The 115,343-nt window shown below is 62.1% G+C and carries 107 protein-coding genes, 1 tRNA gene, 1 pseudogene, 1 riboswitch and 1 other annotated feature (1 of these 111 running past the window's edge); of the genes and pseudogenes, 79 read left to right on the top strand and 30 right to left on the bottom strand.

From position 1 onward, the window contains the following. Positions 1-439: the final stretch of a multicopper oxidase family protein gene (locus AK2_RS05695; RefSeq protein ID WP_067932310.1), read on the top strand. The gene continues 713 nt to the left of window position 1, outside the view; 439 of the gene's 1,152 nt are visible here — the last part of the coding sequence; its start codon lies beyond the left edge, outside the window; it ends in the stop codon at positions 437-439. Continuing rightward, positions 436-1,569 carry a multicopper oxidase family protein gene (locus AK2_RS05690; protein WP_067932308.1) on the top strand — a complete coding sequence of 378 codons (1,134 nt, stop codon included), beginning with the start codon at positions 436-438 and terminating at the stop codon, positions 1,567-1,569. Before AK2_RS05695 ends, AK2_RS05690 begins: the two co-directional genes overlap by 4 nt. Before the next feature lie 28 nt (positions 1,570-1,597). Here the strand turns inward: AK2_RS05690 and AK2_RS05685 are convergent, their stop codons facing one another. The 4 genes from AK2_RS05685 to AK2_RS05670 all read right to left on the bottom strand — a co-directional run bounded on the left by AK2_RS05685 (position 1,598) and on the right by AK2_RS05670 (position 5,233). Then, complete coding sequence (locus tag AK2_RS05685) at positions 1,598-2,371, bottom strand: ABC transporter permease (protein ID WP_067932306.1); 774 nt, start codon at positions 2,369-2,371, stop codon at positions 1,598-1,600. Then, positions 2,368-3,438, bottom strand: coding sequence for an extracellular solute-binding protein (locus tag AK2_RS05680; protein WP_083520890.1), 1,071 nt, complete (start codon positions 3,436-3,438; stop codon positions 2,368-2,370). The genes AK2_RS05685 and AK2_RS05680 overlap by 4 nt, the downstream gene beginning before the upstream one ends. After that, positions 3,435-4,592, bottom strand: a complete 1,158-nt coding sequence (locus AK2_RS05675) for an XRE family transcriptional regulator (RefSeq protein WP_067932304.1) — start codon at positions 4,590-4,592, stop codon at positions 3,435-3,437. Before AK2_RS05675 ends, AK2_RS05680 begins: the two co-directional genes overlap by 4 nt. 176 nt (positions 4,593-4,768) lie before the next feature. Further along, the gene (locus AK2_RS05670) at positions 4,769-5,233 is read right to left on the bottom strand and encodes a hypothetical protein (RefSeq protein WP_067932302.1); all 465 of its coding nucleotides are present in this window, start codon (positions 5,231-5,233) and stop codon (positions 4,769-4,771) included. Between the two features lie 143 nt (positions 5,234-5,376). On the opposite strand from AK2_RS05670, the gene AK2_RS05665 reads away from it, so the two are divergent. The 5 genes from AK2_RS05665 to AK2_RS05645 all read left to right on the top strand — a co-directional run bounded on the left by AK2_RS05665 (position 5,377) and on the right by AK2_RS05645 (position 11,133). After that, the gene (locus AK2_RS05665; protein WP_067932300.1) at positions 5,377-6,357 is read left to right on the top strand and encodes an aldo/keto reductase; all 981 of its coding nucleotides are present in this window, start codon (positions 5,377-5,379) and stop codon (positions 6,355-6,357) included. Positions 6,358-6,405: 48 nt separating this feature from the next. Then, positions 6,406-7,629, top strand: a complete 1,224-nt coding sequence (locus AK2_RS05660) for a glycosyltransferase family 2 protein (RefSeq protein ID WP_067932298.1) — start codon at positions 6,406-6,408, stop codon at positions 7,627-7,629. Positions 7,630-7,820: 191 nt separating this feature from the next. Beyond that, positions 7,821-8,027: a DUF3311 domain-containing protein gene (locus AK2_RS05655; protein WP_067932296.1), complete on the top strand. Its 207-nt coding sequence runs from the start codon at positions 7,821-7,823 to the stop codon at positions 8,025-8,027. 31 nt (positions 8,028-8,058) lie between these two features. After that, positions 8,059-9,585 (top strand): monocarboxylate uptake permease MctP, encoded by a 1,527-nt coding sequence (gene mctP, locus AK2_RS05650; protein ID WP_157076240.1) that lies wholly within the window; start codon positions 8,059-8,061, stop codon positions 9,583-9,585. A gap of 186 nt (positions 9,586-9,771) precedes the next feature. Next, complete coding sequence (locus AK2_RS05645) at positions 9,772-11,133, top strand: MFS transporter (RefSeq protein WP_067932294.1); 1,362 nt, start codon at positions 9,772-9,774, stop codon at positions 11,131-11,133. An 87-nt stretch (positions 11,134-11,220) separates the two neighbouring features. On the opposite strand, the gene AK2_RS05640 is transcribed toward AK2_RS05645, so the two are convergent. After that, positions 11,221-11,649 (bottom strand): DUF1641 domain-containing protein, encoded by a 429-nt coding sequence (locus AK2_RS05640; RefSeq protein ID WP_067932292.1) that lies wholly within the window; start codon positions 11,647-11,649, stop codon positions 11,221-11,223. Between the two features lie 277 nt (positions 11,650-11,926). Here AK2_RS05640 and AK2_RS05635 point away from each other — a divergent pair, with 277 nt between their 5' ends. From AK2_RS05635 to AK2_RS05605, 6 genes are all read left to right on the top strand, one after another. Continuing rightward, positions 11,927-13,354, top strand: coding sequence for an MATE family efflux transporter (locus AK2_RS05635; RefSeq protein WP_083520888.1), 1,428 nt, complete (start codon positions 11,927-11,929; stop codon positions 13,352-13,354). Positions 13,355-13,462: 108 nt separating this feature from the next. Beyond that, entirely contained in the window at positions 13,463-14,473 is a 1,011-nt protein-coding gene (locus tag AK2_RS16825; RefSeq protein ID WP_157076239.1) for a hypothetical protein, read from the top strand. A 220-nt stretch (positions 14,474-14,693) separates the two neighbouring features. Continuing rightward, entirely contained in the window at positions 14,694-15,776 is a 1,083-nt protein-coding gene (locus tag AK2_RS05620; RefSeq protein WP_083520887.1) for a class I SAM-dependent methyltransferase, read from the top strand. Positions 15,777-15,935: 159 nt separating this feature from the next. Continuing rightward, positions 15,936-16,340 (top strand): GntR family transcriptional regulator, encoded by a 405-nt coding sequence (locus AK2_RS05615; protein ID WP_245632794.1) that lies wholly within the window; start codon positions 15,936-15,938, stop codon positions 16,338-16,340. Then, positions 16,340-17,434, top strand: a complete 1,095-nt coding sequence (locus AK2_RS05610) for a DUF1648 domain-containing protein (protein ID WP_067932285.1) — start codon at positions 16,340-16,342, stop codon at positions 17,432-17,434. The genes AK2_RS05615 and AK2_RS05610 overlap by 1 nt, the downstream gene beginning before the upstream one ends. A gap of 120 nt (positions 17,435-17,554) precedes the next feature. Then, a complete protein-coding gene (locus tag AK2_RS05605) occupies positions 17,555-18,604 on the top strand; it encodes a metal-dependent hydrolase (RefSeq protein ID WP_067932283.1) in 1,050 nt (349 codons plus the stop codon). Between the two features lie 25 nt (positions 18,605-18,629). Here the strand turns inward: AK2_RS05605 and AK2_RS05600 are convergent, their stop codons facing one another. Next, positions 18,630-19,205 (bottom strand): helix-turn-helix domain-containing protein, encoded by a 576-nt coding sequence (locus tag AK2_RS05600; protein WP_245632788.1) that lies wholly within the window; start codon positions 19,203-19,205, stop codon positions 18,630-18,632. Between the two features lie 36 nt (positions 19,206-19,241). Between AK2_RS05600 and AK2_RS05595 the strand changes: the two genes are divergently transcribed. Then, entirely contained in the window at positions 19,242-19,952 is a 711-nt protein-coding gene (locus tag AK2_RS05595; protein ID WP_067932279.1) for a cytochrome c biogenesis CcdA family protein, read from the top strand. On the opposite strand, the gene AK2_RS05590 is transcribed toward AK2_RS05595, so the two are convergent. Next, positions 19,909-20,520, bottom strand: a complete 612-nt coding sequence (locus AK2_RS05590) for a GNAT family N-acetyltransferase (RefSeq protein WP_067932277.1) — start codon at positions 20,518-20,520, stop codon at positions 19,909-19,911. The genes AK2_RS05595 and AK2_RS05590 overlap by 44 nt on opposite strands. Before the next feature lie 194 nt (positions 20,521-20,714). On the opposite strand from AK2_RS05590, the gene AK2_RS05585 reads away from it, so the two are divergent. The 12 genes from AK2_RS05585 (at position 20,715) to codY (ending at position 32,185) form a co-directional block, all read left to right on the top strand. Further along, the gene (locus AK2_RS05585; RefSeq protein ID WP_067932275.1) at positions 20,715-20,921 is read left to right on the top strand and encodes a helix-turn-helix domain-containing protein; all 207 of its coding nucleotides are present in this window, start codon (positions 20,715-20,717) and stop codon (positions 20,919-20,921) included. Then, on the top strand, positions 20,918-21,703 hold the full coding sequence (locus AK2_RS05580) for a helix-turn-helix domain-containing protein (RefSeq protein ID WP_067932273.1): 786 nt from the start codon (positions 20,918-20,920) through the stop codon (positions 21,701-21,703). The genes AK2_RS05585 and AK2_RS05580 overlap by 4 nt, the downstream gene beginning before the upstream one ends. Before the next feature lie 171 nt (positions 21,704-21,874). Continuing rightward, the gene (locus tag AK2_RS05575) at positions 21,875-23,188 is read left to right on the top strand and encodes a phenylacetate--CoA ligase family protein (protein ID WP_083520885.1); all 1,314 of its coding nucleotides are present in this window, start codon (positions 21,875-21,877) and stop codon (positions 23,186-23,188) included. Positions 23,189-23,248: 60 nt separating this feature from the next. Continuing rightward, the gene (locus AK2_RS05570) at positions 23,249-23,701 is read left to right on the top strand and encodes a thioesterase family protein (protein WP_067932269.1); all 453 of its coding nucleotides are present in this window, start codon (positions 23,249-23,251) and stop codon (positions 23,699-23,701) included. Between the two features lie 51 nt (positions 23,702-23,752). After that, positions 23,753-24,064 (top strand): EthD family reductase, encoded by a 312-nt coding sequence (locus tag AK2_RS05565; RefSeq protein WP_067932267.1) that lies wholly within the window; start codon positions 23,753-23,755, stop codon positions 24,062-24,064. Further along, positions 24,065-24,847, top strand: coding sequence for an enoyl-CoA hydratase-related protein (locus tag AK2_RS05560; RefSeq protein ID WP_067932265.1), 783 nt, complete (start codon positions 24,065-24,067; stop codon positions 24,845-24,847). A gap of 410 nt (positions 24,848-25,257) precedes the next feature. Then, positions 25,258-26,466, top strand: a complete 1,209-nt coding sequence (locus AK2_RS05555; RefSeq protein ID WP_067932263.1) for a thiolase family protein — start codon at positions 25,258-25,260, stop codon at positions 26,464-26,466. A 305-nt stretch (positions 26,467-26,771) separates the two neighbouring features. Continuing rightward, positions 26,772-27,833, top strand: coding sequence for a pyruvate dehydrogenase (acetyl-transferring) E1 component subunit alpha (pdhA, locus tag AK2_RS05550; protein ID WP_217994670.1), 1,062 nt, complete (start codon positions 26,772-26,774; stop codon positions 27,831-27,833). Next, positions 27,830-28,816 carry an alpha-ketoacid dehydrogenase subunit beta gene (locus tag AK2_RS05545; RefSeq protein WP_067932259.1) on the top strand — a complete coding sequence of 329 codons (987 nt, stop codon included), beginning with the start codon at positions 27,830-27,832 and terminating at the stop codon, positions 28,814-28,816. Before pdhA ends, AK2_RS05545 begins: the two co-directional genes overlap by 4 nt. A 14-nt stretch (positions 28,817-28,830) precedes the next feature. Then, on the top strand, positions 28,831-30,435 hold the full coding sequence (locus AK2_RS05540) for a dihydrolipoamide acetyltransferase family protein (RefSeq protein WP_067932257.1): 1,605 nt from the start codon (positions 28,831-28,833) through the stop codon (positions 30,433-30,435). Between the two features lie 147 nt (positions 30,436-30,582). Beyond that, the gene (locus AK2_RS05535; protein ID WP_067932255.1) at positions 30,583-30,882 is read left to right on the top strand and encodes a YerC/YecD family TrpR-related protein; all 300 of its coding nucleotides are present in this window, start codon (positions 30,583-30,585) and stop codon (positions 30,880-30,882) included. 517 nt (positions 30,883-31,399) lie between these two features. After that, the gene (gene codY, locus AK2_RS05530) at positions 31,400-32,185 is read left to right on the top strand and encodes a GTP-sensing pleiotropic transcriptional regulator CodY (RefSeq protein WP_067932253.1); all 786 of its coding nucleotides are present in this window, start codon (positions 31,400-31,402) and stop codon (positions 32,183-32,185) included. 133 nt (positions 32,186-32,318) lie between these two features. Here codY and AK2_RS05525 read toward each other — a convergent pair whose 3' ends face one another. Continuing rightward, positions 32,319-33,701, bottom strand: coding sequence for a dipeptidase (locus tag AK2_RS05525; RefSeq protein ID WP_067932251.1), 1,383 nt, complete (start codon positions 33,699-33,701; stop codon positions 32,319-32,321). Between the two features lie 117 nt (positions 33,702-33,818). Beyond that, positions 33,819-34,433 (bottom strand): phosphatase PAP2 family protein, encoded by a 615-nt coding sequence (locus AK2_RS05520; RefSeq protein WP_067932249.1) that lies wholly within the window; start codon positions 34,431-34,433, stop codon positions 33,819-33,821. Between the two features lie 257 nt (positions 34,434-34,690). Between AK2_RS05520 and AK2_RS05515 the strand changes: the two genes are divergently transcribed. Further along, complete coding sequence (locus AK2_RS05515) at positions 34,691-36,040, top strand: Nramp family divalent metal transporter (protein WP_083520884.1); 1,350 nt, start codon at positions 34,691-34,693, stop codon at positions 36,038-36,040. 113 nt (positions 36,041-36,153) lie between these two features. Here AK2_RS05515 and AK2_RS05510 read toward each other — a convergent pair whose 3' ends face one another. Further along, the gene (locus tag AK2_RS05510; RefSeq protein WP_067932248.1) at positions 36,154-36,594 is read right to left on the bottom strand and encodes a Fur family transcriptional regulator; all 441 of its coding nucleotides are present in this window, start codon (positions 36,592-36,594) and stop codon (positions 36,154-36,156) included. Positions 36,595-36,730: 136 nt separating this feature from the next. On the opposite strand from AK2_RS05510, the gene epsC reads away from it, so the two are divergent. From epsC to AK2_RS05495, 3 genes are all read left to right on the top strand, one after another. Then, entirely contained in the window at positions 36,731-37,594 is an 864-nt protein-coding gene (gene epsC / locus AK2_RS05505) for a serine O-acetyltransferase EpsC (RefSeq protein ID WP_245632787.1), read from the top strand. Between the two features lie 38 nt (positions 37,595-37,632). After that, positions 37,633-38,649 (top strand): LacI family DNA-binding transcriptional regulator, encoded by a 1,017-nt coding sequence (locus AK2_RS05500; RefSeq protein ID WP_067932246.1) that lies wholly within the window; start codon positions 37,633-37,635, stop codon positions 38,647-38,649. Between the two features lie 153 nt (positions 38,650-38,802). After that, on the top strand, positions 38,803-40,896 hold the full coding sequence (locus tag AK2_RS05495) for a beta-galactosidase (protein ID WP_245632786.1): 2,094 nt from the start codon (positions 38,803-38,805) through the stop codon (positions 40,894-40,896). Positions 40,897-41,152: 256 nt separating this feature from the next. On the opposite strand, the gene AK2_RS05490 is transcribed toward AK2_RS05495, so the two are convergent. Beyond that, positions 41,153-43,033, bottom strand: a complete 1,881-nt coding sequence (locus AK2_RS05490) for an APC family permease (RefSeq protein WP_067932242.1) — start codon at positions 43,031-43,033, stop codon at positions 41,153-41,155. 301 nt (positions 43,034-43,334) lie between these two features. Next, a riboswitch (FMN riboswitch) is annotated at positions 43,335-43,523 on the top strand. 239 nt (positions 43,524-43,762) lie between these two features. Between AK2_RS05490 and ribD the strand changes: the two genes are divergently transcribed. The 9 genes from ribD to AK2_RS05445 all read left to right on the top strand — a co-directional run bounded on the left by ribD (position 43,763) and on the right by AK2_RS05445 (position 53,819). Further along, a complete protein-coding gene (ribD, locus tag AK2_RS05485) occupies positions 43,763-44,938 on the top strand; it encodes a bifunctional diaminohydroxyphosphoribosylaminopyrimidine deaminase/5-amino-6-(5-phosphoribosylamino)uracil reductase RibD (protein WP_067932240.1) in 1,176 nt (391 codons plus the stop codon). Further along, positions 44,919-45,602, top strand: a complete 684-nt coding sequence (locus tag AK2_RS05480; RefSeq protein WP_067932237.1) for a riboflavin synthase — start codon at positions 44,919-44,921, stop codon at positions 45,600-45,602. The genes ribD and AK2_RS05480 overlap by 20 nt, the downstream gene beginning before the upstream one ends. A gap of 38 nt (positions 45,603-45,640) precedes the next feature. Next, the gene (locus AK2_RS05475; protein WP_067932235.1) at positions 45,641-46,831 is read left to right on the top strand and encodes a bifunctional 3,4-dihydroxy-2-butanone-4-phosphate synthase/GTP cyclohydrolase II; all 1,191 of its coding nucleotides are present in this window, start codon (positions 45,641-45,643) and stop codon (positions 46,829-46,831) included. Positions 46,832-46,847: 16 nt separating this feature from the next. Next, entirely contained in the window at positions 46,848-47,321 is a 474-nt protein-coding gene (gene ribH, locus AK2_RS05470; protein ID WP_067932233.1) for a 6,7-dimethyl-8-ribityllumazine synthase, read from the top strand. Between the two features lie 119 nt (positions 47,322-47,440). After that, positions 47,441-48,256, top strand: coding sequence for a methyl-accepting chemotaxis protein (locus tag AK2_RS05465; RefSeq protein ID WP_067932231.1), 816 nt, complete (start codon positions 47,441-47,443; stop codon positions 48,254-48,256). Between the two features lie 263 nt (positions 48,257-48,519). Continuing rightward, on the top strand, positions 48,520-49,497 hold the full coding sequence (gene galT, locus AK2_RS05460; protein WP_067932229.1) for a galactose-1-phosphate uridylyltransferase: 978 nt from the start codon (positions 48,520-48,522) through the stop codon (positions 49,495-49,497). Continuing rightward, the gene (locus tag AK2_RS05455) at positions 49,494-50,714 is read left to right on the top strand and encodes a galactokinase (protein WP_067932227.1); all 1,221 of its coding nucleotides are present in this window, start codon (positions 49,494-49,496) and stop codon (positions 50,712-50,714) included. Before galT ends, AK2_RS05455 begins: the two co-directional genes overlap by 4 nt. Continuing rightward, positions 50,699-51,703: a UDP-glucose 4-epimerase GalE gene (gene galE, locus AK2_RS05450; protein WP_067932225.1), complete on the top strand. Its 1,005-nt coding sequence runs from the start codon at positions 50,699-50,701 to the stop codon at positions 51,701-51,703. The genes AK2_RS05455 and galE overlap by 16 nt, the downstream gene beginning before the upstream one ends. A gap of 247 nt (positions 51,704-51,950) precedes the next feature. After that, the gene (locus tag AK2_RS05445; RefSeq protein ID WP_067932223.1) at positions 51,951-53,819 is read left to right on the top strand and encodes a glucosaminidase domain-containing protein; all 1,869 of its coding nucleotides are present in this window, start codon (positions 51,951-51,953) and stop codon (positions 53,817-53,819) included. A 97-nt stretch (positions 53,820-53,916) separates the two neighbouring features. Here the strand turns inward: AK2_RS05445 and AK2_RS05440 are convergent, their stop codons facing one another. Next, positions 53,917-54,786: an SDR family oxidoreductase gene (locus AK2_RS05440; protein WP_067932220.1), complete on the bottom strand. Its 870-nt coding sequence runs from the start codon at positions 54,784-54,786 to the stop codon at positions 53,917-53,919. A gap of 325 nt (positions 54,787-55,111) precedes the next feature. Beyond that, positions 55,112-58,264, bottom strand: coding sequence for an isoleucine--tRNA ligase (gene ileS / locus AK2_RS05435; RefSeq protein WP_067932218.1), 3,153 nt, complete (start codon positions 58,262-58,264; stop codon positions 55,112-55,114). Positions 58,265-58,879: 615 nt separating this feature from the next. Here ileS and AK2_RS05430 point away from each other — a divergent pair. After that, entirely contained in the window at positions 58,880-59,866 is a 987-nt protein-coding gene (locus AK2_RS05430; RefSeq protein WP_245632785.1) for a glycoside hydrolase family 130 protein, read from the top strand. An 18-nt stretch (positions 59,867-59,884) separates the two neighbouring features. Here AK2_RS05430 and ispD read toward each other — a convergent pair whose 3' ends face one another. Then, entirely contained in the window at positions 59,885-60,580 is a 696-nt protein-coding gene (ispD, locus tag AK2_RS05425) for a 2-C-methyl-D-erythritol 4-phosphate cytidylyltransferase (RefSeq protein ID WP_067932214.1), read from the bottom strand. A gap of 153 nt (positions 60,581-60,733) precedes the next feature. On the opposite strand from ispD, the gene AK2_RS05420 reads away from it, so the two are divergent. After that, a complete protein-coding gene (locus AK2_RS05420) occupies positions 60,734-61,933 on the top strand; it encodes an MFS transporter (protein ID WP_067932212.1) in 1,200 nt (399 codons plus the stop codon). Positions 61,934-61,989: 56 nt separating this feature from the next. On the opposite strand, the gene AK2_RS05415 is transcribed toward AK2_RS05420, so the two are convergent. Then, positions 61,990-63,408 (bottom strand): hypothetical protein, encoded by a 1,419-nt coding sequence (locus tag AK2_RS05415; RefSeq protein ID WP_067932210.1) that lies wholly within the window; start codon positions 63,406-63,408, stop codon positions 61,990-61,992. A gap of 202 nt (positions 63,409-63,610) precedes the next feature. Between AK2_RS05415 and AK2_RS05410 the strand changes: the two genes are divergently transcribed. From AK2_RS05410 to AK2_RS05400, 3 genes are all read left to right on the top strand, one after another. Next, complete coding sequence (locus tag AK2_RS05410; RefSeq protein ID WP_067932209.1) at positions 63,611-66,214, top strand: transglycosylase domain-containing protein; 2,604 nt, start codon at positions 63,611-63,613, stop codon at positions 66,212-66,214. Positions 66,215-66,234: 20 nt separating this feature from the next. Then, positions 66,235-66,918: a 7-cyano-7-deazaguanine synthase QueC gene (queC, locus tag AK2_RS05405; RefSeq protein WP_067932207.1), complete on the top strand. Its 684-nt coding sequence runs from the start codon at positions 66,235-66,237 to the stop codon at positions 66,916-66,918. A 167-nt stretch (positions 66,919-67,085) separates the two neighbouring features. After that, positions 67,086-67,562, top strand: a complete 477-nt coding sequence (locus tag AK2_RS05400; protein WP_067932205.1) for a hypothetical protein — start codon at positions 67,086-67,088, stop codon at positions 67,560-67,562. 31 nt (positions 67,563-67,593) lie between these two features. On the opposite strand, the gene AK2_RS05395 is transcribed toward AK2_RS05400, so the two are convergent. Together AK2_RS05395 and AK2_RS05390 are read right to left on the bottom strand one after the other, a co-directional pair. Beyond that, positions 67,594-68,061, bottom strand: a complete 468-nt coding sequence (locus AK2_RS05395; protein WP_067932202.1) for a helix-turn-helix domain-containing protein — start codon at positions 68,059-68,061, stop codon at positions 67,594-67,596. 30 nt (positions 68,062-68,091) lie between these two features. Further along, on the bottom strand, positions 68,092-68,493 hold the full coding sequence (locus tag AK2_RS05390) for a globin domain-containing protein (RefSeq protein WP_067932200.1): 402 nt from the start codon (positions 68,491-68,493) through the stop codon (positions 68,092-68,094). 183 nt (positions 68,494-68,676) lie between these two features. On the opposite strand from AK2_RS05390, the gene AK2_RS05385 reads away from it, so the two are divergent. Beyond that, positions 68,677-69,048: a YlbF/YmcA family competence regulator gene (locus tag AK2_RS05385; protein ID WP_067932198.1), complete on the top strand. Its 372-nt coding sequence runs from the start codon at positions 68,677-68,679 to the stop codon at positions 69,046-69,048. Between the two features lie 16 nt (positions 69,049-69,064). Beyond that, positions 69,065-69,748, top strand: coding sequence for a metal-dependent hydrolase (locus AK2_RS05380; RefSeq protein ID WP_067932196.1), 684 nt, complete (start codon positions 69,065-69,067; stop codon positions 69,746-69,748). A gap of 112 nt (positions 69,749-69,860) precedes the next feature. On the opposite strand, the gene AK2_RS05375 is transcribed toward AK2_RS05380, so the two are convergent. After that, a complete protein-coding gene (locus AK2_RS05375; RefSeq protein ID WP_067932194.1) occupies positions 69,861-70,115 on the bottom strand; it encodes a DUF3243 domain-containing protein in 255 nt (84 codons plus the stop codon). 182 nt (positions 70,116-70,297) lie between these two features. Between AK2_RS05375 and AK2_RS05370 the strand changes: the two genes are divergently transcribed. Next, positions 70,298-70,588, top strand: coding sequence for a hypothetical protein (locus AK2_RS05370; RefSeq protein WP_174521143.1), 291 nt, complete (start codon positions 70,298-70,300; stop codon positions 70,586-70,588). Positions 70,589-70,730: 142 nt separating this feature from the next. On the opposite strand, the gene AK2_RS05365 is transcribed toward AK2_RS05370, so the two are convergent. Further along, positions 70,731-72,071 (bottom strand): DNA polymerase IV, encoded by a 1,341-nt coding sequence (locus tag AK2_RS05365; protein ID WP_067932192.1) that lies wholly within the window; start codon positions 72,069-72,071, stop codon positions 70,731-70,733. Positions 72,072-72,302: 231 nt separating this feature from the next. Here AK2_RS05365 and lepB point away from each other — a divergent pair, with 231 nt between their 5' ends. Both lepB and argR read left to right on the top strand, forming a co-directional pair. Further along, positions 72,303-72,857, top strand: coding sequence for a signal peptidase I (gene lepB, locus AK2_RS05360; protein ID WP_067932190.1), 555 nt, complete (start codon positions 72,303-72,305; stop codon positions 72,855-72,857). A gap of 29 nt (positions 72,858-72,886) precedes the next feature. Beyond that, the gene (gene argR / locus AK2_RS05355) at positions 72,887-73,330 is read left to right on the top strand and encodes an arginine repressor (RefSeq protein WP_067932188.1); all 444 of its coding nucleotides are present in this window, start codon (positions 72,887-72,889) and stop codon (positions 73,328-73,330) included. A gap of 166 nt (positions 73,331-73,496) precedes the next feature. Here the strand turns inward: argR and AK2_RS05350 are convergent, their stop codons facing one another. Next, on the bottom strand, positions 73,497-73,889 hold the full coding sequence (locus tag AK2_RS05350; protein ID WP_157076238.1) for a hypothetical protein: 393 nt from the start codon (positions 73,887-73,889) through the stop codon (positions 73,497-73,499). Positions 73,890-73,897: 8 nt separating this feature from the next. Continuing rightward, positions 73,898-74,728, bottom strand: coding sequence for a sulfurtransferase (locus tag AK2_RS05345; RefSeq protein WP_067932184.1), 831 nt, complete (start codon positions 74,726-74,728; stop codon positions 73,898-73,900). A gap of 385 nt (positions 74,729-75,113) precedes the next feature. Between AK2_RS05345 and cysK the strand changes: the two genes are divergently transcribed. Genes cysK through thiE form a run of 4 tightly spaced genes read left to right on the top strand, consistent with a single transcriptional unit; the run spans position 75,114 to position 78,479 of the window. Further along, positions 75,114-76,034, top strand: coding sequence for a cysteine synthase A (cysK, locus tag AK2_RS05340; RefSeq protein ID WP_067932182.1), 921 nt, complete (start codon positions 75,114-75,116; stop codon positions 76,032-76,034). Between the two features lie 18 nt (positions 76,035-76,052). Continuing rightward, positions 76,053-76,973, top strand: coding sequence for a bifunctional hydroxymethylpyrimidine kinase/phosphomethylpyrimidine kinase (thiD, locus tag AK2_RS05335; protein ID WP_067932180.1), 921 nt, complete (start codon positions 76,053-76,055; stop codon positions 76,971-76,973). 40 nt (positions 76,974-77,013) lie between these two features. Beyond that, positions 77,014-77,835 (top strand): hydroxyethylthiazole kinase, encoded by an 822-nt coding sequence (gene thiM, locus AK2_RS05330; RefSeq protein WP_067932487.1) that lies wholly within the window; start codon positions 77,014-77,016, stop codon positions 77,833-77,835. After that, a complete protein-coding gene (thiE, locus tag AK2_RS05325; protein ID WP_067932485.1) occupies positions 77,835-78,479 on the top strand; it encodes a thiamine phosphate synthase in 645 nt (214 codons plus the stop codon). The genes thiM and thiE overlap by 1 nt, the downstream gene beginning before the upstream one ends. Before the next feature lie 40 nt (positions 78,480-78,519). Here thiE and AK2_RS05320 read toward each other — a convergent pair whose 3' ends face one another. From AK2_RS05320 to AK2_RS05310, 3 genes are all read right to left on the bottom strand, one after another. After that, positions 78,520-78,735: a hypothetical protein gene (locus AK2_RS05320; protein ID WP_067932178.1), complete on the bottom strand. Its 216-nt coding sequence runs from the start codon at positions 78,733-78,735 to the stop codon at positions 78,520-78,522. Next, positions 78,732-78,950, bottom strand: coding sequence for a hypothetical protein (locus tag AK2_RS05315; RefSeq protein WP_067932176.1), 219 nt, complete (start codon positions 78,948-78,950; stop codon positions 78,732-78,734). Before AK2_RS05315 ends, AK2_RS05320 begins: the two co-directional genes overlap by 4 nt. Before the next feature lie 187 nt (positions 78,951-79,137). Further along, positions 79,138-80,037: a YitT family protein gene (locus AK2_RS05310; protein WP_245632784.1), complete on the bottom strand. Its 900-nt coding sequence runs from the start codon at positions 80,035-80,037 to the stop codon at positions 79,138-79,140. A 190-nt stretch (positions 80,038-80,227) separates the two neighbouring features. Between AK2_RS05310 and AK2_RS05305 the strand changes: the two genes are divergently transcribed. The 19 genes from AK2_RS05305 to AK2_RS05215 all read left to right on the top strand — a co-directional run bounded on the left by AK2_RS05305 (position 80,228) and on the right by AK2_RS05215 (position 102,510). Next, complete coding sequence (locus tag AK2_RS05305; RefSeq protein WP_067932174.1) at positions 80,228-81,547, top strand: DRTGG domain-containing protein; 1,320 nt, start codon at positions 80,228-80,230, stop codon at positions 81,545-81,547. A 16-nt stretch (positions 81,548-81,563) separates the two neighbouring features. Then, positions 81,564-84,620 (top strand): DNA polymerase III subunit alpha, encoded by a 3,057-nt coding sequence (gene dnaE, locus AK2_RS05300; protein ID WP_067932482.1) that lies wholly within the window; start codon positions 81,564-81,566, stop codon positions 84,618-84,620. Between the two features lie 12 nt (positions 84,621-84,632). Continuing rightward, positions 84,633-85,133, top strand: a complete 501-nt coding sequence (locus tag AK2_RS05295) for a phosphatidylglycerophosphatase A family protein (RefSeq protein WP_067932172.1) — start codon at positions 84,633-84,635, stop codon at positions 85,131-85,133. Between the two features lie 76 nt (positions 85,134-85,209). Further along, positions 85,210-85,407, top strand: coding sequence for a glutamate decarboxylase (locus AK2_RS05290; RefSeq protein WP_067922934.1), 198 nt, complete (start codon positions 85,210-85,212; stop codon positions 85,405-85,407). A 78-nt stretch (positions 85,408-85,485) separates the two neighbouring features. Then, positions 85,486-86,400: an acetyl-CoA carboxylase, carboxyltransferase subunit beta gene (gene accD, locus AK2_RS05285; protein WP_067932170.1), complete on the top strand. Its 915-nt coding sequence runs from the start codon at positions 85,486-85,488 to the stop codon at positions 86,398-86,400. Then, complete coding sequence (locus AK2_RS05280) at positions 86,378-87,334, top strand: acetyl-CoA carboxylase carboxyltransferase subunit alpha (RefSeq protein ID WP_067932167.1); 957 nt, start codon at positions 86,378-86,380, stop codon at positions 87,332-87,334. Before accD ends, AK2_RS05280 begins: the two co-directional genes overlap by 23 nt. Before the next feature lie 351 nt (positions 87,335-87,685). After that, positions 87,686-88,645, top strand: coding sequence for a 6-phosphofructokinase (gene pfkA / locus AK2_RS05275; protein WP_067932166.1), 960 nt, complete (start codon positions 87,686-87,688; stop codon positions 88,643-88,645). A 15-nt stretch (positions 88,646-88,660) separates the two neighbouring features. Beyond that, positions 88,661-90,415, top strand: a complete 1,755-nt coding sequence (pyk, locus tag AK2_RS05270) for a pyruvate kinase (RefSeq protein ID WP_067932164.1) — start codon at positions 88,661-88,663, stop codon at positions 90,413-90,415. Between the two features lie 161 nt (positions 90,416-90,576). Continuing rightward, complete coding sequence (locus tag AK2_RS05265; protein WP_067932162.1) at positions 90,577-90,873, top strand: hypothetical protein; 297 nt, start codon at positions 90,577-90,579, stop codon at positions 90,871-90,873. 359 nt (positions 90,874-91,232) lie between these two features. After that, positions 91,233-91,505: a binding site (T-box leader), on the top strand. A gap of 40 nt (positions 91,506-91,545) precedes the next feature. Next, complete coding sequence (gene trpS / locus AK2_RS05260; RefSeq protein WP_067932159.1) at positions 91,546-92,526, top strand: tryptophan--tRNA ligase; 981 nt, start codon at positions 91,546-91,548, stop codon at positions 92,524-92,526. A 29-nt stretch (positions 92,527-92,555) separates the two neighbouring features. Then, positions 92,556-93,233: a response regulator transcription factor gene (locus AK2_RS05255; protein WP_067932158.1), complete on the top strand. Its 678-nt coding sequence runs from the start codon at positions 92,556-92,558 to the stop codon at positions 93,231-93,233. Beyond that, on the top strand, positions 93,217-94,452 hold the full coding sequence (locus tag AK2_RS05250; RefSeq protein ID WP_067932156.1) for a sensor histidine kinase: 1,236 nt from the start codon (positions 93,217-93,219) through the stop codon (positions 94,450-94,452). The genes AK2_RS05255 and AK2_RS05250 overlap by 17 nt, the downstream gene beginning before the upstream one ends. A gap of 194 nt (positions 94,453-94,646) precedes the next feature. Further along, positions 94,647-95,939 carry an NADP-dependent isocitrate dehydrogenase gene (gene icd / locus AK2_RS05245; protein WP_067932154.1) on the top strand — a complete coding sequence of 431 codons (1,293 nt, stop codon included), beginning with the start codon at positions 94,647-94,649 and terminating at the stop codon, positions 95,937-95,939. A gap of 66 nt (positions 95,940-96,005) precedes the next feature. Then, positions 96,006-96,950 (top strand): malate dehydrogenase, encoded by a 945-nt coding sequence (gene mdh / locus AK2_RS05240; RefSeq protein ID WP_067932152.1) that lies wholly within the window; start codon positions 96,006-96,008, stop codon positions 96,948-96,950. A gap of 299 nt (positions 96,951-97,249) precedes the next feature. Beyond that, complete coding sequence (gene polA / locus AK2_RS05235; protein ID WP_067932150.1) at positions 97,250-99,979, top strand: DNA polymerase I; 2,730 nt, start codon at positions 97,250-97,252, stop codon at positions 99,977-99,979. Positions 99,980-100,043: 64 nt separating this feature from the next. Further along, positions 100,044-101,021 carry a DNA-formamidopyrimidine glycosylase gene (gene mutM, locus AK2_RS05230; RefSeq protein WP_083520879.1) on the top strand — a complete coding sequence of 326 codons (978 nt, stop codon included), beginning with the start codon at positions 100,044-100,046 and terminating at the stop codon, positions 101,019-101,021. Then, positions 101,018-101,662: a dephospho-CoA kinase gene (gene coaE / locus AK2_RS05225; protein WP_067932148.1), complete on the top strand. Its 645-nt coding sequence runs from the start codon at positions 101,018-101,020 to the stop codon at positions 101,660-101,662. Before mutM ends, coaE begins: the two co-directional genes overlap by 4 nt. After that, complete coding sequence (locus AK2_RS05220; RefSeq protein ID WP_067932144.1) at positions 101,599-102,234, top strand: lytic transglycosylase domain-containing protein; 636 nt, start codon at positions 101,599-101,601, stop codon at positions 102,232-102,234. The genes coaE and AK2_RS05220 overlap by 64 nt, the downstream gene beginning before the upstream one ends. Before the next feature lie 191 nt (positions 102,235-102,425). Further along, positions 102,426-102,510, top strand: a tRNA-Leu gene (locus AK2_RS05215). 577 nt (positions 102,511-103,087) lie between these two features. Here the strand turns inward: AK2_RS05215 and AK2_RS17745 are convergent. Continuing rightward, a complete protein-coding gene (locus tag AK2_RS17745; protein ID WP_369406119.1) occupies positions 103,088-103,711 on the bottom strand; it encodes a CPBP family intramembrane glutamic endopeptidase in 624 nt (207 codons plus the stop codon). A gap of 690 nt (positions 103,712-104,401) precedes the next feature. Next, positions 104,402-105,069 (bottom strand): annotated as a pseudogene (locus tag AK2_RS05205) (transposase); the annotation flags it as partial. Between the two features lie 133 nt (positions 105,070-105,202). Here AK2_RS05205 and AK2_RS05200 point away from each other — a divergent pair. Beyond that, the gene (locus AK2_RS05200) at positions 105,203-105,718 is read left to right on the top strand and encodes an enolase C-terminal domain-like protein (protein ID WP_083520877.1); all 516 of its coding nucleotides are present in this window, start codon (positions 105,203-105,205) and stop codon (positions 105,716-105,718) included. A 239-nt stretch (positions 105,719-105,957) separates the two neighbouring features. Continuing rightward, positions 105,958-106,875 carry an aldo/keto reductase gene (locus AK2_RS05195; protein WP_067932139.1) on the top strand — a complete coding sequence of 306 codons (918 nt, stop codon included), beginning with the start codon at positions 105,958-105,960 and terminating at the stop codon, positions 106,873-106,875. Between the two features lie 64 nt (positions 106,876-106,939). Here the strand turns inward: AK2_RS05195 and AK2_RS17735 are convergent, their stop codons facing one another. The 4 genes from AK2_RS17735 to AK2_RS05180 all read right to left on the bottom strand — a co-directional run bounded on the left by AK2_RS17735 (position 106,940) and on the right by AK2_RS05180 (position 108,408). Next, positions 106,940-107,134: a LysR substrate-binding domain-containing protein gene (locus AK2_RS17735; protein ID WP_067932138.1), complete on the bottom strand. Its 195-nt coding sequence runs from the start codon at positions 107,132-107,134 to the stop codon at positions 106,940-106,942. Between the two features lie 110 nt (positions 107,135-107,244). Continuing rightward, on the bottom strand, positions 107,245-107,736 hold the full coding sequence (locus AK2_RS05185) for a DDE-type integrase/transposase/recombinase (protein ID WP_083520876.1): 492 nt from the start codon (positions 107,734-107,736) through the stop codon (positions 107,245-107,247). Then, positions 107,729-107,977, bottom strand: coding sequence for an IS3 family transposase (locus AK2_RS17730; protein WP_083520875.1), 249 nt, complete (start codon positions 107,975-107,977; stop codon positions 107,729-107,731). Before AK2_RS17730 ends, AK2_RS05185 begins: the two co-directional genes overlap by 8 nt. A gap of 95 nt (positions 107,978-108,072) precedes the next feature. Beyond that, on the bottom strand, positions 108,073-108,408 hold the full coding sequence (locus AK2_RS05180) for a transposase (protein WP_169794731.1): 336 nt from the start codon (positions 108,406-108,408) through the stop codon (positions 108,073-108,075). 141 nt (positions 108,409-108,549) lie between these two features. On the opposite strand from AK2_RS05180, the gene AK2_RS05175 reads away from it, so the two are divergent. The 5 genes from AK2_RS05175 to AK2_RS05155 all read left to right on the top strand — a co-directional run bounded on the left by AK2_RS05175 (position 108,550) and on the right by AK2_RS05155 (position 114,433). Next, complete coding sequence (locus AK2_RS05175; protein ID WP_157076235.1) at positions 108,550-109,548, top strand: LacI family DNA-binding transcriptional regulator; 999 nt, start codon at positions 108,550-108,552, stop codon at positions 109,546-109,548. Positions 109,549-109,631: 83 nt separating this feature from the next. Beyond that, the gene (locus AK2_RS05170; RefSeq protein WP_067932135.1) at positions 109,632-111,002 is read left to right on the top strand and encodes an ABC transporter substrate-binding protein; all 1,371 of its coding nucleotides are present in this window, start codon (positions 109,632-109,634) and stop codon (positions 111,000-111,002) included. Positions 111,003-111,160: 158 nt separating this feature from the next. Further along, positions 111,161-112,063 carry a carbohydrate ABC transporter permease gene (locus AK2_RS05165; RefSeq protein WP_245632783.1) on the top strand — a complete coding sequence of 301 codons (903 nt, stop codon included), beginning with the start codon at positions 111,161-111,163 and terminating at the stop codon, positions 112,061-112,063. A 111-nt stretch (positions 112,064-112,174) separates the two neighbouring features. Continuing rightward, positions 112,175-112,987, top strand: a complete 813-nt coding sequence (locus tag AK2_RS05160) for a carbohydrate ABC transporter permease (RefSeq protein WP_217994669.1) — start codon at positions 112,175-112,177, stop codon at positions 112,985-112,987. 75 nt (positions 112,988-113,062) lie between these two features. After that, positions 113,063-114,433, top strand: coding sequence for a glycoside hydrolase family 30 protein (locus AK2_RS05155; RefSeq protein WP_067932131.1), 1,371 nt, complete (start codon positions 113,063-113,065; stop codon positions 114,431-114,433). Positions 114,434-115,343 lie beyond the last annotated feature (910 nt).

Genomic DNA, 115,343 nt, shown 5'->3' with positions numbered 1-115,343 from the left:
GGTGGACGGCCGCGGCGCGGCCGACACCCAACCGAAAGCCGACGTGGACGCGCTGGTGATGTTTGGTGCGTTCAAGGTGGACGGCATGGATGACGAAAACCTGTTCACGGTCAACGGCCAGGCGTATCCGCTGGCGCCCACGCTCCACCTGCGCAAGGGGCAGCGGGTGCGCCTGCGGCTGGTCAACGCCAGCGCCGAATCGTACCACGCCATCACCCTGGACGGCTACGACTTGACGCTGGTTTCCGAGGACGGGCAACCTCAGCCAGATCCGCAGTCGATGGCCGTGGTCTCGCTCGCCCCCAGCGAGACCGCGGATGTGGAGTTCACGGCGAACCGCCAAGGCACCTGGCTGCTGCGCGACACCCTGGCGGCCAACCTGGAGAACCCCGATGCCCAGGGGTTGGGCGGGGCGGAGATGAAGGTGCGCGTGGAATGAGGACAATTCAGGCGTGGGTCAGAACCGTCCGCTCGGCGGCGGCCATGTGGGGTGTGGCCGCGGCCCTGACGGTGGGGGTGATGGGGTGTGCACCCAACCCGTTTGCCTCCGGCGGCACAGCGTCCACGCCTGCCGCCGCGAGCCAGCCAGCTGCTGGGGCAACTCAGGCCGCGGCATCCCCAGGCGGGCAGGGCCAGCCTGAATTTACCCTGCCCGGTGTAGCGGACGCGGGACAAGACGCCTTGTCGCAGGCGGCCATTCGCAAGCAGCAGGCGGTTGCCCGCGACCTGATGGAAGAGCGTCCCATGCGCGGACAGCGGCTGGCGGACGGGGCCGTGCGTTTCACGCTGACGGCAGAGCCGGTCACCTGGCACCTGTACCTCAAGAAGAACGTGAAGGCTTGGGGGTACAACGGACAGGTGCCCGGTCCCTTGATACGGGTCCAGGTAGGCGAGAAGGTGAAGATTGTGCTGCGTAACCACCTGCCGGTGCCGACCACGCTGCGTTTCCCCGGGCTGTCCGTGCCCGCCGGTGTGGAGCGCATGGGTGGGACCAGCCAGTGGGCTGTGACACCGGGATCGTCCTTCACATACCAGTTCACGGTGACGAAAGACATGGTCGGGACGCACCTGTACTGCAGCGGCACCGACATGGAGACGCAGATTGACCGCGGTCTGCATGGGGTGCTGCAGGTGGATCAGGCGGGCGGGCAGCCACAGGACAGGGTGGATGCCCTGTTTGAGATTGGCTCGTTCACGGTCGACCAGGCGACGATGGACAACGTCTTCCTGCTTGATGGCAAACCGTACCCGCTGGCGCCGGAGCTCACCGTGCGCCGCGGCGAGCGGGTGCGGCTGCGGTTTGTCAACAACAGTCCGGATTGCTACCACGCGATGCACCTACACGGGTACACGTTCTGGCTGGTGGCCGAGGACGGGCGCCCGCTGCCCAAACCGAGGCCGATGAACGTGGTCAACCTGGCACCGGAGGAGACGGCCGACATCGAGTTCGTCGCCAATCATCCGGGGACCTGGATGCTGCATTGCCACATTCTTGATCACATGATGAATCCGGACGATGCGGTGGGCGACATGGGAGGCCTGACCACCTTTGTGCGCGTGCTCCATTGAGGCTAGATTGACATCGTCGGCGGGCGGATCAAAGGCGCCCGCGCCAGGCCGAAACCAAAAGCCCCACCACCAGCGCGAACGCGGTCACCAGCTCCGCTATGGGCACCACAGCCGCCACGCCGCCCGCGGTAAACTGCACCCATACCTCGACCGGCAGGGTGTACGGGTGGTAGGCCACAATCATGGTCGCGCCAAATTCGCCGATGGAACGCGCGAACGTCAGCAGCATCCCGGATAGGATGGCCGGGCGCGCCAGTGGAAGGCTGATGTGCCAAAACACGCTCCACAGGTTGCCGCCCAGGGTTCGGGTGACTTCGGCCAGTTCCCGAGGGACGTCTTCGAACCCGGCCTTGGCGGTCAGTACCAGATACGGGCTGGTAATGTACGACTGGGCCAAGAAGACCCCAAGAATGGAGTTGGTGAGTGGCATGTGGTGCGCACCAAACCAGGCGCCAATCGGCGTCATCGGACCATACAGGAAAAGCTGCCCGATGCCGCCGACCACTGGCGGCAGGAGCAGCGGCAGGAGGAGCAGGGCCTCGAGCAGGCGCCGGCCGAAGAACGGCCGCAGCGACAACAGGTATGCCGCCGGCAGGCCGAACACAACCGCGGCCGCGGTCGTCATCAGGGCGCCCGCCGCCGAAGCGGCCGCGGCGCTGCCCAGCTCCGGGCTGGCCAGCTGCGCCACGGCTGCGCGCGGTGAGAGTGTGCTGAACATATGTACCAGCGGAGCCACGATATAGAGGAACGGCAACAGCGCGGCCGCCGTCAGGAGGCTGGGGAGCAGACGTCCAGATCTCATCCGCCGTGCTGCGCCCCTCCCGCGATTCCTTGCAGGGCCGCAGGCACGGCCTGGCGGCTGCCGACAAGCTTGGGCTGCATCACCACAAACCCGTCTTTCTGGAGCAGTGTCTTCCCGTGGCCGGCGGTCAGGTAGCGGATAAACTTAGCCCCCGCGTCGGGGTTTTTGGCGACCGACGGAATGGCGGCGGTGAACACAATCGGGCTGCCGTGCTGCGCTGGGCCTCCAGAGGGCTTGTACACCGCCTTAGCGTAGGTCTTCGCCTCGGCCGGATCGCCCAGGTTGATGGCGTCCGGGAGGGAGATGTAGGGAACCTTCCATTCAACCGCCTCGTGCCGGTAGGCGACGATAGCGTCAATCTGGCCGCTGGTCAACTGAGCCAGGAGTGACTCCTCGGGAAACACTTGCTTGGGGTTCTCGTCCCCGCCCAGGACCTTCTTGAACAAATCCGGCTGATGGTAGTAGCGGCCGGCCAACTGGAACAGCATCAGCGTGTAGACCCCCTTCGGGTCCAGCTTTGGATCTGTCCGGCCGAAGCGGAACCCGGGTTCCTCAAGCACCTTCCACCATGGGGTCTTGCCGGCCGCCGCCTGCTTCAGTTGGTCCGCGAAGCGGCTTTTTGGCGAGTACGCGATGACCAGTTGGTCGCGCGCAAACTCCAGGTACCACCGAACCAGGTTGTGGTTCTTGCTGCCCATGAGCAGGCTGTCGTTGACCGATGGAGAGGCGCTGATGAACACGTCCGGAGTGGAGATGCCGGACTTTATCATCTGCGCCAAGGCCGCGGAGCCCTTGCCTTCACCCTGCAGGTCCAGATGCAGCCGGTTCTTGACGTCCGGTCCGATGGTGTGTTCCATCAGGTCGGTCATCGATCCGGCATACAACACGGACAGCTTCTGATTGGCCTCGGTGGCTGTGTGGGTGGCGGTTTGATTTCCTGACGCTTTAGCACCGGATTGTGTGCCTGTAGATCCGTTCGAGTTGTTCGAGCTGGTTGTGCCGCACCCGGCGAGGCTCAGCGCGAGCGCCAGGCCGACGCCGGCGCTCCACAAGCGAATCGGCTTCATCTTTTCTCCTCCTCCGTCGTGAGACCTGTGCCCAGCCCCGTGACATCGTACGGGCCAAAGGCGGAAAGCTCGTTGCGAAACTTGTCCGACTGCAGCGCCTCCAGCAGCGCCTGGACCGCGTCCGTCTGGATGTGCCGAGGATGGATGAGCAAAAAGCACACATCTTCCTGAATCGGCACGAAGGCGAGGCCGAACAAGCGGGCGGCAGCCGCGTGCGCCACGCCCACATCGGCCAGATTGTCTTTGACCGTCGCTGCCACCGACAGGTGGCTGTGCACCGTCGTCTGGTATCCATTCACCTGTTGCGGCGCCACCTTGGCCCTGGCCAACTCTGCGTCCAAGACTGCCCGCGCTCCAGATCCGGTCGCGCGGTTGACGAGGCGCCACCGCTGCTGCGTGAGGCTTTCCGGACCCGCAAATTCCGAGCGGATATCCGGCCGCATCACCCAACCCAACTCTGCCCTTGCCAGGCGAATCGGCTTAAGCTCCAACACCCACTCCGCCGGCTGCCCGGTGACGGGGGATGTGGGCAGTACATCTCGAACGCTCTGCCAGAGGGCTTGTTCGTCCGGAACGTGTACGGCGGCTACGTGCGTCGAGCCGGCTGCCAGTTCCGCCACCGCCTGGCGGTTGCTGGCGTTGAACCAGACCCCGCGGTGCCCCCTGGCGACGACACGCGTGTATTCGCTGAGCAGTCCGAGGGCCGGGTCGCACCCGGAGATGAAGACGGTCTTTCGCGCTTCAGCCAAGGGCGCCAGCAGCGTGAGGCGCGCCTGGTGCTGCCGAGCGTCAATCGTCTGGGCCACCGCGTGCACCGGGGCGGCGGGTGGGGCCGCGTCGGCCATGGCCGGCCGGGCCACCCAGCGCCCGTCGATAGCGGCCAGGTAGGCTCGCTGTGGCGCCGTCGTCCCTGGGGCAGGCGAGGCGGCGGAAGGCCAGTAGGCGCTGACGGACGTCTCCGGATCTGCGAACAAGGTCTCGACTGTCTCGCCCAGCGCGCTCGCCAAGCGCAGAGCGGTGACTGTGTTCGGGCTGACCTTCCCGGCCTCAATCAAGCCGACACTCTGGCGCGTGATGCCGGCCGCCTGGGCCAGGTGTTCGCGGGACAGGCCGCGTTGCAGCCGGACCTCACGGACACGATTGGGAAACTTCACACGGGCAGCCTCCCTCAGCGAGATAGAAAAAATAATATACATTCAGAAAGTATATTTTCCAATCACAATATACCGAGACGCCCCGGATGTCAATTGCCTTCCATGCAGGTCTGTCGCGGCCGCGCGGATGGCGCCGCCTGCGCGAGGCCGCGGGTCTTGGGCGCACAGTTTTCACTTCACTTGCCGTTTTTTCCTTGTCGGCCGTTTTTGCCGCCGGGAAAGACCATTCGCACGTGGTCCAGTCCGTGCTTGTCAAACTCCTGCTGGTACTGCTCCTTGCGCCGCCACAAGCGCATCTCCAAGGCCGGCGTGAGCTCCGCGTCCGCGTCCGCGCCCAGCATCACGTCGCGGTACGCCAAGTGATGGGCGAGCACATCCCAAAACGTCTCTTCGTCGTATTCGTCAATGATGGGCAGCAAGGCGTCTTCCATCGCCTGATTGGCGTGATAGGCGCCGCAATCCTCGCAATACTCTATCCAGTCGCTGCAGCCAAACTGCTCCGCAAGGGCGTACACGTGGTCCGCCGTCTCCTGCAGACCCTCGGGACGCCGCTCGGGCGGCAGGCCATTGACCATCCATTCACCAAGAAACATCAGTGTGACCAACTGACGGTACTGCTCCGGGGTCAACTCCATCTGCAACTGCAACACCTCTGCCGACGATTCTGCGTTAAGCGTACCACAATTGCAAATTGCAGGGTGGACAGAACTGTCCAAGGCCGTGGGTGGTTGTACCATCATTTGTGCTACCATTTAAGATATCCTGAACGAAAGAGGGTGTGCACATGGAATATGTGAAGCTTGGCCGCACTGGCCTCGAGGTGTCACGGATCTGCCTCGGCTGCATGAGCTACGGAGTCCCCGAGCGGGGCAATCACCCCTGGGTGCTTGACGAGCAGGAGGCGCGCCCGTTTATTAAGCGGGCGCTGGAGTTGGGCATCAACTTTTTCGACACGGCCAACGTGTATTCGGACGGCACCAGCGAGGAGATTGTCGGCCGCGCCCTGAAGGACTTCGCCCGGCGCGACGAAGTGGTGCTGGCGACGAAAGTGCACGGGCGGATGCACAAGGGCCCCAATGGCGCCGGGTTGTCACGCAAGGCCATCATGGCGGAGATTGACAACAGCCTGCGTCGGCTCGGCACCGATTATGTGGACTTGTATCAGATCCACCGTTGGGACTACACCACTCCCATTGAGGAAACGATGGAGGCCCTGCACGACGTGGTCAAGGCGGGCAAGGCCCGTTACATCGGCGCCTCTTCCATGTACGCGTGGCAGTTCATGAAAGCTCTTGCGGTCGCCGACCAGCACGGCTGGACGCGCTTCGTCTCGATGCAGAACTACCTCAACCTGCTCTATCGCGAAGAAGAGCGCGAGATGCTGCCGTTGTGCGAGGCGGAAGGCATCGCGGTCATTCCCTGGAGCCCCTTGGCTCGCGGGCGGCTGACGCGGGACTGGGAGGAGACCACGCGCCGCTCGGAGACGGATCGGTTTGGGCAGACTTTGTATACGGCCATGGAGGAGGTGGATAAGCGGATTGTCGCCCGGGTCAAGGAGGTGGCCGAGGCGCGCGGCGTGTCGCGGGCGCAGGTGGCGTTGGCCTGGGTGTTGCAGAAGAAGCAGGTGACCGCGCCGATTGTCGGGGCCACCAAGATGCACCACCTGGAGGACGCGGTGGCAGCGCTGGACCTGCACCTGACCGAGGAGGAAATCGCCCGCCTCGAGGAACCTTATGTGCCGCACCCGGTGCTCGGCTTTCAATGAAACAGAGACTTTGAAACAGCAACTTTGGAGACGGCGGAGGGGAATCGCGTGAATTGGTGGTGGCCTGGGCTGTCGCTTGTTGTCTGTGCAGCGTGGGTAGGCATCGCCCTGTTCAACGTGTTCGACTTGCTGCACGTGCCGTGGCTGCCGAAGGCGGGGACAGGGCGGGCAGCCGCAGGCGCGGCGGACGAAGCGTTCCCACCGGACCCGGCGGGAGCGCGCCCACCGCTCGGCGCGGGTGCAAGCGAGCGGGTTCAGGTGAGTGTCATCATCCCGGCGCGCAACGAGCAGGAACGCCTGCCGATGACGCTTGCGGCCTGGGCGGAGCAGACGTATTCGGAATTCGAGGTGATTGTGGTGGACGACCGTTCGGAGGACGCCACGGGGGCCCTCGCGGACACGTTCGCGCAATCCCACCCGCGCTTTCGTGTGCTGCACATCTCGCACCTGCCGGATGGCTGGCTGGGCAAGAATTACGCCCTGCAAAAGGGAGCCGAGGCAGCGGTCGGGCCATGGTTGCTGTTTGCGGACGCGGACGTGTGCTTCGCGCCGGACGCCCTGGCGCGGACGATGGAATACGTCGGCCGTCAAGCGCTCGACCACCTGACCGTGGCCCCGCGCGTTGTCGCCCGCGGTTACTGGTTGCGCGCGCTGACCGCGCTGTTCGCCTACAATCTGGTCCTGTTCAAGCGTCCGCACATGGCCTACCGCCCCAGGTCGCGGGCCTACGCCGGCATCGGGGCGTTCAACCTGGTGCGCAAATCGGTCTATCAGCGCATGGGCGGCCACCGGGCGCTCGCGCTCAGACCCGATGACGATATCCAGCTTGGGCGCATGGTCAAGCGGGCGAACGGCCGCCAGCAGTTTGCGCTCGCTGACCAGTTCATGCAGATTGAGTGGTATCCGAGTCTTAGGGAAATGGTCAAGGGCCTGGAGAAGAGTCCGTTGGCAGCTTTCCATTACTCGGTGGGTAAGCTGGTGGCCAGTCTGATCCCGCTCCTGCTGCTGTACGACGGCCCCTTTGCGTGCGCGCTGCTGGCGCCTGGTTGGTGGCGCCTCGTCGGGGCGGGGGCGCTCGTCATCATGTTTCTCTTATACTTCATGCTCAACCGGTTTTTGCGTTTCCCGCTGCATCAGTTCCTCGTGTTGCCGGTCACGCTGTGCCTGTTCATGTACACGTTTGTCCGATCCGCCTGGCAGGCGCTGCGCCGCGGCGGCCTCTTGTGGCGAGGCACTTTGTACCCTCTGGCGGAACTCCGGCGCGGCCTTTGACGCATCTCCTGCACCGCCTCAGGTGCGCCTGCGTGCGTGTCGCGCCGGAGCGGCGCGACGCCAGCCCGCTCTTCCCTTCAATCCGATTTGACAAATTGATTCATCTAGTCAGATAATTGTACCGGTTGGGGTGGGCGTACTGTCGTTCAGAGTCCGGTGGTGTCAGTTGTCCGTGGAAGGGGGTGTCAGGCATGAATGCACCGTCCGGCCGCCATCGCCAAGTGTGGTATTGGTTACTCCTGCTTCCCTTCATCGGCACGCTGTTCCCGTCCTGGTATGCGTCCGATGGACCGGAGTTGTGGGGATTCCCGTTTTTCTATTGGTACCAGATTGTCTGGGTCTTCCTGAGCTCGTTCATCACGTTCTTTGTCTACAGGATGACGCGTAAGCGGGAATGAGGAAACCGTCGGAGGGGGCATCGAAACCATCATGGTGAATAGGCCGGCGCTGGTCATATTTATCCTCTTTTTTGTCTTTGTGACCGTCCTGGGCTTTGTGGCGGCCCGTTGGCGGCGCGGCGACCTGAGCCAGCTGCACGAGTGGGGGCTGGGCGGGCGCCGGTTTGGCACGGTTATCACGTGGTTCCTTCTGGGCGGAGACCTGTACACCGCTTACACCTTCATCGCGGTGCCCGCCCTGCTCTACGGAGCGGGTGCCACCGGATTCTTCGCCGTGCCGTACACCATCATCGTATACCCGTTTGTGTTTGTCGTGATGCCGAGGTTGTGGTCGGTGGCCAAAAAGCACGGGTACATCACCGGCTCCGATTTCGTCAAGGGTCGCTATGGCAGCCGTTCCCTGGCGCTGGCTGTGGCGGTGACCGGCATCCTGGCCACGATGCCGTACATCGCCTTGCAATTGGTCGGCATGCAGGCGGTGATTGCGGCTATGGGCATCACCGGCTCTGGATTGCTCGGCGATTTGCCGCTCATCATCGCCTTCCTGATTCTGGCTCTGTACACGTACACCAGCGGTTTGCGGGCACCGGCGATAATTGCCGTGGTCAAGGACCTGATGATCTACATCACGGTGCTCGTCGCGGTCATTGTCATTCCGCTCAAGCTCGGCGGCTTCGCTGATATTTTCCATGCGTCAGAGAAAGCGCTTTCTACTTCGGCCGTGATTCTCCCACCCTCTGGTTACCTGGCCTACTCGACACTGGCGCTCGGATCTGCCTTGGCGCTGTTCTTGTACCCACACTCCATCACCGGCACCCTGAGTTCTAGCAACCGACGCGTGATTCAACGCAATGCGGCGCTTCTCCCGGCGTATTCGCTGGTGCTCGCGTTCATCACGTTGTTCGGATACATGGCCTGGGCGGCTGGCGTGAAGACGACCGACAACACGTCGGCGGCGGTGCCGCTTCTGTTTCTTAAGGAGTTTCCTTCCTGGTTTGCCGGGTTTGGGTTTGCCGCCATCGCCATCGGCGCGCTGGTGCCGGCGGCCATCATGTCCATCGCCGCCGCCAACCTGTTCACTCGCAACATCTATAAGGAGTTTTTCCGGCCTGGCTGCAGCGGCCAGGAAGAATCAAAGGTAGCAAAAATCGTCTCTCTCATCGTCAAACTGGGTGCTCTCGTGTTTATTGTCGCGATGCCCAAGGCGTTTGCCATCAACCTGCAGCTCCTCGGTGGCGTCTGGATTCTGCAGACGCTTCCCGCCATCATCCTCGGACTGTATACCCGTTGGCTGCACCGCTGGGCGCTGTTGCTCGGGTGGGCGGTCGGCATGGTGATGGGCACCGGCATGGCGATTGCAAACCATTTCGCCAGCTCCATTTACACCGTGCACATCGGCGGTGTCGCCGTCTCCATCTACGCGGCGGTGTGGGCCTTGGCTGCCAACCTGCTGGTCGCGGTGGTGTTCACCTGGGTGTTTCGCGCCCTTGGGGCGAAAGAAGGGGAGGACGAAACGGCGCGCGGCGACTATGAGACGGGGCTGGGAGCCACGGTTTAATCTGGTCTGTCCAGAGATGGGCGTGACAGCATGGGACCGGGTGCCCGCGGCCACGGCGGTCTTGGTGAGTGTCAGAAGCCAGGCGGATCGCCGTGGCCCGGCCTGCTGGCTGCGGTTGCGCCCTCCACCTGCGGTATGATATGGAAAGGTGGTGCAGTCTCAGTATCAACGCAGGAGGAGTTGCCCATGCAGCGGCCGGTATGGTTATTGTTGGCGATTGCCCTCGGGGTGTTGTTGAACCCCCTCAACTCTTCGCTGATTTCGGTCGCCATCGCGCGTTTCCAAGACGTGTTCGGGCTCAGCTTCGCGGCCGTGTCGTGGCTGATCTCAAGTTACTATCTGGCCAGCGCGATAGCCCAGCCGGTCATGGGCAAGGTGGCCGATTTGTTCGGGCACAAGCGCCTGTTTTTGATTGGCCTGGGATTGGTGGCGCTCTCGTCCGTCATCGCCCCGTTTTCCCCCAGCTTCGCCTGGTTGGTGGTTTTCCGGCTTATACAGGCCGTGGGCAGCAGCGTGCTGTATCCGGCAGGGATGGCGATTGTCCGCCACCGGGTCAGCGACGGGCAGGCAAAGGCGCTCGCCTTCCTGGCCGTGTTCTCCTCCGGTGCGGCCGCGTTCGGGCCGACCATCGGCGGGGTGCTGCTGCACAGTTTTGACTGGCCAGCGATTTTTATCATCAATCTGCCCATCATCGCCGCGGGTTTCTGCCTGGCGCTGTGGGCGCTGCCCAGAGACCCGCGGCGTCCGTCCCAAGCGGCGGACGTGCGGTCGCTTCTCACTGCCCTCGACTTTCCCGGCATCCTGTTGTTTGCGCTCAGCATCGTTGGCATTCTGATGTTCCTGCTGTCCTTCGAGCAGGAAGTGAACGTGTACGCGGGCGTGGTCGGTGTGCTGGCATTGGCCGGGTTTGTCTGGCGTGAGCTGCACGCGGACAGCCCCTTCATCCGCATCCGCATGTTTGCCCGAAACCACCTCTTTCTCTGGGTGCACATCCAGTTTGCTGTCGTCAATGTGATTTTCTATTCTTTCTTCTTCGGCATGCCGACATATCTGCAGGAGGTGCGTGGCTTTGACGCACAGCAGACCGGCCTGTTGATGCTGTGTCTAGCCGGTGTCTCCGTGTTGGTGGCGCCTCTGACCGGGGCTTGGGTCGACAGGTCGGGGTCGCGGCCAGGTCTGCTGCTGTCCGGCGGGTTGATGACGCTAGGGGCGCTGGGCATGACCACGTTTCATCAGGCCAGCCCGCTGGCGCTGCTGATTGCCGTCCTGCTCGTGCTGGGCGTCAGCAATGGATTGAACAATGTGGGCATGCAGGCCGCCTTGTTCGCCAGTGCGCCGAAGGAGATCATCGGGGCCGCCTCCGGCCTGTTCATGACAGCCCGCTACATGGGAACGATTATCTCGTCCGTCCTGCTCGGCATGGTCTTCGGATCGTCCTTGACGACCGGGCGGTTGCGCATCCTGGCGGGAATTTTGGCTGTGTTTGCGGCGTCTGTCATATGGATGAGTTGGCGCCTGCCCAAGGGGCGTCCGCAGCAGGCAGACTGAGACGGAAGGAATGGTGCGGGGCGTGGGCAGCGCCTCCCGCAGCCAAACGGCTGGCCCGATCCGGTTGGCGCTGTCCTTAAGGTGGACTCAGCGGTTCTTGGCTGCGTCGCGCTCCGCCAAAACCTCGCACAGTGCGGCGACAAAGCGCAGGTTCTTCTGCACGACCGGCTCCTTGAGCAGGCGCAGGATGCCAAACAGGCCAATCTGGGCGTTGCTCGCCTCGGCCCGTTGCCGGGCTTCCTGAATGGCGGACGGCAGATCGCCCAGCTTCGCTTGAATGGGCTTTGCCTTCTCGCGGATCATCTCATCGACGGCGCCCATGAACTCGGCGTCGGTGAGGACTTCCTTGGCCAGGTCGCAGACCTTGTTCAAGACCGCCACCATGCCCGCGATGCGCGGCAGGTTCTCGACCAGAGTGGCCAGCGATTGCTGCACCTCGGGCTTGAGCAGCAGGTCGAACACCTCGTCCTTCGACTGCAGGGAGTTCGCCGCTTCAGGCAGGGTTGCTTGCGTCATACCGGGTTCCTCCTCATGTTGGATTCCGTACTAAATACGATTATGCAAAGATAGGTCGAACGCCCAAGTGGGCACCTTGTCCATTATACACTATGCGTCGATCCGTTGTTCCCACATAGCATACGCGCAGGCGGCAAAAATACTCCATCCGTGAAATCGGAGCCCTGAATCGCCGCTGGAGGCGTCCGCCGGCGTCCCGAACTGGGGACTTCCCAAAGACCAGAAAATACCGTACTATCGATACGCTTGCGCACAAGCGCTCTCTACAAGGATGGTGATGCATGTGTCCGAAGATGTCGCCCTGGAGGCCAGCAGCCCGGCTGAGCGCGGGAAGCAGACCGCTGCGCCGCAACCGCTGCGTCAGGGTCCGATGTGGAAGACGCTGTTTGTCTTCTTGATCCCGCTCATGCTGAGCAACGCCCTGCAATCGATTGGCGGCGCCGTCAGTTCGGTGCTGCTGGGCCAATTCATCGGCGTGGACGCGTTGGCGGCCGGATCGGCCGTGTTTCCGGTGGTGTTCTTCCTCATCTCGTTCATGATTGGCATCGCCAGCGGCAGCAGCGTGCTCATCGGCCAAGCCTACGGGGCGGGGCGGATGGACAGGGTGAAGGCAGTGGCCGGAACGTCGCTGACCTTTACCTTTTTGGTCGGGGTCGTCCTCGCCGTGGCGGGGGGAATTGGCACGCACACGGTCCTCACCTGGATGGGAACGCCGACTAATATCCTGGCCAGCGCGACCGGATACGCGCGGATCTTCTTCTACGCCCTGCCCATGCTGTTTGTCTACGCGGTGTATACGACCTTTATGCGGGGAACCGGCGACTCCCGCACCCCGTTTTATTTTTTGGTGGTCAGCACCGGGCTCAGCCTGCTGCTGACACCGACGTTCATCTTCGGCTGGGTGGGGCTGCCCAGGCTCGGGCTGTACGGGGCGGCTTGGGCGAATGTGGTGGCGACGCTCGCGACCTTTGTCCTCATGCTTGTGTACCTGCATGTGCGACGGCACCCGCTGCGGCTGGACAGGGAAATTGTGGCCGGACTGAAGATTGACGCCGCTATCCTCGGCCAGCTGCTGCGCATCGGCTTTCCAACCGGGGTGCAGATGGTGATGGTGTCGCTGTCCGAGATCGCGATTGTGACGCTGGTGAACCGCTACGGATCGGACGCGACGGCGGCGTACGGCGCCTATTATCAAGTCGCCAATTATGTGCAGATGCCAGCCGTGAGCATCGGCATCGCGGTTTCCATCTTCGGGGCGCAGGTGATTGGCGCCGGCAGGCCGGAACAGCTGCGGCAGGTCATCCGTTCTGGGGTGCTGCTGAACTACGTGGTCGGCGGTGTGCTGGTGATACTCTGCTACCTGTTTGCCCGCGGCATCCTGAGCTGGTTCCTGACGAATGAGCACACCCTGAGGATGGCCTTCCGGCTGCTGATGATCACGCTGTGGAGCTATCTCATCTTTGGCAATGCGCAGGTGTTCTCCGGCATCATGCGGGCCAGCGGCACGGTGGTCTGGCCGACGGTGCTGTCAGTGATTTCGATTTGGTGCGTCGAAATCCCGGTGGCCTACTTGCTGTCCGCCCGCCTGGGCATCGACGGAGTGTGGCTCGGCTACTGCGCGGCGTTTGTGGTGAGCTTGTTGCTCCTGTACGGGTACTATCGCTGGTTTTGGCGCCGCAAAGAGCACAAGCGGCTGATTGCCTAGGTTTTTCCTGCCACACCGGCGCGCGTCGCTTCGTCACACTGGATAAACGGCGCCAGCGCGGCCAACACGGCTCCGCAATGGGCCGTCCAAAGGCGAGGCGATGCGAGCATGAGCAGAAGATCCGCTTGGCTTTCCGTCAGCGGGGTGATGATAGGCGTGGTTTTGGCTGCCTCCGGGTGCTCGGGGTTGTGGGGCGGAACCGGGGATGGGGGCAGCCACGCCGCTTCCCGGGGCTCCGCCGGGGACGGGCGGAAAGCCCAGGGCCAGGACAAGGGATCCGCCCGATCCTCGGACGGTGCAGGCTCGTCCCACACCGGCGCGGTGGGCGGCGACAACGAGGGCGCCGCCAACACAAACGGGAGCCAGGCTGCGGACGGGAACCAGACCGCGAGCGCAGCCTCCAGCGCCGGGCAGGCGGCCGGATTGAACAACGGGTCGGGCGATGATTTGGCCATCCGGGCGTTTCCAGAAATCGTTCGCATGGCCATGGACCACCTACCTGCCGGCGCCAGGGACGGCGCCTGGGCGCCGACCGTGTTCCCGGTGGGGGCCGGCGGTGAGACCACTTTGTATTATCACGATGTGGTCACAGAGGGACCGGTCTCCGGGCGGCCGGGCTTGATGACCGCCTACGAGGTCCAGCTGTCCACCCCGCACGGCCGCGTAGCCGTGTTTGGCGGAGTGCGTTACGACTCCGCGGAAGAGGCGCAGCGGGGGCTGTGGAACGACAAGGGTGATGCCCGCCGGGTGCCGGGGCAGGCCAGCCAGGTATCCCTGGGCAGTGGACTGACCGGCAGGGCGGCGGTGGACCCAGACCGGCGCATCGGGCGCATGGGTTGGTCGGAGGGGCGGTGGCAGATTTTGGTGACGCGCGAGGACACGACCTCTCCTCCCACCGATACAGCCAAGCAGGTGGTCCAGCTGCTCAACCGGTACTTTTTGCCGGTGCCGCACGATGCCGGGGAGATCCTGGTGCATGAACGCGGGAGCTCGACGGACGTGACGGTGGCCTGGTTGGAGCAGAATCAACTGTTCGATGTCCAAACGACGGCTCTCTGCGAGCAGCCAATCACGACGGCCGTGCGCATGGCGGCGGGCACGAAGCCATACCCGGCGTGAGGCGGCCGGCAAACGGCCGGAGGGCAGCCTGCCTGCAGGCGCCCGGCCTCCGATTGCACAGCCGGGCGTTGTCGCGTACACTGAAGGTACAAGACTTGGCATGTGGGAGAAGCGTCCGTGCGAAAAATGGGTTCCGAATTTTCGGATAGACAGGCGCTGCTCGTGTGCGGGAGTCGGCAAGGTGAGCAGGCGGCAGGCCTGTGAACGGAGGTGTTCACACATGGCGGGACTGCCAGAACCGGGGGCGCGGGGCGGGCTGCCCCAGCGGAACACGGATGGGGATTGGGAGCGGCCGCGCTACGAGCTGGGGGCCACCCAGCTGGTGGCCAACTACCGGATCGATTTGCGCCACCCGCGGGTGGCGGAGCTGGACGATTTTATCGACGACAACCTGGTGCGCGATTGGTCGCAGTTGCGCTGGCAGGATGTCGGACGCCCGTTTCGGGTCGAAAACTACGCGCAGGGCAGGCGCCTGTGGCAAGAGCAAAACGGCGACACGATGCCCGTCCAGCTGTCCTGGGAGATGTTCAATCGGTCGTTCCACTCCTGGTTTGTCAAGAACGTTCCGGAGGAGCGGAGGCGGACGACGCGGGACCTGGTGCGGGCGGTTGGGCGCCTGGACGCCCCCCGTGTGGCGCGGGCCCTGCGCGAGTGGGAACAGTTGGCGATTTGGAACCTGGCTCATCGGGTGGAGGACGCGATTTGGGATCCGCGCGGCAAGCGCGCCTTGTTCCGCGGCCTGGGTCTGACCCGCCCGCGCATCCTGTTTCTCGGGGCGGCGGACGGGTACGAGGCGATGCAGTTGTACGCCATGTACCCAGGCGGCGAGGCGGTGCTTGTCGATTACGATCCGTTCTGCGCCAGCGACCGGTTCGGCCAGTTCCCGGAGGCGTATCCGTTTCTCGGCACCAATCCCAGCACCGGCGGTCCGGGCGTATGGTACCGACCGGAGATGAACCTGTCGTTTTTGGTCAGCGACATCCGCGACCTCCCGTTTGGGCGCGAGTTCGACATCGTTCTCAGCGTCGGCCTCATCGAACACTTTCCGGACGAATACAAGCCTGAGGCGATTGAGTGGCACCGCCAGTTTCTCAAGCCGGGCGGCTACGCCATCCTGACGACGCCCCGCTGGCATTGGAAGACGCGCATGTTCTACCACGTCATGGCTGAGGCCATGAACTACACCTACCGGGAGCTGATGACCGTACAGCAGATGGGCCTGTATCTGTACGAAAACGGGCTGTCCATCGTCCGCCACGGGGTCATCAAGGCCCACAACGGCATCATCGCACAGGTTCGATAAACGCTCGCAAGGGCGGCGCAAAGCGTCGCCCGCCTGCTCGCCTTCGTCCCCGTCTCCAGGACTTCCCCGTGTTCCGCACCAGGCGAATGGACGCCAGGAAGCGACTAGGATATATTTGATACATCATATATATAACAAATGGAGGCGAGCGGCGTGCGCATGGAGCTGGACCTGGGCGGGGAGCAGCCGCTGTACCAGCAGATCCGGGATCAGGTGGTGTTGGCCATCGCCGCGGGCACCCTGCGCGAGGGCGACAACCTGCCTCCGATTCGCGAATTGGCGGCCGAGTTTGGGATTCACTTCCACACCGTGAACAAAGCGTACGACCTGCTCCGCCAAGAGGGGTTCATCCGCCTCTCGCGCAAGTCTGGCGCTGTCGTGCACACGAGCCGCAGCGAGGCTGACACCGAGGCGTGGCAGCACAAGCTGCGCCTGGTGCTGGCGGAAGCAGTCGCCAAGGGCATCGCGCGGGCGCAGGTGGATGCGGCGTACCGCGCGGTGCTGGCAGAGTTTGAGCACCGGAGCAGCGAGGACGCACCGCCGCAATCGGGGAGGCATGCCTGATGGATTATGTATACCAAGCCCTGCTGGTCCTTGTGATCTCGCTGGCGGGTTGGCTGGTGCCGGGCATGACGGTGCCCACGCTGGCGTTTGGCGTGCGCGTCCCGCAGACGCACCTCGACCATCCAGCCATTCAACGGGCGCGCCACGTATACCGATTGGGCGTTTCGTTCGTCGGGATTCTGGCCGTCGCTTGGGGGTGCCTAGCCGTGCGGCTGTGGGGCGGGTGGGCACGGCTGGGACTCGGCGGTCCGGCCCTGGCCTTGGTCGGGCAGATGGTGATGTACCTGGTCTGCCGCGGCTTCGTCCGCCGTGCCAAACGGCGCGAGAAATGGTTGGATGGACAGCGCCAGATTGTCACGGTGGACACCGAGTGGCTGCCCTCCCGCCGTCCCAAGGTGGGTATGGTCTGGGCCTTGCCAGCGCTGGTCATTCTGCTCGCCGGGGCGGCGGTGGCAGGAGTCGCCTACCCTCACTTGCCCGACCCCCTGCCCGTCCATTTTGATCTGCAAGGCCACCCGAACGGCTGGGCGCACAAGTCATTCTTCAGCGTTTTCTCGCCCATCCTCGTGGCGCTGGGGCTGACCTTGCTGATGGGCGCTATCACCGCCATGGTGCAGCGGGCGCCGCTGCGGATTGGCTCCGATAGCCGGGCCGCCGGCCGCGAGTGGGCGTTCACACGCACGATTGTCCGCGGGCTGTGGCTGCTCGCTGCTTGCGTCAACGCCGTCTTTGTGGGCGTCGAGTGCATATTGGCGACCGGCCCCGGGCATGGGAAAGGGGCGGCCATGGCGGCCGAATTGTTGCCACCCTTGGCGGTCGTCCTGCTGCTTGTCATCACCTATCGCGCGGCGCGAAAGGCGCGCGGTCCGCGGTCTGTCGCCGCTCCCTCCGCCGCGGCAGAGCGCGATGATGACCGGTTCTGGCTGGCCGGGGTCATCTACTTCAACCGGGACGATCCGGCCGTGCTGGTGCCCAAACGGTTTGGTGTGGGCTGGACGCTTAACATGGCGCGCCCGGGCGCGTGGGTTTTTTTGGTGGCGATTGTGGCGGTGCCGGTTCTCCTGGCCGTGTTGGGGATTCGGAGCGGTCGGTGAGCCGTGTCCCTCGTCAGCCGCCATCCGGTGTGCAGCCTGCTGAGGTTTTCAGTATAATGGAAATCGACTGGCAAGGGTTTGCGGGTGCTGCCGGAGACAGCTTGGCGAGGGGGATATGGGTTGGACAACATCACGCATGGCCTGTATGGACTGGGCATCTATGGGGTGTGGGCCGCGGCCACCGGACACACGGCCCTCACCGGGGATGCGGTGGGCGCGTGCCTGGCCGCGGTGATTGGCTCAGAGGCGCCCGACTTCGACTACGCCGTGCGCGTCTTGCGCGGACCGGTGGATTACCTCCGGCAGCACCGCGCCGCGTCGCACAGCGTCCCGGCCTGGCTGATTTGGCCGCTCCCCATCGCTCTCGTCCTGTCGCTTGTCTGGCCGGGACACCTGGGACGGTTTTACCTGCTCGCCTTCGTCGGTGTGTTGGTGCACGTGGGCCTCGATGTCCTGACATCCTACGGCACCCAGGCATTATGGCCGTTCTCTTCGCGCAGGCTGGCTTTGGACTGTCTGTTCATCGTGGACATCGTCCTCATCCTGTGCGGGTTCGCGGGCATTGCGTTGACGCTGCGCGGATGGTCTGTCGGGCACGCGGTATTGCTGTTTGGCGGCGTGTCATGCCTGTATATCGCGTGGCGCTGCTTGCACGCCGGGTTTTTATACGACCGCTTGCGTCGCCTGCATCCAGGCGCGAGACGGGTGAGTGTGCTGCCGGGACCGATGCCGTGGATGTGGAGCTATGTCGTCGAGGCGGAGGGCGGTCTCGAGGCGGGCAGCTTGGGCAACACGGGCCGGCCCCGGCCGGAGGTGGTCTGGAAGCAGGCGCCGTGGGACGAGACGGCCGCGTTCGTGTTCACCCATAGCCGCGTCGGCGTGGTCTTTCGCTGGTTTGCCCGGCACCTGATTTGGACGAAGACCGAGCTCGAATCCGGAACCTTGCTTACGATGGCGGATGCCACGTATCGCTACGGGCAGGTTTTTCCCTTCACCGCCTCCGTTCAGGTGCAGCCTGGCGCGCAGGGGGAAGGTCTGCGCGTTGTAGACGAGCGGGTGCGGCCGCAGGAGGTGGACCGCTGGGCCTTGCAGCGCCAACTGGCGGACGCCAGCCGCCGTGGAGACGAGGACGGCCCGCCCTCGCACCGGGCCACGCTGCGCAAGCCCTGACCGGATACCCCTGACCGGACACCGTTCATTCAGGTGAAGGCTCGTCTGTGGACGGTGTCGGGCTCTGCGGGGCCCGTTGTTCGCGGATGAACTCGGCGATGACCTGCAGCACCTGGGAGGTCTGGTCGGTGAGCGCGTCGGCGTCCATCAGCCGGCGGGCCAGCGCCAGGTACGGCCGGGAGTGATCTGACGTAATGAGGGCCCAGGTGTCCGCGTCCAGGGCCAGGTTACCCCTATGCGGCGGGTCGTAGGCCGCAGCCCGCGGCGAGGGTCCGCCCTTGTCGGCCGAGGACGGGCCGTCAGCTGTTGCCGCCCCCTGGCCGGTGTGGCCGTGGTACGCGCAGGCGCCCTCGTCGCTGAAATAGCAGACGGGCACGTCGTAGGTGCGGGCTAGTTTCAGCACGTTGCGAAACGAAGGGTTGGGGCGTGTGCCGTTTTCTATCGCACTCAGATGGCTGACCGAGATGCCAGTGCGTTGGTGCACTTGTTCCAGCGTCAGGCCGTGCCGAAGACGCAACTGGCGTGCCTTGTCGCCGATGGACACCATCCCTGCCCCCCTTCGGACAACGTTCTTCTCGCTCTGAATTATAGCGAGATCCACGGATGTACACAATTGTAGAATGCAGGAGGCATGGCCATGGGCATTCCACTCTGGGCGGCGTTTGCGGCTGGCGTGCTGTCGTTTCTGTCCCCCTGCACTCTGCCGCTGCTGCCGTCCTATCTGGGCTATCTCAGTGGCGTTTCAGCGGGCGGGCGGCAGCCAACGAATCCCCCCGCGCCGGTGCGCCTGCGCATGCTGGGACACGCGGTGTGTTTCTGCGTCGGCCTGTCGGCGCTGTTTGTGGCGTTAGGGTGGGGTGCGAGCGCCATCGGCTCCTTGTTCATCCAATACCAGGCGGCCATTCGCGTCGTCGGCGGCTGGGTCATCGTGCTCTTCGGACTGTTCCTGGCCGGCGTCCTGCGCATCCCGTGGTTGATGCGCGAACTGCGGCCGGCCCTGCCCGGCAAAAAGCCGTACGGCTACCTCTCCTCCGCCCTGGTCGGCGTGGTCTTCGCCAGCGGGTGGACCCCGTGCGTAGGACCCATCTTGGCCTCCGTGCTGACCCTGGTGGTCACGCACCCGACCCGCGGCGGGATACTGATGAGCGCCTACGCCATCGGCTTTTCGGTGCCTTTCATCCTCTGCGCCCTGCTGTTGGATTCGGTGGCTCGCATGGCCCGCGTGGGACAGCGGCTGCAGCAGGTCGGCGGTTGGGTGCTGGTGGCGATGGGGCTGCTGTTGGCCACCAACCAGCTGCACCGCATCACCATTTGGTTGGCCCACTGGAGCGGCTCGACGGTCGTTTGAGGCGGGCGTATTCGGCTGTCTGCCGCAAGGTGCCGCGGGAGAAGGCGACGGCCGCAAGGGGGCGCCCTTCCTCCCACTCGCGGCGGCGCAAAAGCGGTGCAAACCGGCCGTTATCCGGCGCGGTCTCCATTAGGTGCGGCCAAGGCAGGCGGGCGAAAGCCGCGAGCGCCCGCCGGTTGTCGCAGGGGACGAGAAATACACACCAGGCGGCTGCAAACTGTTCCCAGGCGGCCGCCAGCAGGCGCCCCTTGACCTGGGCGTTCAAGCCGAGGCCACGCGCCCAGCTTGCCAGGTAGGTTCCTCCCTCCACCACCGTTCCTTCCTCCGCCAGGGTCCCCAGGTGGGGCGCCGGCACGGGCTGCAGGACACAAAAACCAGCCAGGCGGCCGTCCACTTCCAGCGCTTCCAGGCAGGCCTCTCCCAAGGTGCAGGCAGATTGCAGCCCCTCGACAAGGCGGAAAAAGGCGCTTCGTGTGCGGGGACGGACGGGCCAGTCTGGGTCTTCGTTTGCCGCTTCCCACAGACGTCTGGCATCCATGGTCTCGAACGGTCGAAAGACAGTCTCCATGTTCACCCTCCCGGTCGGCGCGTGCGCGGCTTGGGTTGTCGTCTCCACAGTAGCGAAATTCCCTGGGGAAAGAAAGCGGCGTACGCAGCGCAACCCGACCACAGGTTCGTTCTACAATCGTGCAAATCTTTCCCACAAACCGCAGCCAATCCGGTATAATTTCCACAATAGAGAAACTATGTGGGGGGATGGACATGTTGGATATCGGGACTCGGGTCAAGAAACTGCGCACCGAGCGGCAGCTGACCGTGCGCCAACTGGCGGCGCGGGCGGGCGTGTCGGTGAGCTACGTGTACGCGGTGGAATCGGGCAAGCGGGGCAGCAACCTGAGCAAGCTGGAGCGCATTGCCCAGGCCCTGGACGTGTCCCTCACCGCACTGTGGGATGAGGGACGGGAGTGAACGTGGAACCGTGGACGCTGTTGCGCCATCTGCGCAGGCGGGCCGGCCTGACCCAGGAACAGGCTGCCGCCGGGCTGCTCACGCCGGGCGAGCTGAGTCAGATTGAGAATGGCCGTGTCCTCCCTGGTCGACGCACGATTTGCGCGCTGTGCGCCCGCTACGGCGCGGACGCGGACGAGGTGCTGAGCGGCTATGTGCCCCTGCGCCAACTGGATGGACTGCGCAACGAGATGTACAAGGCGGCCATGCGGGCGCGGGGGTCTGGCGACCTGTTGGATCCCGGACTCGCCCGGGGCAGGCTCAGCCGCTTCGAGCGGCTAGTATACGCCGCGTTGGCGGCGGCGTTGGCCGGCCGGACGGTCGCGGCCGAACACTTGCTGACGATGGCCTGGGAGGCAGGCCTTCAGGGGGCCGGGCTGACCCGCCGGGGAGCCGATAGGGTCCTGGCGGTGGAAGCGCGGGTCCACTTCCTGGCGGCCCTCGCCTGTGGCCGTCTGTCGGCGGCATTGGAGTGGCAACAGGAGATGCGCGCGCGAGCGCGGCGGCTGGGCCGGCCACAAGCGCGCAACCGGGGATCGAGCGGCTGTGATACAATCGGATCGACAAATGTGGAGGCGGAACGCAAGGGGGGAGCCAGGGATGTCGACGGAAGAAGAGATCGGCTACAGGGACGCCATGCGGCAGGTGCAGAAAAGCCTGGAACGCCGTCACAAGGCAATCACCGAGGAATTGGAGGCGGCGGACGAAGCGCGGCGCACGGAACTCAAGGCGCGCCTGGCTGAGGTGCGGCACCTGCTGCAGGTCGTCGAGTCGCTGCACCGCTGACGAGGACGGGCCGCCGGCCAACCGCTGGTGGGAGCGCGGGTGCGGTGGCCTCTAGTTTACGATAGCATAGAACGGCCATCGGACAGCCCTTGCTGTCCGCAGTCCACGGGGGAGAGGATGCAATCGTGATGTTCAACGAAGCTATGGAGACGATAGCCCGGCCCGAATTGGAACGGATTCAGCTGGAGCGGTTGAAGCGCACGCTCTACCGGGTCTACGAGCGTGTGCCTTTGTACCGGGAGCGGTTTGACGAGGCGGGCGTGAAGCCGGAGGACCTGCGGCGGTTGTCCGATTTGAGCCGTTTTCCATTTACATACAAGCGCGACCTGCGGGAGACGTATCCCTTTGGCATGTTTGCCGTCCCGCGCGAGCAGGTGGCGCGGCTGCACGCGTCGTCGGGCACCAAAGGTAAGCCAACGGTGGTCGGCTACACGAAGCGGGACCTGGATGTGTGGGCCGAGATCGTGGCCCGGTCTATCGCCTGTGCGGGCGGACGGCCGGGCGATGTCCTGCACAACGCGTACGGCTACGGCCTGTTCACCGGCGGCCTCGGTCTGCACGGTGGGGCCGAGCGTCTGGGGGTGACGGTGGTCCCCGCGTCCGGGGGCCTGACCGAGCGGCAGGTGGAGCTGCTGATTGACTTTGCCGCCGACGGTCTCAGCTGCACGCCCTCGTACGCCCTGCACATGGCCGAGGTGATGCAGCGCAAAGGCATCGACAAGTCGGCCTTGTCGCTGCGCTACGGCATTTTTGGCGCTGAGCCGTGGAGCGAAGGCATGCGCCGGCAGGTCGAGGAGGCGCTGGGCATCGACGCGCTGGACATCTACGGCCTGAGCGAGGTGATGGGGCCGGGCGTCGCGATGGAGTGCCGCGAGGAGAAAAACGGTCTGCACATCTGGGAGGACCATTTCCTGGTCGAGGTGCTCCACCCGGTCACGCACAATCCGGTGCCGGACGGCGAGCTGGGCGAACTGACGTTCACCTCGCTCAGCAAGGAAGCTTTTCCTATTGTCCGCTACCGCACCGGGGACCTAGCGTCCATCATCGCGGAACCTTGCAGCTGCGGCCGCACCCACCGGCGCATGACGCGCATCAAGGGCCGCGTCGACGACATGCTCATCATTCGCGGTGTCAACGTCTTCCCGCAGGAGGTGGAGGCGGAACTGATGGAGGTCGAGGAACTGGCGCCGCACTACCAGATTGTCCTGCGCCGGGACGGAGCGCTCGACGTCATGGAGGTGCACGTGGAACTGCGGCCGCAGACGGCCTCTGTGATATCGGACGGCGACGATTGCCTGCCCGCCTTGGCCGGCCGGATTGTCGGGCGGCTGCGCCAACGGACCGGGCTGACAGCGCTGGTCACCATCCATCAGCCGGGGGAATTGCCGCGCAGCGAAGGCAAGGCGGTACGCGTAATCGATGAGCGGCGGCTCCGTGGCTGACTTTTGGGCTGCGGTTGTGGCTTTGCAACCGACAACGCTGTGTTGGGAGGAGAGTCAGCGGTGAAGCCAGGTTTCAGCGTAGGGGTACGGGCCGCGGTGGAGGACGTGGTCGCGGACGACATGCGCGCCCGCTTTGGCCCGCACGTGATTCACAACGTGTACGGCACCGCCGCCATGGTCTATCACATGGAATGGGCTGCCCGCCGGGTCATCCTGCCGTACTTGGAAGAGGACGAGGAGGGCATCGGCGCGGGCGTTTCGGTGCGTCATCTGCGCCCCGCTCCCGTGGGCGCAGCCATCCGGGCGGAGGCGGTGTGCACGGAGGTGGCCGGCGGCAAGGTGGTGTGCGCTGTCCAGGTTTGGCACGGGGAGACACTCCTGGGCGATGGGACGGTGGAACAGCGGATTGTGCCACGCGCGCTCCTGTGCGAGCGGTACCCGGACTGCTGGCCTGCGGAGCCGAGCGCGGACGGGCGCAGGCTGGCGCGCCTGGCCGGGGACCGGCGCGCGTGAGGGCCTGCAGCACGGGCGCCGCCCGCACAGCGGCACAGGGAGGGATTGACGATGGTCAAGATGGTCGCACTGTATCGCCGTCCCGCGGATGTGCAAGCCTTTCTGGCCCACTACGAGCAGGTACACCTGCCGCTCGTGCGGCAGATGCCCGGGCTCGTCCGGCTGGAGGTCAGCCGCCTGTTTCATCCCCGAGGCGGCAGCGCCAATCCGTTTTTGCTGACGGAGATGTACTTTGACACCCGGGAGAGTCTGTTCGCCGCGATGGACTCGGAAGCCGGGCGCAAAAGCGGGGAAGATTTGCGAGCGTTTGCCGGCGATTTGGTGCAGATTTATTTTGCCGATGTGGAGGGCGAGGTGCTGTGAGTGTACGAAACGATCCGCTACCAGGTTGAGGACGGTGTGGCCCTGGTGACCCTCAACCGCCCGCAGGTGATGAACGCCATCAATCAGCAGATGGGAGAAGAGTTGTACGACGCGTTCAAACGGGTGGATGCCGACGCCTCGGTGCGCGCCCTGGTCCTGACCGGGGAGGGGCGCGGGTTTTGCAGTGGCCAGGACCTGTCGGAAGGGCAGTCGGTGAAACCCGGTGCGTCGCTTGGGGACACCGTGCGCGAGCGGTACAACCTGCTGATTGGGCGCCTGCACGGGCTGTCGGTGCCGACCATGGCCGCCGTCAGCGGGGCCGCGGCCGGCGCCGGGTTTTCCTTGGCCCTCGCCTGCGACCTGCGCTTCGCCGCGGTCAATGCCAGGTTCACCTTGGCCTTCAACAAGATTGGCCTTGTGCCCGATTCCGGCGCCAGCTACTTCCTGCCGCGCCTGGTCGGCGTCGGCAAAGCGCTGGAGCTGGCCTGGACCGGCGACGTATTGTCCGCGGAGGCGGCGCGGGCGCTGGGGATTGTCAATCACGTGTACGAACCGGATCAACTGCTGCAGGAAACGCTGGCGTTCGCCCGCCAACTGGCGCAGGGGCCGACGCTCGCGTACCGGTTGACCAAGCAGGCCCTGTTCGCCAACGCCACTGCCAGCCTGGCGGATGCTCTGGAGGTCGAGGCGCAGATGCAGGACGCGGCGGGGCGCAGCGAGGACTTCCGCGAAGGGGTGAGCGCGTTCCTGGAGAAGCGCCGGCCGCAGTACCGCGGCCGCTAGACGGAAGCCGCGGGCGGGGGCGGTCGGAGAGGAGTTTGCGCCGGGGCTGTCGAATGTATTGCGGGCGGGGCCGCAAAATCCGCCCGGAATCGGCAGTTGTGCGGCCGAAAGAGAGAGGACCGGAGATCGGTTCCGGGGAAGGGGTCAATGTGAACCAGGCGGGGCGGCTTGCCGGCTGCCCCGCGGTCGGTCTTGCATGACTAGGCCATAGATGTGGATGCGCGGGACCGGGCGTCTGGCTCTGGGAAGGCAAGTCAGGGAAGGTCTTGCGCGCGTTTTGAAAGCGCTTGCAATAATCCGGCGGGTGGCGGGCGTCGCCCCCGCGCGTCAGCCCGGCCTTGAGGCGCCCGGGCATATGGACAGGGTGGAAGGGCTGGTGCATCATCGGAGGAGATGAGGAGGCGTGTCGGATGCGAGAGGCCGTGATTGTGGACGCGCTGCGCACCCCGTTCGGCAAGCAGCGGGGAGCGCTCAGCGCCGTCCGTCCCGACGATTTGGCGGCGCTGGTGATACGGACGCTGGTCGAGCGCAACCAGCTGGATGGCGCGCTGATTGAGGATGTGTACCTGGGGTGCGCCAACCAGGCGGGCGAGGACAACCGTAATGTGGCCCGCATGGCCGCGCTGTTGGCGGAGCTGCCGGTGCGGGTGGCCGGGGTGACGGTCAACCGCCTGTGCGCTTCCGGGCTGGAGGCCATCAACCAGGCGGCGCGGGCCATCTTGTTGGGGGAGGGCGACGTGTTCATCGCCGGCGGCGTGGAGAGCATGACACGGGCGCCTTTGGTTCTGCCCAAACCCGAGGAAGCCTATCCGCGGGGCGACCGGACGCTGTACGACACGACCTTGGGCTGGCGCATGGTCAATCCTAAACTCGCCGCCATGCATCACCCGTACAGCATGGGCGAGACGGCGGAGAATGTGGCCGAGAGGTACGGCATTTCCCGCACCGTCCAGGACGAGTTTGCGCTGGCGAGCCACCAGCGCGCACAGCGGGCGCAGGAGAACGGGTGGTTGGCGGAGGAGATTGTGCCTGTCGAGGTGCCCACCGGGCGCCGGGGAGAGACGGTGCGAGTGGAACAAGATGAACACCCACGGCCCGATTGCGCGCTCGAGCAGCTGGCGCGCCTGCGTCCGGCCTTCCGGGAGGGAGGGACGGTGACGGCCGGCAACAGCTCTGGGATCAACGACGGCGCGGCGGCTGTACTCATCATGTCGGCCGACAGGGCGCGCGAGTTGCAGATGGTGCCGCGCTTGCGCTACGTCACCTCGGCAGTGGCCGGGGTGGACCCGGCTTACATGGGCCTGGGCCCGGTGCCGGCGACAGAGAAGGCGTTGGCCAGGGCGGGAATCTCCCTCGACGACCTGGACGTGGTGGAGCTGAACGAGGCGTTCGCCGCCCAGTCGCTGGCCTGTATGCAGCTGCTCGGGTTGAGCCACGAGAAGGTGAACCCGAACGGCGGCGCGATAGCCCTCGGCCACCCGCTCGGAGCCAGCGGGGCGCGGCTGGTGACCACGCTGATGTACCAGCTTGGGCGCAGCGGCGGCCGCTTTGGCTTGACCACGCTGTGTGTCGGCGTCGGCCAGGGCGTGGCCACGGTGTGGGAGAACCTGGCGCGGTGAGTTCCCTCTGGCGCGCGGCGCGGCGGGCGGGAGGACGGCGAGCGACCGCTTGTTACCTTGCGAATTGGCGCCGGCTTGTACATCATATCAACATGTGCCATCGGTTCGTCGCTGCCTACAGTGCTCGCGTGATGCAGGGAATTCGTGCCACAGCGTGGAATTGTGAGGAAGCACGGGACTGAGCGGCTGCACGTTTGCGGCCCAGGGCTGGGCGAGGCCCAAAGCCCCAAGGCCATCTGCTCCGGACGCCGACGCACTGCCCGAGGGCGGGGACGCCCTGCCTCGGACAACCTCGAGAAGGGATGATGGATGTGTCGTACGTGATTCATCCGGCCACAGCGGCCGATGAGCCAAAGCCAAGCGGGATGGACGACGCCCTGTTGGTGCACATGTACGAACAAATGGTGTGGGTACGTCAATTTGATCGCCGCCTGGTGGCCCTCCAGCGCAGCGGGCGCATAGGCACCTATCCGCCGGTGGAAGGCCACGAGGCGTGCCAGGTGGCCAGCACCTTGGCGCTGCGCCAGGACGACTGGGTGTTTCCCACCTACAGGGACACCGGGGCGATGCTCGTACACGGGGTGCCGATGGAGCGGTTGCTCCTGTACTGGAACGGCCGGGCCGAGGGCCTGTATATCCCGGAGGGAGTGAAAGTGTTCCCGATTGCCGTACCGATTGCCACGCAGCTTCCGCATGCGGCGGGGGTGGCCTGGGCGGCCCGCCTGCGCGGCTTGGATGAGGTGGTGCTGGCGTTCTTCGGAGACGGCGCCAGCTCGGAAGGCGACTTCCACGAGGCGCTCAACTTCGCCGGGGTGTTTCGGTTGCCGGTCGTCTTTTTCTGCGAAAACAACCAGTATGCCATCAGCGTGCCGTACGCCCGGCAGACGGCGAGTGAGACGATTGCGCAAAAGGCCCAGGCGTATGGCCTCGTCGGCAAGCGGGTGGATGGCAGCGACGCCATTGCCGTCTACCAGGCGGTGCGGGAGGCGCTGGCGCAGGCCCGGGAGGGCGGCGGCGCGACGTTGATTGAGGCGCTGACGTACCGCTATGGCCCGCACACGACCTCGGATGATCCATCCAAATACCGCCCGAAAGAGGAAGCCGAGGCTTGGCGCGAGCGCGATCCGCTGCTCTGCCACCGCCGCCGCCTGGAAGGCTGGGGCCTGTGGGACGAAGAGCGGCAGCAGGCGCTGGAGCGGCGGGTGAACCAGGGTATCGCGGCGGCCATCCGGGCCATGGAGGCGGCGCCGCCTCCGAACCCGGACGACCTGTTTGACCACGTCTACGCTGAACTGCCGCCGCAGCTGGTCCGCCAGCGCGATGAATTGCGGGCGCGGCTGGCGCGGCGAGAGGGGGCGGATCGATGAGCGGCCGGGAATTGACTCTCATACAGGCCATCAACGCCGGCCTGCGCGAAGCCATGCGGCGCGACGAGCGGGTCATGCTGCTGGGTGAGGACATCGGCAAAAACGGGGGAGTCTTTCGCGCTACCGAGGGGCTCCTTGAGGAGTTCGGCGAGGACCGAGTGGTCGACACGCCGCTGGCCGAGGCGGGGATTTTGGGCACCTCGCTGGGCCTGGCCGCCAACGGCATGCGGCCGGTGCCGGAGATTCAGTTCATGGCCTTCATCTACCCGGGATTTGAACAGGTGGTCTCGCACATCGCCCGCATCCGCATGCGTTCGCGCGGGCGCTACACCGCGCCGCTGGTGGTGCGCGTGCCATACGGCGGGCGCAACCGGGCGCCGGAGCTGCACTCGGACAGCACGGAAACGTTTTTCGCGCACACCCCCGGGTTGGTGGTGGTCAGCCCATCGCGGCCGTACGATGGCAAGGGGCTGCTGCTGTCGGCCATCGAATCGGAGGACCCGGTCATCTTCCTTGAGCCGATGCGCCTCTACCGCGCCTACCGGGAGAACGTGCCGGACGACTATTACACCGTTCCCCTGGGGCGGGCGGAGATCGTCCGCGCGGGCCGCGACGTGACGCTCATCAGCTGGGGAAGCGCCTTGCGCGACGCCCTGAAAGCGGCACAGCAGGCAGAGCAGGAGCACGGATGGAGCGTCGAAGTCATTGACCTGCGCACCCTTTCGCCGTGGGACGAGGAGACGGTGTTTTCCTCGGTCATCCGCACCGGCCGGGCGGTCATCGCCCACGAAGCGTGCGGCCACCTCGGGCTCGGGGCAGAGCTGGCGGCGCGCATCGGCGAGGAGTGCATCCTCGACCTGGAAGCGCCGGTGGCGCGGGTGGCCAGCTATGACGTGCCGGCCCCGCTGTTCCAATTGGAAGACTGGTACGCGCCGGACGCGGGGCGGATTGTCGAAGGGATTCGCAAGGTGATGACGTTCTGAAAGGGGGTTGCCGCATGGCGGTCGAGTTTCGCTTGCCAGACGTGGGGGAAGGCCTCCACGAGGCGGAAATTGTGCGCTGGCTGGTGCACGAGGGGGACCGCGTGGAGGAGTTTGACCCGGTGGTGGAGGTGCAGACGGACAAGGCGATTGTCGAGCTGCCGGCGCCCACATCGGGGGTTATTACGCACATCCATGCGCCCACCGGCAGCATCGCCCACGTCGGCGACGTGCTGGTTGAGATAGAGCCGGAGAGTGTGATTGGCGATCCGGTCGTCATCCGCGCCCCAGATCCGTCCCCGTTGACTGCGGCGCGAGGGGGCAGGTCCGGCCCAGCGGCCGCCGACGCGGACCGCGGGGACAAAGGCCGGCAGCATGAGGACAGGGCGGTCGACGACGGCGAGCGGGCGGCCGAGTCCACCCCGTCGCAGCGGCGGCATGCCCCTGCTGCCGTAGACAACCCGGACCCTGGGGTGCCAGGCCGCGCCGACGCGGCGGGCGGCCTGGGCGCGGGGGCCCGTCCCAAGGCGACGCCGGGTGTTCGCCACTTTGCGCGCCAGCACGGGGTTTCGTTGTGGGACGTCAAAGGCACCGGCCCGGGCGGGCGCATCCTCAAGTCGGACGTTCAACGGTACCTACAGGAGCGCACGGCGCCGGCCGTCTCTGGCCCGGCCAAGAGCATGAGTGAACACGGGACGTCCCTGCTCTGGTCGCTCGCGCAGCGGCCGAGCCGCGGTGAGCGCGACCTGCGTCAGGGCGGCTATCCCACGCCGGTCCCCCGGTCCGCGCGGCAAGGGTTCGCCGTGGAGGACGGGCCTTACAGTCCACCCCGGCCCGCCAGCGAGGCCCCTTCCCAGGGGGAGGACACCGTGCGACGGCCCCTCGGGGCGGCCTCGCGCGCTGCCGGCGGAGATCCGCCGACGCCGACGCGGGTGCCGTTCCGCGGCATTCGCCGGGCCACCGCCGAACACGTCAAGCGCTCTGTCTTCACGGCCCCGCACGTGACGGCGTTTGACGAATGCGACGCCACTTCGCTGGTGGCGCTGCGGCAGCGTTGGAATGAGCGTCTGGAGCCGGAGGGGCGGCGCATCAGTTACCTTCCGTTCATCGTCAAGGCGGTGGTGTCGGCGCTGCGCGCCTTCCCGTACTTCAACGCGAGGCTCGACGAAGAGGCGGAGGAGATCCTGCTGCTGCCGGAGTACCACATCGGCATCGCCGTCGATACACCCGACGGTTTGTTTGTCCCGGTGGTCCGGGACGCCGACCAACTGACATTGCGCGAGATCGGTGAAGAGATCTACCGTCTCTCCAGCGGGGCCAGAAACCGGACCTTGACGCCGCAGGACCTGCGCGGGAGCACGTTTACCATCACCAACATGGGGCCGATTGGCGGCCTGTTTGCGACACCGATTCTCAATTACCCAGAGGTGGGCATCCTCGGCGTCCACCAGATTCAGAAGAAGCCGGTGGTCATCGAGGACGAGATCAAGATTCGTCAGGTGATGACCGTCACCCTGTCCTTTGACCACCGCGTCATTGACGGGGCCATGTCGGTGCGTTTCCTGAACCACCTGAAGCGGTTGATTGAGCACCCGGAGGAACTGATGCTCGAACTGCGATAAAGCTGTGCGGGTGGGCCGCGCCGGTCGCCGGGCGGTCCGCCGGCGCGCGCGGGGGATGCGGCGTTTCCCTGAGGTCTGGGCGGTGCCGGACGCGTGTGCTACCATAGACGGGGAAATGGATTCAACACTGTAAAGGGTGAAAGCGGCATGCCCATCGATAGGATTCGCGATCCAATGGTGACCCGTCTGTTTGAAGCGGTCCTGACCCTGCAGTCGGTCGAGGAGTGTTACCGGTTTTTCGACGACCTGTGCACCATTGGCGAGATCAGGTCGTTGGCGCAGCGCCTGGAAGTCGCGCGCATGCTCCAGGCCGGTCAAACGTACCACCAGATCGAAACGGAGACGGGCGCCAGCACGGCCACCATCAGCCGCGTGAAGCGCTGTTTGAACTACGGATCGGACGGATATACGCTGGTGCTCGGGCGCCTCAAGGAAGCGGGCAGGTGACGCGGCAGCGACCCCGGGAACGCTGGCGCTAATTATCCGAGAAGGCTCAAAAACACCACCGGCGACACGATACAGGTGATGACCGCGACGAGGATGACCGATTGTCCGACGACCTCAGGCAGAAGCCCCAGTTTCACTCCCATTTCGGCCGCTGCGATAATCAGGCTCAGGCGGGAAAACGGAGCGTGTCCGTCACGTCACATCGCCTCCCGGCGCACAGATTGACACTGGATGTGTATGTGCGGGGGGACAACCCCATGCCTGTTCGACAAAATATGACACGGATGTAGACGAAATGTGAACATTTGTCGAATCCGGGCGAAAATCGTGCCGCGGCCCGGGACAAATCTGAATGTTACGTGGTACAGTAATGCATGGTGCTGTTCGGGGCTGGTTCCGCCTCCCGGGTAGCATTACCGGACCGAAAGTTGGACATGCTGTGGCAGTGAGGGCGGGCGGCATGGTCTGCCGGTCCGGACGGCGGGACAAATACTTCGGATTGTTAGGAGAATGAGCGTTGAAACTGTTGGAGAAGGTTCAGGAACTTGGCCAATTGTTGCGGTCATCCAGTGACCAGGTGAATTTCAGCGACGTCGCCGAATTTCTCAGCCGTGTGATGTCCTGCAATGTATACATCGTCGGCCGCAAGGGCAAGATTCTCGGCTACGGCGTGATTGACGAGGCGCTCACCGAAGAGTGGCTGAAAATCATGACCGAAGACGGACGCTTCCCGGAGGAGTTCAACAAGCACCTGTTGCGTGTGGAAACGGCCACGCCCAATCTGCAGAACAAAGAACCGTTTTACGTGTTCTCGACCGAGGAGGAGAACGCCTCGTTCCAGTCGAAGCACATCGCTGTGGCGCCGGTCATTGGGGCCCGGGAACGTCAGGGCACTCTTGTGTTCGCCCGTTCGGAGCGGCCGTTCGACGATGACGACATGATTCTCATTGAGTACAGCGCGACGGTTGTGGCATTGGAGGTTGTGCACTCCCGCCAGCAGCACAAGGAAGAAGAGGGTCGCCAGCGCTCGCTCGCGCGTTTGGCGGTGGACTCCCTCAGCTTCTCGGAACTGCAGGCTGCCAAATACCTCATCGATGCGGTCAAGGAGTCGGCGGATGGCATCGTGGTCAGCAGCCAGATTGCCGACGAGCATGGCGTCACCCGCTCCGTCATCGTCAACAGCATCCGCAAGCTGGAGAGCGCCGGCACACTGGAAAGCCGGTCCCTCGGCATGAAGGGCACCCACCTGCGGATTCTCAACCCGTACGTCGAAGAGGAAATCGCGCGCCAGTTTGACCGCTGACGCAGGTGTACAGGCCCGCACCGGGCCGCCAGAAAACCAAGGGACCCCCTGGGCCGTCTCCCCAGAGGGTCCCTTTCGCATACCCTTTGCACACCTTTGGCGCAAACCGACAAATCCTCGATTTGGCTGGAGCCTACTTTCCGCGCAGCGCGTCCTCCAGTCCCAGCCAATACCAGCATAATGTCTCCAACCCTTTTTCCAGGTTCTCCAGGCGGAAAAACTCGTTGGGCGCGTGGAAGTTTTCATCGCTGGAGGCAAACCCCATCATGACAATCGGGGCCCCGATGCGGCGCGCGAACGTGTCCACAACGCCTATCGATCCGCCCATGCGCGTGAACGCGGCCGGCTTCCCGTAGGCCTTCTCATAGGCGCGTGCAGCCTGCTGGATCGCCGGATGGTCAAACGGGGTCACATAGGCGCGCCCGGCGTCAAAGCGCTGCACGCTGGCCGTCACCCCCGGCGGTGTGTGGCGGCGCACGTGCGCTTCAATCGCCGCGAATACCCGCTCCGGGTCCTGGTCGGGCACCAGGCGGCAGGTGACCTTGGCGTGCGCCTCGTTGGGGATGACCGTCTTGGTGCCGGCCCCTTGATACCCGCCGTAGATGCCGTTGAACTCCAGCGTCGGCCGTACCCACAGCCGCTCCAGGGTCGTGTATCCGGGTTCGCCGTGGAGGGTTGGCACTTCCAATTCGGCGGCCAATTGGGCGTCGTCAAACGGCAGCGCCGCTATCGACTGTCGTTCCTCCTCGGTCAGGGGCTGCACGCCGTCGTAAAACCCGTCCACCGTGATGCGGCCAGAATCGTCGTGCATCGAGTCGAGGATGTGCACCAGCGCCTGAATTGGGTTCTGCACGGCCCCTCCATACAGCCCGGAGTGCAGGTCGCCCTTGGCCCCGCGCACATCAATCTGCAGCGCCGCCAGGCCGCGCAGCCCGTAGCAGACGGAAGGCTGGTCCGGCGCCAGCATGGTCGTGTCGGAGATGACGATGACATCCGCCTGCAGCAGGTCCAGGTGCCGCTCCACAAACCCTTCCAGGTGCCGGCTGCCGATCTCCTCCTCGCCTTCTATCAGCAGTTTGACATTGACCGGCAGCTCGCCCTCGGTCGCCAGCAGCGCTTCAAGCGCCTTGAGGTGCATGAACACCTGCCCTTTGTCGTCGCTCGATCCGCGCGCATACAGCCGCCCGTCGCGCAGGGTCGGTTCAAAGGGTGGCGTCTGCCAGAGCTCGAGCGGATCGACCGGCTGCACGTCGTAGTGCCCGTAGATCAGGACCGTCGGCTTGCCGGGCGCCGCCAGGCGCTCTCCGTAAACCACCGGGTGGCCGGGAGTGTCCATCACGGCGACGCTGTCGAGGCCGACCTCGCGCATGGCCTGCGCCAGATACTCGGCGCAGGCGCGGACATCCTGGGCGTGCTCCGGCTGCGTGCTGACGCTGGGAAAACGCAGGAACTGCTTCAACTCTTCCAGGTGCTGTTCGCGGTGAGACGCCAGGTAAGCAGTGAATGTGCGGTTCACGTCTCCATTGCCCCCTTTCCAAGTCACCCTACCATTATAGCCTTGCGCCATGGGCGGTTGACCAAACGCCGGGCAAAACAAAAGGCGCGCCCTATGGGCGCGCTCCGCGGATTGGCATCAGTAGCGGCGGGAGTAGTGCAGGGATCGGCCGGATCGAGAAAAGCGCCCCTGCCGGAAGATGCGCATAATCAGGCGGCTGACCACGGCCAGCGGCCGGTCAAACCACCAGGCCACGCGGCCGGACACCGTACCCACAACCACGCTGGCCAGCACGTCGGTCGGCCAGTGGTCGCCTACGTACACACGGGCAATCATCACCAGAATGGCCAGAATCAAAAACGTCCAACTCACCCAACGGGCCGCCTTGCCGAACGATCCGCTCGTGAACCCGAACGCGCCGGAGGCGTGGTCGCTGGGGAACGAGGCGTCGTCCTGGTGCGGCGCGATGTGGTTGACCTGGTGCGGCATGGCGACGAATGGACGGGGCCGGTACCAAATGGTCCCGATGATCAGGTTGATGATGAGCGCAATCACGCCGCCGGCCACGGAGACGACCAAAGCGTGCCGCCTGGCTTCTTCGCGCCGCGGCAGGGCGAACCAGGCGATGATGAACAGGAGGGCGTACAGTTCCAACGAATACTGGGCGATGAAATACATAAACTGGTCGAGGCCGGGCGTATGGCCGGCATACTGGTTGATCGCGTGAAAGACCTTGTCGTCAAACGGATTCATATGGCTCTCCTTATCCTGCGAATGTGCCAGGGCGTGCATGGACTGCCTGTCCGGTATGATACGCCAGCCCGGTGCGCCTGACAAGCGATTTTTTGTCAGCCTGCGTCGAAGACTGGTGGCCGCGCCTATGTCGCAACCGGCGCGGGGGTTCACATCCTGCCGCATTCGTCATATAATGGCCTCATAAAGTTTCCTTAGGGAAAAATATTGTCCTTGGTGAAACTTTGTGTCTTGAAGCGAAAAAGGAGACCGATACCGTGAGCGACTATGTGGTTTCCAGAAATACACAGGGATCATCCAGGCCCCGCAAGGACCGTCGGGCCGCGTATCGGCCTAGCTCGGTCTCTGAACGCACGGTGCGCTCGGCGCGCGGGGCCCTGGCCGGCGGGCATGGGATGCGGCGCCTGCTGCCGTTTCTAGGCCCGGCCTTGATTGCGGCCGTCGCCTACGTGGACCCAGGCAACTATGCGACCAACCTGCAGGCGGGGGCGGCGTACGGGTACCGGATGCTATGGGTGGTCGTGCTGGCCAACCTGATGGCGATGGTGATTCAGACGCTCTCTGCGAAGCTCGGCATCGCCACCGGCCGCAGCCTGCCGGAGTTGTGTCGGGACTACTACCCGCGCCCGCTCACGTGGACGCTCTGGATTGTGGCGGAAATCGCGGCCATGGCGACCGACGTGGCTGAATTTTTGGGGGCGAGTCTGGCGCTCAACCTGCTGTTTGGCATGCCGCTTTTCGCCGCCGCGGTGTTGACCGGCATCATCACCTACGCGGTGCTGACCCTGGAGCGGTTTGGCTTTCGCCCGCTGGAGGTGTTTGTGGGGGCGCTGCTCGGGGCCATCGCGCTGTGCTACGTGCTGGAAACCGTGTTCTCGGCGCCGGACTGGACGCAGATTGCACGGCACGCGGTGACGCCATGGCTCGGGAATTCCAACAGCGTGCTCCTGGCCGCTGGCATAATCGGCGCCACGGTGATGCCTCATGCCGTGTACTTGCACTCTGGGCTCACCCAAAACCGCATCGTGCCGCGGACCACGAGCGAGGCGGTGCGCATTCAGCGGTTTGAGCGCATGGACGTGGTCCTCGCTATGTCGCTGGCCGGGTTGGTCAACTTGGCCATGATGTACACCGCTGCCCGGGCGTTTTACGGCCGTGTGGGCGGAACGCTGGACATCAGCCAGGCGTTCCACACCCTGACCCCGTTGTTGGGACCTGCCGCTGCCGGCGTGTTTCTGGCTTCGCTGCTCGCTTCCGGCCTCTCTAGTTCCGTCGTCGGGACGATGGCCGGGCAGGTGATCATGCAAGGCTTTGTCGGATTCACCATCCCGGTCTGGGTGCGGCGGTTGGTCACGATGTTGCCGACGCTGGCCATTATCGCGTGGGGTACCAATCCAATGCAGGCGCTGGTCATCAGTCAAGTGGTGCTCAGCTTTGCGCTTCCGGCGCCGCTCGTCTCCTTGATTGGCTTCACGAGGCGGCGGGATGTCATGGGCCGGCTGACCAATCCGCGTTGGTTGACCGCCTTGTCCGGGGCGATTGCCGCCGTGGTGATTGGCTTAAACCTGATCCTCCTCTACCTGACCTGTACGGGCGCAGGCGACTGAGGAAATCTGAGTTCTCCGTTCTGGCCTGCGCCAGCCCTCTCCAGGATACAGTTGCAAAACCGTCCAGGCGCCGTACCCACAACCTGGCGAACACATGCTGTGGAGCCAGGGGGCTATGGCGTCAGGCCGGTTCCGGCCGCGTCGCCGAGCGCGGCCGACTGGCAATGGGGGCACGTGCCAAACAGGTCCGCCCGGTGGGATTCGACCTGAAACTCCCTCGGCACGTGCAGGAAGGACGGGCATTCGCGGAGCTCGTGCACACGGTGGCAGGAGAGGCACACGAAGTGGTGGTGGTGGCCATCGCTGCAAAACGCGTAGTAGATGTTGCCTTCCACCAAAAACGGCATTGCCGCGCCGACCTTTGTCAGGACCTCAAGGAGTCGGTATACTGTGGTTAATCCGACGCGCGCGCCGTGTTCCTGCGCCCATTTGTGCAGCTGTGCCGGGGTCAACATGCGCCCGGACTGCACGAACAGTTCCAGCAGGGATTCCCGTTCGCGCGTCAGGCGAAAATTTTGTTCGTGCAGGAGTTGCCGCAACCGTTCTTTATCCATAATCTCTCACTCTCGCGGGCTATCGAAAATCGTTTTGCATACGCAATGTAACGCGGGGGCGCCTATCTGTCAATCCGCGTCTATCTTTCATGATTCCAGGTCGGGTCCTGATTTTGCGCTATGAGGAGGTTTTGCGGTGAGTTCGCGACACGACATCGCCCTACAGATGAAAAGGCAAAGCTGCGAGTGGTTTGAAGGTCGCGCTTGCCATCCCGAGCCGGAGGGGATTCGGCGGATTGTCCAACTCGTCAAGCAGTTGATGGCCTGCAACTATTTTCCTCCCGAAGCCGGTCGCAGCCATGGCGATGTCGTCGACGACCTGCACGTGACCCTTGCCGGGCAGATCCATCGGGCCTTGTTCCAGCGTTGCTATGATAAGGAGTTCACACCCGAATCGCGGGCGGAGGCCGACGCAAAAGCGGACCTCTTGATTGCCAGGCTGCCCGACCTGCAGGCCATGCTTTACGACGATGTACTGGAGACCTATAACAATGACCCGGCCGCAACCGGCTATGACGAGATCATCCTGACTTACCCAGGCTTGCAGGCGCTGCTCATCTATCGTGTCGCCAACGCTCTGTACCGGCTGGATGTGCCATTGCTGCCACGCATGATGACTGAATACGCCCACCGCTTGACCGGAGTGGACATCCACCCAGGCGCCACCATCGGCCGCGGCATCATGATTGACCATGCCACCGGGATTGTCGTGGGCGAGACGGCGGTGGTCGGGGATCACGTCAAGATCTATCAGGGGGTCACCATTGGCGCATTGCACCTGCCGCGCGACGAGGCGGGGCTGATGGTGCGCCGGACAAAGCGCCATCCGACGATTGAGGACGGCGTCGTATTGTACGCCAATGCCACCGTGCTCGGCGGGGATACCGTCATTGGGCACCATTCGGTTATCGGCAGCAATGCCTGGGTGACCGAGAGCGTGCCGCCGTATTCCAAGGTTTTCTATCAGGCCGAGACTGTGGTGCGTTTGCGCCGCGGTTGAACTCGTTTCGGCCAACTTTTCCTTGAGGGGGTGAGGGCGTGGCCACACGTCGCGATGTCGCCCGGCTCGCCGGGGTCTCTCCGTCCACCGTGTCGCGGGTCCTCAACGACAACGGGTATGTGGCCGATGACGTGCGCAAGCGGGTGCGTCAGGCCATTCAGGAATTGAACTATGTTCCCAATCGGCTGGCGCGCAGTCTGCGGATGCAGCAGTCCAGGCAGGTGGCCTGCATCACTCCCTCCATCAGCAACTCCTTCTATCTGGAGATCGTCGCTGGCATCGAGGAGACGGCGCTGGCCCACGACTACACATTTTCTCTGTACAGCCTGACGTACGAGAAGCGCGAGTACCTGGATGTCGTCCTGTCCGGGTTCTACGATGGAATGATCTTGCTAGCCCCGTATGAAATGGAGAAGATTGTGCCGTTATCCGAGTTGGCTGGGCGGCTGCCGGTCAGTCTGTACTGTGACCGCGAGCGCCATCCCGACTTGCCGCACGTCTACGTCGACCTGCGGCGGGCCATGCGGGAGTGCACAGAGCACCTGATCTCGCTCGGGCACAGGCGCATTGTGTTTATGGGCTACCAGTTTTCGCGTCCGGCTCAAAACCCGCGCTATTTGGGGTATCAAGACGCGCTGGAGGCCAACGGCATCCCGCTGGACGAATCCCTGACCCGCCTCTTTCCCGACCATCAGGACACACTCACCTGCGGTTACCAGACGGTATGCGACCTGTTGGACCGCGGGCGTTCTTTCACCGCCATCTGCGCGACCAACGACCTGATTGCGGTAGGGGCCATGCGTGCGTTGGTCGAGCATGGCCTGAGGGTGCCTGACGACGTGTCCCTGACCGGAGTGGATGATTTGGAGATCGCCAGTTTGGTCACACCGACCCTCTCCACCATTCGCATCCCGAAGCGCCAGATTGGCAGCGTCCTCATGGAGCAGATGCTGGCGCAAATCCATGGAGACGCCGCCGCGCCGCGCGCGGTGGAGGTTTCGACCACCCTGGTGCTGCGCGAGTCGGTGAAATCCTGCCTGCCCTCTGAGCTCTAGGCCGGCTGCCAGCGGTTTCGGCCGTATTCGCCTATTTCGGTATTGACAAGCGAATCGCAATCGAATTACTATGGGGCCATGTTAGGTAACCGCTTTCGTGCGCCTTGGGTCGAATGTGGTCACGAAACCACAAGCGGAAGGATGCGGAGAACTTTGCCATTTGCCCAAAGCCCCCAACACATCTTTTACGGAGGCGACTACAATCCCGAGCAGTGGCCGAAGGAGGTGTGGCAGGAAGACGTCAGGCTGATGCGCGAAGCGGGTGTCAACATGGTGAGTCTGGCCGTTTTTGGCTGGGCCAAGCTGGAACCGTCACCTGGGCAGTTCGATTTCTCCTGGTTGGACGAAGTGGTGAACTTGCTGTGGCAAAACGGCATCGCGGTCAATTTGGCGACGGCCACGGCGTCGCCGCCGGCGTGGCTGGTGGTGCGCCATCCCGAGGTGTTGCCGGTGGATGAAAACGGGGTGCGCTACTCGCACGGATCGCGTCAGCACTATTGCCCCAACAGCCTCGAATACCAAGAGTACAGTCGGCGGTTGGTGCGCGCGCTGGCAGAGCACTACAAAGACCATCCCGCGCTGGCGATGTGGCACGTCAACAACGAGTACGGCTGCCACGTGTCGCGCTGCTTTTGTCCGCGCTGCGAGGCCGCCTTTCGCGGCTGGTTGAAGGCGCGCTACGGGAGCCTGGAGGAGCTGAACGACCGCTGGGGCACCGCGTTTTGGAGTCAAACCTATTATGACTGGAGTGAAATTCCGCTCCCGCGCAAGACTCCGACGTACGCCAACCCGGCGCAGCAGCTGGATTACGCCCGCTTCATGTCGGACAGCCTGATTGCGTTGTACGTGGCAGAGAGCGACGTTCTGAAGCAGGTCACGCCCCACGTCCCGGTGATGACCAACCTGATGGGCTTCTTCAAACCGATTGACTACTTCAAGTTGGCCCAGCACATGGACCTGGTGACCTGGGACAGCTATCCCGAGCCGACCGCCGGCATCCCTGTGCTGGCCGCGATGTCGCACGACCTGATGCGCAGCCTGAAGCAGGGGCAGCCGTTCCTCTTGATGGAACAGACGGCCAGCCAGGTCAACTGGCGACCGCAGAATCCCCTCAAGCGCCCGGGCGTGACGCGGCTGTGGAGCTACCAGACGATAGCGCGGGGCGGGGATGGCATCCTGTTCTTCCAGTGGCGCGCCTCCCGCGCCGGAGCCGAAAAATTCCACGGCGCCATGCTGCCGCACGCCGGCAGCCACACCCGCGTGTTTCGCGAGGTCGCACAGCTGGGGCAGGAGCTGCGAGGGCTGGCCGGGGTTGTAGGCAGCCGCGTCCGGGCGCAGGTGGCCATCCTGTTCGACTGGGCCAACTGGTGGGCGTTGGAGCTGGGTTCAAAGCCGAGCCAGGACATCCGCTACCTGGATGAACTGCTGCGCTGGTACCGGCCTTTATTCGAGCAGAACGTCGCCGTCGACTTTGTCCCCCCGGAGGCGGACCTGTCCAAATACAAACTGGTGTTGGCGCCGCACCTGTACCTGCTGACCGAGCGCGCGGCCAGCGGCATCGCCGACTATGTGCGCCGGGGCGGGGTGTTCTTGACCACGTTTTTCTCAGGCATCGTCGACGAAAATGAGCGTGTGCACCTGGGCGGATACCCGGCGCCGCTCAGGAAGGTGCTGGGCATGTACGTCGAAGAGTTCGATCCGTTCCTCCCGCGTCAACAGGTTCCCTGCCGGTACACCGGTACAGCTTTGCCCGTTCCCGGAACCGGCGGGCTTGGTGCAGAGACATCCGGGGCCATAGACGCAGGGGGCCTACGGGACGCGCTGCCCGAGACATTCTCCGGCGACCTGTGGGCGGATGTCATTGTGCTGGAGGGCGCGCAACCGCTAGCCGAGTTTGGGGCCGATTTTTACGCCGGCCGGGCGGCTGTGACGGCGCACCATTTCGGGCAGGGTGTCGCTGTTTATGTAGGCACGCGGCCGGACGTGGACGCCATCAGGCGGTTGCTGGTTTCCGTGACCTTTGCAGCCGGAGTGGAGCCCGCCTTGGCAACGCCCGCTGGTGTAGAGGCGGTATGGCGGGAGCAGCCGGGCGGATCGCGCTTTTTGTTCCTACTCAACCACACAGACGCGGAGCAGACCATCGCGCTTGAGGGCATATCCGGCGCGTTGAGGGACGCGTGGACTGGGGACGCGGTGGGGGAAGCCCTGCGTCTGCAGGCGCGGGGTGTGCGGGTGCTGAAACTATAGCCGCCTTTGCGCGGTTGTGCGTCCCGATGATGAGGGAACTTGTCAGATCCGCATAGTTCATTCCAACCAGGTTACATGGACAAAAGTTCGATATCAATTCGGGCAAAAGTCCGATGGATTGTCCATAGGGCAAGTGTTATATTGTAGACAACCCTTTTCCCCTAGGAAGGCGCAACCGCTCGGATGCGCCGATTTTTTTTGTCTTCTGTGACTGACGAAGGCGGACTTACGAAGGCGGCCGGGCCCGCATCCTTCATCAGCGGGACAACCGGTAGGGCACCGACACCACCTTTACGGATTTGCCCAGCAACAGCCAGGCCATCAGCAGTCCACCCGTCTTGTTGTGCAGGAGCTTGTGCCACCAGCGGGTGGTGATGAACTGTGGGATCACCACGGTGATGTTGTCGGGGTTATACTTGTGCAGCTCAAACTCGACAAACCGCTGCAGCCGCTTCGCGACGTTGCGGTACTGGGAGTGGATGACGACCAGCGGTACCCCGCTTTGCAGGCGGTCCCAGTCGCGCTGGATCTTTTCGGTGGCCTCGCGCATCTCTTCCTCCGACTCGTTGGCGATCACCGTCACAGCAATCACATGCTTGAAGTTGTCCACTGCGTAGCGCAGGGCCTGTACCGATGCCTTGTTGACGGAGGCAATCGGAACGATGGTGATGCTGTCCCCCTTTGACGTGAACGGCTGGGAGAAGTCGTAGCGCAGGTCACACTTGACCTGCTCGTAATGCGCTTTGATCTTGGAGAACATCACCACCAACAACGGGACGCACACCAGGACCAGCCATGCTCCGTCGAAAAAACGCGTGATGGCGAATACCAGGCAGGCGGCGACAGTCATGATGAAACCAAAGCCGGTTCCGATGGTCGGCCATAGCCAGTTCTTTTGACGCTCACGCAGTTGCCGCACCAGCATGCCCAGCTGCGACACGGAGAACGTGTAGAACACGCTCACCGCGTAGAGGGGAATCAATCGCTCCACGCGGGCGTCGAAGACAAGCGTCAGGGCGAGGGAGATGATGGTCAGGAACACAATTCCGTTGCTGTAAACCAATCGATCCCCCTTGTGCTGCATCCACCTGGGCATAAACCCGTCGCGGGCCATCGACGACCACAGCGCCGGACAGCCGGCAAAGGCGGTGTTGGCCGCGATGACCAGGATGCACATGGTCGCCAGCGAGACAATCACGGCGGCGATGCGGCCGGCCAGGGACGGACCGAACACCACGTGCGCCTCCTGGTTGATGAGCGGGTCGTTCGGGTTGTACTGCAGCCCGTGCAGCGTGGCGACACCGGATACGATGAGGAACAGCATGGACAGCGTGATGATCAGCGACAGCAGCGTGCGGGCGGCGCGCTTGGCGGACGGATCGCGGAAGACCGGGACGGAGTTGGAGACCGCCTCGACCCCGGTCAGGGCGCTGCAGCCGCTGGCAAACATCTTGAGGAACAGAAACAGGCTCATGCCACCGAGGGCGTGCATGCCGGCAGGTGTCGGCGCGGTGATGGCGGCTGGGTGGCGGATGGCCCCGACGACGGCGGCGACGCCAACCGCGCCGATGCAGGCGATGAACAGGTAGGTGAAGGGGACCAGCACGGTCGCCGATTCGCCGATTCCGCGCAGGTTGAGCAGCATGATGAGCAGGGTCAAGAGCACATTGCAGAGCAGCTTGTGGTCGTTCACCCACGGTATCTCCGGGCCGATGGCGTCCACTCCGGCAGCGATGGAGACGGCCACAGTCAGCGTGTAGCCGATGATCAAGGTGGCGGCCGCCGACAGGCCCCAGTATCGTCCCAGGTCGTTGAGGCCGATGGCGTAGGCGCCACCGCCCTGCGGGTAGTGGTGGATGATGTTTCGATATGCTAAATATAAAAGAAACGCCAGGATGACGATGAGGCCGGTGCCGAGCATGGAATACCCGAGCACATCGGAGACGGTCGCTTGGGCGGCTCCGGCGGTGATGAGGACCGCCAACACCGATTCCATCTGGTCGGTCGCGTAGGCGACGCTCGACAGAGCGTCGGGGGTGAGCAGCGCCATGCCCTGCAAGACGCCTATGCGGACACGCTGGCTCTCCTTCGTCTTGAGTGGCCGGCCGACAACCAAGCGTTTCAAACTCGCTGCCATAATGTCACGTCTCCAGTCGTAACGTTGTTGAGGATTTGCCGACACGCGCGTGCGTGGGGAGGCGTGCGGATCGCGCACGGATGTCGCTTGACGCCAAGACTCTACAGGATGCGATGGCGCGTCCGCAAACCGCAAAACGGACGATGAAAGCGAATTCATACGCCTTCCTTGCGGTCTTACGCGAGGCGGAGGGGGACGCGCGAACGGAATCGTGAAAATGCGCGTGAAATCGCGGCTATGTTGCGATTCTTGGCCGCTTGTTCTATGATTAAGTATGCGACAACTGGAAACCGAGTACACGGCAATCCTTCGGGGCAGGGTGAGGCGAAGGCCGATGGCCGCGCCAATTCCCGATCGGTGGTGAAGCGCACGGCGGTGCGTGAAGTCCACGAGCGCCCACGGGCCGGCCGCGACGGTGGCCATGCTCTTGGGCGCAGGAACTGGTGAGATTCCAGTACCGACGGTATAGTCCGGATGAAAGAAGGATGCCGGTGGCATACGTCTATTTGTATTGTTGTGTCCCAGCAGACTTGGTCTCGGTCTCCCGTCCGGCGGGGGAGGCAGGCCCCGCCGGGGTAGGCGGAGAAACAGGTTTGTAGATTGTGGACACAGCCTTCTTGGACGTCAACCATCGGTCATCAATCGTTCAGGCCCCCTGGGTGGATTCCAGGGGGCCTCCTTTGTGGTCCGCTATGCTCCGCAAGGCAGGGGTCGCAGGGAGGACAGACTATGACCGGCGTACAAGCTGAAGCAGTGGACCTTGAGCTGGACGCTTACTTCATGCGGCAGGCCATCTCGCTCGGGGAGTTAGGGTTGGCGCAGGCGAGCCCGAATCCTTCCGTGGGCGCTATCATCGTCCGCGACGGCGAAGTGGTGGGCCAGGGAGCGCACCTGAAGGCGGGGGGGCCGCACGCGGAGGTGCACGCGCTGCGCATGGCGGGGGAAGCCGCCCGCGGCGCCACCGCCTACGTCACCCTTGAGCCGTGCAGCCACGTCGGCCGCACGCCTCCGTGCGCGGATGCATTGATTGCCGCCGGGGTGCGCAGGGTGGTCGTCGCCTGTACGGACCCCAATCCGCAGGTGGCGGGGCGAGGTCTGGCGCGCCTGCGCGAGGCGGGCATCGAGGTGGTCGTCGGCGTCGAGGAGGAAGCCGCCAAGCGGCTGCACGAGGCGTTTTTTCACGTGATGGCGACGGGCCGGCCGCTGGTTGTGTGGAAGGCAGCCGCCACGCTGGACGGTTACATCGCGACGGCTTCCGGACACAGCCGCTACGTGACCAGCGCGGCCGCGCGGCAGGAGGTGCAGTGGCTGCGTTGGCGGATTCCGGCCATCGCGGTCGGGGTGCAGACCATCCTGGCGGACGATCCGCAGCTCACCGTGCGCTTCCGGTCACGCTCGGGGGTCCGGCAGCCGCTGCGGGTGGTGTTGGATTCGACGCTGCGGACGCCGCAGTGTGCCAGGTTGCTGCGCGAGCCGGGCCGGACCTTGATTTACACGACGGAGGCGGCGCCCGATGAGCGGGAGCGGCGGCTGACGGAGGCGGGCGAGGGGCGGATTGACATCGTCCGTTTGCCGCCCGGGGCGGACGGCCGGGTTCCGCTGGCCGATGCCCTGGCTGATCTCGCCCGGCGCGGATGCAACAGCGTCCTCGTCGAGGGAGGGCGCACCCTGGTGAGCGGGCTGCTGCGCGAGCGGCTGATAGACCGGGTGGTGTACTACCTGGCGCCGAAGCTCTTGGGCGGGGGCATACCGGCCCTCGACGGCCTTGCGACTGTGCGGATGGAGGAAGCGGTGACGCTCGCTGATGTCCGCACCGAGGTGGTGGACGGCGACATCCGCGTCGACGGGCGTCTCGTTTATCCTGCGCAAGAGGAGGGGAAACACGGTGTTCACCGGGTTGGTTGAAGAAGTGGCGCGCGTGGTGGACATAGAGCCGCGGGCCCAGAGTGTGCGTATCCGGATGGCGGCGGAACGGGTGTTGGAGGACGTGCGTCTGGGTGACAGCATCGCGGTCAATGGCGTCTGCCTGACGGTGGTGGCGTTTGACGGGCGCACATTCACCGCGGACGCGGTCAAGGAGACCCTGCGCCGCTCCAACCTGGGCCGCCTGCGCCCGGGCAGCCGCGTCAACGTGGAACGGGCGCTGCGCGTGGGGGACCGCCTCGGCGGGCACATTGTCGCCGGCCATGTCGACGCGGTTGGCACCCTCGCCGCACGCACGCAGGAAGGTGTGGCGACGGTGCTCACCATCTCCGCTCCGCCGTCCGTCCTGCGTTATGTCGTGGAGAAAGGTTCCATCTGCGTGGACGGCGTCAGCCTGACGGTGATGGATGTGGACGACAAGGGGTTCCGCGTTTCCATTATCCCGCATACGGGTGCCCACACGACGCTCTTGGATGCCAAGGTCGGCCAGGAGGTCAATCTGGAGGTGGACGTTCTGGCCAAGTACCTGGAAAAGCTGGCCGCCCCCCGTTTGGACACCCCGCCGGCTGTGGGCGCCGAGAAGGACGGATTGGCGGGAGGCCCCGGTTTGGATTTGGGCTTCCTGCGTCAACACGGGTACGCCTGAAGGCGTCGGTCGGAACCTAGGGAAGGAAGGCGAACGCGATGTTGAACTCGATTGAGGAAGCTGTCGCGGACCTGCGTGCGGGCCGCGTGGTCATTGTGGTCGATGACGAGGACAGGGAGAACGAGGGCGATTTTGTGGCGCTCGGCGAGAAGGCGACGCCCGAGGTCATCAATTTCATGATCACGCACGGGCGCGGGCTTGTGTGTGTGCCGATAACCTCGGACCGGGCCCAGCGGCTGGGGTTTCGCGCGATGGTGGAACAGAACACCGACACCTACGGCACCGCCTTCACCGTCTCCGTCGACGAGGCGCGGACACACACGGGCATCTCCGCCTTCGAGCGGGCGCAGACAATCGCGGCGCTGGTGCGCGCGGATGCGCGGCCCCAGGATTTTCGCCGCCCGGGGCACATCTTCCCGCTGATTGCCAAGGAAGGGGGCGTGCTGCGCCGCGCCGGGCACACCGAGGCCGCGGTGGATCTCGCCCGCCTCGCCGGGGCGGAGCCGGTGGGCGTGATCTGTGAGATCCTGAACGAAGACGGCACGATGGCGCGCCTGCCGCAACTGTTGGAGCTGGCCGCCCGCCACGGTCTGAAGGTCGTTTCGATTGCCGATTTGATATCCTACCGCAAGCGGTCGGAAAAGCTCGTCGAGCGCCGCGCCAGTGCGAAACTGCCGACGGCTTACGGCGAGTTTCAGGCCGTGGTCTACACCAATCAGCTGGACGACAAGGAGCATGTGGCCCTGGTGATGGGCGAGATGGACGGAGAGCCGACGCTGGTGCGCGTGCACTCGGAGTGCCTGACTGGTGACGCCTTTGCCTCGCTGCGCTGCGATTGCGGGCCGCAGCTGCACGCGGCCATGCAGCAGATTGCGGCGGAGGGCAAAGGGGTCTTGTTGTACCTGCGCCAGGAAGGCCGAGGGATTGGCCTGTTGAACAAAATCCGCGCCTACGCACTGCAGGACGAGGGGGCGGATACGGTGGAGGCCAACCACCGCCTGGGTTTCGCCGACGACTTGCGCGACTACGGCATCGGGGCGCAGATTCTGCATGACCTTGGGGTGCGCAAGATGCGGCTTTTGACCAACAACCCGCGCAAGATCCGAGGCATTGAGGGCCACGGCCTGACGGTGGTAGAGCGGGTTCCGCTGGAAGTGGACCGCAATCCGTACAATGAACACTATCTGCAGACAAAACGCGAAAAGCTGGGGCATCTGTTGCACCTGTGAGACAGGAGGAGCCAACATGAACATCCGCACGTACGAAGGTCACCTGACTGGAGAAGGACTGAAGTTTGGCGTTGTCATCAGCCGTTTCAACGAGTTTATCACACAGCGCCTGCTCGGCGGCGCCATCGACGCCTGGAAGCGGCACGGTGTGCGCGAGGAGGACGTGGAGGTCGCCTGGGTGCCGGGCGCCTTCGAGATCCCGTTCATCGCCAAGCAGCTCGCCCAGTCCGGGCGCTACGACGCGGTTGTCGCCCTGGGCGCGGTTATCCGCGGGGCCACGCCACACTTTGACTACGTGGCGGGAGAGGTGGCCAAAGGCGTGGCGCAGGTATCCTTGCAGTCTGAGTGCCCGGTCATTTTCGGCGTGCTCACCACCGACACGATTGAGCAGGCGGTTGAGCGCGCCGGCACCAAGGCCGGCAATAAAGGCTGGGACGCGGCCGTGTCGGCCATAGAAATGGCCAACCTGACGCGCGCCCTGCGTGGTTGATGGGGGTTGGCAACCGGGCTCCGCGATGGATTAAAACGGATGGAAAGTGATTGATACTGTTCCTCTCATAGGCTAGAATACATACTAGTTCTACTCATTTGAGTTCGGGAGGAACACGGATGTCAACGAAACTGGACGCGATTGTGGCGTGTCTGGACGTGATTCGGCAGACGTACCCGGAGGACGCCAGCCTCATTGTGCTGGACACCGAAAAGGTGGTCACGCAGATCCCTGGGGAACGGATTAAGCCGGCTTACGAGGTCGGCACTCCCATCACGGAGATGGAGCAGACGGTGACGGCGAAGGCGATGCGCCTGGGGCAGGCGCTGCGTGAGGAGCGCGATGCCACGGTCTTCGGTTATCCGTACGTGGCCACCGCCGTGCCCATCCTTGAGGACGGTCAGGTGGTCGGCTGCGTCACCTCCATCGTAAGCCAGGAGCGGTTGGACGCACTTCGCGATGGTGCCAGCGAGCTCTCGGCATTGGTACAAGAGATGTCCGCCAACGCCGACGAAATTGCCCAAGCCTCGGCCCAGATGGCGGAGTCTGTTCAGGGCATGGCAGCCCATGCCGACACCGTTTCGGAAAACATCGAGAAAATCTACTCGGTGCTCGACTTCGTCAAGGGCGTGGCGACGCAATCGCACATGCTCGGACTGAATGCCGCGATTGAGGCGGCACGGGCAGGGGAAGCCGGGCGGGGGTTTTCTGTGGTCGCCGGAGAGATCCGCAAGATGGCGGAACAGAGCAAACAGGCGGTGCAGGACATCCAGCACCAGCTTGAGGCGGTTGTGGAGACAGTAAGCCGCATGACGGAGGCCATCCGCACGATGAGTGGAGCCACCCAGGATCACAGCGCCACCATCGAAGAGTTGAACTCCGAGTTTGCCCACGTCGCGGCGACGGCCGAAAAACTGGCCAAGGCGGCGGGTTAATCGACTCGCCGCCGCTTCGCCTGTCCACTCCCGGGATGGCGCACGGGATGGCGCCATCCTCCCCACCACTAGTCTTGCAAGTCTTCCGTCTCGCCTTATGGCTGGAGTGGTGGATTTGTTATACTGGTCTCGTGGCCCGAGGTGCGGGGGTATGTCAGCAGGGCCATTGCGGAAAGGAGTTTGGTGGGCCGCATAGGGACTCGAGACCACATGGCAGAATTATCAGTAATTTATTGCATCCTGACAGCAATGAGGTGAGACGGTTGGCTGAATTGAGGTATAACCCGCTTCTCGGGGATTGGACGATGGTCGCTTCCAATCGCCAGAAGCGGCCCGACATGCCGAAGGACTACTGCCCTTTTTGCCCTGGATCCGGCAAGGTTCCCGAGCACTACGAGGTGCTCGTCTACGACAACGATTTTCCCGCCCTGTCGCCCAATCCTCCGCATCCCGACGACGTGGCGACGCCGCTGTACCAGGTGGCCGATGCCTACGGCAAGTGCGAGGTGGTGCTGTATTCGCCAGAGCACACAACCACACTGCCACAGTTGTCCATCCCCCACATCCGCAAACTGGTGGATTTGTGGATTGACCGCTTCTCGGTGTTGGGTGAAGACCCGCGCCACCAATACGTGCTCATCTTCGAGAACCGTGGCCCCGAGGTGGGGGTGACGATGCCGCACCCACACGGCCAGATCTACGCCTATCCCTACGTGCCGCAGAAACTGCGCGTCGAACTGGAGTCCTGCCGCAACCATCACGCCGCCACGGGTCACTGCTTGATCTGCGATATCAATCAGGAGGAGCTTCGCTTCGAGCAGCGTGTCGTCGCGGAGAACGATTCGTTTGTGGCCTTCATTCCATTTTTCACTGATTATCCATACGGGGTGTTCATCAGCAGCCGCGCGCACAAATCGGCCATCACCGATTTGGACGACGCGGAGCGAGATGATTTGGCCGCTATCCTGAAATCGGTGACGGCCGGCATGGACGCGCTGTTTGACCGCGAATTTCCATACATGATGGTGATGCACCAGCGTCCGGTCCATGACCGGGCCGCGGCCGCATATTACCACTTCCACATTGAGTTCTACCCGCCGCTCAGGGACCGCGACAAAATCAAGTATCTGGCGTCCTCCGAGACCGGCGCCTGGGCGCCCTGCAACCCGACCGCAGTCGAAGAGACGGCCCCCAGATTGCGGGCGGCCATCGAGCGGGCGCGAAGGGGGAGCCGTGCATGACGGATCTGCGCGAGGCCTATCGGGCGTTTCTTGCCTTTTCTCCGGGATTGAAGGGGTCACACGCCGGTGCGGATGTGCGCGTCTTCTTTGCGCCCGGCCGGGTCAATCTCATCGGCGAGCACATCGACTACAACGGCGGCCGGGTCTTTCCGGCGGCGCTTACAATGGGCACATGGCTGTTTGTGCGCCGGCGCGACGACGGGGTGTTCCGGTTCGCCTCCAGTTCCTTTCCGACCACCGTGGAGCTCCGCGGCAGCGCGAAAGATTGGGTGTACCGCCCAGAGGACGACTTCGCCAACTACCCCAAAGGTGTGTTATGGGTGATGGCTCAGCAGGGACTCGCTCTGCCGGGAGGGGACTTCTACCTGCACGGCAATCTGCCGTACGGGACCGGGCTGTCCAGCTCTGCCTCGGTCGAGGTGGCCACGGCGGTGGCCGTGTGCGGTCTGCTGCGGGCGCCGCTTTCGGTCACGGATATCGCAAAACTCACGCAGCGGGCGGAGAACGAGTTCGTCGGCGTCAACTGCGGCATCATGGATCAGTTTGCCGTCGCGGCCGGCCAAGCGGACACCGCGATTGCGCTCAACTGCGCCACCCTCGACTATGAGTTGGTCCCGGCGCGGATGGAGGGTTGCCGCTTGGTCATCGCCAATACCAACCAGCGGCGCGGTTTGGCCGACTCCAAGTACAACGAACGCCGTGCCGAGTGCGAGCGGGCGCTGGCCCAGGTGCGGGCGGTGCGTCCGGAGGTCCGGCACTTGGCCGACATCCCGGCCGACCACTGGGACGAGTTCGCCCCGCTCATCCAGGACGCCACGCTACTGCGCCGGGCGCGCCACGTGGTGACCGAGAACGGTCGCGTGAGCGCGGCCATCGCGGCGCTGCGCGGCGGCCGCTTGACCGAGTTCGGCCGCCTGCTCAACGCGTCGCACGAATCCTTGCGCGATGACTACGAGGTGACCGGTCAGGCGCTCGACGCGCTGGCGGAAGCCGCCTGGTCCGCCCCGGGCTGCCTGGGATCCCGGATGACCGGGGCAGGCTTCGGCGGCTGTACGGTCAGCTTGGTCGCGGACGACCAGGTCGAGGCCTTCCAGGCGCACGTGCGAGCGCGATACACAGAGGCGACCGGGCTCACCCCGTCGTTTTACGTGACGGACATCGGGCCCGGCGCCCGCGAGGTCACCGAGGAGGTAGAAGCTGCATGTCCATCTTGGTAACGGGGGGCGCCGGGTACATCGGAAGCCATACGGTGGCCGAGTTGTTGGCGCACGGGGAAGAGGTCGTGGTCGTGGACAACCTGGGCACAGGCCACGCGGCATCGGTGCTGGAGGCGCCCTTCTATGAGGCCGATATTCGCAATCACGACCGGATCGTCCACATCCTGCGCGAGCACGCGGTCGACACGGTGGTCCACTTCGCCGCCAACTCGCTGGTCGGCGAGAGCGTCAAAAATCCACTCAAGTACTATGAGAACAACGTGGCGGCGACGGCTCGGCTGTTGGGCGCCATGCTGGAGGCCAACGTCAAGCGCATCGTGTTCTCGTCGACCGCCGCGGTCTACGGGGAGCCCGAGCGAACGCCCATCCGCGAAGACGACGCCACCGTACCGACCAACCCCTACGGGGAGACGAAGCTGGCGATTGAGCGGATGTTCCATTGGTGCCGGCAGGCGTACGGGCTGTCGTCCATCAGCCTGCGCTACTTCAATGCTGCCGGGGCTCACCCGACGCTGCCGATTGGTGAGCATCACCATCCGGAAACGCATCTGATTCCTATCATCTTGCAGGCGGCTCTCGGTCAGCGGCCGGAGGTGTCCATCTTCGGGGACGATTACCCAACGGTGGATGGCACATGCGTTCGCGACTACATCCACGTGATGGACTTGGCCTCCGCCCATCGTCTGGCCGTGGAGCGTCTGCGCCGGTTGGATGAGTCTGGAGGGACCACCGTGGCGGAGGCGTTCAACCTGGGCAACGGCGAGGGATTTTCCGTCAAGCAGGTGATTGACGTGGCCCGCGAGGTGACAGGGCGCATCATCCCGGCTGTGGTCGGCCCGCGCCGCGAGGGCGATCCGGCCGTCCTTGTGGCTTCCTCTGAAAAAGCGCGCGAGGTGTTGGGATGGCGACCCGAGCGGGCGGATCTGCGCGAGATTGTGGATTCGGCGTGGCGCTGGCACCGTTCCCATCCGCATGGCTATGAGCGGTGAAAACTCATCATTCTGCAGCAAAGGGGTGTAGGGTGCGGGAGCCGTGATCGGCTCCCGTAGTTATTTGGTTCGGAATACAATTTTTTCATTGGCACAAAAATTGCGTGACTCGCAAATCGTTTAAAGAAGGCCTAAGATAGATTTCAACAGGGGAGAAACGGGTACTCTGACGTGGCTTACCATCGTCTCGCGATGAATGTTAAAGATCTGCATCTCTTGAAGTAAGAAAGGAAGAGGAGGGACGTTCTTGCAACGTACGCTCAAGGGCATCGCGGCAGCGTCTGCGGTTGTCGGAACCATGACCGTACCTGCGTCGGCACTGGCGGCATCAGCGCACTACAATACGACCAAAGTCGCACACGAATCTGTAACCAAACTTCACAGCCTTGTAGTCAACCAGAAGGAATCGTTCACGGTTACCATCAAGGACGCGCACAACAAGGCCATCAGCGGGGCGCTGGTGTATTTCCAGAGCGACGATAGGAGCGTGGCCACGGCCTCTGCGGGCCATGTGGTGACCAACAAGAGTGGTCAGGCCAAGGTGACCATCACGGGCCACAAGGCTGGGTCCGCCTGGTTGAAGGTAACGGTGAACGGCCTGTCGCACTGGTATAAGGTGACGGTGACCGCGCCGGCGGCGCCGACGGTGAGCATCAGCGGTCTGGGTAATGGGCAAGTGGTCACGTTGGCCTCGCAAAAGGTCACCGTGAACAGCAATGAGAAGTCCGTCAAGCTGTATCTGAACGGTAAGCCGCAGAGCGGCAGTAAGTTGCAGAACGGTCGTTTCGCCTTTTCCCTGAAACTGCGCGATGGCAAGAACACCATCACCGCTGTCGCCACCAATGGCCTCCAGACCAAGAAACAGAGTATCTACGTGACTTATTCGTTTTTTATCAATGTGGATTTGCGGTATCCGGCACCGGCTTCGGTCACGGCCAGTCAAATTGACGGATGGATTGCCGCAAACCATAAGGGAGACATGGAAGGGTTGGGTGCATACTTTGTCAATGCCCAAAATCAGTATGGAGCCAATGCCACGTATTTGCTGGCTCATGCGGCTTTAGAGACAGGATGGGGAACCAGTGACCTGGCATTGAAGAAGAACAACTGGTTTGGCTACGGGGCTTACGGCGACGACGCCTACGGTTATGGCGGCACATTTCCGTCAAGCGAGTATGCCATTATGTTCGAAGCGTGGGAGGTCCGACAAAATTACTTAACGCCTGGGGCTACCCATTACGGCGGCTCTCCGACATTAACCGGAATGAGCAAGGCGAATTACGCCTCGGATCCAGGATGGGCCACTAGCATCGGGGAGATCATGAACGAATATGTGTTTCAAACTGGCGGTTCGAAGAGTGATTATGTACAATATCAGTCTTCCAACAAGGCGCCGGCGCCTTTATCGAGCACCGAGCCCGTGTACAAAGTCGGCACAGATGCCATGGCAGAGGTGGCCCCCACATCGCCGTACAGCTCCCTGCCCGTCTTTCCGAGCCTGAACGCGGATGCCGAGGACGATTTCTTGTACGGAACGTTGTCACAGACAACGTCAGCGACGTCATTCCCTGCAGTCATGCAACTCCAACAGGCATTGAATCAGGATCCGAACGTCTATCCCAAATTGGCGGTGGACGGATTGTTCGGCCCGCAAACCGCTCAGGCGGTGGAACAGTACCAGCAGGCGCATGGACTGCTTGGGACCGGTGTCTGTGATGACGCGACATGGGCGCGGCTGTTCCCAGCTGCAGGAACGTCATTACATAAGGGTCAAGTGTACCATATTGACGAAATGGCGGAATTCCTGACAATCGGCATGTCAGGCGGAAATAAGGAGTTTGCCACATTGTGGTACCACATCGTCGGCCTCGGGTGGGTGCCTTCAACGGAAGTCCAGCTGGATAACGTGTATCAGGTCATCCCGTCAACAGGGTACTCGGTGAAACTGACGGGCACCGGGGGTTCGGTCACCTTGCATCGCGGCGACTTTGCTGTGCAGAACTCCAAGGGACAGTTGGAGGTGTACAATCAGCAGACAGGAAAACTTATCGTTGGATTGCCCAGTGCGCCCGTCAATCTTGAGAAATTCACTATGCCCGAGGTACACGGTAGTTAAGGTTCGTACCGATTCGTGGAGATACCGTTGCAGGCACGGCCGCCGCTGGTGTCACAGATCCTGCGTCTTACGCGGTCTGTGCCTCGGTGGCGCCCGTTCACCCGTTGACCACGGTGCCGCCGTTGACATGCAGAACCTGGCCGGACACGTAGGACGAATCGTCCGTCGCCAGGTATACGTAAGCAGGGGCGAGTTCGCAAGGCTGCCCGGCCCGGTTCAGCGGCGTGTTGGAGCCAAAGTGGGTCACCTGTTCTGCGGGGCTGGTGGAGGGGATGAGCGGCGTCCAGATAGGACCCGGAGCTACGCCGTTCACTCGGATACCGCGCCCGGCCAGGCACAACGACAGGGAGCGGGTGAAGGTGACGATTGCCCCTTTCGTCGCCGAATAGTCGATGAGGCCCGCATTCCCCTCATAGGCAGTGACTGACGCGGTATTGATGATGGCGGATCCAGATTGGAGGTATGGGAGCGCTGCCTTGACCATGTAAAAATAGGAAAACACGTTGGTGCGAAACGTACGCTCCAGCTGTTCTGCAGAGATCTTCTCGACGCTGTCCTGCGGGTGTTGCTCGGCCGCATTGTTGACGAGAATATCCAAGCGTCCCATGGCCTTGACGATGCGACGGACCGCATCGCGGCAAAAGGCCTCGTCTCCCACGTCGCCCGCTTCCAGTATGCAGCGCCTCCCCAACTGTTCGACGCGCGCCTTCGTGGCCTCGGCGTCTTCATGTTCGTTGAGGTACACGATGCCCACATCCGCCCCTTCCTTCGCAAACACGATGGCCACTGCGCGACCTATGCCGCTGTCTCCGCCTGTGATGATGGCGGCTCTCCCGGCAAGCTTCCCGGCCGCTTTATAGCTTGGGTCTTCCGCCGTGGGCAGTGGGTTCATCACCGATTCAAGTCCCGGTTGACGATCCTGATGTTGGGCGGGAAAGGACTGTGGAAAGGATGTCTGGACGGTCATGATACGCCTCCATTGTACTGGGTTGGTGACTTAGTTGCATCTTTCCCCATCCTGCGTGATGTCATGTTGGCTGGGAGTCGCCATTGCCCGCACTCGCGTGTTCGATTCAAGGCTTGTGGTGAGGGTTACGAAAAATACCGGAGAGTGAAGGTGCATGCGCAGCTATGATTTCACCTTGGCCAGCTGCCGACAACCCCCGAGCACAAGCGGAACGATTCGCATCGTAGTTGGAGCCACATAAGGAATCCAGACCTTTTGTGGACCCTTCCACATAAAAAACCCATCCCGAGCCTCACTAGCCCGGGACGGGCGACGAACACTGTCTTCAGCCTTTCACCGTCAGCGTCAGCGGTTTTCCGTTGATGTCCCACTCCTTGGTCAGATCACCTTCCATGCTGCCAAAATGGACATCGCGAATCAGGACAGTCCGGGCAATCCGCTCCTGATGGCGGCGCAGAATGGCCAGCACCTCCTCGTCCCCGTAGGCGGCGAACACAACCTTGGCCGTCACCTCATAGTCGACCTCTTTGCGCATCATCTGCATTTTGGAGATGATTTCCCGGACAAACCCTTCCTCAATGAGTTCTGGCGTCAACTGGGTGTTGAGGCCGACGAATCCACGGCCGGAGACGTCGATAAGACCCGGAAATGCCGCGTGGTAGCGGATTTCCGCCATGTCGCGGGTGATAACGCGCCCGGCTAACTCCACCTTGCCCTCGGCCGCAAACGCAGCCATCACCTGCGGAGCCGCCTGCTTGGCCGCCTGGTTGATGGCCGGCACTTCTTTTCCGTATGCCCGGCCGACCTCTTTCAGGTTGAGGAACAGCTCCGGACGGGCAATCTCCTCCAGCTGCACAAAGGCAACCTCCTTGACGTTCAACTCCTCGGCCAGGATGTCGGTGAACTTGCCCAGCACATCCTCCAGGTTTTGCGGCAGATAGAGGGTGGAGAGCGGTTGCCTGGTTTTCAGCTTGCTTTCGTTGCGCAGGTGCCGCGCGGATTCCACCGCCCAGAGAACCCAGTCCATCTCATCCAAGAGGCGCTCGTCCACGAGGTCCGCCTCCGCGACTGGGAAGTCGCACAGGTGGACGCTGACGGGAGCGGTCTCGTCCCAACTGCGCACGACATTTTGGTACAGTTCCTCCGCGATGAACGGGGTCAGGGGCGCAATCAGCTTGGCCACAGTCGCCAGGACTTCGTACAGGGTCAAGAACGCCGCTGCCTTGTCCGCCTCCATGCCGCCCGCCCAGAACCGCTCGCGGTTGCGGCGCACGTACCAGGTCGACAAGTCATTGACCAGACCCTGGATCTGGCGCGCTGCCGTGGTCGCGTCGAACGCCGCCAGGGCCTCGTCCGCGCGCCGGATGGTATCGTGCAGGCGGGCCAGAATCCAACGGTCCATGAGCGGCCGCTCGGCCACCGGCACGTGATGCTCGGCCGGGCAGAAGCCGTCGATGCCAGCGTACAGCGCGTAGAAGGCGTGCACGTTCTGCAGAAGGTCGATAAACTTCGCCTTGGCCTCTGCCACTGCTCGGTGGTAGAAGCGCTGCGAGTTCCACGGCTGGGTGTTGACCAGGAAATAGAAGCGCAGCGCGTCCGCACCGTGCAGGTCGAAAGCCTCGAACGGATCGATCACGTTGCCTTTCGACTTGGACATTTTCTTGCCGTCCTCGTCCACCACGTGGCCCAGCACCAGCACGTTTTTATACGGGGCCATTCCCTTGACCAGCGACGAAATGGCCAACAGGCTGTAGAACCAGCCGCGTGTCTGATCAATCGCCTCGCAGACGTAATCGGCCGGGTACAGCCGGTGGAATTGCTCCTGGTTCTCAAATGGGTAGTGCCACTGGGCAAACGGCATGCTGCCGGAGTCAAACCAGACGTCGATGACCTCGGGCACCCGCTCCATCCGGCCGCCGCACGCGCAGGTCCAGCGGACATCGTCGATGTACGGCTTGTGCAGTTCCTGCGGCAACCGGCCGGCCCGCTCCTTCAGCTCGGCCTTCGATCCGATGCACTCGGTGCGCCCGCAGCGGTCGCACACCCAAATCGGCAGTGGAGTGCCCCAATAGCGGCTGCGCGACAGATTCCAATCGACCAGGTTTTCCAGAAAATTTCCCATGCGGCCGTCGCGGATGTGCTCCGGGATCCAATGGACGCCGCGCGAGTTTTCGATGACCTCGGCCTTGATGGCGGTCATGCGAATGAACCAGCTGTCAATCGCGTAATACAACAAGGGTGTGTCGCAGCGCCAGCAGTGGGGGTACGCGTGTTCGTGCTTGCCCTTGTCATAGACCAGACCGCGCGCCGCCAGGTGCTTGACGATATCCACGTTGACTTGTTCGTCCTTGACGAAGCGGCCGGCGAAGTCGCTGACGGTGTCGGTGAAGTGGCCGGAAAGGTCGACAAAATTGACAAACACCACGCCGTTTTCCTGACAGACGCGGTAGTCGTCCTCGCCGAAGGCCGGCGCCATGTGCACGACGCCGGTGCCGGATTCGTCGGTCACGTGGCTGGAGGTGACGACGACGTGTTTTTTCCCGTCGACGGTCACGTATGGAAACACCGGTTGATAGCGCAGGCCGGCCAACTCTGCGCCGGTGCAGGCGGTGACGACGCGTCGCTCCTCCGTCAGGTAGTGCTCCTTGCGGCCCTCCGCGACGACGTAGTTCTCCTTGGCCGCCGCGTCATGAATCAGCACGTACGTAAACTCCGGGTTGACCGCCAGCGCCACATTGCTCGGCAGCGTCCAGGGGGTGGTTGTCCAGGCCAGGATGTATGTCGGGGTGTCATCCGGCAACTGTCCCTGCGCGAACACCCGCGCGACCTCCGATGGGTCAAGCAGGCGGAACTTGGCCGTCACCGATAAGTCCTTGACATCCTTGTAGCCCTGCGCCACCTCATGGCTAGACAGCGTGGTTTCGCAGTGTGGGCAGTAAGGGCTCACCCGGTGGCCTTTGTACAGCAGTCCTTTTTCGTAGATGGTTTTCAACAGGTGCCAGACCGATTCAATATAATCGTCTGTCAGCGTCATGTACGGGTTATCCAGGTCCACCCAATAGCCCAGCCGCTCAGACAGTTCCCGCCACGTCTGTTCGTAAGTGAAGACACTGTTCTTGCACTCTTGGACAAAGCGTTCAATCCCGAACTCCTGAATCTGCTTCTTGCCGCTGATGCCAAACTTTTTTTCCACTTCAATCTCGACGGGCAGGCCGTGTGTGTCCCATCCCGCCTTGCGCGTGACGTGAAACCCCTTCATCGTCCGGTAGCGCGGGTAGACATCCTTCATCACCCGGGTCAGCACGTGGCCGGGGTGGGGCCGCCCGTTTGCGGTCGGGGGACCTTCGTAGAACACGAACTCCGGGCTGCCCTCGCGCATCCGCTCGCTCTCCCGGAACACGTCGTGCTCCCGCCAAAACGAGAGCACGCGCTGCTCGCGCGCTTTGGCCGGTTCCTTGGCGTCCACTTTTCGGTACATGGTTCATCCTCCTGCAGCGTCAATGGCGGAATGTGTCGGGGTGCGGCGGGGCTCTATAACAAAAACCTCTCGCCCCGTTTGGGGCGAGAGGACCTCCCGCTGTACCACCCAAGTTAGCCGCACATGGCCGAACGCTGGTCGCCGGATGCTCTGGGCGCACCCGCTCATTCCCCATCGGCCATGGAAAAACTCTGCACCCGCGTGGCCGTTATTCCGCGATACGGCGGGGCCGAGATGGGTGCCGAGCTTGCCGCTCCATCTGTTCTCGATAACGGGAGAAACCCGGCTGGGCCTACTGCCGACCCTCCGCGGCCTGCTCGCCAACGGGTCCGGGTTCAGCCAGCACCTCGAAGGGGATATTCACCAACCCGGGCGCGTGGGCTTGCACCTGACCCCACTCTCTGCAGCGCCCAAATGCTGGCTACTCGTCCTTCTCATCGGCTCTTGTCCATCGTTCCATCCAACCGCGACACGGCCGGAAATTCACGCGTAATTGTAGCATAAATCGACGCCACGGCAAAGTTCCATCACCCAGTCCAGGCATAAATTGGGCTCGCGGGGGGCTCTGCGTCCGTAGTACAATGACAACACCATCAAGGTGGGAGGTTGCAGACCTTGACTTCGGGTAAGATAGGGTTCCCTCTGGGACCGTTTACAAAATACGAACTCAACCCTATCATGGGACCGCAAGGGCATGGCTGGGAGGCCAAGGACTTGTTCAATCCGACCGCGGTCGCCAAGGATGGGAAGATATATATGTTGTATCGCGCCGAGGACAACAGCGGCAGCGGCCGCTGGAACGGCACCTCGCGCATCGGGCTCGCGTTCAGCGAGGATGGAATCCGTTTTCAACGCCATCCTCATCCCGTGCTCGTGCCGACGGAGGGGTATGAGTTTCCGGGTGGGTGTGAGGATCCGCGCGTGACCCAGGTGGGGGACACGTACTACATGACCTACACGGCCTTTGACGGCCGGAGCGCGTACCTGTGCCTGGCCACCTCCAAGGACCTGTTCACGTGGGAGAAACACGGGATATTGTTCCCGCAGTGGCGGGGCGGATTGGACAAGGTGTGGTCCAAATCGGGAGCCATTCTGTCGACGCCGATAGACGGGCGGTACATCATGTACTTCGGTGACACCAGCATCTGGATGGCCCACTCGGAGGACCTTATACATTGGACGCCGCTATCAGAGCCGGTACTGCGTCCGTCCACCAATCCAGACGCTTTCGACAGCGCGCTCATCGAGCCTGGGCCGCAGCCGGTGTTGACCGGCGAGGGGATTCTCCTCATCTACAACGCCGCCCGGCGCATTGATAATCCGTCCAGTCCGCACCACGGCCGGCTGTTTTACGCGAGCGGCCAGGCGCTGTTGGCGAAGGACGACCCGTGCCGGGTGCTCAAACGCACGGCCCATCCGTTCCTGACCCCGGGCACTGTGGACGAGCGCAAGGGCCAGGTGGACAATGTCGTGTTCGTCGAAGGGCTGGTGGAGCACAACGGACTCTGGCATCTCTACTACGGCATGGCCGACTCGAAGATAGGCGTCGCGACGGCGCCCGTTTCGGCGCAGGCTGGGGATGGGGAAGAGATGGCTTCTTGATCCAGCGGCATGCCACCCCTATTGCAGGGTCAGCAACCGTTCGGCCAGCGCGAGGTCGGCCGGGTATGTGACCTTCAGGTTGCGCACGTCGCCTTCGACCACATGCACGGGAGCCAGTTGGAAGCGCAGGACCAGGCTGCAGTCGTCGCTGGCCGGCCCAGAGTCCTGAGTGGCAAGGGCCAACTGGTGGGCGCGCCGTAGCACCTGCAGATGGAATGCCTGCGGTGTCTGCGCCCGCCACAGCCGGGTGCGGTCCGGTATGGCGTCGATGCGCCCCGTGTCGTTCACTTCAAACACGGTGTCGGTGGCCGGAACGGCGGCCGACACCGCCTGATGCTGATTCAGTGCGCACACGCACCGGGCAATCACCGCCTCGCTCACCAGCGGCCGGGCCGCGTCGTGAATCAAAACCCATGCGTCCTCCTCTGCGATGGCGTCGATGCCGGCTTTGCTGCTTTGCTGGCGGGTCTCGCCGCCGGGGACCACGCGTCGGAGCTTGCTGTAGCGGTTGCGTCGTAGGATGTGCTGGGTCTGTTCCTCTGTGTCCGGGTGCGCGACGAGAATCATCTCGTCGACATGCGCGCTGGCTTCAAACGCGTCCAGGGCGTGTTCGAGAATCGTGCGCCCGGCGAGCGGGAGAAATTGCTTGGGGACGCCAGCGCCCATGCGCTGTCCCGTCCCGGAGGCCAAAATCACCGCAAAAACCTTTCGCAACTCGAACAAACCCCTTACAATAGTCACGTACTGGATTTCTACACCGATTATACAAGGTTGTCTCGCATTCAGGTAGGAACCTTGTGCTGGCCTGTCTTCGTCCCCACGCCTTGCCGTGGGACGAATCGGCGGTCGCTGAGGAGGGGAGAGATCATGTCTACACCTTCGGCTGCACTGTCGCCCGCCCCCCTGCAGAAGGGGCGTGTCTGGACGCTCAGCGGCGCCCACCTGATGAACGACCTGATGACCAGCGGTGTCGTGCCGGCCTTGATGCCTTTGTACAAGTCGGCGTTTCACCTGACCTATACCCAGGCCGGACTGGTTGTGCTGGTGTCATACCTCACGTCTTCCGTGTCGCAGCCGCTGTTCGGCGTCCTGTCCGACCGGCGTCCGCAGGCTTGGCTCTTGCCGTTTGGGCTGCTGCTGGTCGGCGTGGGGCTGTCCCTGTCCGGGGTCGTCCCATCCTACCCTCTGCTGCTCCTGGCGGTGGCGCTGTCCGGGATCGGTTCCGGCGTGTTTCACCCAGAGGCCTCGCGCGGCGCGCACCTGGCGGCAGGGAGCGCCAAGGGTACGGCCCAGTCCATCTTCCAGGTGGGCGGCAACGCCGGGCAAGCGCTCGGCCCCCTGGCCGTGCCGCTCCTACGCGCGTACACTGGCATCCACGGGCTGCTGTGGTTTCTGGTGGTCGGCGTGCTGGCGTTCTTGTTGACGATCCGGCTGGTGCCTTGGTACAAGGCCAACGCACGCGGGCAGGCGGGCTCGCGTGCCGTCCGGGCGGGGCAAGACCGGCCGTGGGCGATGGCCCTGCTGACCGTCGCCATCATCGCCCGCGCCTGGGCGCAGGTGGGGATTCCCGCGTTTCTGCCGTTTTTTTACGAGGAGCAGCACGTTTCTCTGGACCAGGGCGAGATTTACAGCTTTTTGTTCCTGGGTGCCGGGGCTGTGGCGACGCTGTTGGGTGGTCCGCTGTCCGACCGCTTTGGCCGCAAGTGGCTGATGGTCGGGACGACGCTCTTGGCGGTGCCGTTTGCCTGGCTGCTGCCGCATACCCACGGCATTTGGGCGGCGGTGGACTTGGTCCTGCTCGGTTTTTGCATGCTCGCCACGTTCGCTGTCACAGTGGTCTATGGGCAGATGCTGCTGCCCGGGCGCATCGGGTTGGCGTCGGGACTGGTGATTGGCCTTGGCATCGGCGCCGCCGGCGTGGGCGCGGCGTTCATGGGCGGACTCGCGGACCGTTTTGGGGTGCCGTTCATCATCCATATGTACGTCATCCTTCCGGCGCTGGCGGCGGTGTTGTTTGCGCTCCTGCCCAGCGACCGCGCTTTGGCGGCGGGATCGGCCCGCTCCTGAGCGGCGCCGGTCCGGAAATGGGCGGCCGCTGCGTACGTGCGCAAGGGGCGGGGGCCTTACCAGAGGATAAGACCCACCACCGTGCTGACCACCAGACCCACCAGCACAGGAACCAGGTTGCGCTTGGCGAGTTCGCTGACGTTCACGCCCGCCACCGCGGCCACCGCGACGAGCGACGACCAGGCGATGAGCGTCCCGCCTCCGGACCAGACCGAGCCCATCTGCCCAATCGCCCCCAGCAGCGACGCGGTCTGCGGATTGCCGGGTGCCAGCGCCCCGGCCACCGAGCCGACCAATGGCAACCCCGCAAAGCCCGATCCGTCCAGCCCCGTGACAAGCCCCAAAAGGAGCACGCCGAACGCGGCCGCCACGCTGCCAGGCGGTAGAGCGTGGCTGACGTGCACCGCCGCGTCAAACAAAAACCCGGGCGCTCCTTTGCCGAGAATCGCCTGCGCTCCGTCGGGGCTGCCCAGGTAGAAGAAGCCGGCGATGGGGATGACCGGCCCCATGGCCCGAAACGAGAACGTGAACCCTTCCACCAGGTGTTGGCTGACCCGCTCCAGCGCGTCCGTGCCGCGCCCTCCACCGACCAGTCCGAGGATGACCAGCAACAGCGATCCGACTCCCCCAAGCAGGGCGGTGGCGTCGCCACCCTTGAGATGAAACCCGCACAGGGCGGCAATCGCGGCCAGCAACAACACCGGCACGACAATGGCGCATACCGCCGCCCGGAGGTTGCCCAGCGGCGGGTTTGGGCCTCCCTGAGCCGTCGCGGCCATCTCCAGTCGGCTGTCCCCGAGCATGCCGGCCACCTGCATCCGGTCTTCGACAGATTGCCGGTGGAACTGGCGGATTTCCTGGCGTTGCATCAGGTACGCCAGCGGGATCGCGACGGCGCCCGTGACGCCGGTGAGGATACCGCCTTTGACCAGCAGCAAGGTGAGCGGAACGCCGGCGGCGCTGGCGGTGATGCTCGGCGCCCCCTGAATCACCACGTCGCCGGCAAGGGCCATGCCCTGGCCGGCCAGGGCTACCGCCGCGGCCGCCGCCAGCGGGGAGAGGCCGGCCCGCACCGCAGTCGGGATGAGCAATGCGCCGACCAGTGGGATGGCCGGGGTCGGCCAAAAGAACAGAGAGATGGCCGCTGTGGCGAGGACTAACACGGTGTAGGCGACCAGCGGCGTTCGCATCAGCTTTTGAATCGGGCGCACCATGTGCACATCGGCGCCGATGTGGTGAGCGGCCCGCAGCATGGCGACCATGATGGAGATGATCAAGAAGACGTTGAACAGCTGCGTCGCCGCATACAGGTCGGCATTGAAAATCGACTCGACGGCGGCAATCACCGACCCCTGATGGGCCCACGCCACCAAGAAAGTAAAGACGAGGCTGGGCACCACCAGGTTCTTGCGGAAAACCATGGTCGCCACCACGACCAGCGCACCCAACAGATACACCCAGTGTGCGAGTGTCACATCCATCACCCCCAGCAGCCTATGAGCGGGCCCACGGCCGGGTGAGAACCGGTTTGTCGTCAAACCGTCGCTTTTTCTCGCCGGTACCCCTCGATTTTGGCGCCCAATCCACGTACTCTATGCTTGAGTCCTTGCGCCGTCTGTCAGGGAAAGGGAGTCTCGCCGTGGAAGCAGACCTGGCCAGGAAGGAGACGGAGGACGCATGAAAAGAAAGTACATCGCACGCATCGTGATCGCCTTTTCGGCGATCGTTGTCATCTTTGTCGGCGTGTTCGTGGCTTTGGTCGAACTGATGCCGTTTGACGCATCCAAGCTGGAGCTGAACACCGTCCCAACGGTGGTTTACGACAAGGACGGCCACCAGCTGGCCACCATCAGCGCGCCCGGGAGCAACGATATCCCCTATCAGGACATTCCGCAAAACCTCCAGGAAGCCGTGGTGGCGACTGAGGACCGCAACTATTGGCAGGGATCCAGCATCGACCTGCGGGGCCTGTTGCGGGCGGTGTTTGTGGACATGTGGACAGGGAGTTTGTCCCAGGGCGGGAGCACGATTCAAGAGCAATTGGCGAAAATCGTGTATCTCACGGATAAGAAGACGTTTTCACGCAAGTTTCAGCAGATTGTCCTGGGTGTGCAGATTGACCGTCACTTCAGCAAGCAAGAGATTCTTGCCATGTACCTCAACCGGGCGTACTTCGGGGAAGGAGCCACCGGCATTCGCGAGGCGGCCATCCGTTACTTCGGGGTGGATTTGGCCAAACACCCGGATCAACTCACGCTCAACCAGGCGGCCACCTTGGCTGGGCTGTTGCAGGCGCCCAGCGCCTATGATCCGATTGCCCACGAGGCGGCAGCCGAAAAGCGGCGCAACCAAGTTCTGGAGAACATGGTCAAGTACGGCAACCTCAGCGAGGCCGAGGCCAAGCGGGTCGAGGCTCAGAAAATCAACGCCTCATTCCACAACCTTCCCGGAGACATCTGGGACAAAAACCCGATGTTGGCGCGGTTCTTGTATGATTACGCGGAGCAAAACGGCATCGATAAAGACCTGCTGTCGCAGGGCGGGTTGAAGGTCTACACGACCATTGACCCTAAGGTGCAATCGGCCTTGAACACCGTGTTCTATAAGAGCAGCAACTACAACAACCACTTTGAACCGGCCGTCCATGGCCAACCGGTGCCCGCCGCCGCCGTGTTCGTCGATCCGAAGACGGGCGGCATCCTGGGTGTCGCGACGGGGCATGGCGCCGACGCGGCCAACGGGATTGACCGGGTGTACGAGCATGGATCGCCCGGATCGTCCATCAAGCCGGTGCTCGACTACGGCCCGGCGCTGGAAGAGGGCAAAATCACGCCGAACACGGTGCTGGACAACCAGCCGCACAACTTTGGCAACTTTTATCCGCAAAACGACGAGCCGATGCCTGCCCGCGTAACCGTGCGCTGGGCTTTGGCCCACTCGGCCAATGTGGCGGCCTGCACGGTGCTGCAAATGATTGGCATTGACAACGGCATCCAGTTCGCGGAGAACATGGGTCTGCAGTTTACGCAGAGCGACCATCAACACCTGGGCATCGCCATCGGCGGCATGCAGAAGGGGGTCACGCCGATGCAGATGGCCCAGGCTTACTCGGCGTTTGATAATGGCGGCGTGATGGAGCAGGCGCACCTGATCAGGCGCATTGTCAACCAGTCCGGGGACGAAATCTACAATTTTGCCCCGGCCGCCAAGCGGGTGATGAGTGAGCGCACCGCGCAAGTCATGACCGACCTTTTGACCGACGTGGTCAGCTACGGCACCGGCACCGGCGCCCAGCTTCCCGGCTGGGGAGTGGCCGGCAAGACCGGAACGGTGCAGTACGACTCGTCGCAAAACGGGGGCCACCAGGATTGGGTGCGCCTGGCCTGGTTTGATGGCTACACACCGAACATGGTCGGCAGCATCTACATGGGATGGAACTACGACGGCCCAGGGCCGGAATATCACATGCTCAGCAGCGACCAGCCGTCGTATATGTGTTCGGAGATCTTCGGCGATGTGATTCGTCTCGCCGAGCAGGGACGCACGCCCGAGCAGTTTGACCTGTCGCAGGCCAGCAGCGAATCGACGCAGCCCGCCCCTCAAACCAAGACGGCCGTGAAGGGGCTGCACGCGTCCTGGGATGCCACGCGCGGCAGCGTCGAGCTGTCTTGGCAATCCGACCTGGCCGGAGACGTAAACTTCGTCATCACGCGCGCGGGCGGCGGTGCCAGCGCCACCCAGATTGGCGAGACGGCCAGTCTCAGCTTCTACGATGCCAACGTCAGCGAGGGGCAGACGTACACCTACACAGTCCAGGCGGTCGATCCGTCCACCGGATCGAAGGTGGGCAGCCCGGCTTCCCTCACGGTCAGGGTGGAGGCGCCGGCAGCCCCGCCGCAGAACTCGACCGACAACGGGGTTGGTGCGGGAAATTCCACGGCCCCCGGCACGCCGGGGGCACCGGAGAATGGGACGGGCAGCACGCCTCCCAGCGGGCCAGCCAACAACCCCGCCAACAACACCACGGGCGCGGTCCCGCCCTCCAACTCCACGGGCAACAACACGGTCCCCACGGGCCCGGTAGGGACGGGTAACCAGGGAGCGACCGGAGGCCCGGTGCCGCCGGTCCAGGGCGGCGGAAGCAATACCAGCAGCGGCGGGAGCACCACGCAACGGAGTGGCGGGACCAATGCGCAACGGACTGGCGGGACGAACACGCAACGAAGTGCTGAGGCCAGCATGGGGGCCAATTCGAACGCCACGAATTCCACGAACAGATGAAACCCAGGAGAGGGGGCGCTATGTTGCGCGCAGTTGTGATTTTGAGCGGCGGTCTGGACAGCACGACCTGTATGGGCATCGCGCAGGATGCCGGGTACGAGTTGTTTCCCATTACCTTCGACTATGGGCAGCGCCACCGGATTGAGTTGGAGAAAGCCCAGGCGGTGGCCCGCCATTACCGCGTGGCGGAGCACCGGGTGGTCAAGCTCGATTTTCTCTCCCAGTTCGGCGGCAGCGCCTTGACCGACCTGTCGCTGGCGGTGCCGACCGGAGGCGTGAGCCCGGAGAACGAGATCCCTGTCACGTACGTTCCGGGGCGCAACCTCATCTTTTTGTCCATCGCCGCCTCGTACGCGGAGGTCAAGGGAGCAGAGGCGCTGTACATCGGCGTCAACGCCCTCGATTACAGCGGCTATCCGGATTGTCGTCCAGCCTTCATCACGGCCGTGCAGGAGGTGCTGCGGGTGGGCACCAAAGCGGGCGTCGAGGGCCGGCCCATACGCGTCGAAACGCCGCTTTTGCACTTGACCAAGGCCGAGATCATCCGCTTGGGCATGCGCCTCGGCGTGCCCTACGAACTGACCACTTCCTGCTACAACGGTCAGGAGGTGGCGTGCGGCGAGTGCGACAGCTGCCGGCTGCGCTTGAAAGGGTTCGCGGAGGCGGGGTTTGAAGACCCGATTCCGTACCGGGTGCGGGCCTAAACCCAGCTCGCGTTGTTGAACCGGCAGCCCTCCTTGTGCAGGGTCCGCATGCGGATAGTCCATATCCGGCAACACTATCCCGCAGGCAAAGGCGGGCGGACGCCACGGGGCGAAGGCAGGCCGCCCGCCATCGCCGCTCGGAGCGGTGACGTGGAGGTGGTGGCCCGGTGGACTATCGCATCGCGGATCTTGTCTTTTTGCGTGGGGTGCACCTGTTTGACCGGGTCATCCAGCGTGTGACCCACAGCCCGTACAGCCACGTGGCCGGGGTCGTGCTGCCGGGCCAATTGATGGAGGCCCGCGCCTCGCGGCGCGTCGGGTATGTGCCGCTGTCGGCGTACAAAGGCCTGGCCGACCTGTACACCTGTGACGAGTTGAACGAGGGTCAACGCGCGGGCATCCGGGACTATGTGCTGCGGGAGTACGGATACGACTATGATTATTGGCTGATTGGCTGGGAAGGGGTGCGCTACCTGTTGCACCTGGTGCTGCCGTTCCAGGAGCCACCGCGCACGCGCATCTGTTCGACGCTGTGGTGCGAGGCGTACCGTTCTGTCGGGGTGGACCTGTGCCCGCAGGTTCGCTTTCCTGCTCCTGCCGATCTCGCCCGTTCCTTACGCCTGCGCAAAGTCCGCGCATTGTAAAGCGAAGGTCTATGGGAGACCGGCCCCAAGGTCAGATAGGGAAGTTTCGAATCAACTGCCAGGTTTTCTCCAGCTGTTGCCTGCGTTCCTCGGGCGCGCTCACGTATTCGACGAGAAACGGCACCGCTTCCGGGTGCAGGCGCAGAAACAGAACAATGCGCGCCTCCTCTCCCGACAGCGGGATGGCGGTGGCCGGCGACCAAACGCCGGGCGGCGCTTTTGCAGCCGGCGGAACAGGGGCATTGGCCGGCGGCGCCTTATTCGTTTGTCCCGCGGCCGGGACTCCGTCCTGTTTGGCCGCCGCCTCCGTCCCGGCATCGGTGAGGTCGGAGATGGACACGCCCAAGGCGGCGGCCAAGCGCGCCAACGCGCCCGCATCCGGCGTGCGGCGGCCGGTTTCATACATGGCGACGGCGCTCGCCGACAGTCCCGTTTCCTTGGCCAGACGGGCCTGCGTCCAACCTTTCTGCTTGCGCCACTCGGCCAGTCTCAGCGGCATGGTTGTCCTCCTTCGCCAGTGGGTTTGCCCCTATTCGGCTTCATCGTCCGGGGTGTTCACCATATGATGGGCCGTCAGCGTCAGTCTCTGCAGCATGAACCTGCGGGCATCCCCGGTGATTCCTGTGTCATCCATGGCTCGCTCCATGCAGCTCAGCCATGCTTTCGCGCGGCGCGGCGTGACCGGGTGAGGCAGGTGCCGGGCGCGCATCATCGGCGGTCCATAGGTTTCACTGTACAGTTGCGGGCCGCCAAAAAACTGGGTCAAGAATGCATATTGCTTCTCCCGAATCTCGGTAAAATCCTCTGGGAAAATCGGGCGTAAATCCGGGTCCTGCGCCACATAATCGTAAAAATGCGTGACCAACTCGCGAATCGTATCCGCCCCGCCAATCATCTCGTAGATGGTGGCCGGACTGGGAATCCCTCGCATGTGGCACACTCCTTTTCTGCGAATGAGCCTGTCAGGGTGAAGCCGCTTGTTGGCAACCGGTCAAGCAGGCTCATACTCCATAGTATAGCGAATGGTTCGGTCCTCACAAATTCGCTATACTGGAACTAGATGCGTCGGACCTGCAAGGTGCACGCAGCCGGCGAGTCAGATGGGAGGTCGGCCATGAATCCGTACGACAGGGCGCATGAATTAGCCAAGGAAATCCGCAGCTCTGAGGTATTTCGAAGGCTCAAGGACGCCCGCGAGCGTATCGAGCAGGACCCATCGACTTTACATATGCTGCAGGATTTTCGATTGCGCGAGTGGGAGATGCAGACCAAGATCATCGACGGCCAGGAGCTTTCCCAGGAAGAGAAGGATAACCTCGCGCGGCTGGCGGAGATTGTCCGCCTCAACCGCGATGTCAGCGAGTACCTGGAGGCGGAGCGGCAATTGACCGTCATGTTGATGGATGTTCAAGACATCCTGTCCAAGGTGGTCGAGGATGCGCTCCTGCCGCACCCGGGGCTCGGGGATACGAAAGAAAACGAGTAAAGCGGGAGGGATTGACGTGAAGCTGACCTTTCATGGGCAGGCGTGTTTTGTCGTTGAAGCGGACGGGCACACCGTTGTGATTGACCCGTTCCTGTCCGGCAATCCGACAGCGGTGGCGAAACCGGAGGACATCCGGGCAGAGGCGGTCCTGCTCACGCACGGCCATGCCGACCACGTGGCCGACGCGGAGGCGATAGCGAAAGCCAATGACGCCCTCATCGTGGCCCCCAATGAATTGGCCATCCTGTACGGACGGCGGGGCTGCCGGGTGCACCCAATGCATTTGGGCGGGGCGCACACCTTCGACTTTGGCCGCGTGAAACTGACCCTGGCCTTCCACGGATCGGCGCTGGAGGACGGGGACCAGCTGCTGTATGCGGGCAACCCATGCGGATTTTTGCTCACGATGGGCGAAAAGACGCTTTATCACGCGGGAGACACCGCTTTGTTCGGCGACATGCGGCTGCTTGGAGAGCTCAACCGCATCGATGTGGCCGCGCTGCCCATCGGCGACAACTTCACGATGGGCCCGGAGGACGCTCTCATCGCGGCGGAATGGCTTCAAGCCGGGCTGGTCATCCCGATGCACTACAACACGTTTGACCTGATTCGCCAGGATGCGCAGGCATACGTGCGTGCGCTGGCGGAAAAAGGGTTGAAGGGGGCCGTCTTGCAGCCTGGTGAGAGCATCGAGGTCTGACTGCGGGCTTGGCACAGTGCCCCATTTCCTCGCACACCGAACTTCACACCTGCAGCAAAGTCGGCGGCCTGGGGCGGGCTGGTCCCCAGGGCCGCTGATTTTCTCGCAAGGGTCAGTGGACTTGGTGCTCGGACATCCGGATCATCATACGCGCCAGAGCCATCCGGTCCTGGTCGTCTCCCACGTCCCATAACTCCTTGAGCAGGCGCTCCTGCTCGTTCTTGGGGTCCACCTTGTTGGCCAGGTAGTCTCCCATTTTCTTGGCGACGGCGGTCACTTGGTCCTCAGACATGCCCATCGCGTGCGCCTTGTTCACCTGATCGCCGAGAAACTCCTGCCACCGGTCGAAATTCTCGAGAACGCCCATGCGTTTTCCCTCCTGCCTCTGACGTCGTTCGGTTCATTGACAGCGTGCCGCAATCCCGACCGGAGTATACGCGCTGCCCCTGCAGGCGTGCTGGCCGGTGCTCGGCGCGTCAGGCGGGCATACCGGAGGGCGATGCGGCATAGGAATATAGCGCTGGACAAAGACGTGAGGAGGAATGGAGGATGCGCAGGCATACACGCCCCGACGCCAGCAGCCGCAGGCGGGCGATGGTTTACGCGGGTGCCCTGGTTGCATTAGGCGTCTATGGGATTCCTCGGCTGCCGGGGTTGCACCCGGGGCTGGCGGGGACGTTCGCCTTGGTGTGGATCTTGTTTTTGGGGCTTGGCATCGCGGCCAACCTGTACTTCGTGTTCGGCGCCGACCGGGAGCGCGTCCGCATGTTGGAAGAGATGGACATTTATCCCGAAAGGGAGCGGACAAGGTCCGGTTCGCTTGAGCGTGAAGCCCTGTGAGCGGTCTGCCCTTGCCGGTTTGGCCGCGTGCTTGACGGATGACGGCGCTACAGCCGGCGGGAGCAGACCATGACCACAGCTGCCACCAAGCAGGCGAGAATCGTCACTATCGGGGCCAGCGCCCCTCCCAGCAGCGGCACGTTCATTCCACCTCCTGGCTTCGACGCGGCACTGGCGCTCTGGCATCCAGCACATCCTTCTGGAGCGAAGTGCCGCGGGTCCTCTCGTTGCGCAGCTCACTGCTGGCATGCGGTGCCAGCATGCGTCCGCGCAGGATGATGTCTTCTCCGTATTTGTCACGCAGCCAATCCATCACCCTATCCAGACGCTGCCAGCGGCGCGACGTGCTTTCCCCCACTAAGGCTCCCTGATGGAAACCACGGGGTGCCCACGCGTCCTCCCCCTCGGGGAAAAGAGGCAGTTGCACGGGGGCCGCCTCACCCGGGTACCGCAATTGTTGCACACTGACTCCCAACAGGCGGATGGGCCGGGACGGCTGCCAATGTGCGCGCACCAGCGCGAGCGCCGCCGCGTATACATCCTCTGTCACGTCGGTCGGCCGCTCTAGGGTCATGACACGCGTGATGGTCTCGCGGGTGGCGTAGCGAATGGTCACCTGCACCGCCCGTCCGGCGGCGCCGTGACGGCGCAACCGTCGCCCAACCCGGTCGCTGAGATTGAGCAGGATGGTTTGCACCTCTTCCAGGTCGGTGGCGTCCTGCGGCAACGTGATGGAGTGCCCGATGCTCTTGTTCGGTGGGCGCACTGGTACGACGGGGCGGTCGTCCAGCCCGTTGGCCAAGCGCCACAATTCGACTCCGCGTTTGCCAAAGCGCCGCTCCAGTATGTGCGGACGCGCCGCCGCCACATCGCCGATGGTGGACAGGCCCATCCCTTTCAATCGCCGGGCGGTGCTCCGCCCCACACCCAGCATCTTGTCCACCGACAGCGGCCACAACCGATCGCGGATGTGGGCGTTGCGGATTTCCGTGATTCCCAGCGGTTTCTTTCGGTCACTCGCCATCTTCGCCAAAAACTTGTTGGAGCCAATCCCGACGGAACACGGCAGCCCCAGTTCCTGCTGGAGCCGCCGCTGGATGGTCCGCGCAATCTCCGCCGGGCTGCCGAATTGGCCACTGCCTCCCACATCCGCGAAGCACTCGTCGATGCTGAACACCTCAACCAACGGCGTGTACTCGCGTACGATTTGCATCACCTTGCGCGAATACGCACGGTAGAGGGAGAAGTCCGGTTCAATCAGGATGAGGGATGGGCATACGCGCACCGCCTGTGGAACCGTCATGGTGGCGCGCACCCCAAACCTGCGCGCCTCATAACTGGCCGTGACGACGACGCCGTGACGGGTCTCCGGGCTTCCCGCCACGGCTGTCGGTTTGCCCCGGTACCGGTGCGGATCGGCCGCGGCGTGGCAGGAGCAGTAAAAGGCGTTCATATCGATGTGGAGGATGTCCCGTTCCGCCATCGTGGATGCCTCCGCAACTGGCTGGTTTGTTTCCCATTGTACCACGGCCGGACCGTGGGGAACACGTGTTCTGTGCGGACAGGAATTGGCCCCGCCTAGGGGAGTGGTTGGAGCGGCTGGCATCGCGGCGGATTTTCCGTCATACTTAACGTATTACCATTCCTGTGCAGCGTGAAGCGAGTCATCCCCTGTCGTGTTTCGGCTGCATGGTCTAGTGGACGAGGTGACCTCATGGATCTGTCGGAACGTCAAACTGAGCGCCGGCCGGCGCTGTGGAAAACGCTCTGGGAGTGGGTGTGGCCCATCGCCCTCGGTTGTCTGGTGGCCTGGGGAATCCAGAAGTGGATTGTCGGGGTGGCGATAGTCCCGTCCGAGTCCATGTATCCAACCATCCCCAATCCTTGCTACATGCTCGTAGACCACCTCGCGACCGAGTTCCACGCTCCGTACGAGGGAGAGGTCGTGCTGTTCCACTGGCCGGATGATCCTTCGCAGATTTTCGTCAAGCGCATCATCGGCATGCCGGGGGACACGATTGTCGTACGCGATGGACATGTCTATCGCAACGGCAAACTGCTGCACGAACCCTACCTTGCTCCCGGCGGGACCAAGGGGGATTACGGACCTTATAAAGTGCCCGCTGGCGAATACTTCATGATGGGAGACAACCGCAACGTCTCGGACGACAGCCGCTTCTGGCAGCACCGATACGTGCCCAGATCGGCCATCGTCGGGCGGGCGGATATGGTCATCTGGCCGCCGGGCAAGGCCCACAGGATTCACTGATGCCGCCGATGAGGCAGGAGGAAACATGAGTGAAAGAACAACGCCAGTTGCGGATTCGGGAAATCGTCAGCCAGTATGAAATTGAAACCCAAGAAGAGCTGATTCGTCGGCTTGAGGAGTCGGGCTTCAATGTCACGCAGGCCACCGTGTCGCGCGACATCAAGGAACTGCAGCTGATCAAGGTGATTGGCAGCAACGGCCGCTACAAGTACGCCATCCCTGCGGCCGCGCCGCCAGTCAACCTGGACACCCTGCGGCGCCGGCTGGCCGATGTGTTCATCTCCTTGGGACGGGCGCAAAACCTGGTCGTGATTCGGGTGATGCCCGGCAACGCGCACGCGATTGCGGCCATGATTGACGCCCTTTCGATTGACGGGCTGATTGGCACCATCGCCGGCGATGACACGCTCCTGCTCATCTGCCAGGATGAGCCTTCTGCCCTGCGGCTGGAGCGGGAACTTACAGCCAGGTGACGGGCAGGGCGCGGTTTCCCTTCTTCCGGCCGGCAACCCGCCGGGACTGCCCGGGAATGGGTTTCCGTCACGAGTGCTTCGGGGATCACTCCACAAAGAGGAGGGGGCTGCCCCAGTGCCCTCGGCACTGTCGGATCAGCCCCCGTGTGGTCCTGTGGTTGTTTGGTCACCAGGGGCGGATGGGGCCGTCGTCCAGACAGCCCGGCCGCACCAAGCCGCGCAGGAAGTTCTCGCTCAAGGGCAGACTGACGACATGCTGGCGCCAATGCTCGTGTTCCGATTCCGGCAGGCGGTGCAGGATGCTGCCGATGGGCGCGTGGATGAACTTGTCCCCATCGCCGCTGATGCCGAAATCGATGCTCCAAGCGCCAGACTTGCTCAGACGCCCTGAGGAGTCGGTGCGGATGATGCGAAAACCGCCGGCTTCGCGGTAGGCATCCAACACCGCCGCGTCGAACACCACCTGGATCTTTTCCAGATCACCGGCAAACACCCGTTCAAGCAATCGGGAAGCGCTTGGCGCCTGAGCGGCCCGCTCGATGGACGATGAATCGGACAAGGGATCCATCATTTCTCAATCGGGGTACCGACCATGCTGCCCCACTCGGTCCACGATCCGTCGTAGTTCTTGACGTTGTTGTAACCCAGAAGCTCGTGCAGGACAAACCAGGTGTGGGCGGAACGCTCGCCGATGCGGCAGTAGGCGATGACATTCTTGTCAGGAGTGACTCCGACCGACTGGTATAGATCCGCCAACTCGCTGTCCGACTTGAAGGTGCCGTCCTCGTTGACCGCCTTCGCCCAGGGAATGTTGACAGCGCCGGGCACGTGGCCGCCGCGTTGCGCCGTTTCCGTCATGCCCGGAGGGGCAATCACTTCACCGGAGTACTCCTGCGGGCTGCGGACGTCGACGAGGGCCGTGGCTTTGTCGCCAATCGCGTCTTCGACCTCGCGCTGGCGGGCGCGGATGGACAGGTCTGGGTCTTTCGCCGAGTACGTAACCGGGGTGACCGTCGGCACCTCCTTGACGAACGGGCGCCCCTCCAGCTCCCACTTCTTGCGGCCGCCGTCCATCAGCTTGGCGTTCTCGTGGCCGAAGATCTTCAATTGCCAGTATGCGTAGGCCGCAAACCAGTTGTTGTTGTCGCCATAGAGGATAATCAATGTGTCCGGGGTGATGCCCGAGTTGCCGAGAAGCTGTTCCAGCTGCTCACGGCTTAAGATGTCACGGCGAACCTGGTCGTTCAGTTGGGTGGTCCAGTTCCAGGCGATGGCGCCCTCGATGTGTCCCGTTTCATAGGCGCTGGTGTCAACGTCGACTTCGACCAAGCGGATGTTGCCGTCGTCTTTGTGGGCCGCAACCCACTCTGTGCTTACCAACACGTCTTTGGCGGGCATGGTACAACCTCCTCTTCTCCTCTTTTGGAATCTGGTGCGGACGACCGCGGTGGTCCCGGGGCCGAATCGAGGCTCGGCGGCGGGGGCGAGCGGATCGACCGCGCGGGGTCGGCGTTCGCCAAGGTGTGAGTGGGTGTCAAAATCTCGTTTTCCGACCCGATTTCAGGGTATAATCTACCTGAAACCGGCAACAAACGCAAGCCCGAAATCCGTGTGATCATGGTCCAATTGGGCGCTTTCCACGTTTGCGTGGGTGTGGTAAGGTACTCCCAGTTATGGTGCGTCGGCCGCAGCGAGGCAGGCAGGCTTGTGCTCTGGGCACGAGCGGCCCGGGCCGATACCGGAGTCGCCGGCATCAGATAGGTATGAGAGAGGCGAAGTACACATGCCGTTGTATAACTCGATTTTGGAATTGGTAGGCAAGACGCCGATTGTGAGACTGAATCGAGTCCCCAACCCTCGGGGAGCCCAGGTGTACGTCAAGCTGGAATCGTTTAACCCCGGCGGCAGTGTGAAGGACCGTCCGGCGCTGAACATGATTGAGGTGGCGGAACGGGCGGGATGGATTGAACCGGGCCGCAGCACGGTCATTGAGCCCACCTCCGGCAACACGGGCATCGGGCTGGCGATGGTGTGTGCGGCCAAGGGGTACCGTTGCATCATCACCATGCCGGACAACGCCACCGCCGAGCGGGTGAAGATTCTCAAGGCGTACGGAGCCGAGGTTCACCTGACGCCGGCGGCCCAGCGCATGCAGGGCGCGATTGATGTGGCGAACCGGCTAGCGGCGGAGATCCCCGACAGCTTCATCCCCATGCAGTTTGAGAACCCGGCCAATCCGGACGCCCATCGGACGACGACGGCGCTGGAGATCTACGAGGCGTTCGAGGGCAAGCTGGACGCGTTTGTGCTGACCGCGGGAACAGGTGGCACCGTGACCGGCACGGGCGAGGTGCTCAAGGAGAAGATCCCGGGGCTGCGCATCTATGTCGTGGAGCCGGCCGGATCTCCCGTGTTGGCGGGAGGGCAGCCGGGGCCGCACAAAATTCCGGGGACGGGCCCGGGATTCATCCCGAAGATTCTCAATCAGCACATTTACGACGAGCTTTTGCACATCAAGGACGAGGATGCTCAGGTGATGGCCCGTCGCTTGGCCCGCGAGGAGGGCATTTTCGTGGGCGCCTCAGCGGCCGCCTCGGCGCACTTTGCGGTCGAGATTGCAGCTGCGTTGCCGCCGGAGGCGCGCGTCCTGTTCCTGGCGCCGGATACGGGTGAACGCTACCTGTCATCCGATTTGTTTGCCTGAGGACAAGGGGGGAGGGCGATGAAAAAGACCACTGCCGGGCATGTGGTGCGGGCGTTGACGATTGCGGGATCCGACAGCGGCGGCGGCGCGGGCATCCAGGCCGATTTGAAGACGTTCGCCGCATACGGCGTGTACGGGATGTCCGCCCTGACTGCGGTGACGGCCCAGAACACCCTGGGTGTGCAATCGGTGGCCTACCTGGACGAGAGCCTGGTGCAGGCCCAGATACGGTCGGTGTTGGACGATTTGGGCGTGGACGCGGTGAAGCTCGGCATGCTCGGGAGCGGGGGCATCATGGAGAGGGTGGCGGCGGAACTGGCCGGGGTGGAGGCGCCGATTGTGGTGGATCCGGTGATGGTCGCCAAAGGCGGCGCCAGGCTGATGGATGACGACGCGGCTGCCACACTGATGGCTCGGCTGCTGCCGCTCGCCACTCTGGTCACGCCCAATCTGCCGGAGGCAGAGACGCTGTACGGCCGGCCCATCGACACCTGGCAGCGGGTGCTGGACGCGGCTGCCGTCCTGTGCCAGCGGGCGCGGGCGGTCGTCATCAAAGGCGGGCACGGCTCGGGGACCCTCTGGCAGGACTCGCCGTGGCCCGAACTGGCTGCAGACTTGGCCGTGGACACGCTCTACGATGGCAGCCGGTACACCCTGTTCGCTATCCCGCGGGCGCACACCCAAAACACGCACGGCACCGGTTGCACCTTCTCTTCGGCAGTCGCGGCCGCGCTGGCGCTGGGCGCCGATGTCCTCGACGCGGTGGCGGGCGCCAAGGTGTTCATCGACCGGGCCATCCGCGGCGCCATGGATTGGGATGTGGGTCACGGCCACGGCCCGACGGACCATTCGGTCGCCACGCTCGCGTTCCGCGGCCTGGCGCCCGGGTATGTGTATCTGTGGCAGAACGGCGAGTGGACAGCGATACATGAAACTTGAGGAGGAGTTTTTCGTGGATCTTGGACAAGCTGCTTCGTCCGTGGACGCAGCCCGTTGGCTGAACGGGGTGCGTGAGGCGCGCCCGTTGGTGCACAACATCACCAACTGGGTGGTCACCAACATCGTCGCCAACGCGCTGTTGGCCATCGGTGCCTCGCCGGTGATGGCCTACGCCCGTGAGGAGGTGGCGGATATGGCGCGGCTGGCCGGCGCTGTGGCGCTTAACATGGGCACCTTGGATGCCCCGGTGCTTGACTCCATCTGCATCGCCGGCCAGGCGGCCAACGCGGCGGGGGTGCCGGTGGTGTTTGATCCGGTCGGGGTCGGTGCGACTCCGTTTCGAGACGCGGCGGCTTCCCGCGTCCTCTCGGAAGTCCACGTCGACATCCTGCGCGGCAACGCGGGCGAAATCGGCGTGCTGTTGGGCGCGGGCGGCGAGGTGAAAGGGGTCGACTCGGCCGGGGCGGCCGCCCACCTGCCCGAGGCGATGAAATCGTACGCGGCCGCGCACGAGTGTGTGGTGGTGGCGACAGGCGAAACGGATTATGTCACAGATGGCAAGACGGTCTGGGAATTGAACAACGGCCATCCGCTGTTGGCGGCCATCACGGGCTCCGGCTGCATGGCGACGGGCATCCTCGGCGCGTTTGCGGCGGCAGCCGGCCGCAGCGCGGAACGGACTCATCTGGCCCAGGCCGCGGCGGCCGCCCTGACCGCGTACAATGTGGCCGCGGAGCTGGCTGCCTCGGAGGCTGCGGGCCCGGGAACGTTCCACGCGGCCCTTTTCGACGCGCTCTACCGCCTGCAACCGGAAGTGGTCGCCGCGCGGGCGCACATTCGGGCTTGGGGAGCGGATGGATGATGGCGAGGACGTCGGAACTGGCCAAGCGCCTGCGTGTCTATGTGGTCACCGATGAACGTCCGGACGGGCAGTCGCTCATTGAGACGGTGCGGAGCGCTCTCGCCGGCGGGGCGACCGCCGTGCAGCTGCGCCGCAAGCAGGAGCTGGGCCGCCGCTTTGTCGAGTTGGGACGGGTCTTGCGGGCGTTGGCGCACGAGAGTGGCGCGCTATTCTTCATCAATGACCGTGTGGACGTGGCGATGGCGGTCGACGCGGACGGCGTGCATGTGGGCCAGGACGACATTCCCTGCCGAGATGTGAGGCGGCTCTTGGGACCGGAGAAGGTGATTGGCGTGTCCGCAGAGACCTTGGCCGAGGCGCGCCAGGCCGAGACGGACGGCGCCGACTACCTGGGCGTGGGCGCGGTCTTTCCGACCCAGTCCAAGCCCGACGCCGGTTACACCGGACTGGCCGGTCTGCGCGAGATCGCGGAGGCGGTGCGCATCCCCGTGGTGGCAATCGGCGGCATCCAGATTCAAAACGCTCCCCAGGTGTTGGAACACGGGGCGGACGGTTTGGCGGTGGTGTCTGCTGTCATGAGCGCGCCGCAGCCGGATCAAGCCGCGGCGCAGTTGGCTGCGTTGTTCTGCGAATCAGGAAGGTGACGAATGCGGTCACGGGGACGGTCGCTGTGCCGCAGGCGCTTTAATTGGGCATGCGGCGCGGCCGGCGCGCGTAGCTGCGCAGGGTTTCCAGTCCAAACACAATCAGGGCGGCGCCGGTGAAGATGGCGATGTGCCAGAGGGCGTGCAGCAGAACGTGCGCGTCCAGCACGCGGTCAAGGTCTGGATAGAAACCGATGATAACCAGCAGCGTGCCAACGTACGCGGCCAGTGTGGCCTGGGTGGTGCGCCGTTTCACGAACTCACCCCCGTTTCGTCGAGCACAATGTCCGACGGGGACGGGGTCAGCCAGCGGCTGGCCTGGAGGCCCAGGCACGCCCCGCCGAGCAGGTACAGTCCGTGCGCCAGGTAGTGATGAACCGTGGTGGCAGTGGCCCACGTCTGCACCGACGGCCAGTTGACGGCCACCAGGCAGAGGGCCATCAGCACCAACGTCAGCGGAACCTGTTTCATCCGACTCACTCCTCATGCGTTCTCGCTGGTCCTCATTGGGCGCATGCCCATCGGACCAGCTGTGTCTAGTTACGTTATCACCCGGTTCGCGAGAAAATAAACCTAGATTGGGAGCCCACCTAGATTCGGAGCCGACCGTGCGGATGGTTGGGGCAGGTTTTTCAAACTGAAGCGGAACGCGCCGGAATCAGATGGGCAGGTGTCGGAAATGGCCCACCACTTCCGCCGTGTCGAGGACGGAGATGAACACGTGCGGATCGATCTCGGTGGCCAGCGCGCGCAGTTCGGCCAGTTCGAGGTGGGTCAGCACACACACGAGGACGCCCAATTGGGCCTTTGTGTAGGTGCCGTGCCCCTGGATGAGGGTGCTGCCGCGGTTGAGACGCCGCGTGATAGCTTCCGATATTTCCGCCGACTTCGGGGAGATGACGAGGGCCGTCTTGCGCGCTTGAAAGTGCAGCAGCGCGTTGACAACTCTGGCGGCAGCGAACATGGAGACGAGCGTATACATGCCGGCTTTGACCCCGAAGACGCCGAGCGAGAGCAGCACCACCACCACGTTGACGGTAAAGGACACGCCGCCCACGCTCTTGCCGGACACGCGATTGATCACCAGGCTCAGGATATCGGTTCCACCCATTGATCCGCCGACGCGGATGACCAGCCCCGAAGCCAGTCCGGCGAGCACCCCGCCGTAGAGACTGATGATGAGCGGATCCTCCAGAGGCAGGTCGAGGTGCAGGTGCACCCAGTCGGTCATCAGCGAGAAGCCGAGGATGGCAACACCGGTCAAGAGAATGAATCGTTTGCCCAAGTACTTGTATCCCAGCGCGAACAAAGGCACATTGAACAACAGGTAGAGCAGGCCGATGGGCCACCCGGTCAGGTGATAGATGAGCTGGGTTACACCGGTGATGCCGCCGGAGAGGATATTCGCCGGTACCAAGAAGTTTTCCAGCGATACCGCGGCCAACAGGTCCGCAAACAGGATAACCACCACTCGCCCCAAGGTTGCCCAAACGGGGTAACCTTTCGATTGGCGCAGTTTCTTCATTGGACGCGACTGCGTGATGGCTTGTTCAACCATGCCCAAAACCCTTCCTCTCTGCCTGAGTGGCGGCACGCCCGGGGAACGTGTAGTCTAGTGTGCCACACACAAGAGTCTATATGATTCGTGGTGGATGGGCGCGAGGCAATGGTGGCAAATTGGTGAAGAGTGTTGTCTTATATAATGGACGTAAGGGACGCATGAAACACTGCTGGCCGGAGGTTGCGGGATGACGACGAAGCACGAGCGAATCCTCGAATACATACAGAATTTGCAGGTGGGGGAGCGCATCTCGGTGCGGGGCATTGCCCGCAATTTGGGGGTGAGTGAAGGCACGGCCTACCGGGCCATCAAGGAGGCCGAACTGCGTGGGTGGGTCAGTTCCATTGACCGCATCGGCACGGTGCGCATCGACCGTCAGGAAAAACGGGACATCGAGCGCCTGACTTTCGCTGAGGTGGTCGGCATCGTGGAGGGAACGGTCCTGGGCGGACGGGACGGGCTGCACAAAACGCTGCAAAAGTTTGTCATCGGCGCCATGCAACTGCCCGACATCGTGCGCTATATCTCGCCCGGCAGCCTGATGCTGGTGGGCAACCGCGAACAGGTGCAGCGGCTGTCACTGGAACACGGGGCGGCGGTGCTCATCACCGGGGGATTTGAGGCCTCCGAGGAGGTCCAGCGGCTCGCCAACGAACGCCAGTTGCCGCTTCTTTCCTCATCTTATGATACTTTCACCACGGCCGCGCTGATCAACCGGGCCATCTATGACCGCTTGATTAAGAAAGACATTCTTTATGTGGAGGATATTGTGGTCCGGCATCCGCTGGCCACCTTGCGCCCGGAGCAGACGGTGAGAGATTACCTGAGCTTGGTCGAGTCGACCGGCCACGCGCGGGTGCCGGTGATAGACGAGCGAGGCCGCCTGGTCGGCATCCTGACCGCCCGCGACGTGGCGGAGGCGCGGCCGGACGCCCGAATTGAACAATACATGCGCCGCAATCCGTTCTTCGTGACGCCCCAGAGCACGGTCGCCTCGGCGGCCCACCGGATGGTTTGGGAAGGGATTGAACTGTTGCCGGTGGTGGACCAACGACGCTTGGTCGGCGTCGTGAGCCGCCAGGACGTGATCAAAGCTCTGCAGTTGATGAGCCGGCAACCGCAGGTGGCGGAAACGTTGACCGACCTTACGCTGCGCGGCTTTCGCGAAGACCGCGACCAGGACGGCGGGGTACTGGTGGGGGACGTGACGCCGCAGATGACCAACGCGGTCGGCACGTTGGCCACCGGGCCGTTGATGACGCTGATAGAACGGGGGGCCATGCTCTGCCTGGAGCGCAGCCGGCACGGCGACATGCGGGTGGAGAACGTGACGCTCTATTTCCTCAGGCCGATTTCGGTCGATGGCCGGGTGGCGGTCAAGGCGCGCATCCTCGACAGCGGTCGCCGCTTCGCGAAGGTGGATGTGGAGGTCTATGAACAGGGGCAGTGCATGGCTAAGGCGCTGTTGACGGCGCAGACGTTGGACCGGATTGGCAATCGGGGGTGAGAGGAGGGGCTTGTTGGTGGACGGTTTTGTCCATCTGCACGTGCACAGCGAGTACTCCCTGCTGCAGTCGCCGCTGCGGCTGACACAGCTGGTGCAGCGGGCGGCGGAGCTTGGCATGCCGGCCGTCGCCCTGACGGACACCCACGCCCTCTACGGGGCGGTGTCGTTCTATGAGCTGGCGCGCCAGGCGGGGGTGCGCCCCATCCTGGGCGCTCAGCTGACGGTGGTACGAGACGCTGGGGTGTGGGAACGGTCAGGTCGGCCCGCGCCCGACGACCTGGACACGGCGGTGCTCCTGGCGGAGAATTTGCAGGGCTACGCGCACCTGGTGGAGCTGGTCACGCTGACACACACGCGGCCGCGCCTGTTGGCGGTGACGCTAGACGAGGTCGCGGCGCGGGCGGGCGGTTTGATTGCCCTCGTAGGCGGCGGTGAATCGGCGATTTTGCGCCGCTTCGCCGCGGGTGACGAAGCGGGGGCCGAAGCCTGGCTGGACGCCTGGCAAGCCGCCATACCGACCGGCAGCCTGTTCTTGGACCTGCAAGACCACGGGGTGCCCGAGGAGCGGCGTGGCCTGCCGGGGCTGCTGCGGGCGGCGCGGGCGCGCGGCCTGCAGCCCGTCGCCACCAATGACGTGCACTACCTCCAACCCGCGGATGCGCGGGTGCAGCGGCTCCTGGCCAACATCGACGCCGGATTGGGCTCGCCGCGCCTGCAGTCCGATACGTACGCGTTTGTCTCCGGTCAGGAGATGGCCCGGCGTTTCGCCCAGATGCCGCAGGCCCTCGCCAACACGTTGGTGATTGCCGAGCGCTGTCAGTTGGAATTGCCGCTTGGCCAACTGCGCCTGCCGAGGTATCCGCTGCCGGCGGGCGAAAGCGCGGCCCGGGTGTTGCGTCAGGCCGCCGAGGCGGGGGCCGCGCAGCGGTACGGCCACGTGGGGCCGGACGTGCGCGAGCGTTTGGAGTACGAACTCCAGGTCATCGAGCAGCTCGGCTTTGCCGACTACTTCTTGGTGGTCGCGGACTTCATCCGCTTCGCCCACCGCCAGGGCATCTCCACCGGTCCAGGACGCGGATCGGCCGCCGGCAGCCTGGTCGCCTATTGTCTGCGCATCACCGACGTGGACCCCATCGCAAACCAATTGTTGTTTGAGCGCTTTCTCAACCCAGAGCGGGTCAGCTGGCCGGACATCGACACTGATTTCGAGTACGAGCGGCGCGGCGAAGTCATTCGCTACGTGGTCGAGCGGTACGGGGCGGACCACGTTGCGCAGATTGGCACCTTCGGCACCCTGGCCGCCCGGGCCGCGGTACGTGACGCCGGGCGCGCGCTGGGGGTGGAGCCGCGGCTGGTTGACCAATTGGCGCGTCATATCCCGTCAGGCCCGGGCATGACACTGCAGCGGGCGGCCGCTCAGGCGCCTGCACTGAGGGAGTTGATGGCTGAAAATCCGGAGCTGCGCCCGCTTTGGCAGGCGGCGCAGGCGATTGAGGGGCTGCCCCGGCACACCTCGGTTCACGCGGCCGGTGTCGTGATTTCACCCGATCCGCTGACCACCCTGGTCCCCACCCAGCCGGGGCCGGACGGGGTGGCTGTCACGCAGTTCGCGATGGAGGATGTGGAGCGGCTCGGGCTCATCAAGATGGACTTTCTTGGGCTGCGCACGTTAACCCTGATTGACGCCTGTGTGGAGAGCGTCCGCCGACGCACGGGCAGGTCCATCCCCATCCGCGCCTTGCCCGACGGAGACGAGGCCACGTTCGAGATGCTCGGGCGCGGCGAGACCAACGGCTGTTTTCAGTTGGAGTCTGCGGGTGTGCGGCGCATCCTGCGGCAGATGCGGCCGCGCAGGCTGGAGGACCTGATTGCTGTCATCTCATTGTATCGGCCGGGGCCGATGGAGAACATCCCGACGTTCCTGTCTGCCCGCCAGGGCGAGGCGCCCATCCGTTACCCGCACCCGGACTTGGAACCCATCCTGCGCGACACGTACGGGGTTATCGTCTATCAGGAGCAGATCATGCAGATTGCCGCGCGGATGGCCGGGTTTTCGCTCGGCCAAGCGGACCTGTTGCGGCGGGCGGTGAGCAAAAAGAAGCGGGATGTGCTGGACGCGGAGCGGGCGCGTTTCGTCGAAGGATGTGTCAAGCGCGGATACGCCGAGGAGACGGCGCACGAGGTGTACGACCTGATTGTCCGCTTCGCCGACTATGGCTTCAACCGCAGCCACGCGGCGGCGTACGCGGTACTCTGCTACCGTACGGCGTACCTGCGGGCCCACTACCCGGCCGACTTCTTTGCCGCATTGTTGTCGCTGGACGCGGGACACCCGACCAAGCATCAAGAGTACCTGCGCGACGCGCGGCGCCTGGGCATCGAGATCCTGCCGCCGTCCATCCAGGACAGCGGCCCCCTGTACACGGTGGCTGGCGAGCGGCAGATACGCACCGGGCTTCTGTCCATCCGCAACGTGGGGCGCGGGGCGGTGGAGGCGATACTGGAAGCGCGCCAAGAACGGCCGTTTTGTTCCCTGGTCGACGTGCTTATGCGCGTGCATCCGCGCCGTTGCAACCGCAAGGCGATGGAGAGCCTGTTGGCGGCCGGGGCGCTCGACGTGTTTCTGCCGGACGGCGCGGCGCCGGCGGCCAAGCGGCAGATTCTCGATGAGGCCTATCAAGAAGCCGGGGAGGGCGCCCAGACGCGCGGGTTGGGGTTGAGTTTCGGGTCCAATCTCGCGGGCGATGCCACTCATGAAGAGACGCGGGTGGGTGGGGAAGCGGCTGGGGAGAGCGGGGCTGCATCCTCCGGCCAGGAGGCGCTGTTTGTCCGTTACCACCCGGACAGGCTCGCGGCGGACGGGCTCGCGGCGGTGCAGGAGGTGCTCCATTCCTACCCAGGCAGTTTGCCGGTCGCCTTGTATGATGAGAAGAGACGGCGCGCGCGGTTGCTGCCCGGGACGTGGTCTGTCGCGCTGTCGCCGGACTTGATTGGGGCGCTGGAGGAGATTGTGGGGCTCGGCAACGCGCGCGTGGGGCGTTTGCCGAGGGCGAAGCGGCCAGCGTCGCCGTGAGGAAAGGATAGGATGTCCGTGGTGGAGAAGGTTATCGCGCTGCTGCGCGAACGTGGCGTGGAGGTCGAGCAGATTGCCCAGATTGCGTACGATTTGCAAAAGCCGTACCACCGGGAACTGACCCTTTCGGCCTGCACCGAGAGCGTGTTGCACGTGTTGGCAAAACGGGAGGTGCAGCACGCCATTTTCACCGGCGTGGCGTTGGACATGCTGGCCGAGCAGAAGGCGCTGCCCACACCCCTGCAGCAGATCATGGAAGAAGATGAGCCACTGTACGGAGTGGACGAAATCCTCGCCCTGTCCATCACCAACGTGTACGGATCGATAGGCTTGACCAATTTTGGCTATCTCGACAAGACGAAGCTTGGTGTCATCGGCGTCCTCAACAACCATGCCGGCCGCATCCACGTCTTTCTGGATGACCTGATTGCCAGTGTGGCCGCCTCCGCCGCCGCCCGCATTGCCCACCAGCACCGGGCGCAATCCTACGACGCGGACGGCGTGGACGCATAGTGTCCCTCCTTTTCCGATTGTCCACGGGACATGGTATAATTCATGGAGTTTATTGATGCTGACAGGGGCGATGTGTATGTGGACGGTCATCTACATCGCACAGTCCGAAAAACAGGCTCGGCAGATTGTCGATCGACTGGCTGCAGAAGGATTCTTGGCAAAGGTCCGGCAAACTCGCGTGTCCCGGCAGCAGTTCGAAATCGTCGTTCCTGAGGCGGAACTGGACGAGGTGCAAGAGGTGTTGAACGACATCCTGCACACCTCCAATCCGTAGGCGGCTCGGTCTGATGCGCCACGGCTGTTGCGCAGAGGCGCGGCGGCGCGGGAGGCAGGGCAAGACCGAGGTGAGAGGGTGCTAAAGGACTTGTTTTATAAGAAACGACATCGATACGCGACCGTGGCTCAGACAGACAGGCGACCCAAGCCCGAGATCCCGGACGAGGTGCCGCCGCGCGACGTCCCCAAGGGATTGGTGGAAAAGTGCAAGGGCTGCGGGGCTCTCTTGATGGCTCGGGAGCTGCAAAAGCACGCGTATACGTGTCCACACTGCGATTATCACTTTCCTATCGGGGGCCCCGAGCGGCTGCAATTGCTGCTGGACGACGGCTCCTTTGAAGAGTTCGACGCCGCCCTCTCGTCCGAGGATCCGCTTGGATTCCCAGGGTACCGCGAGAAGGTGGAGAAGGCCAAGCAAGCCACCAACCTGGCGGAAGGGGTGGTCACCGGCGCCGGCCGCATCGACGGCCAGGCGCTGGTGGTCGGCGTCATGGACGCCCGTTTCATCATGGGCAGCATGGGTTCGGCCGTCGGCGAGAAGCTGACACGGGCGATGGAGGCGGCATTGGCGCGCCAATGCCCGATGGTCCTGTTCACCGCCTCCGGCGGCGCCCGGATGCAGGAGGGGATTTTGTCCCTGATGCAGATGGCCAAGACCAGCGCTGCCGTCAACCGCATGCACGAGGCGGGCATCCTCTACGTCAGCGTCATCACACACCCGACGACCGGCGGGGTCAGCGCCAGCTTTGCGAGTATCGGAGACATCATCCTGGCCGAGCCCGGGGCGCTGTTTGGCTTCGCCGGGCGGCGCGTCATCGAGCAGACGATACGGCAAAAACTGCCGGACGATTTTCAAACGGCCGAGTTCATGCTCCAACACGGCATGATTGACAAGGTGGTACACCGCAAGCAGATGCGCGATACGCTCTCCGCCATCTTGCGCATCCACGCGGCGAGGGGGTGGCAGGATGCCGGGGCAACTGGAGTTTGAACGTCCCATTGAGGAGTTGGCCAAAAAGCTGGACGAGGTGCGGGCGTTCATGCGCCAGCACGGGATCGACCTGTCCCAGGAGGTGGCCCGGCTGGAGGCCGAGCTGGAACAGGTGACGGCCCGGGTGTACGGCGAACTGACGCCGTGGCAGCGGGTGCAGATTGCCCGCCAGCCCGGACGTCCGACCACGCTGGATTATATACGGGGGCTGTGCAGCGAGTTCATCGAGCTGCACGGGGACCGCAACTTCCGGGACGATCCGGCCGTCATCGGTGGTATTGGCCTCGCCGACGGTCGCCCCGTGACCGTCATCGGTACGCAGAAGGGCCGCGACACCAAGGAGAATGTCTACCGGAACTTCGGGATGGCGCACCCGGAGGGTTACAGGAAAGCGCTCCGTTTGATGAAGCAGGCGGAGAAGTTCGGGCGGCCGGTTGTGCTGTTCATCGACACCGCCGGCGCGTATCCCGGCATGTCCGCGGAGGAGCGGGGGCAGAGCGAGGCCATCGCCCGCAATCTTCTGGAGATGGCCGGGCTTCGCGTGCCCACCATCAGCTTTGTGACCGGCGAGGGCGGAAGCGGCGGCGCGCTGGGGCTCGGGCTGACGGATAGAATCTATGTCCTGGAATACGCCTGGTACTCCGTGATAGCGCCGGAATCGGCGGCGGCCATCCTTTGGAAGGACAGCACCCAGGGGCCGCGCGCGGCTGAATTGATGCGCATTGGCGCCCGCGACCTGGTTGAGCTGGGCGTGGCCGACGGGGTGATTCGGGAGCCTGTCGGCGGGGCGCAAAAGAACCCGCAGGAGATGGTCGCCCGTGTCGCCGAGCAGGCGTTGTCGGCCTTGCGCGAATTGGCTCAAAAACCGCTTGAACAGCTCCTGGCAGAGCGCTATGATAAATATCGCCAGATAGGTGTTTATTCGGAGTCGTGAACAAGTGTCGGACCCATAACCAGATCGTGCAGGAACCAATCGGCGGTGCGCGCTGGGAAGAACAGACGGGGCGGTGGCGGACAAGATACGGCCGCCCCGCTTTTGTGGGTCTCGGCGGCATGGCCGGCGGCCTGGGACGGTTTGTGGGCCCGGGTGGGAAGCATGTTGTGCTTCCGTTAAGGGACGCTTTGCGTCCCGGCGGGACGCAAAGCGTTCCCAAGGTTCGACGTAAGGTTCACTGAGGCCTGCAATCCGGCCGCGGTCGTACGCCTGCGGGCGGCCGGGGTTAGGCGCAAACGGGGAAGTTCGCCCGTTCAGACGGGCGGATACGCGCACGCGGGGGTGGTATGAGTGGAGAGGATTGCGGTATTGACCAGCGGCGGAGACGCACCGGGCATGAACGCGGCGATTCGGGCGGTCGTCCGCACGGCTATCTACGAGGGATTGGAAGTCGTCGGCATTCGGCGTGGCTACCAGGGGCTGATGAACGGCGAGTGGAGCGATATGTCGCTCGGATCGGTGGCGGACATCATCCAACGCGGTGGCACCATCCTGTTCACCGCGCGCTGTGAGGAGTTCAAGAGCGCTGAAGGGCAGGACAAAGGCGCCCAACGGCTGCGCGAGGCCGGCATCGACGGGCTGGTTGTCATCGGCGGGGACGGGTCATTCCATGGAGCTTTGGAGTTGTGGAAACGCGGGATACCGACCATCGGCATCCCGGGCACGATTGACAATGATCTGCCCTGTTGCGACGCCACAGTCGGTTATGATACCGCGGTGAACACCGCCATTGAAGCGATAGACAAGATCCGGGACACAGCCACCTCCCACGAGCGGACGTATGTCGTGGAGGTGATGGGCCGGCATGCGGGCGATATTGCTATCCAGGTGGGGCTTGCGGGCGGAGCCGAATCGGTGCTCATTCCGGAAGTCCCATTTGACATGGATGACGTGATTCGCAAGCTGGAGCGCGGGGTGGCGCGCGGCAAGAAGCACTCCATCATCATTGTCGCCGAGGGCGCGGGCAGCGGTATGGAGATAGGAAAATACTTGAAAGAGCACACCGGCTTCGACGTGCGCGTCACGGTGCTCGGGCACATCCAACGCGGCGGGGCGCCCAGCGCCCGCGACCGGGTCTTGGCCAGCCGCCTGGGGGCGTATGCGGTGCGGCTGCTTCGGCAAGGGGTGGGCGGCAAAATGGTCGCCACCTGCAACGGGGAGCTGCACGCCGTCGACTTTGAGACGGTCTTTACCACCCCCAGGCAGCCGGAGCTGAGCCTGCACGAACTGGCGGAGATGCTGTCGATTTAGGCGAGGAGGAAAATCATGCGCAAGACAAAGATTGTATGTACGATTGGACCTGCCAGCGAGTCGCCGGAGGTGCTCAGATCGCTCATCGAGGCCGGCATGGATGTGGCCCGCCTCAATTTTTCCCACGGATCCCACGGGGAACACGCCGAGCGCATCCGCCGTATCCGGGAAGCGGCGCGGGCGGTCGGCAAGCACGTGGCCATTATGCTCGACATCAAAGGGCCGAAGATTCGCACTGGGAAGATACAAGGCGGCGAGGTGGAGCTGCCCGACGGCGCGACCATCACCCTGACCATCGATCCGGTCGAGTACGGAACGGCTGAGCGGGTGGAAATCTCCTACAAAGGCCTCGTTGAAGACGTTTATCCCGGGGCGCCTATCCGGATCGACGATGGGTTGATAGGTCTGGTGGTGGAAAAAGTCGAGGGGCACGACATCCTCTGCCGCGTCACCAACGGCGGCATCCTGAAGGACCGCAAGGGCATCAACGTGCCAGGCGTGACCCTGCGCATCCCGGGGGTAACCGAAAAGGATATCGCCGATATCCGTTTCGGCATCGCGCAGGGCGTGGACCTCATCGCCGCGTCCTTCGTCCGCAAGGCGGCCGACGTGCTGGAAGTGCGCCGTCTGCTGGAAGAGCAGAACTACCAGGCGGACATCATCTCGAAGATTGAGACCCAGGAAGGGTTGGACAGGCTCGAAGAAATCGTCGCCGTCTCGGATGGCATCATGGTGGCCCGCGGCGATTTGGGTGTGGAGATTCCCACCGAAGAGGTGCCGCTGGCGCAAAAGCGCATGATTCGCCTCTGCAACCAGGCGGGCAAGCCGGTCATCACGGCCACGCAGATGCTCGACTCGATGCAGCGCAACCCGCGGCCGACGCGCGCGGAAGCCAGTGACGTGGCCAACGCCATTTTCGACGGGACAGACGCCATTATGCTCAGCGGCGAGACGGCCGCCGGCCGTTATCCGTTGCAGGCGGTGCAGACGATGGCGCAGATTGCCGAGCGGGCGGAGCGGGCGCTGGTCGAGGACGAGGTGGCGACGCGGCACCGCACCGGTGTGGAAAAAACGGTGACGGACGTGATTGGGCACGCGGTGGAGACGATGGCGGCCGATTTGGGTGTGAAGGCGGTGGTGACCGCGACCACCTCCGGCCACACAGCGCGCATGATCTCGAAACACCGTCCGAACGCGCAGATTGTCGCGGCCACGCCGTCGGACAAGGTGGCGCGGAGGCTGGCGGTGTCCTTCGGCGTGCATCCGGTGGTGGTGGCCGAGGCGCAGACGACGGACGAGGTCCTGGAAACAGCGGTGGACGGAGCGCTCGCTGCCGGTTACGTGCAGCCGGGCGACATGGTGATTGTGATTGCCGGGGTGCCCGTCGGGCAGCAGGGGACGACCAACCTGATCAAGGTGCACACCATTGGCGAAGTCGTCGTGCAGGGCCAGGGTGTCGGACAGAAGGCGGTCAGCGGCCGGGCCGTGGTCGGGCGGCAGACCGAGGACTTGCTGCAGCGTGTCCAGTCCGGGGACATCCTGGTGACATCGGCCACCGACGCCGACGTGGTGCCCGCGATGGAACGGGCGGCGGCCATCATCACCGAGGAAGGGGGGCTCACCTCCCACCCGGCGGTGGTCGGGTTGAGTCTCGGCAAACCGGTGATTGTAGGGGCGCAGGAAGCGACCAGTCGCATCAAGGACGGCGAAGTCGTGACGGTGGATGCGGTGCGCGGCCTGGTCTACCGCGGCCGCGCACAGGTGTTGTAAGCTCGGCTGGTGCTCGCGACTGTCAGGGGGCTCCGGCGCATCGCGGAGTTTCTCGGCAGGCACCGACAATAGGCGGCCGCGAAGGATAAGCGCGGTGTCTTGCGCAGTGGTCTTCCCGTAGGGTGGAGTGAATTCATCCTTTCCATCGGGAGGTCGCATACATGAGCATTCTGTTGGGAGACAACGCGATGTTGATTGCGTTTGAGGTCGTGCTGGCTCTCATTGCCCTGCGCATCCTCGTCACCGCGGCGTTGGACCTGAGGGGGACGGTCGATTGGTCTGAGTGGGCCCGTTTGGTCACGCGGCCTATGTTGACCGATGCCCTGCCACTCATCCTTCTCTCCTGGCTGACTACCGTGGACCCGACGCACGTCGTCGCGCAGGCCTGGTTCTACGTCGCTGCCGCGCTGATTGTCATTCGCACTTTGCTGGAGCTATTACGGCGCGGGCAAGGCTGACACAGGGCCCGTATGCGCCGAGAAGTTGGCAGGTGTACAGGCCAACCCGGGTCAGGCGCTGGAGCCGATTCGCCCCGTTCACGGCCGCCCTGTTGGGCGGCTGTTTTTGACTTCCCCGCCATCCACGTCGTCATGTCCGGTTTGTGCCGCGTTAGCGCCCGTGTGGCTGGGCAACCCAACGGGGGCGCGAGTGCCAGCCGATTTACGCGGGTGGGCCGCTGGACATACTTGCGGGCTGGCGGCAACTCCGCTAAGATGATGCGTAGTCCCGGCCCCCGCAGCCAGCGGCCCTGCTCCGGTTGTCAGGGCGCTGCCGCGGGCGGATCGACAGAGAGCTGTATTGTGGCATTTGTATCGTGGAAACGGCTGTGAACGGGAAGAGTACGGGTTGGACCACCATCCAGAGAGCCGGGGAGGCTGGGAACCCGGTTGGCGGTCGCCCCGGAATGGGCCCGGGAGCCGGTGTGCTGAATGCGCCAGTGCGGCCGCGCGCGGCGGAGACCGCTGAAGGACGCCAAGACGCGTCTTTGGGCGCTGTGTAGGTGCACCCGGATGGCCCCCGTTACGGGCATGAGTGCGGCAGTCTCGGGCTGTCGAAGATGGGTGGTACCGCGGTTTTATCCGTCCCATGCGGGGCGGATTTTTCATTTTCCGGCGAGGAGTGAATCCAAAATGAAGAAGGTGTTTTCCGGCATCCAGCCGAGCGGCACCTTGACCATCGGCAATTACCTGGGCGCCATGCGCCACTTTGTTTCCCTGCAGGACGAGGCGGATTGTCTGTTCTGCGTGGTCGACATGCACGCCATCACCATCCCGCAGGATCCGAAGCAGCTCCTGCACAACACGCGCAGCCTGGCGGCCCTCTATCTGGCGGCCGGGATAGACCCGAAAAAGTCCGTCCTCTTTGTTCAGTCTCACGTCCCCGCCCATGCCGAACTGGGCTGGCTCCTGCAGTGCGTTGTCCATTATGGAGAACTGGGGCGGATGACCCAGTTCAAGGACAAGTCGGACAAAGCCGAGGTTGTCACCGCCGGGCTGTTCACCTACCCGGCCTTGATGGCCGCCGACATTCTCCTCTACCAGACCGACTTGGTGCCGGTGGGAGAAGACCAAAAGCAGCACCTGGAACTGACCCGCGACCTGGCGGAGCGGTTCAACAACCGTTATGGCGAGACGTTTACCGTGCCCGAGCCGATGATTCCCAAGCTGGGTGCGCGCATCATGAGCCTTGAGGACCCGCTGAAGAAGATGAGCAAGAGCGACACCCGCCCCGGCGCGTACATCTCCATGCTGGACGATCCGGACGTCATCCGCAAGAAGATCTCCCGCGCGGTGACCGATTCGGAGCGCGAGGTGCGGTACGATGTGGACAATAAGCCGGCCATCAGCAACCTGCTCACCATCTATTCGCTGTTTTCTGGGCAATCGGTAGCGGAGTTGGAGGCACAATACCAGGGTCAGGGGTACGGCCCGTTCAAAAGGGACCTGGGCGAGGCGGTGGTTGCAGGCCTGGCGCCAATCCAGGCCCGCTATCGGGAGATCCTGGAATCCGGCGAGGTGGACGAGATTCTGCGTGAGGGTGCCGAGCGAGCCGCGGAAAAGTGCCGGGATACGCTCCGGCTGGTGAAGGAGCGCATTGGCTTTTTGGTCTGACCGGCGCTCCAGCAGAGAGGGGAAGAGCCATGCGGGTGCTCATTGTCGAGGACGAGGTGACCTTGGCGAATGCGGTGCGAGAGGCACTGAGTGGGCAACAGATGGTTGTCGATTGGGCGACTGGGGTGGAAGACGGTTTTGATAAGGCGTTCTCCGGCGCCTACGATTGCATCGTGGTCGATGTGATGCTCCCGGACGGCAGCGGTGTCGATCTCGTCTCCGACCTGCGCGAGGCCGGCTGCGGCACGCCGATCCTGATGCTGACTGTACTTAACGAGACGGCCGACCGGGTGCGGGGGCTCAATGCCGGCGCGGACGATTACCTGGGCAAGCCGTTCCACCTCGAGGAACTCATCGCCCGCATCCACGCCCTCGTCCGCAGGTCTGTCCGGGATCACAAGGTGGATTGCCTGCAATGGGGGCCGGCGATCTTGTGGCGGGCCTCGCGCACCCTTGAGGTCAACCACAAATCGGTCGAGCTGTCCAGTAAAGAGTTTCTTTTGATGGAGTATTTGTTACGCCACCCAGGCCGGGTCCTGACCCGGGACCAACTGGTCATGCACCTGTGGGGTCCGGACGCAGAGGTGGCCGACAGCGCTCTCGACACATACGTCTACTTTCTTCGCAAAAAATGTGCACGCCTGGGGTTGAAAAATTTCATCCGCACCGTGCGCGGGCAGGGATACCGGATTGAAGCCATCCAATGACCATCCGTTTCCATTTGTGCCTGGGCGCATGTTTCGCCGCATGTACGTGCAGATTGTCGCCGTCCTGACCGGCAGCATGCTGACTTTGCTGCTTTTGGTCGGATCCATCGTGTATGTCGAATTGAAGGTGCAGATGGCCAGGGATGGCGAGGGGGACCTGCAGACCGACATCACGGAGCTGCAGGCGCTCATTTCCTCTCTTTCGCCTGCGCCGGACAAAAACGTCCCGGTGCGCTCCGACCTGGCGGATGAGCGCGGTCAGCACCTGTACTTCGCGGTGTTTGCGCGCAACTCTGTGCGCCTTGAATCGTACCACCCACCGATTCCCAGCCGCCGCCTGCCAGAGCAAGTCCCAGCTGAGCAGGACGAGCTGGCCTATCGGGTCATCGAGTACCGCGGGCAGCCATACCGGCTGGCCGCCACCGCTTGGCATTACAAGGGCCAACTGTACAAGCTGTATCTGTATCAGTCCATCGCCAGCGAGCGCCAGGTCCTGCAGCACGCGCTGCGGCTCATCATCCTCTCCGGTGGCATCGGCGCCGCCCTGGCCTTTTTGTTCTACCTGTGGCTGAGCAGGCGTGTGCTTCGCCCGGCCCGTGAATCCTGGAGCGCGCAGCAGCGGATGCTGGTTGAGCTGTCACACGAGCTGCAGACCCCGTTGGCGACCATAAACGCCATGGCGGCCAGCTACGTCCGCAACACTGAGTTGCGCCGCCGTTTCATCCGGGAAATCCGCCGCGCGTCCGATTTGGTCAGCGATATTCTCTACCTATCGCGTCTGGACGGCATGCCCCGTCAGACGCCTGAGCCGGTGGCTGTCTCGGACGTGACCGAAGAGGTTGTGGCCCAGATCGGGTGGCTGGCGGATCGGCAAGGCATTTCTCTGACAGGGTCAGCGGTGCAAGGGTTGTACGTCCTGGCCACGGCAGACGAATGGCGGCGCTTGGTCAGCACGCTGCTGAAAAACGTGGTCGATCACGCCCGTCCAGGCAGTCAAGCGGTTTGGCGTTTGACCGTGGATGGGCGGTCGGTCGTGTTTCGGGTGGAGAACGAGTCGGAAACCGAGGGACGCTCGGTAAATCCCGGTCTCACGCGCGGGTTTGGCCTGCATATCGTGCGCCGTCTGACGCAGTCGATGGGGGGCGAGTTTCGGCTTGAGGCGGACGAGCACACGGTGCGTGTCGAGGTCCAGGTACCGCGGCTGCGCGAAAACGATTAAAGCAGCAAATTTCCTTCGCTCGCGCCAGCGCCGTGGCCACGGCAGGCTGCGCCTGTCTGGCCAGCGGGGGCCATGCCGACGCACAGCGGCAAAAGCAAGGGTTTCTTCTGAACAATATGTGATTTTTCTTTGAAAATTGCCTGTGGTAAGATTTTCGAGAGACAAACCACGCGTGCAAAGGGAGGCCAGCGGCGATGGCGTTCAAAACCTACCAACCTCCGGTTGACGGAGAACCGATAACGAAGCAGGCGGGAAAACTGCAGGTCCCGGATGTGCCCATCATCCCGTTCATCGAGGGCGACGGCACAGGCCCGGATATTTGGCGCGCCTCTCAGCGTGTGTTTGACGCGGCGGTGGCCAAGGTGTACGGCGGCAAGCGGCGCATTGCCTGGTACGAGGTGTATGCTGGTGAAAAGGCTTTCAACAAGTTCGGCGAATGGCTGCCGGAGGATACACTGACTGCCCTTTCCACCTACCTGGTGGGCATCAAGGGGCCACTGACGACGCCGGTCGGCGGCGGCATCCGCTCCCTCAATGTGGCGTTGCGCCAGGAGTTGGATTTGTACGTCTGCCAGCGCCCTGTCCGTTGGTTTCGCGGCGTTCCCTCGCCGGTCAAGCAGCCTGAACTCATCGACATGGTCATTTTCCGGGAGAACTCCGAGGACATCTATGCCGGCGTGGAGTGGGCGGAAGGGACTCCAGAGGTCAAAAAGGTCATCGACTTCCTGCGCAACGAGATGAAGGTCACCAAGATTCGCTTCCCCGAAACCTCGGGCATCGGCATCAAACCGGTCTCGCGCGAGGGCACCGAACGGCTGGTGCGGGCGGCCATCGACTACGCGTTGGCGCACCGCCGCAAGAGCGTGACGCTCGTGCACAAAGGCAACATCATGAAGTTCACCGAAGGGGCGTTCAAAAACTGGGGCTACGAAGTCGCGGAACGCGAGTACGCCGACAAGGTCTTCACATGGGCCCAGTACGACCGCATCAAAGCGGAGCAGGGGCAGGACGCGGCCAACAAGGCGCAGTCCGAGGCGGTCGCCGCTGGCAAGTTGATTGTCAAGGACGTGATTGCCGACGCTTTCCTGCAGCAAATCCTGCTGCGTCCGGCGGAGTATGATGTCATTGCTACCCTCAACCTCAACGGCGACTACATTTCGGACGCGCTGGCGGCGCAGGTCGGCGGGATTGGCATCGCGCCGGGAGCCAATATTAACTACGAATCCGGCCACGCCGTGTTTGAGGCCACCCATGGCACCGCCCCCAAGTATGCGGGGCTGGACAAGGTCAATCCGGGTTCAGTCATCCTCTCAGGCGTCATGATGTTTGAGTACCTGGGGTGGCAGGAGGTTGCTGACGCAATCATTTCGGCCTTGGAAAAGACGATTGAAGAGAAGGTCGTCACTTACGACTTTGCCCGCCTGATGGAGGGCGCCAAGGAAGTCAAGACCTCCGAATTTGGCGATGCGTTGATTGCCAATCTGTGATGGATGTGGACGGCACTACAGATACAGAAGGGACTGCGAGGCATGGAAGTCAAGGAGGAATTGAAAATGATTAAACGGAAGAAAATTTCCGTTATTGGAGCGGGTTTCACCGGTTCGACGACGGCGTTCATGCTCGCGCTGAAAGAGCTCGGGGACGTGGTGTTGGTCGACATTCCGCAGTTGGAGGACCCGACCCGCGGCAAGGCGCTCGATATGGCCGAAGCGCTGCCGGTGGTCGGCAAGGATGTGCATGTCATGGGCACCTCCAGTTACGAGGACACGGCCGGATCGGACCTGGTCATCATCACTGCCGGTGTGGCCCGCAAGCCGGGCATGAGCCGCGATGACTTGGTGACGACCAACGCCGGCATCGTCCGCTCGGTCACCGAGCAGGTGGTCAAGTTTTCTCCCAACACCATCATCATCGTGCTCAGCAACCCGGTGGACGCCATGACCTACGTGGCCTACAAGACCTCCGGATTTCCAAAGAATCGCGTGATTGGCCAGGCCGGCGTGCTGGACACCGCGCGCTTCCGCACGTTTGTGGCCGAGGAGGTCGGCGTCTCGGTGGAGGACGTATCCGGGTTTGTGCTCGGCGTGCACGGGGACGACATGGTTCCGCTCATCCGTTACTCGTACGTCGGTGGCATCCCGCTGGAAAAGCTGTTGTCCAAGGACAAGATTGACGCCATCGTCGAGCGCACCCGCAAGGGCGGCGGCGAAATCGTCAACCTGCTCGGCAACGGCAGCGCTTATTACGCGCCGGCCGCCTCACTGGTCCAGATGGCGGAAGCCATCCTGAAGGACAAGCGGCGTCTGCTCCCGGCGATAGCTTATCTGGAGGGCGAGTACGGGTATCAAGACCTGTTCCTCGGTGTGCCTACGATTTTGGGCGGCAACGGCTTGGAGAAGGTCGTCGAGGTCGACCTCTTGCCTGAGGAAAAGGAAGCGCTTGACAAGTCGGCCCAATCGGTCCGCAGTGTGGTCGACGTGGTCAAGTCCAAGCGGTGACTTCATCTCCGTCCCGCCCGGCGGTCACTCGCACCGGGCAGACCAGGGGCCAACTTGGTCGCCGCGCCGACAGCCTCTGGTCTTCTCGTCCCGGGCGTCTGGATTGCCGGAAGGCCTGTTGAAAAGCCTGCGCCGGACGGCGTGGGTTTTTTCTTGAATGTCTATGGATTGAAATTCCAGATCGACCAGGTTCCGCATGCTTCAATTGCCTCCAGAGCGCCCAAATGGGGTCCGCCCGTATGGTACAATGGGAAAGCAAGCCGACGTTTCGACCCCCCGTTTGGGAGTGAGATACCTCTATGGCCACGGACGCATCGAAACTTGTCCTCATTGATGGCAACAGCATCACCTATCGCGCATTCTTCGCGTTGCCGCCGCTCTCCAACGCGCGCGGTCAATTTACCCATGCGGTGTTCGGGTTCACGCAGATGTTGCTGAGACTCCTGCAGGATGAAAATCCAACACATATTGCCGTGGCGTTCGACGTCGGCAAGACGACGTTTCGGCATCGTGTGTTTGAGGCATACAAGGGAACGCGACAAAAGACGCCCAGCGAGCTTTCCGAGCAGTTTCCGCTGGTACGCGACGTGCTCCATGCGTTTCGGATCCCGGTGATTGAACTGGAAAACTATGAGGCGGACGACCTTATCGGTACGCTCGCGCGGATCGCGGAGGCGGAAGGGCTGCCCACCTTGGTTGTGTCAGGTGATAGGGACCTCCTGCAGTTGGTCAGCGATACAGTCCACGCCGCCGTCACCCGCAAGGGCATCACCGACATGGACGTGTACGATGTGGAGGCGGTGCGAGCCCGCTTTGAGCTGTCGCCGGAACAGATTGTCGATCTCAAGGGGCTGATGGGTGACAACTCGGACAACATCCCCGGCGTGCCCGGGGTCGGGGAGAAGACTGCCATCAAGCTGCTTAAAGAGTACCACACGGTCGAGAGCGTGCTGGAGCATATTGACGAGGTCCCCGGCAAGAAGCTGCAGGAGCGGTTGCGCCAGAACCGGGAGCAGGCGTTGATGTCCAAGCAACTGGCCACCATTTGCCGCCGCGCTCCGATTGACGTCACCATCGAGCAACTGAAATACGAGGGTTATGACGTAGCGGCGGTGCGCCGCGTGTTTCACGATTTGGGTTTTCAGTCACTCTTCGACAGGATTTCCGGGGAAATCGACAGCCCTAGCGAGGCTCGTTCGGACGTGGACGCGGACGGCGGGAAACTGCCTGAACTGCAGGTGGAGGTGATTGTGGATAGACCGCACCTGCAGTCCATGTGGGCGAAGCTGAGCGGCACCATTGGGATTGTGCCCCACTTCGCCGAGGGCGGGTACCAGACAGCCGATGTGCGCGGCGTGGCTATCGGTTTGGCCAATCGAGGCTACTACGTCTCGTTTGCGGGCGACTTGGGCATGGCGGATGTCGAGGAGCTGTGGAGGGACGACTGGGACAAAGTGGTCTTCGACATCAAGGCGCTGGCAGTCGCTCTGGACAGTCACGGCCACAGCCTGAAGCTGGACGACAGTTGGGACGACGCCATGATTGGCAGCTACTTGCTCAATCCGTCCGACGGCGAGCCGTCGCTGGCCGATATCCTGGAGCGGGAGTTGAAGGTCCGCCTGGATGACCGATTGCGCCGTGCGGCCGGCGGCCGGGTATCAGGCGCGGGCCGCGGAAAGCCGGACGATGCTCACCCGACGGCGGATGCCGCCGCAGCGCAGGCCGAGGCCGAGGCGTTGGTCCGCATCGCCTCGCTGCTGATAGACCTCAACCGGCATACTCAGGAAGCTCTGGCGGCGCAGGACCTGGAGCGCCTATACCGGGAAGTGGAGCTGCCGCTGGCGATGGTGCTCGCGCGTATGGAGTCGCTCGGGTTTCTGGTCAACGCCGATTGGCTCCGCCACTATGGGGAGGAGCTGTCCGGGCGCATTGCGGCGCTGGAGCAGGATATTCATCGTCTGGCCGGGTGCGAGTTCAACATCAACTCGCCCAAGCAGCTCGGCGAGGTGTTGTTCGATAAACTAGGTCTGCCAGCGCTGAAAAAGACGAAGACCGGGTACTCGACCAGTGCGGACGTGCTGGAGAAGCTGGCCCCCTACCATGAAGTCGTCGAGCGGATTCTCGAGTTCCGGCAGCTCGGCAAGTTGCAGTCCACGTACGTGGATGGGCTGCTCAAGGTCATCCGGCCTGAGACGGGGCGCGTGCACACTCGTTTCCACCAAACGCTGACCGCCACCGGACGGCTTTCCAGCAGCGATCCGAACCTGCAAAACATTCCTATCCGCATGGACGAGGGGCGCCGGCTGCGCCAAGCGTTTACGGCCAGCTATGACGATTGGTCGATTGTATCAGCCGACTACTCGCAGATTGAGCTGAGAATTCTCGCGCATTTATCGGGAGACGAGACGCTGATTGAGGCATTCCGCCAAGGAATGGACATCCACACGCGCACGGCGGCCGATGTGTTTGAGGTGAGTCCAGAAGAGGTCACACCGCTCATGCGCCGCCAGGCAAAGGCGGTCAATTTCGGCATCGTGTACGGCATCAGCGACTATGGGCTCTCGCAAAACCTGGGCATCCCACGCAAGCAGGCGGCGGCATTCATCGAGGGGTACTTCGCCAAGTTCCCTGGCGTCCGGCGCTATATGGACGAAATCGTGGAGATGGCGAAGCGGCAAGGGTATGTGACCACCTTGCTGAACCGTCGCCGCTATTTGCCCGACATCCGCAGCCGCAACTATAACCTGCGCAGTTTTGCCGAGCGGACGGCGATGAACACGCCGATTCAGGGCACGGCGGCCGACATCATCAAGTTGGCGATGGTGCGCATCGACGAAGCCTTGCAGTGTTCCAATCTGAAGGCGCGTATGCTGCTGCAGGTGCACGACGAGTTGATTTTCGAGTGCCCGAACAGCGAGTTGGAGGCGCTCCGTGAGCTGGTCGAGGACAAAATGGAGAATGCCATGGTGCTGAGTGTGCCGCTCAAGGTGGATGTACACGTAGGCAAAACGTGGTACGAAGCGAAATAAAGCGTCAAGTCAAGACATCAAGTCCAGGCGTCCGCCGGAACGCAGGTAGAAGGGGGTGCATGCTGTGCCGGAGTTGCCCGAGGTGGAAACAGTCCGACGCAGCCTGGATGCACTGGTTGTCGGCAAGACAATAGGCAACGTGGAGGTGCGATTGCCGCGCCTCATTCGCACGCCGGGCGATGTAGGGCGGTTCCAGACGCAGTTGGCCGGATGCCGAATTGAGGCGGTGGAGCGGCGTGGGAAATACCTTATCTTCCGCGTCCCGCCTTATCGCCTGATCTCGCACCTGCGCATGGAGGGTCAATACCGCCTGCACCAAGCGGGGGAGCCCGAGGGACCCCACACCCACATCATTTTTCATTTCACGGACGGGACAGAGCTCCGCTACCGGGATGTGCGCCAGTTTGGCACCATGGACCTCATCGCCGAAGGGGATGCTATGCCGAAAGGGGTGGCGAGTCTGGGACCGGAGCCCTTTGCGGACGAGCTGGACGGGGCGGGTCTCTACCGCCGCATCCATCGGCGCCGGGCACCCATCAAGGCGGTGCTGCTCGATCAAACGTGCCTGGCCGGGCTCGGGAACATCTACGTGGACGAGGCCCTGTTTCTGGCCCGCATCCATCCCGAGCAGGTGGCCGCGAAGGTCACCCGCCGCCAGGCGAACGAACTTTTGACCGCCATTCGCGGCGTGTTGCGGCGTGCCATAGATGCGGGCGGATCGTCCGTGAGCACATACGTCGACGGCTACGGGCGGCACGGCGGCTTCCAGGTGGAGCTGAATGTTTACGCGCGCGAAGGGGAACCCTGCCGCGTCTGTCAGACCCCCATCGAGAAAACGCGCGTAGGCGGCCGAGGCACGCATTATTGCCCCTTGTGCCAGCGCCCGCCCCGGACGTCCCGCCGGTCTTCGACAGCGCGCGGCAAGAGCCGGCCCAGCTTCTACGGTCGAGCCAACGGATTGGACGCGCGTCAGACGACGGATGAGGAGGACGGGCGGTTGGCGGCTGGCGACGACCACGCGGGCCAAGGGGTGGGCGCATGAGCGGACTCATCGTGGGTCTGACCGGCGGCATCGCCACGGGGAAGAGCACCGTCTCCAACATGCTGCGGGAGCTCGGCGCCTATGTCGTGGACGCCGACGTGTGGGCGCGCCGAGTGGTCGAGCCCGGAACGGACGGATGGCGTGAGGTGGTGGAGGCGTTCGGGCCGGACGTACTCCGCCCGGACGGGAGCTTGAACCGGGCGGCCCTGGCGGCCATTGTCTTCCACGACCAGGAAGCCCGGCGGCGACTCAACGCCATCACCCATCCGCGTGTACGCCGCGGCATGCGCTCCGAATCGGACGCCTATTTGGCCGAGCACCCGGGCCATCCGGTCATCTGGGATGTGCCACTGTTGTTCGAAGGGGAGACCCGGCGTATGGTTCAGCGCACCGTTGTCGTCTATGCGGACGAGGCTACGCAATTGGCCCGCCTGATGGCGAGAAACGGCTACAGCCAGGCGGAGGCCGAGGCGCGCATCCGCGCCCAGATGCCTATCGAGGAGAAGCGTCGACTGGCAGACTATGTAATCGACAATACTGGGACTTTAGAACATACCAGAGAGCAGGTTGAACGCGTATGGAAGAGCCTTCGCAGCGGCGCGACCGGGTGCGGATCTTCGTCGTCAACCGGCGGACAGTAATCAGCCTGATTCTGTTGATTGCACTGGTCGGACTCATCAGCTCCAACCGGTTTTGGCAGTGGATGTACCCCATTGGATACGCGTCCGAGATCCAGCAGGCGGCCCACGCTGCACACGTCGATCCGCTCCTTGTCGCGAGTGTCATTCGCGTCGAAAGCAAGTTTCACACCGACGACGTGTCCCACGCCGGCGCGGTGGGGCTGATGCAGCTGATGCCCGGGACCGCGCAATGGATCCGCGTGCAGATGCGGCGCCACGGCGATCAAGACCCCACGCTTTCCGGTCCGTTGGACCTGCATGACCCTCGCACCAACATTCGCATCGGCAGCTGGTACATCCATTATTTGCTGGTCACCTTTCACGGCAACCAGGCCGCCGCTATTGCCGCCTACAACGCAGGGCCGCGGCGTGTGAACGATTGGTTGAACCACGGCACTTGGAGCGGCGGGCTCAAGGACGTGGAGCAGATTCCTGTGGGCGAGACGCGCCACTTCGTCGACCGGGTGTTCTACAACTATACGCTGTACAAACGGATTTACGGGTTTGAAGCGGCGTGGAAGATGCAGACATAGGAGAGCGCGGGCGGACGGTTTACGAGGGAAACCGCCCCGGCCTGGGGCCGGTTGTTGGGCTTAGCGTAAGATCTGGGACGGCGTTGGGTGGCGGGGACATGGCGTGTGTTCCGGCGGTTGACACGCCCTGGGGTAGCCCGTATAATAATGGTCGTCACTTCGAATCAATCGTGTGACATATCAAACCATATGTCGAGGTGGCGGAATCGGCAGACGCGCACGTTTGAGGGGCGTGTGGGGAAACCCGTACGGGTTCAAGTCCCGTCCTCGACACCATAGAGTCTTGTACGGCAGGGGTTCCTAGGAAAATTGGACCAGGGACCCTTGCTTTCGTTTTGGCTTCGATAGTCGCCGTGACGTGTGTGCAGACACATCCAAACGTGTGCGTGGATGCCGAAACAACGGAAAAACGAAGTTGACTCAATGACACTACAGGGGGCTGTCCCTGTCTGAGGAGAAAACGTTCTTCTACGGGATATTTGGCTTCTCTCATCAGATAGCGGTGGCACCAGGAGAATCTGACGGAGCTTGAAAGAGCGATGATCCGGCAAGGGATTACGGTACCTTACGTGCGGCGCGTGACGGCACACCTCATCAAGGAGGATTTCGTGTTTTACATGTCGAGGAGGCGAGCCTTCGGTCCAACACCATCAATGGCGTGTTGAGCGCGTTGGGTTTATGTTGGTAACACACGGACAGGTCAGGCGGTGTCCGAATCGCGAAAGTACATGGCTTTCGAAAGGGGATAAGGATTAAGATGGACAAATGGAGGTGTGTTCGGTGCAAGACGGGTTTGTCTCTCGCTATGCTCATTTGGATAATATGGCGCTACAGATATCAGGAAAAATTCATGTTAACTCATAAAGGGAAACCCTCCCCAAATGGTAGTATAAGTATGAAATATTGAACCAGGTAAAACACTTTTTAGTCGATAGTAGAGAAAACCATATACCCATCCCGTTGGTTGCAATGGGAACATACACTCCAGTAACCACTGCCACCATGAAAGGGAAAGATGCATGCCGATGAGTAACGATGGTATGTGCGCTATATCAAACAGGATAACGACTATCCACATGCTGAGAACAGGGGATCGAAGAAAGGACAAGACTTGAGGAAAAATGTAGCCCCTGAAGACGGTCTCCTCCTGAAATCCATTGACAAAAAACTGTGAACTAAAGGCAATGAGACTGCTGATGGACACGGTCGGTAATATATTCTCGGGCGTCTCTGCCCATACGTTTCCTCTCAAAACAGACAGCCCCGTCCACAAAAGAAGCAATAGGACAATCACTAACCCGTCCCGCCAGGTTAAGGTGAACGATTGCCTACTATAAGTGTTAAGTCGCCATAAGGAAAAGCCTACCCATAATACCGTTAGCCAGAATGGACCAACGAGTGCGTTATCTATATTTCGTCGATCATTATATGGTAAATCATGGAATAACGTGGCAATCGGCTTTAAGATATTTAACATGAAGGTGGGAGGTTTATACTCATACATTGTCCACAGAAGGGTGATCAATAACAGATAGCATACAAACATACCTCCAAGTATAATGCCAGCGTTTAGGGTTCTCGGTAGTTGCGGGATCCTTCGAGACTTTGCCCAACAAGTCAAAGGGAAGATGCAAAGGATGATTGTCAGCCCAACCCCGTAGTTCCACAGTACTTCAGCAGTATTTAAACTTACGATCAATCTTAATGGACCTGTATATATTGTCATCGTAATGGAAATGTATACTAAGATGACTAATGGTGAAATCAGATATATCGAACTTATCCTCTTTAACATCTTACACCTCTTAATTGTGGAACACTTCTTCGAGCAGTCGAGTTAGTGAGATATATTACTTGTTTCATTTTAACATGTGGATAGGAATTTAAGGAAACTCGTCGTATGGAATTGAATATATTATTTTGTTGTCTCCTTGCGGTAATGCTTGCGGTTCAAGCACTCAGGCCATATGCGTGAAGTGGAGAAAGTGCGCAACCAGCCAGTGCCGACGGAAGTGATTGAATTGGTGCGGAATAAGCATTGAATCACAAAACGAATTGCCTTTGATGTCTCTATCTCAAAGATAAGATAGGTTCAGCGATTGACCGGAGAGTCAGTACGTTCGCTAAGCTCACTCAATGGGGTTTACACAAAATTATTGACAGACCCGAGTGCCTTGCACACCGTGGCATTCTCGGTAGCTCCGTGCCACACGCCCAGCATTTGTTTCTTGCCCTCTGCGTCAATCCCCAGGGCCGCTACCACGGTGTGTTCTGCCATCACGATGCCATCGATGATGAGGGCAACGTATCTGCGGCTGTCCAAGCCGTTGCATCAACTCAGCCAGCCGTTTTCTTGTGGCTGCAATGAACCGGCGGCTGACGGCGCTCTTGCTCGTGCCAGAGGCCTCCAATTCCTCTCCGACCGGCTCCAGACCATACAGATAGTTTCGAGTGGACAGCCCATGAATCATCCGCTCCAGCGAAGCCTGTGTTAACAGATCTGGGTCCTGCAGGGCCTGATACGTCTCGAGTGGAATTTCCCGGCCATCCACGCTGCGCACACGCACCTTCTCCATAGCCATCTTGCAACCGCCGAGGGTGACGGAGCCTTTCTCTTTTCCATGCTGAACGGCCTTGCGCTCAGGATTGTGCTTGCCTTTGGGACCGACAAGGGCATCCACCTCCTCCTGCATCATGGTCTGGACGACTCGCCGGCCAGTCTGCACCGCCAGCGCCATGAGGCCTTCTTTGGTCGCTTCACACATTCAACAGAGCAAGCTGGACAGCTAGGCTCTTTTCGGGATCGAATCTTGTAAACTGCTTCTGGCCTTTCAACGCAATCTTGTGTACTTTTGACTTCATAGTGGCGTTCTTACTTCCTGAATTTTCCAAAACTCGTTATACCAAACGGGGTCAGGAGACCGCCACTTTCAAATTTCCACGAAACTCGGGACTACGCCTGGAAAATATGATTCCATGGCAGTACACTGAGCAATACGTCAGGTTGTCGAAGTCAGTCACCACGCCAATCTGCACGAGAGAGGGCATATATTTTGAAAGAGAACTTCAGGCCGTTGCTCGGATCGCACGGGGTATCGGTGATTCACCCCGACGTACTGACTGTCGGTGGGATTCTAGAAACGAAAAAATCGGGGATATGGCACAGGAGTACGGTGTGATCATGGCCATACATATGGCGGAAAGTCCCATTGCCTACCTGGCAGAGGTTCACGTAGCGGCCGCAACGGAGAATTTTCTCACACTCGAATTCCATTCCGTCGACGTGGATTGGTGGGATGACATTATCATCAGTACTAAGTTTCCTAAACCGCCGCTGCAAAACGGGTTCATTGCAGTTCCGGATGCGCCAAGTCTTGGGAGCGATGAACTCAACGATGAAGTCATCGCCCAGCACCTGCATCCGGACGGAGATTTCGGGTCTGTGGGAACCCCCCGATACATGGAACGAGTTCTGGTCGAATGATAGACTATGGAGTTAAAGAGGTTGTCCCAGAGGGGGTTAGAACTTCCGGGGCTATCGCCCGGCCTGAACAGTCCCCACTGGGGACCAGGCCCAGTACGCATTTTGGGCTAGCTTCCTCGCACTGCTGGGGTCTTATAAAGTCGAGCTTAGTTCTTTAGCGCTTAGCGAAACTTATGCCTGTGGTGCCTAACCTCTTTTCGGACATGCACTTGACATGCACTTAAAGGAGGAGACAAACCGTGAGAACCATGAAACTTGGAACCAGCACCTTAGAGGTGCCGGTCGTCGCCGTCGGGTGTATGCGCATTCAATCGCTGAATAAGGCCGAAGCCGAGCGTTTTGTCCAAACCGCGTTGGAAGAAGGCGCGAATTTCTTCGATCACGCGGATATCTACGGCGGCGGTGCGTGCGAGGAGATCTTTGCGGAAGCCATCCATATGAACGACGACGTGCGGGAAAAGGTTATCCTGCAGTCCAAGTGCGGCATTCGCAAGGGCATGTTCGATTTCTCGAAAGAGCATATCCTGGAAGCGGTCAACGGAAGCCTGAAGCGGCTGAAGACCGATTATCTGGACGTCCTGTTGCTGCACCGTCCGGATGCGCTGGTCGAGCCGGAAGAGGTGGCCGAGGCGTTCGACATTCTCGAGAGTTCGGGAAAAGTGCGGTACTTCGGTGTGTCCAATCAGAAACCGATGCAGATTGAATTGCTGAAAAGATGGGTACAGCAGCCTATCGTGGCCAACCAACTGCAACTGAGCATCACGAACGCCACCATGATCTCGAATGGCATCAATGTGAATATGGAGAACGATGCAGCGGTCGACCGGGACGGCAGTGTGCTCGATTATTGCCGGCTTCACGACATCACCATCCAACCCTGGGCGCCTTTCCAATACGGCTTCTTCGAAGGCGTGTTCCTCGGCAATGACAAGTTCCCGGAATTGAACCAGAAGATTGACGAGATCGCCAAGAAGTATGACGTGAGCAACACGACCATTGCGATTGCGTGGCTGTTGCGCCATCCCGCAAAGATGCAGCCCGTCATTGGCACGATGAATATACAGCGGTTGAGGGACTGCTGTAAGGCAAGCGATATATATCTAACGCGCGAAGAGTGGTACGAGATTTACCGCGCGGCAGGAAATGTGCTGCCGTAGTCTAGCAGGACTTCTCTTGTAAAATCCATGAAGGCACTTTGGGCAGGCGTAAGCCATTTTGTCCTTACCAGCGCATTTGTGTAACCACCGGGAACTCGGGACCACGCCAGACAAGCGATCGGAGCAGGTCGCTTTTCACCTCTGACTTTACGGCCATCGCGGGTAACAAGGTCATACCGAGGCCCGTGATGGCGAACTCCTTTATCACCTCTATACTGGAAAATTCAATCGTTGGATTGACACACCCAGTCGCGGCCAATGCCTGTTCTCACAACGACTTTAAACACGTCCAACCTCGACAAAGGGGCATAACCCATCGTACCAAATGACTACCCTTCCTGGACTTCCCCTAGTTTCCTTGCCACGAGGTTAAGACAAAAACGACGGACATGTTTGACGTATGGCAGTGTTCGTATTGCTTCGCCGTAAGATAGCCCAGAGCAGAATGCATCCGTTTGCTGTTGTAAAACATTCGATGTACTCGAACACCGCATTCTCTGCTTCCCGGACACTCACAAATTTCCCGCCGGGCAGGAGTTCCGCCTTCAATGTCTTATAAAAGGCCTCCATCACTGCGTTATCGTACGGATCTCCCGGGCGGGACATGATGACACCGCCATGACGCTTCACGGTTTCTTGATAGCGCCGGCTCGTATATTGCGATCCTCGGTCTGCATGGACGATCAACCCTGCCGGTGGCTGTTCCCGGCCTATGGCTCGCAGGAACGCGTCAATGACAAGCTGCTCAGTCATGCGGGTTTTCATCGCCCACCCGACAACCTTTCGCGAAAAGACATCAATGTAAGTGGCCAGGTACAGGAACCGTGCTGTAGTCGAATGTAGGTGATGTCTCCTACCCATAACACGTTTTTGGTCTCAGCGGCAAAAGCTCGTTGAACCAGATTCTCCACAATTCGCCTGACGGCTCGCGCCCCAGGCGATGTTTGCGTCGCCACGGCAGGGCCACAAGGCCCATCCGTTGCATGTGCCGAGCCACATGGTTCTTGCTCGTGAAGATGCCTCGCTTACAAAGTTCCAGCGCGATGCGCGGGCTTCCATAGCGGCCTTTGAATTCACGGTATACCTCGCGTATGGCGTCCATGAGCAGCTCGCTGTCGATTTGTCGTTGGCTCTTGCGGCGCTTGCACCAATCGTAGTAGGCTTACCGGCTGACCCGCAACAGGCGATACATCACCTTCACTTCGTAGGTTTGTGCGTTTTCCCAGATGAATCGGTACTTGACCTCTCTACCCCCTTCCAGTATGCCTGAAATTTTTTTAGGATCTCGTTCTCCGTCTCCAGTTCTTCAAGCCGCTTTTGCAGACGCTGGATTTCCCAATCCGCATTGCGAATTGGTGCGCCATTTCCGGAAAGCGCGTCCTCACCATGAGTTTGGTACTCGTAACCCCATCGGTTGAGCATAGTAGGAAGAATCCCAAGCGCCTTGGCAACATGAGAGACCTTCTTGCCTTCCTCCAATACCTGTTGGACTGCTGAAACTTTGAAGGCCTTATCATACTTCCTTCGCTTCATGAAAATCATCCCCTTTACACCGAGTCTGACTTGGTCTTAACCCCCGTGTAAGGAGGACTCTAGAAAGTCCATATAGAATTACTCCCAAATTATATCTAAAATTATATCCTGACTCTTCATATCGAAAGGGTGTGCTTGGTGGTGTCCCGTAAAGCCACAATTAAAGACATTGCAAAGATTGTCGGGGTGACACCTGCAACCGTTTCCAACGTTTTGAACGGAAACAACCGGTTTAGTGAGGATACGAAAAAGCGCATTCTCGCGGCGGCCAAACAGCTGAATTACACGCCGAATATGTTCGCGCGGGCGTTGGTCAAAAATCGCTCGTACACAATCGGGTTGTTTATTCCAGCGTCACCGCGTGCGTTCCTCGACCCCTACTTTTCCGAACTTCTTCGTGGATTGACTGAGATCGCGCTCGAACACGGCTATGTCGTCTCCATCATCTACGCGGATGGGTTGAATGAGACAGTGCGGAACCGGATCGATGGGCTGGTTCTCACGGAAGTGAAAGTAAAGGACGAGTATGTGTCATTTTTTCAGCGCGCGAACGTCCCATTCGTTTCATTGGCCAGGGGCGCTGAGAACGAGCTTGAAGATTATGTAGTCTCCGACACGAGAAGAGGTCTGGAAGAAGCAATTAAGTATTTAGCGCGACTGGGTCACCGAAGGATTGGCTATGCACTTGGGCCGCTTGCTTACGAATACGTGTATGAGCGCTATTCTATATTTCGGGATATCCAGCGCAAGATGGGGCTGATCTGTGAGGCTACCGATGTCGGCACAGGGGAGAACAGTCGACAGGGTGGACGGATGGCAGCCCGTCGTATTATGCGAGCCGCTTCTGAAAAGCCCACCGCGATCTTGGCCTCGACCGACGTGATGGCGCTCGGTGTTATCGAATATCTACAGAGCATTGGAATGTCTGTTCCGGAAGATGTCTCCGTTGTCGGTTTTGATGACGCCCCATTTTCGAGATACGTCACCCCCCCGATTGCGACGGTTCGGCACGATATCTACCAATTGGGTCGACATGCGGCGAGCATGCTGATTTCTAAGCTGGAGGGCCGTGATTACACCAAGCCAATTATTTTGCCTGTTAAATTTATCGTCCGGGGCTCAATATCGTCTCCTCGGTAGTTGCGTTCTTAATAAGAAGTATTGTAAACTCTTTCACAGATATTGCTTAAACGTTATAGCAAAACACAAGGGGGGTACACTTTATGCTGAAGAAAAGTGCATTGGTAACGACGGCGCTGGCACTCACCTTTACTGGGTTGGTCGCTGGTTGCGGTACGGGCGGAAACACCAGTAACGCAGGCAGCAACAGCAACACACAGAGCTCAAACGGATCGAATGGCGGCAGTGCGAGTTCATCTACAAGCCATACCATCACTATTTGGGATTCCGAAAGTGGCACCATGCAAAACATGATGCAAACGGCTACGGATAACTTCAACAAGTCACAGAAACAAGTCACCGCAAAAATTCAGTTCTATAACGACAACGCGTACAAGCAAAAGATTCAGATTGCGATGGGCGCAAACAACCCGCCAGATATCATTTTCAGCTGGGGTGGTGGCACGCTCAAAACCTATGTGGACGCTCATAAAGTTGTCAATCTTGACTCGTTCTTGAAAGCAAATCCATCTTACAAGAACAAGTTCTTCCCCGGCGTCTGGGGTAACGTGACGTTCAATGGCCATGTGTACGGTGTGCCTGAAGGCGCCGGTACGCAACCAGAGCTTCTCTTCTACAACAAGGCCATCTTCCGAAAGTATCACTTGCCTGTACCGACAACCTGGCCTCAATTGTTGTCTGACGTGAAGACCTTGAAAGCGAATGGTATCGCGCCGATCTCGCTCGGGGCACGCGATCAGTGGCCAGACCTTCTGTGGCTCATGTATCTAACGGATCGAATCGGTGGACCGTCAGTGTTCAACAACATCATCAACAATAAGCCGAATGCGTGGAGCAATCCGGCTGTGGCCAAGGCTATCCAAATGATTCAGCAGCTGATTCGGGCTGGCGGATTTGAAAACGGTTATGCAGGTGTCAGTGCCGACAGCAATGAAGATCAGGCGCTTCTGTATTCCGGTAAAGCCGCGATGTTGCTTCAGGGTTCCTGGATCTTTCCATCGTTGAAGTCGTCTGCTCCTCAATTTACATCGCAAGATTTGGGTTGGACCACGTTCCCGAAAGTTCCTGGCGGCAAGGGCAACCCGAATGACTTGATGGGCAACATATCGACCTACTATTCGGTGTCCTCCAGCAGCAAAGATATTAGCGGCGCTGAAGAGTATTTGAAGGATGTTCCACTGAACAGTTACGAGATCAAAACCGAGATTCAAAACGGCGTCATTCCGCCGGTCAAAGGACTTGCAGGCGACTTCAAGAATGTTCCGGACTCCAATTTCCTCACCTATGTGTACAACAAGGCTGAAAAAGCACCTGTGTTTGTGACCGGTTGGGACCAATTGTTGCCGCCGTCTGAAGCGCAGACCTTGCTGAAGGATCTCAACAGCGTGTTCGTTTTGAAGATGACACCGCAACAGTTCGTGAAGAGCATGAATGCGGCAATCCCGAAGTCGTAAGCTGCGCTTCTTCAAATGAGGTTCCAGTAGAACTGATTTGTCGCCTATCGCGTCCATTGATGGGCGGCAAATCACTTCGCGTGTTTTATGGTTTTCCTGCTTATTTGGGTGGGTAATGACGCAACTGAGAATAGAGCACGATTAAGGAGGTCGTTGATGTGCCGAGGAAAAAACGAACGCAGAGAATTGCTATCCTCCTTTTGGCGCCCTCCCTCATTCTGTTTATTGTCTTCGGGATTGTACCGATGCTTGGCGCGGTTTATCTGAGTTTGGTCAATTGGAACGGAATTGGTCATCAAACATTCGTAGGGCTTTCAAACTGGGTTCAATTTGTCAAGGACAGCTCAGCCTGGCACTCGATTTTGCTCACCTTTGAAGTGATGATTTTGACGTGGGTCATTCAGACGCCGCTTTCTCTCATGGTGGGTATTTATTTGGCGGGGAAGCAACGCCACCGGAGTTGGATGGGTGTCATCTATTTTCTGCCGCTGCTCTTTTCGTCGGTGGCGGTGGGACTATTGTGGTCTTACATACTTGATCCCAACTTTGGCCTGGTCAACACACTGCTCAACGCAATCCACCTGAAGTTTCTCGCGGCAAACTGGCTCGGTTCAACAAGGCCTGGCCTAGTTCTGTGGACGCTTGTCGCGATTGTATCCTGGCAATACATTCCCTTTCATAGCCTGCTGTACCAGGCAGGAAGGAAACAAATTGCGGATTCGCTCTACGAAGCGGCGCGCATTGATGGCGTGACTTTCTGGAAAGAGTTCTGGTTTATCACCTTGCCGCAGTTGAAGTACACCGTCGTGACGTCGACGGTTCTGATGCTGACGGGATCTCTGACGTTCTTCGATCTCATTTACATCTTGACGGATGGGGGGCCGAACGAGGAAACGAACGTTTTGGCCGTGAACATGTACAACACGGCATTTAATAAAAGCATGATAGGGTATGGCAGTGTATTTGCGGTCGTCATCGCGATTATTGGCATTATCCTGTCCATCGTCATGACGAAGTTTACTGGGTTCAGAAAGCTGGAAAGTCAGTCGGAAGGTGTATAATTCTTCGGATTGGCGATGTTTCTTAGCGATATTGGATTCGATAGCTTGTCGACACCTACAAATGTAAAGGTGTCGAGTCAATGATAACTGTGTTGGAAAAGGGGTGATCGTTTGCTGCGCAAAACGATTGTGACGACACTCGGAATTATCTGGGCGATTGTCTCGCTCTATCCGATTCTGTATATGGTTTTTGAGAGTTTGCGTACCCAGGAAACGTATATCACAGGCTTGCCGTGGTTGCCTCCGGCTCATCCATACCTCGGGAACTTTCAAGACGTACTTGCACAAGGATTTGTTGGATACTTTGTAAACAGTGCCATCGTTGCGATCATCTCCATTGTCATGATTCTGGTGTTTAGCCTATTCGCCGCTTACGCGATTGTTCGACTCGACGGGTGGTTTAGTTCGCGGGCGTTTACGCTCTTCTTAGCGGGACTTGCAATTCCCATTCAGGCTGCCATAATTCCACTCTACATCTTGATCGATAAAATGGGTTTTTACGATACGCTGTGGGCGATTATTCTGCCTTCGGTCGCGTTCGCCTTGCCATTGTCCATCTTAATTCTAGTAAACTTTATTAGAGATGTTCCGAAAGAGTTATACGAAGCCATGAGTATCGACGGTGTCGGTACATTCGGTTTATTGTTCCGTCTGGTCCTACCGCTTTCAAGGCCAGCGATGATGGCTGTTGGCATTTATAACTTTGTGCAAATTTGGAACAATTTTCTGTTCCCGTTGGTCCTTACGAGCAATCCGAAACTTCAGACGCTTCCCCTCGCATTGCAGCATTTCGAGGGTCAATATACAATGAACGTCCCAGCGATTATGGCTGCAGTGATTTTATCGGCAGTACCGCTTATCATTGCTTATATTATTGGCCGCAAGCAGTTGTTGGCAGGCATGACGGCAGGATTCAGTCGCTAGTTGGACGGGGCGATCAGGTCTTTGTAGGGCAAAGACAGATATGTGCTGTATCCTCATCTACTAGGAGGAATTGATTTGACTTCACGAGCTTCGACGCACAAAACCATTCGCGTTTTTCAAACCGCGCGAGATACATGGGATAGGTTGACGGAGAAGGAACCTATCACCGTTCAAGAGGATACAAGCAGTTGGAATGGATTCCTGAATATCTATCCGGATGTGAAATACCAGACCATTGAAGGTTTCGGCGGTGCATTTACGGAAGCTGCTGCAATTACGTTGGCCAAAATGGCGCCACATTTTAGAGTTGAAGTGCTGACGGCGTACTTTGATGCCAACCGGGGACTGGGATATACATTATGCCGAACACATATCAACAGCTGCGATTTTTCATTAGAGAACTACTCGTACGTTGAAGATGGGGACGATTCGTTGTCCACGTTTGATATCAAGCGGGATCGGGCGCATTTAATTCCACTCATTCAGGATGCGAAATCAGTTGCTGGCGAGACGTTTCGTCTGTTTGCCTCACCATGGAGCCCGCCGGGCTGGATGAAAACGACGGGCACCATGAATCATGGCGGTACGCTTTTGCCGGAATATCGGCGGACGTGGGCTCAGTACATCGCGAAGTACTTGCAGACGTACCGCGAAGCGGGGATCGATATCTGGGGCGTTACCGTTCAGAATGAGCCGGCTGCGGTCCAGACATGGGACTCCTGCAACTATACTGCGCAGGAAGAAGCCGATTTCGTGCGGGACCATCTGGGTCCGGTGCTCGACGCGGAAGGTTTCGGAGACGTGAATATTATCATTTGGGATCATAACAAGGACAGTCTGTACCGACGCGCGAAGGTAGCCTATGAAGATCCGGAAGCCTCGAAATATATTTGGGGAGCTGGGTTTCATTGGTATTCGGGGGACCACTTTGGGGATCTCGACGCTGTCCACCACGTATTCCCGGATAAGAAACTCTTGTTCACAGAGGGCTGCGTCGAGGGTGGCGTCAAGTTGGGAGATTGGGCGCTGGGCGAACGATACGGCCATCACATCATCGGTGACTTGAACCACTGGGCGAACGGTTGGGTCGATTGGAACATCGTGTTGGATGAACAGGGTGGTCCCAATCACGCTCAAAACTACTGCGACGCACCAATCATCGCAGATGTGGCCAATCAACGACTTCACTATCAGCCTTCCTATTATTATATTGGCCATGTGGCGAAGTTTGTTCGACCGGGGGCTGTGCGGATCGGGTGCAGTGTGTACACGGATCAGTTGGAATGCGTAGCATTTGAGAATCCGGACGGTTCGATTGTCGTTGTCGTCATGAACCGGACAGACTCGACGATTCCATATCGGTTCACCACAGAACCGGGCAAGGTGGCTGTCGGAACGTCGCTGGCCCATTCTATTCAAACTCTCGTGATTGATAGCTCGAACTGATGATGCGGTGAGGTGGCCACACTGGTGGTCATCTCATCGTAGTTTTTTTATCTCTATCGAGGTTGAAATGGATATCTGAGGTCAATTCTTGTAGCGAGCATCTGGTTGAGTTCGGGAGATTCGCCATCTAGATCACCAAGGGAGATGCCTCCCTGTGGTCGGCTCTCCCAGTTGAGACAGGCTGTAATGGGTTTGTCTCAGTCAAGGGCTTTCGAGGCATATCCTCGTTGCGCTGCGGTATTCCACGGTCCCTTGACTGCACCGCTTGCATCCTACATGAATGGAAACACAAATATGCTGCGGTACCCCTATTCACACGTACGCTTAGCATCACCGAACCTTGGTGTACGTCGAGAAAGTCGAATTCTCCCATAAGAAATGCAGACTGGACATTCGCCTAGACTTTCACGAGGGAGCAAAATTCCCATGTCCCGCTTGCGGGGCTGAGAACTGTGAGGTATACGATACCCCGAAGGCGACCAGATGTTGTACGTTTGAATGTGGGGGGGGAAGATGCCCCTGAAGGCAGTCGCAGGGAATCTCTGCCCGAGGGTAGGACAAGGCAGAATCGTGTTGGTCGTCCCTCGGAGGCATACTGGCTCGTGTGGCCGTGGGGTCTACCCCAGCCCGCAGATGTATCTTCTTTGGCCTTTAATTGGCCCGAGAAGCCACATCTCGACATGCTCCACGTATCTTTACCTGGGGTGGGGGTCTCTCAAGCCCCCTAGTATATTGATGTCCCGTACTCCGGAGAGTTTTGAGATAAAATTCTCGTAGCGGTCGGGGTACTACGGAAAGCCCCTTTGGGACCAGTGGTTCTCGAGAATTAGAGTGTAGTCCCCGCCTTGCGAGAGTTTACGAATGAGCTGGATGTTGGAGGGCGTATTGAACCCGACTTTGTCAAGACAGG

This window comes from Alicyclobacillus kakegawensis NBRC 103104 (genome assembly GCF_001552655.1).
GTDB classification, from domain to species: Bacteria; Bacillota; Bacilli; order Alicyclobacillales; family Alicyclobacillaceae; genus Alicyclobacillus_G; species Alicyclobacillus_G kakegawensis.
Note: the sequence above shows the minus strand (reverse complement) of the source record. Positions and strands in the feature narration are given on the sequence as shown.

Bases quoted from the DNA above. Each gene is read 5' to 3' on its own strand.
- icd (WP_067932154.1), top strand. From the start codon at position 94,647: ATGGCGTTCAAAACCTACCAACCTCCGGTTGACGGAGAACCGATAACG.
- AK2_RS05490 (WP_067932242.1), bottom strand. From the start codon at position 43,033: ATGGCAGCGAGTTTGAAACGCTTGGTTGTCGGCCGGCCACTCAAGACG.
- AK2_RS05220 (WP_067932144.1), top strand. From the start codon at position 101,599: ATGGAAGAGCCTTCGCAGCGGCGCGACCGGGTGCGGATCTTCGTCGTC.
- AK2_RS05410 (WP_067932209.1), top strand. From the start codon at position 63,611: ATGAAAAGAAAGTACATCGCACGCATCGTGATCGCCTTTTCGGCGATC.
- AK2_RS05200 (WP_083520877.1), top strand. From the start codon at position 105,203: ATGATTCCATGGCAGTACACTGAGCAATACGTCAGGTTGTCGAAGTCA.
- AK2_RS05685 (WP_067932306.1), bottom strand. From the start codon at position 2,371: ATGAGATCTGGACGTCTGCTCCCCAGCCTCCTGACGGCGGCCGCGCTG.
- AK2_RS05585 (WP_067932275.1), top strand. From the start codon at position 20,715: ATGTTGGATATCGGGACTCGGGTCAAGAAACTGCGCACCGAGCGGCAG.
- AK2_RS05540 (WP_067932257.1), top strand. From the start codon at position 28,831: ATGGCGGTCGAGTTTCGCTTGCCAGACGTGGGGGAAGGCCTCCACGAG.
- AK2_RS16825 (WP_157076239.1), top strand. From the start codon at position 13,463: ATGAGCAGAAGATCCGCTTGGCTTTCCGTCAGCGGGGTGATGATAGGC.
- AK2_RS05295 (WP_067932172.1), top strand. From the start codon at position 84,633: ATGTCCGTGGTGGAGAAGGTTATCGCGCTGCTGCGCGAACGTGGCGTG.
- AK2_RS05265 (WP_067932162.1), top strand. From the start codon at position 90,577: ATGAGCATTCTGTTGGGAGACAACGCGATGTTGATTGCGTTTGAGGTC.
- AK2_RS05280 (WP_067932167.1), top strand. From the start codon at position 86,378: ATGCCGGGGCAACTGGAGTTTGAACGTCCCATTGAGGAGTTGGCCAAA.
- pyk (WP_067932164.1), top strand. From the start codon at position 88,661: ATGCGCAAGACAAAGATTGTATGTACGATTGGACCTGCCAGCGAGTCG.
- AK2_RS05420 (WP_067932212.1), top strand. From the start codon at position 60,734: ATGTCTACACCTTCGGCTGCACTGTCGCCCGCCCCCCTGCAGAAGGGG.
- AK2_RS05385 (WP_067932198.1), top strand. From the start codon at position 68,677: ATGAATCCGTACGACAGGGCGCATGAATTAGCCAAGGAAATCCGCAGC.
- AK2_RS05255 (WP_067932158.1), top strand. From the start codon at position 92,556: ATGCGGGTGCTCATTGTCGAGGACGAGGTGACCTTGGCGAATGCGGTG.
- AK2_RS05665 (WP_067932300.1), top strand. From the start codon at position 5,377: ATGGAATATGTGAAGCTTGGCCGCACTGGCCTCGAGGTGTCACGGATC.
- mdh (WP_067932152.1), top strand. From the start codon at position 96,006: ATGATTAAACGGAAGAAAATTTCCGTTATTGGAGCGGGTTTCACCGGT.
- AK2_RS05620 (WP_083520887.1), top strand. From the start codon at position 14,694: ATGGCGGGACTGCCAGAACCGGGGGCGCGGGGCGGGCTGCCCCAGCGG.
- AK2_RS05370 (WP_174521143.1), top strand. From the start codon at position 70,298: ATGCGCAGGCATACACGCCCCGACGCCAGCAGCCGCAGGCGGGCGATG.
- mctP (WP_157076240.1), top strand. From the start codon at position 8,059: ATGGTGAATAGGCCGGCGCTGGTCATATTTATCCTCTTTTTTGTCTTT.
- galE (WP_067932225.1), top strand. From the start codon at position 50,699: ATGTCCATCTTGGTAACGGGGGGCGCCGGGTACATCGGAAGCCATACG.
- AK2_RS17730 (WP_083520875.1), bottom strand. From the start codon at position 107,977: ATGGACGCCATACGCGAGGTATACCGTGAATTCAAAGGCCGCTATGGA.
- thiD (WP_067932180.1), top strand. From the start codon at position 76,053: ATGAAAAAGACCACTGCCGGGCATGTGGTGCGGGCGTTGACGATTGCG.
- ribH (WP_067932233.1), top strand. From the start codon at position 46,848: ATGAACATCCGCACGTACGAAGGTCACCTGACTGGAGAAGGACTGAAG.
- AK2_RS05180 (WP_169794731.1), bottom strand. From the start codon at position 108,408: ATGAAGCGAAGGAAGTATGATAAGGCCTTCAAAGTTTCAGCAGTCCAA.
- AK2_RS05375 (WP_067932194.1), bottom strand. From the start codon at position 70,115: ATGGGCGTTCTCGAGAATTTCGACCGGTGGCAGGAGTTTCTCGGCGAT.
- queC (WP_067932207.1), top strand. From the start codon at position 66,235: ATGTTGCGCGCAGTTGTGATTTTGAGCGGCGGTCTGGACAGCACGACC.
- AK2_RS05640 (WP_067932292.1), bottom strand. From the start codon at position 11,649: ATGACGCAAGCAACCCTGCCTGAAGCGGCGAACTCCCTGCAGTCGAAG.
- AK2_RS05310 (WP_245632784.1), bottom strand. From the start codon at position 80,037: ATGGTTGAACAAGCCATCACGCAGTCGCGTCCAATGAAGAAACTGCGC.
- AK2_RS05635 (WP_083520888.1), top strand. From the start codon at position 11,927: ATGCATGTGTCCGAAGATGTCGCCCTGGAGGCCAGCAGCCCGGCTGAG.
- AK2_RS17745 (WP_369406119.1), bottom strand. From the start codon at position 103,711: ATGTTAAATATCTTAAAGCCGATTGCCACGTTATTCCATGATTTACCA.
- AK2_RS05185 (WP_083520876.1), bottom strand. From the start codon at position 107,736: ATGGGTAGGAGACATCACCTACATTCGACTACAGCACGGTTCCTGTAC.
- AK2_RS05170 (WP_067932135.1), top strand. From the start codon at position 109,632: ATGCTGAAGAAAAGTGCATTGGTAACGACGGCGCTGGCACTCACCTTT.
- AK2_RS05555 (WP_067932263.1), top strand. From the start codon at position 25,258: ATGCGAGAGGCCGTGATTGTGGACGCGCTGCGCACCCCGTTCGGCAAG.
- AK2_RS05690 (WP_067932308.1), top strand. From the start codon at position 436: ATGAGGACAATTCAGGCGTGGGTCAGAACCGTCCGCTCGGCGGCGGCC.
- AK2_RS05590 (WP_067932277.1), bottom strand. From the start codon at position 20,520: ATGGAGACTGTCTTTCGACCGTTCGAGACCATGGATGCCAGACGTCTG.
- AK2_RS05290 (WP_067922934.1), top strand. From the start codon at position 85,210: ATGTGGACGGTCATCTACATCGCACAGTCCGAAAAACAGGCTCGGCAG.
- AK2_RS05615 (WP_245632794.1), top strand. From the start codon at position 15,936: ATGGAGCTGGACCTGGGCGGGGAGCAGCCGCTGTACCAGCAGATCCGG.
- AK2_RS05440 (WP_067932220.1), bottom strand. From the start codon at position 54,786: ATGACCGTCCAGACATCCTTTCCACAGTCCTTTCCCGCCCAACATCAG.
- trpS (WP_067932159.1), top strand. From the start codon at position 91,546: ATGAAGAAGGTGTTTTCCGGCATCCAGCCGAGCGGCACCTTGACCATC.
- coaE (WP_067932148.1), top strand. From the start codon at position 101,018: ATGAGCGGACTCATCGTGGGTCTGACCGGCGGCATCGCCACGGGGAAG.
- AK2_RS05535 (WP_067932255.1), top strand. From the start codon at position 30,583: ATGCCCATCGATAGGATTCGCGATCCAATGGTGACCCGTCTGTTTGAA.
- ribD (WP_067932240.1), top strand. From the start codon at position 43,763: ATGACCGGCGTACAAGCTGAAGCAGTGGACCTTGAGCTGGACGCTTAC.
- AK2_RS05315 (WP_067932176.1), bottom strand. From the start codon at position 78,950: ATGAAACAGGTTCCGCTGACGTTGGTGCTGATGGCCCTCTGCCTGGTG.
- AK2_RS05465 (WP_067932231.1), top strand. From the start codon at position 47,441: ATGTCAACGAAACTGGACGCGATTGTGGCGTGTCTGGACGTGATTCGG.
- thiE (WP_067932485.1), top strand. From the start codon at position 77,835: ATGGCGAGGACGTCGGAACTGGCCAAGCGCCTGCGTGTCTATGTGGTC.
- AK2_RS05645 (WP_067932294.1), top strand. From the start codon at position 9,772: ATGCAGCGGCCGGTATGGTTATTGTTGGCGATTGCCCTCGGGGTGTTG.
- pdhA (WP_217994670.1), top strand. From the start codon at position 26,772: ATGGATGTGTCGTACGTGATTCATCCGGCCACAGCGGCCGATGAGCCA.
- AK2_RS05565 (WP_067932267.1), top strand. From the start codon at position 23,753: ATGGTCAAGATGGTCGCACTGTATCGCCGTCCCGCGGATGTGCAAGCC.
- AK2_RS05390 (WP_067932200.1), bottom strand. From the start codon at position 68,493: ATGCGAGGGATTCCCAGTCCGGCCACCATCTACGAGATGATTGGCGGG.
- AK2_RS05655 (WP_067932296.1), top strand. From the start codon at position 7,821: ATGAATGCACCGTCCGGCCGCCATCGCCAAGTGTGGTATTGGTTACTC.
- AK2_RS05520 (WP_067932249.1), bottom strand. From the start codon at position 34,433: ATGAATCCGTTTGACGACAAGGTCTTTCACGCGATCAACCAGTATGCC.
- AK2_RS05510 (WP_067932248.1), bottom strand. From the start codon at position 36,594: ATGGATAAAGAACGGTTGCGGCAACTCCTGCACGAACAAAATTTTCGC.
- AK2_RS05395 (WP_067932202.1), bottom strand. From the start codon at position 68,061: ATGCCGCTGAGACTGGCCGAGTGGCGCAAGCAGAAAGGTTGGACGCAG.
- cysK (WP_067932182.1), top strand. From the start codon at position 75,114: ATGCCGTTGTATAACTCGATTTTGGAATTGGTAGGCAAGACGCCGATT.
- AK2_RS05680 (WP_083520890.1), bottom strand. From the start codon at position 3,438: ATGAAGCCGATTCGCTTGTGGAGCGCCGGCGTCGGCCTGGCGCTCGCG.
- AK2_RS05305 (WP_067932174.1), top strand. From the start codon at position 80,228: ATGACGACGAAGCACGAGCGAATCCTCGAATACATACAGAATTTGCAG.
- polA (WP_067932150.1), top strand. From the start codon at position 97,250: ATGGCCACGGACGCATCGAAACTTGTCCTCATTGATGGCAACAGCATC.
- ileS (WP_067932218.1), bottom strand. From the start codon at position 58,264: ATGTACCGAAAAGTGGACGCCAAGGAACCGGCCAAAGCGCGCGAGCAG.
- AK2_RS05545 (WP_067932259.1), top strand. From the start codon at position 27,830: ATGAGCGGCCGGGAATTGACTCTCATACAGGCCATCAACGCCGGCCTG.
- AK2_RS05575 (WP_083520885.1), top strand. From the start codon at position 21,875: ATGTTCAACGAAGCTATGGAGACGATAGCCCGGCCCGAATTGGAACGG.
- AK2_RS05365 (WP_067932192.1), bottom strand. From the start codon at position 72,071: ATGGCGGAACGGGACATCCTCCACATCGATATGAACGCCTTTTACTGC.
- AK2_RS05610 (WP_067932285.1), top strand. From the start codon at position 16,340: ATGGATTATGTATACCAAGCCCTGCTGGTCCTTGTGATCTCGCTGGCG.
- AK2_RS05595 (WP_067932279.1), top strand. From the start codon at position 19,242: ATGGGCATTCCACTCTGGGCGGCGTTTGCGGCTGGCGTGCTGTCGTTT.
- lepB (WP_067932190.1), top strand. From the start codon at position 72,303: ATGGATCTGTCGGAACGTCAAACTGAGCGCCGGCCGGCGCTGTGGAAA.
- AK2_RS05345 (WP_067932184.1), bottom strand. From the start codon at position 74,728: ATGCCCGCCAAAGACGTGTTGGTAAGCACAGAGTGGGTTGCGGCCCAC.
- AK2_RS05455 (WP_067932227.1), top strand. From the start codon at position 49,494: ATGACGGATCTGCGCGAGGCCTATCGGGCGTTTCTTGCCTTTTCTCCG.
- AK2_RS05475 (WP_067932235.1), top strand. From the start codon at position 45,641: ATGTTGAACTCGATTGAGGAAGCTGTCGCGGACCTGCGTGCGGGCCGC.